This window comes from Shewanella ulleungensis (assembly GCF_014648315.1).
In the GTDB taxonomy this organism is placed as follows: Bacteria; Pseudomonadota; Gammaproteobacteria; order Enterobacterales; family Shewanellaceae; genus Shewanella; species Shewanella ulleungensis.
Genome location: NZ_BMQW01000002.1, coordinates 346,029 through 461,371, shown reverse-complemented (window position 1 = coordinate 461,371; position 115,343 = coordinate 346,029). Strand labels below are relative to the sequence as shown.

106 protein-coding genes and 2 tRNA genes (2 of these 108 cut by a window edge) are annotated in these 115,343 nt (G+C 42.0%); 34 read left to right on the top strand and 74 right to left on the bottom strand.

Going from position 1 to position 115,343, the window contains the following annotated elements; genetic code table 11:
• On the top strand, window positions 1-1,896 hold the 3' portion of the coding sequence (locus IEY40_RS05790; RefSeq protein ID WP_188954209.1) for a putative bifunctional diguanylate cyclase/phosphodiesterase. 141 nt of this gene lie to the left of the window's left edge; only the last 1,896 of its 2,037 coding nucleotides appear in the window; its start codon lies off the left edge, out of view; it ends in the stop codon at window positions 1,894-1,896.
• A gap of 365 nt (window positions 1,897-2,261) precedes the next feature.
• Here IEY40_RS05790 and rpsO read toward each other — a convergent pair whose 3' ends face one another.
• The 14 genes from rpsO to rlmE form a co-directional block, all read right to left on the bottom strand.
• The gene (rpsO, locus tag IEY40_RS05785; RefSeq protein ID WP_160055238.1) at window positions 2,262-2,531 is read right to left on the bottom strand and encodes a 30S ribosomal protein S15; all 270 of its coding nucleotides are present in this window, start codon (window positions 2,529-2,531) and stop codon (window positions 2,262-2,264) included.
• A gap of 142 nt (window positions 2,532-2,673) precedes the next feature.
• Window positions 2,674-3,621 (bottom strand): tRNA pseudouridine(55) synthase TruB, encoded by a 948-nt coding sequence (gene truB, locus IEY40_RS05780; protein WP_188954207.1) that lies wholly within the window; start codon window positions 3,619-3,621, stop codon window positions 2,674-2,676.
• On the bottom strand, window positions 3,621-4,052 hold the full coding sequence (gene rbfA / locus IEY40_RS05775; protein WP_160055242.1) for a 30S ribosome-binding factor RbfA: 432 nt from the start codon (window positions 4,050-4,052) through the stop codon (window positions 3,621-3,623). The genes truB and rbfA overlap by 1 nt, the downstream gene beginning before the upstream one ends.
• Before the next feature lie 66 nt (window positions 4,053-4,118).
• Entirely contained in the window at window positions 4,119-6,770 is a 2,652-nt protein-coding gene (gene infB, locus IEY40_RS05770; protein WP_188954205.1) for a translation initiation factor IF-2, read from the bottom strand.
• 25 nt (window positions 6,771-6,795) lie between these two features.
• Window positions 6,796-8,295, bottom strand: coding sequence for a transcription termination factor NusA (nusA, locus tag IEY40_RS05765; protein ID WP_188954203.1), 1,500 nt, complete (start codon window positions 8,293-8,295; stop codon window positions 6,796-6,798).
• 31 nt (window positions 8,296-8,326) lie between these two features.
• The gene (gene rimP, locus IEY40_RS05760) at window positions 8,327-8,782 is read right to left on the bottom strand and encodes a ribosome maturation factor RimP (protein ID WP_160055251.1); all 456 of its coding nucleotides are present in this window, start codon (window positions 8,780-8,782) and stop codon (window positions 8,327-8,329) included.
• Between the two features lie 169 nt (window positions 8,783-8,951).
• Window positions 8,952-9,027: transfer RNA gene (locus IEY40_RS05755), tRNA-Met, on the bottom strand.
• A gap of 82 nt (window positions 9,028-9,109) precedes the next feature.
• Window positions 9,110-9,196 (bottom strand) — tRNA-Leu (locus tag IEY40_RS05750).
• 13 nt (window positions 9,197-9,209) lie between these two features.
• The gene (gene secG / locus IEY40_RS05745) at window positions 9,210-9,545 is read right to left on the bottom strand and encodes a preprotein translocase subunit SecG (RefSeq protein WP_188954201.1); all 336 of its coding nucleotides are present in this window, start codon (window positions 9,543-9,545) and stop codon (window positions 9,210-9,212) included.
• 4 nt (window positions 9,546-9,549) lie between these two features.
• Window positions 9,550-10,332: a triose-phosphate isomerase gene (gene tpiA, locus IEY40_RS05740; RefSeq protein WP_188954199.1), complete on the bottom strand. Its 783-nt coding sequence runs from the start codon at window positions 10,330-10,332 to the stop codon at window positions 9,550-9,552.
• 138 nt (window positions 10,333-10,470) lie between these two features.
• Complete coding sequence (gene glmM / locus IEY40_RS05735) at window positions 10,471-11,808, bottom strand: phosphoglucosamine mutase (RefSeq protein ID WP_188954198.1); 1,338 nt, start codon at window positions 11,806-11,808, stop codon at window positions 10,471-10,473.
• Window positions 11,809-11,901: 93 nt separating this feature from the next.
• Window positions 11,902-12,735 (bottom strand): dihydropteroate synthase, encoded by an 834-nt coding sequence (gene folP, locus IEY40_RS05730; RefSeq protein WP_188954196.1) that lies wholly within the window; start codon window positions 12,733-12,735, stop codon window positions 11,902-11,904.
• A gap of 69 nt (window positions 12,736-12,804) precedes the next feature.
• Window positions 12,805-14,754 carry an ATP-dependent zinc metalloprotease FtsH gene (ftsH, locus tag IEY40_RS05725; protein ID WP_188954194.1) on the bottom strand — a complete coding sequence of 650 codons (1,950 nt, stop codon included), beginning with the start codon at window positions 14,752-14,754 and terminating at the stop codon, window positions 12,805-12,807.
• 45 nt (window positions 14,755-14,799) lie between these two features.
• Entirely contained in the window at window positions 14,800-15,429 is a 630-nt protein-coding gene (gene rlmE / locus IEY40_RS05720; protein WP_188954192.1) for a 23S rRNA (uridine(2552)-2'-O)-methyltransferase RlmE, read from the bottom strand.
• Window positions 15,430-15,519: 90 nt separating this feature from the next.
• Here rlmE and yhbY point away from each other — a divergent pair, with 90 nt between their 5' ends.
• Window positions 15,520-15,822 (top strand): ribosome assembly RNA-binding protein YhbY, encoded by a 303-nt coding sequence (gene yhbY / locus IEY40_RS05715; RefSeq protein ID WP_160055271.1) that lies wholly within the window; start codon window positions 15,520-15,522, stop codon window positions 15,820-15,822.
• Window positions 15,823-15,891: 69 nt separating this feature from the next.
• On the opposite strand, the gene secF is transcribed toward yhbY, so the two are convergent.
• The 12 genes from secF to dnaK form a co-directional block, all read right to left on the bottom strand.
• Window positions 15,892-16,815 (bottom strand): protein translocase subunit SecF, encoded by a 924-nt coding sequence (gene secF, locus IEY40_RS05710; protein ID WP_188954190.1) that lies wholly within the window; start codon window positions 16,813-16,815, stop codon window positions 15,892-15,894.
• A 3-nt stretch (window positions 16,816-16,818) separates the two neighbouring features.
• On the bottom strand, window positions 16,819-18,642 hold the full coding sequence (gene secD / locus IEY40_RS05705) for a protein translocase subunit SecD (protein WP_188954188.1): 1,824 nt from the start codon (window positions 18,640-18,642) through the stop codon (window positions 16,819-16,821).
• A 140-nt stretch (window positions 18,643-18,782) separates the two neighbouring features.
• Window positions 18,783-19,379, bottom strand: a complete 597-nt coding sequence (locus IEY40_RS05700) for a hypothetical protein (RefSeq protein WP_188954186.1) — start codon at window positions 19,377-19,379, stop codon at window positions 18,783-18,785.
• A 248-nt stretch (window positions 19,380-19,627) separates the two neighbouring features.
• Window positions 19,628-20,104, bottom strand: a complete 477-nt coding sequence (gene greA, locus IEY40_RS05695; RefSeq protein ID WP_188954184.1) for a transcription elongation factor GreA — start codon at window positions 20,102-20,104, stop codon at window positions 19,628-19,630.
• A gap of 227 nt (window positions 20,105-20,331) precedes the next feature.
• Window positions 20,332-23,553 carry a carbamoyl-phosphate synthase large subunit gene (gene carB, locus IEY40_RS05690; protein ID WP_188954182.1) on the bottom strand — a complete coding sequence of 1,074 codons (3,222 nt, stop codon included), beginning with the start codon at window positions 23,551-23,553 and terminating at the stop codon, window positions 20,332-20,334.
• 22 nt (window positions 23,554-23,575) lie between these two features.
• Window positions 23,576-24,733: a glutamine-hydrolyzing carbamoyl-phosphate synthase small subunit gene (gene carA / locus IEY40_RS05685; RefSeq protein ID WP_188954589.1), complete on the bottom strand. Its 1,158-nt coding sequence runs from the start codon at window positions 24,731-24,733 to the stop codon at window positions 23,576-23,578.
• A 173-nt stretch (window positions 24,734-24,906) separates the two neighbouring features.
• Entirely contained in the window at window positions 24,907-25,719 is an 813-nt protein-coding gene (dapB, locus tag IEY40_RS05680) for a 4-hydroxy-tetrahydrodipicolinate reductase (protein WP_188954180.1), read from the bottom strand.
• Between the two features lie 73 nt (window positions 25,720-25,792).
• Window positions 25,793-26,410: a BamJ family beta-barrel-assembly machinery protein gene (bamJ, locus tag IEY40_RS05675; protein WP_188954178.1), complete on the bottom strand. Its 618-nt coding sequence runs from the start codon at window positions 26,408-26,410 to the stop codon at window positions 25,793-25,795.
• 81 nt (window positions 26,411-26,491) lie between these two features.
• The gene (locus tag IEY40_RS05670; protein ID WP_188954176.1) at window positions 26,492-27,298 is read right to left on the bottom strand and encodes a M48 family metallopeptidase; all 807 of its coding nucleotides are present in this window, start codon (window positions 27,296-27,298) and stop codon (window positions 26,492-26,494) included.
• 105 nt (window positions 27,299-27,403) lie between these two features.
• Window positions 27,404-28,636, bottom strand: a complete 1,233-nt coding sequence (locus IEY40_RS05665; protein ID WP_188954174.1) for a DEAD/DEAH box helicase — start codon at window positions 28,634-28,636, stop codon at window positions 27,404-27,406.
• A 111-nt stretch (window positions 28,637-28,747) separates the two neighbouring features.
• A complete protein-coding gene (gene dnaJ, locus IEY40_RS05660; RefSeq protein WP_188954172.1) occupies window positions 28,748-29,878 on the bottom strand; it encodes a molecular chaperone DnaJ in 1,131 nt (376 codons plus the stop codon).
• A gap of 111 nt (window positions 29,879-29,989) precedes the next feature.
• Window positions 29,990-31,912 carry a molecular chaperone DnaK gene (gene dnaK, locus IEY40_RS05655; RefSeq protein ID WP_188954170.1) on the bottom strand — a complete coding sequence of 641 codons (1,923 nt, stop codon included), beginning with the start codon at window positions 31,910-31,912 and terminating at the stop codon, window positions 29,990-29,992.
• A gap of 405 nt (window positions 31,913-32,317) precedes the next feature.
• Between dnaK and IEY40_RS05650 the strand changes: the two genes are divergently transcribed.
• The gene (locus IEY40_RS05650) at window positions 32,318-32,653 is read left to right on the top strand and encodes a hypothetical protein (protein WP_188954168.1); all 336 of its coding nucleotides are present in this window, start codon (window positions 32,318-32,320) and stop codon (window positions 32,651-32,653) included.
• Between the two features lie 60 nt (window positions 32,654-32,713).
• Here the strand turns inward: IEY40_RS05650 and IEY40_RS05645 are convergent, their stop codons facing one another.
• From IEY40_RS05645 to IEY40_RS05630, 4 genes are all read right to left on the bottom strand, one after another.
• Window positions 32,714-33,988, bottom strand: a complete 1,275-nt coding sequence (locus IEY40_RS05645) for a glutamate-5-semialdehyde dehydrogenase (RefSeq protein ID WP_188954166.1) — start codon at window positions 33,986-33,988, stop codon at window positions 32,714-32,716.
• A gap of 10 nt (window positions 33,989-33,998) precedes the next feature.
• Window positions 33,999-35,108 (bottom strand): glutamate 5-kinase, encoded by a 1,110-nt coding sequence (gene proB / locus IEY40_RS05640; protein WP_188954164.1) that lies wholly within the window; start codon window positions 35,106-35,108, stop codon window positions 33,999-34,001.
• Window positions 35,109-35,299: 191 nt separating this feature from the next.
• Window positions 35,300-36,589, bottom strand: a complete 1,290-nt coding sequence (locus IEY40_RS05635; RefSeq protein WP_188954163.1) for an NCS2 family permease — start codon at window positions 36,587-36,589, stop codon at window positions 35,300-35,302.
• A gap of 861 nt (window positions 36,590-37,450) precedes the next feature.
• Entirely contained in the window at window positions 37,451-38,992 is a 1,542-nt protein-coding gene (locus IEY40_RS05630) for a M17 family metallopeptidase (RefSeq protein ID WP_188954162.1), read from the bottom strand.
• A 226-nt stretch (window positions 38,993-39,218) separates the two neighbouring features.
• On the opposite strand from IEY40_RS05630, the gene IEY40_RS05625 reads away from it, so the two are divergent.
• On the top strand, window positions 39,219-40,682 hold the full coding sequence (locus IEY40_RS05625) for an aminoacyl-histidine dipeptidase (RefSeq protein ID WP_188954161.1): 1,464 nt from the start codon (window positions 39,219-39,221) through the stop codon (window positions 40,680-40,682).
• Window positions 40,683-40,770: 88 nt separating this feature from the next.
• Here IEY40_RS05625 and dinB read toward each other — a convergent pair whose 3' ends face one another.
• The 19 genes from dinB to IEY40_RS05530 all read right to left on the bottom strand — a co-directional run bounded on the left by dinB (window position 40,771) and on the right by IEY40_RS05530 (window position 59,034).
• Complete coding sequence (gene dinB / locus IEY40_RS05620) at window positions 40,771-41,850, bottom strand: DNA polymerase IV (protein WP_188954160.1); 1,080 nt, start codon at window positions 41,848-41,850, stop codon at window positions 40,771-40,773.
• Window positions 41,851-41,990: 140 nt separating this feature from the next.
• On the bottom strand, window positions 41,991-42,458 hold the full coding sequence (gene bfr / locus IEY40_RS05615) for a bacterioferritin (RefSeq protein ID WP_188954159.1): 468 nt from the start codon (window positions 42,456-42,458) through the stop codon (window positions 41,991-41,993).
• Between the two features lie 11 nt (window positions 42,459-42,469).
• Window positions 42,470-42,940: a bacterioferritin gene (gene bfr, locus IEY40_RS05610; RefSeq protein ID WP_188954158.1), complete on the bottom strand. Its 471-nt coding sequence runs from the start codon at window positions 42,938-42,940 to the stop codon at window positions 42,470-42,472.
• Window positions 42,941-43,162: 222 nt separating this feature from the next.
• A complete protein-coding gene (nqrM, locus tag IEY40_RS05605; protein ID WP_188954157.1) occupies window positions 43,163-43,387 on the bottom strand; it encodes a (Na+)-NQR maturation NqrM in 225 nt (74 codons plus the stop codon).
• A gap of 69 nt (window positions 43,388-43,456) precedes the next feature.
• Window positions 43,457-44,470, bottom strand: coding sequence for an FAD:protein FMN transferase (locus IEY40_RS05600; protein ID WP_188954156.1), 1,014 nt, complete (start codon window positions 44,468-44,470; stop codon window positions 43,457-43,459).
• 120 nt (window positions 44,471-44,590) lie between these two features.
• Entirely contained in the window at window positions 44,591-45,838 is a 1,248-nt protein-coding gene (gene nqrF / locus IEY40_RS05595; RefSeq protein ID WP_188954155.1) for an NADH:ubiquinone reductase (Na(+)-transporting) subunit F, read from the bottom strand.
• Window positions 45,839-45,886: 48 nt separating this feature from the next.
• Entirely contained in the window at window positions 45,887-46,495 is a 609-nt protein-coding gene (gene nqrE / locus IEY40_RS05590) for an NADH:ubiquinone reductase (Na(+)-transporting) subunit E (protein WP_188954153.1), read from the bottom strand.
• 5 nt (window positions 46,496-46,500) lie between these two features.
• On the bottom strand, window positions 46,501-47,133 hold the full coding sequence (locus IEY40_RS05585) for an NADH:ubiquinone reductase (Na(+)-transporting) subunit D (RefSeq protein WP_188954151.1): 633 nt from the start codon (window positions 47,131-47,133) through the stop codon (window positions 46,501-46,503).
• Window positions 47,133-47,918 (bottom strand): Na(+)-translocating NADH-quinone reductase subunit C, encoded by a 786-nt coding sequence (locus IEY40_RS05580; RefSeq protein ID WP_188954149.1) that lies wholly within the window; start codon window positions 47,916-47,918, stop codon window positions 47,133-47,135. Before IEY40_RS05580 ends, IEY40_RS05585 begins: the two co-directional genes overlap by 1 nt.
• A complete protein-coding gene (locus tag IEY40_RS05575) occupies window positions 47,911-49,110 on the bottom strand; it encodes an NADH:ubiquinone reductase (Na(+)-transporting) subunit B (protein ID WP_188954148.1) in 1,200 nt (399 codons plus the stop codon). Before IEY40_RS05575 ends, IEY40_RS05580 begins: the two co-directional genes overlap by 8 nt.
• Window positions 49,110-50,444, bottom strand: coding sequence for a Na(+)-translocating NADH-quinone reductase subunit A (locus tag IEY40_RS05570; protein ID WP_188954146.1), 1,335 nt, complete (start codon window positions 50,442-50,444; stop codon window positions 49,110-49,112). Before IEY40_RS05570 ends, IEY40_RS05575 begins: the two co-directional genes overlap by 1 nt.
• Before the next feature lie 411 nt (window positions 50,445-50,855).
• Window positions 50,856-52,928: a TonB-dependent receptor domain-containing protein gene (locus IEY40_RS05565; protein WP_188954144.1), complete on the bottom strand. Its 2,073-nt coding sequence runs from the start codon at window positions 52,926-52,928 to the stop codon at window positions 50,856-50,858.
• 178 nt (window positions 52,929-53,106) lie between these two features.
• Entirely contained in the window at window positions 53,107-53,616 is a 510-nt protein-coding gene (gene luxS / locus IEY40_RS05560; protein ID WP_160055355.1) for an S-ribosylhomocysteine lyase, read from the bottom strand.
• 114 nt (window positions 53,617-53,730) lie between these two features.
• Complete coding sequence (locus IEY40_RS05555) at window positions 53,731-54,831, bottom strand: TRAP transporter substrate-binding protein (RefSeq protein WP_188954142.1); 1,101 nt, start codon at window positions 54,829-54,831, stop codon at window positions 53,731-53,733.
• 205 nt (window positions 54,832-55,036) lie between these two features.
• The gene (locus IEY40_RS05550; RefSeq protein WP_188954140.1) at window positions 55,037-55,336 is read right to left on the bottom strand and encodes a BolA family protein; all 300 of its coding nucleotides are present in this window, start codon (window positions 55,334-55,336) and stop codon (window positions 55,037-55,039) included.
• Between the two features lie 131 nt (window positions 55,337-55,467).
• Entirely contained in the window at window positions 55,468-56,892 is a 1,425-nt protein-coding gene (locus tag IEY40_RS05545; RefSeq protein WP_188954137.1) for a DASH family cryptochrome, read from the bottom strand.
• A 114-nt stretch (window positions 56,893-57,006) separates the two neighbouring features.
• A complete protein-coding gene (locus tag IEY40_RS05540) occupies window positions 57,007-57,675 on the bottom strand; it encodes an alpha-ketoglutarate-dependent dioxygenase AlkB family protein (RefSeq protein WP_428848137.1) in 669 nt (222 codons plus the stop codon).
• A 25-nt stretch (window positions 57,676-57,700) separates the two neighbouring features.
• Window positions 57,701-58,669 carry a magnesium transporter CorA family protein gene (locus tag IEY40_RS05535; RefSeq protein WP_188954135.1) on the bottom strand — a complete coding sequence of 323 codons (969 nt, stop codon included), beginning with the start codon at window positions 58,667-58,669 and terminating at the stop codon, window positions 57,701-57,703.
• A gap of 38 nt (window positions 58,670-58,707) precedes the next feature.
• Window positions 58,708-59,034, bottom strand: coding sequence for a winged helix-turn-helix domain-containing protein (locus IEY40_RS05530; RefSeq protein WP_188954585.1), 327 nt, complete (start codon window positions 59,032-59,034; stop codon window positions 58,708-58,710).
• A gap of 197 nt (window positions 59,035-59,231) precedes the next feature.
• On the opposite strand from IEY40_RS05530, the gene IEY40_RS05525 reads away from it, so the two are divergent.
• The 3 genes from IEY40_RS05525 to IEY40_RS05515 are packed head-to-tail and all read left to right on the top strand — an operon-like array spanning window position 59,232 to window position 61,793.
• Window positions 59,232-59,930: a PH domain-containing protein gene (locus tag IEY40_RS05525; RefSeq protein WP_188954133.1), complete on the top strand. Its 699-nt coding sequence runs from the start codon at window positions 59,232-59,234 to the stop codon at window positions 59,928-59,930.
• Complete coding sequence (locus IEY40_RS05520; RefSeq protein ID WP_188954131.1) at window positions 59,923-61,524, top strand: PH domain-containing protein; 1,602 nt, start codon at window positions 59,923-59,925, stop codon at window positions 61,522-61,524. The genes IEY40_RS05525 and IEY40_RS05520 overlap by 8 nt, the downstream gene beginning before the upstream one ends.
• On the top strand, window positions 61,515-61,793 hold the full coding sequence (locus tag IEY40_RS05515; RefSeq protein WP_283107975.1) for a DUF924 family protein: 279 nt from the start codon (window positions 61,515-61,517) through the stop codon (window positions 61,791-61,793). The genes IEY40_RS05520 and IEY40_RS05515 overlap by 10 nt, the downstream gene beginning before the upstream one ends.
• Window positions 61,794-61,863: 70 nt before the next feature.
• Here the strand turns inward: IEY40_RS05515 and IEY40_RS05510 are convergent, their stop codons facing one another.
• Window positions 61,864-62,295 carry a universal stress protein gene (locus tag IEY40_RS05510; RefSeq protein WP_188954129.1) on the bottom strand — a complete coding sequence of 144 codons (432 nt, stop codon included), beginning with the start codon at window positions 62,293-62,295 and terminating at the stop codon, window positions 61,864-61,866.
• 301 nt (window positions 62,296-62,596) lie between these two features.
• Between IEY40_RS05510 and IEY40_RS05505 the strand changes: the two genes are divergently transcribed.
• Together IEY40_RS05505 and IEY40_RS05500 are read left to right on the top strand one after the other, a co-directional pair.
• Window positions 62,597-64,018, top strand: coding sequence for a coniferyl aldehyde dehydrogenase (locus IEY40_RS05505; protein WP_188954127.1), 1,422 nt, complete (start codon window positions 62,597-62,599; stop codon window positions 64,016-64,018).
• 77 nt (window positions 64,019-64,095) lie between these two features.
• Window positions 64,096-64,686 (top strand): TetR/AcrR family transcriptional regulator, encoded by a 591-nt coding sequence (locus IEY40_RS05500; RefSeq protein ID WP_188954125.1) that lies wholly within the window; start codon window positions 64,096-64,098, stop codon window positions 64,684-64,686.
• Window positions 64,687-64,714: 28 nt separating this feature from the next.
• Here the strand turns inward: IEY40_RS05500 and IEY40_RS05495 are convergent, their stop codons facing one another.
• The gene (locus IEY40_RS05495; RefSeq protein ID WP_188954583.1) at window positions 64,715-65,032 is read right to left on the bottom strand and encodes a DUF1289 domain-containing protein; all 318 of its coding nucleotides are present in this window, start codon (window positions 65,030-65,032) and stop codon (window positions 64,715-64,717) included.
• A 241-nt stretch (window positions 65,033-65,273) separates the two neighbouring features.
• Here IEY40_RS05495 and IEY40_RS05490 point away from each other — a divergent pair, with 241 nt between their 5' ends.
• The 3 genes from IEY40_RS05490 to IEY40_RS05480 all read left to right on the top strand — a co-directional run bounded on the left by IEY40_RS05490 (window position 65,274) and on the right by IEY40_RS05480 (window position 67,363).
• A complete protein-coding gene (locus IEY40_RS05490; RefSeq protein ID WP_188954581.1) occupies window positions 65,274-65,810 on the top strand; it encodes a DUF4136 domain-containing protein in 537 nt (178 codons plus the stop codon).
• Window positions 65,811-65,954: 144 nt separating this feature from the next.
• A complete protein-coding gene (locus tag IEY40_RS05485; protein WP_188954122.1) occupies window positions 65,955-66,599 on the top strand; it encodes a DUF2913 family protein in 645 nt (214 codons plus the stop codon).
• A gap of 38 nt (window positions 66,600-66,637) precedes the next feature.
• Entirely contained in the window at window positions 66,638-67,363 is a 726-nt protein-coding gene (locus IEY40_RS05480) for a substrate-binding periplasmic protein (RefSeq protein ID WP_188954120.1), read from the top strand.
• Between the two features lie 40 nt (window positions 67,364-67,403).
• Here IEY40_RS05480 and IEY40_RS05475 read toward each other — a convergent pair whose 3' ends face one another.
• Window positions 67,404-67,970, bottom strand: coding sequence for a DsrE family protein (locus IEY40_RS05475; RefSeq protein WP_428848145.1), 567 nt, complete (start codon window positions 67,968-67,970; stop codon window positions 67,404-67,406).
• A gap of 196 nt (window positions 67,971-68,166) precedes the next feature.
• Here IEY40_RS05475 and IEY40_RS05470 point away from each other — a divergent pair, with 196 nt between their 5' ends.
• From IEY40_RS05470 to IEY40_RS05460, 3 genes are all read left to right on the top strand, one after another.
• The gene (locus tag IEY40_RS05470; RefSeq protein WP_188954118.1) at window positions 68,167-68,616 is read left to right on the top strand and encodes a GNAT family N-acetyltransferase; all 450 of its coding nucleotides are present in this window, start codon (window positions 68,167-68,169) and stop codon (window positions 68,614-68,616) included.
• A gap of 259 nt (window positions 68,617-68,875) precedes the next feature.
• Window positions 68,876-69,130, top strand: a complete 255-nt coding sequence (locus IEY40_RS05465) for a DUF2960 domain-containing protein (RefSeq protein WP_188954116.1) — start codon at window positions 68,876-68,878, stop codon at window positions 69,128-69,130.
• 26 nt (window positions 69,131-69,156) lie between these two features.
• The gene (locus tag IEY40_RS05460) at window positions 69,157-69,666 is read left to right on the top strand and encodes an RDD family protein (protein ID WP_188954114.1); all 510 of its coding nucleotides are present in this window, start codon (window positions 69,157-69,159) and stop codon (window positions 69,664-69,666) included.
• 270 nt (window positions 69,667-69,936) lie between these two features.
• Here the strand turns inward: IEY40_RS05460 and lptG are convergent, their stop codons facing one another.
• The gene (lptG, locus tag IEY40_RS05455; protein WP_188954112.1) at window positions 69,937-70,995 is read right to left on the bottom strand and encodes an LPS export ABC transporter permease LptG; all 1,059 of its coding nucleotides are present in this window, start codon (window positions 70,993-70,995) and stop codon (window positions 69,937-69,939) included.
• Complete coding sequence (gene lptF / locus IEY40_RS05450; protein ID WP_188954110.1) at window positions 70,992-72,104, bottom strand: LPS export ABC transporter permease LptF; 1,113 nt, start codon at window positions 72,102-72,104, stop codon at window positions 70,992-70,994. The genes lptG and lptF overlap by 4 nt, the downstream gene beginning before the upstream one ends.
• Before the next feature lie 273 nt (window positions 72,105-72,377).
• On the opposite strand from lptF, the gene pepA reads away from it, so the two are divergent.
• The 8 genes from pepA to IEY40_RS05410 all read left to right on the top strand — a co-directional run bounded on the left by pepA (window position 72,378) and on the right by IEY40_RS05410 (window position 82,323).
• Entirely contained in the window at window positions 72,378-73,886 is a 1,509-nt protein-coding gene (gene pepA / locus IEY40_RS05445; protein ID WP_188954108.1) for a leucyl aminopeptidase, read from the top strand.
• A gap of 414 nt (window positions 73,887-74,300) precedes the next feature.
• Window positions 74,301-75,080 (top strand): substrate-binding periplasmic protein, encoded by a 780-nt coding sequence (locus IEY40_RS05440; RefSeq protein ID WP_188954106.1) that lies wholly within the window; start codon window positions 74,301-74,303, stop codon window positions 75,078-75,080.
• Window positions 75,081-75,339: 259 nt separating this feature from the next.
• Window positions 75,340-76,032 (top strand): hypothetical protein, encoded by a 693-nt coding sequence (locus IEY40_RS05435; RefSeq protein WP_188954104.1) that lies wholly within the window; start codon window positions 75,340-75,342, stop codon window positions 76,030-76,032.
• Between the two features lie 319 nt (window positions 76,033-76,351).
• Window positions 76,352-76,678 carry a hypothetical protein gene (locus IEY40_RS05430; RefSeq protein WP_188954102.1) on the top strand — a complete coding sequence of 109 codons (327 nt, stop codon included), beginning with the start codon at window positions 76,352-76,354 and terminating at the stop codon, window positions 76,676-76,678.
• A gap of 84 nt (window positions 76,679-76,762) precedes the next feature.
• Window positions 76,763-77,212 carry a DNA polymerase III subunit chi gene (locus IEY40_RS05425; protein WP_188954577.1) on the top strand — a complete coding sequence of 150 codons (450 nt, stop codon included), beginning with the start codon at window positions 76,763-76,765 and terminating at the stop codon, window positions 77,210-77,212.
• A 33-nt stretch (window positions 77,213-77,245) separates the two neighbouring features.
• On the top strand, window positions 77,246-80,158 hold the full coding sequence (locus tag IEY40_RS05420; RefSeq protein WP_188954100.1) for a valine--tRNA ligase: 2,913 nt from the start codon (window positions 77,246-77,248) through the stop codon (window positions 80,156-80,158).
• Window positions 80,159-80,303: 145 nt separating this feature from the next.
• Window positions 80,304-80,642 (top strand): PBPRA1643 family SWIM/SEC-C metal-binding motif protein, encoded by a 339-nt coding sequence (locus tag IEY40_RS05415; protein WP_188954098.1) that lies wholly within the window; start codon window positions 80,304-80,306, stop codon window positions 80,640-80,642.
• A gap of 142 nt (window positions 80,643-80,784) precedes the next feature.
• Window positions 80,785-82,323: an MFS transporter gene (locus IEY40_RS05410; RefSeq protein WP_188954096.1), complete on the top strand. Its 1,539-nt coding sequence runs from the start codon at window positions 80,785-80,787 to the stop codon at window positions 82,321-82,323.
• 522 nt (window positions 82,324-82,845) lie between these two features.
• Here IEY40_RS05410 and IEY40_RS05405 read toward each other — a convergent pair.
• The 3 genes from IEY40_RS05405 to IEY40_RS05395 all read right to left on the bottom strand — a co-directional run bounded on the left by IEY40_RS05405 (window position 82,846) and on the right by IEY40_RS05395 (window position 87,242).
• Window positions 82,846-85,170, bottom strand: a complete 2,325-nt coding sequence (locus IEY40_RS05405; protein WP_188954094.1) for an OmcA/MtrC family decaheme c-type cytochrome — start codon at window positions 85,168-85,170, stop codon at window positions 82,846-82,848.
• 337 nt (window positions 85,171-85,507) lie between these two features.
• Window positions 85,508-86,464, bottom strand: a complete 957-nt coding sequence (locus IEY40_RS05400; protein ID WP_188954092.1) for a LysR family transcriptional regulator — start codon at window positions 86,462-86,464, stop codon at window positions 85,508-85,510.
• A 64-nt stretch (window positions 86,465-86,528) separates the two neighbouring features.
• Window positions 86,529-87,242: a pseudouridine synthase gene (locus IEY40_RS05395; protein ID WP_188954090.1), complete on the bottom strand. Its 714-nt coding sequence runs from the start codon at window positions 87,240-87,242 to the stop codon at window positions 86,529-86,531.
• Between the two features lie 77 nt (window positions 87,243-87,319).
• Here IEY40_RS05395 and glnD point away from each other — a divergent pair, with 77 nt between their 5' ends.
• Window positions 87,320-89,962, top strand: coding sequence for a [protein-PII] uridylyltransferase (glnD, locus tag IEY40_RS05390; protein ID WP_188954088.1), 2,643 nt, complete (start codon window positions 87,320-87,322; stop codon window positions 89,960-89,962).
• 99 nt (window positions 89,963-90,061) lie between these two features.
• Window positions 90,062-90,565 (top strand): YcxB family protein, encoded by a 504-nt coding sequence (locus tag IEY40_RS05385; RefSeq protein ID WP_188954086.1) that lies wholly within the window; start codon window positions 90,062-90,064, stop codon window positions 90,563-90,565.
• Window positions 90,566-90,570: 5 nt separating this feature from the next.
• Here IEY40_RS05385 and IEY40_RS05380 read toward each other — a convergent pair whose 3' ends face one another.
• Window positions 90,571-91,233, bottom strand: coding sequence for a uracil-DNA glycosylase family protein (locus tag IEY40_RS05380; RefSeq protein WP_188954084.1), 663 nt, complete (start codon window positions 91,231-91,233; stop codon window positions 90,571-90,573).
• A 107-nt stretch (window positions 91,234-91,340) separates the two neighbouring features.
• Here IEY40_RS05380 and IEY40_RS05375 point away from each other — a divergent pair, with 107 nt between their 5' ends.
• Complete coding sequence (locus IEY40_RS05375) at window positions 91,341-91,583, top strand: hypothetical protein (protein WP_229777018.1); 243 nt, start codon at window positions 91,341-91,343, stop codon at window positions 91,581-91,583.
• Between the two features lie 257 nt (window positions 91,584-91,840).
• Here the strand turns inward: IEY40_RS05375 and IEY40_RS05370 are convergent, their stop codons facing one another.
• Window positions 91,841-92,224, bottom strand: coding sequence for an MAPEG family protein (locus tag IEY40_RS05370; protein ID WP_188954082.1), 384 nt, complete (start codon window positions 92,222-92,224; stop codon window positions 91,841-91,843).
• Between the two features lie 358 nt (window positions 92,225-92,582).
• Between IEY40_RS05370 and bufA2 the strand changes: the two genes are divergently transcribed.
• The 3 genes from bufA2 (at window position 92,583) to IEY40_RS05355 (ending at window position 94,893) form a co-directional block, all read left to right on the top strand.
• On the top strand, window positions 92,583-93,041 hold the full coding sequence (gene bufA2 / locus IEY40_RS05365) for a BufA2 family periplasmic bufferin-type metallophore (RefSeq protein WP_188954080.1): 459 nt from the start codon (window positions 92,583-92,585) through the stop codon (window positions 93,039-93,041).
• Between the two features lie 101 nt (window positions 93,042-93,142).
• A complete protein-coding gene (bufB, locus tag IEY40_RS05360; protein WP_188954079.1) occupies window positions 93,143-94,081 on the top strand; it encodes an MNIO family bufferin maturase in 939 nt (312 codons plus the stop codon).
• Window positions 94,082-94,083: 2 nt separating this feature from the next.
• Complete coding sequence (locus tag IEY40_RS05355; protein WP_188954077.1) at window positions 94,084-94,893, top strand: HvfC/BufC N-terminal domain-containing protein; 810 nt, start codon at window positions 94,084-94,086, stop codon at window positions 94,891-94,893.
• Window positions 94,894-95,174: 281 nt separating this feature from the next.
• Here the strand turns inward: IEY40_RS05355 and IEY40_RS05350 are convergent, their stop codons facing one another.
• The 3 genes from IEY40_RS05350 to IEY40_RS05340 form a co-directional block, all read right to left on the bottom strand.
• Window positions 95,175-96,008, bottom strand: a complete 834-nt coding sequence (locus IEY40_RS05350) for a sulfurtransferase (protein ID WP_188954074.1) — start codon at window positions 96,006-96,008, stop codon at window positions 95,175-95,177.
• Window positions 96,009-96,065: 57 nt separating this feature from the next.
• Window positions 96,066-96,473 carry a VanZ family protein gene (locus IEY40_RS05345; protein WP_188954072.1) on the bottom strand — a complete coding sequence of 136 codons (408 nt, stop codon included), beginning with the start codon at window positions 96,471-96,473 and terminating at the stop codon, window positions 96,066-96,068.
• Between the two features lie 150 nt (window positions 96,474-96,623).
• Window positions 96,624-98,120, bottom strand: coding sequence for an aldehyde dehydrogenase (locus IEY40_RS05340; RefSeq protein WP_188954070.1), 1,497 nt, complete (start codon window positions 98,118-98,120; stop codon window positions 96,624-96,626).
• Window positions 98,121-98,424: 304 nt separating this feature from the next.
• Here IEY40_RS05340 and aptA point away from each other — a divergent pair, with 304 nt between their 5' ends.
• The 5 genes from aptA (at window position 98,425) to IEY40_RS05315 (ending at window position 103,351) form a co-directional block, all read left to right on the top strand.
• Window positions 98,425-99,777: an omega-aminotransferase AptA gene (gene aptA, locus IEY40_RS05335; RefSeq protein ID WP_188954068.1), complete on the top strand. Its 1,353-nt coding sequence runs from the start codon at window positions 98,425-98,427 to the stop codon at window positions 99,775-99,777.
• A 26-nt stretch (window positions 99,778-99,803) separates the two neighbouring features.
• Complete coding sequence (locus tag IEY40_RS05330; protein ID WP_188954066.1) at window positions 99,804-101,303, top strand: CoA-acylating methylmalonate-semialdehyde dehydrogenase; 1,500 nt, start codon at window positions 99,804-99,806, stop codon at window positions 101,301-101,303.
• A gap of 9 nt (window positions 101,304-101,312) precedes the next feature.
• Window positions 101,313-101,693, top strand: coding sequence for a cupin domain-containing protein (locus IEY40_RS05325; RefSeq protein WP_188954064.1), 381 nt, complete (start codon window positions 101,313-101,315; stop codon window positions 101,691-101,693).
• A gap of 112 nt (window positions 101,694-101,805) precedes the next feature.
• Window positions 101,806-102,528, top strand: coding sequence for a TorF family putative porin (locus IEY40_RS05320; protein ID WP_188954062.1), 723 nt, complete (start codon window positions 101,806-101,808; stop codon window positions 102,526-102,528).
• 478 nt (window positions 102,529-103,006) lie between these two features.
• Window positions 103,007-103,351, top strand: a complete 345-nt coding sequence (locus IEY40_RS05315) for a DUF3634 family protein (RefSeq protein WP_188954060.1) — start codon at window positions 103,007-103,009, stop codon at window positions 103,349-103,351.
• Window positions 103,352-103,421: 70 nt separating this feature from the next.
• Here IEY40_RS05315 and IEY40_RS05310 read toward each other — a convergent pair whose 3' ends face one another.
• The 12 genes from IEY40_RS05310 to IEY40_RS05255 form a co-directional block, all read right to left on the bottom strand.
• Complete coding sequence (locus IEY40_RS05310) at window positions 103,422-103,922, bottom strand: DUF3833 domain-containing protein (protein ID WP_229777031.1); 501 nt, start codon at window positions 103,920-103,922, stop codon at window positions 103,422-103,424.
• 316 nt (window positions 103,923-104,238) lie between these two features.
• Window positions 104,239-104,898 (bottom strand): chalcone isomerase family protein, encoded by a 660-nt coding sequence (locus IEY40_RS05305; RefSeq protein WP_188954057.1) that lies wholly within the window; start codon window positions 104,896-104,898, stop codon window positions 104,239-104,241.
• Window positions 104,895-105,413, bottom strand: coding sequence for a DUF2878 domain-containing protein (locus IEY40_RS05300; RefSeq protein ID WP_188954055.1), 519 nt, complete (start codon window positions 105,411-105,413; stop codon window positions 104,895-104,897). Before IEY40_RS05300 ends, IEY40_RS05305 begins: the two co-directional genes overlap by 4 nt.
• A gap of 51 nt (window positions 105,414-105,464) precedes the next feature.
• Complete coding sequence (locus IEY40_RS05295) at window positions 105,465-106,700, bottom strand: SAM-dependent methyltransferase (RefSeq protein ID WP_188954053.1); 1,236 nt, start codon at window positions 106,698-106,700, stop codon at window positions 105,465-105,467.
• Between the two features lie 97 nt (window positions 106,701-106,797).
• The gene (locus IEY40_RS05290; protein WP_188954052.1) at window positions 106,798-107,622 is read right to left on the bottom strand and encodes a DUF1365 domain-containing protein; all 825 of its coding nucleotides are present in this window, start codon (window positions 107,620-107,622) and stop codon (window positions 106,798-106,800) included.
• Window positions 107,619-108,887, bottom strand: a complete 1,269-nt coding sequence (locus IEY40_RS05285; RefSeq protein ID WP_188954050.1) for an NAD(P)/FAD-dependent oxidoreductase — start codon at window positions 108,885-108,887, stop codon at window positions 107,619-107,621. Before IEY40_RS05285 ends, IEY40_RS05290 begins: the two co-directional genes overlap by 4 nt.
• Before the next feature lie 62 nt (window positions 108,888-108,949).
• A complete protein-coding gene (locus IEY40_RS05280; RefSeq protein WP_428848136.1) occupies window positions 108,950-109,693 on the bottom strand; it encodes an SDR family NAD(P)-dependent oxidoreductase in 744 nt (247 codons plus the stop codon).
• Window positions 109,694-109,698: 5 nt separating this feature from the next.
• Entirely contained in the window at window positions 109,699-110,097 is a 399-nt protein-coding gene (locus tag IEY40_RS05275; RefSeq protein ID WP_229777030.1) for a nuclear transport factor 2 family protein, read from the bottom strand.
• A 445-nt stretch (window positions 110,098-110,542) separates the two neighbouring features.
• Window positions 110,543-111,952 (bottom strand): ammonia-forming cytochrome c nitrite reductase subunit c552, encoded by a 1,410-nt coding sequence (locus IEY40_RS05270; protein ID WP_188954044.1) that lies wholly within the window; start codon window positions 111,950-111,952, stop codon window positions 110,543-110,545.
• A gap of 42 nt (window positions 111,953-111,994) precedes the next feature.
• The gene (locus IEY40_RS05265; protein ID WP_188954042.1) at window positions 111,995-113,206 is read right to left on the bottom strand and encodes an NnrS family protein; all 1,212 of its coding nucleotides are present in this window, start codon (window positions 113,204-113,206) and stop codon (window positions 111,995-111,997) included.
• Window positions 113,207-113,431: 225 nt separating this feature from the next.
• Entirely contained in the window at window positions 113,432-114,856 is a 1,425-nt protein-coding gene (gene phrB / locus IEY40_RS05260) for a deoxyribodipyrimidine photo-lyase (RefSeq protein WP_229777017.1), read from the bottom strand.
• A gap of 20 nt (window positions 114,857-114,876) precedes the next feature.
• Window positions 114,877-115,343 carry the 3' end of a YbgA family protein gene (locus tag IEY40_RS05255; RefSeq protein ID WP_188954040.1) on the bottom strand. 496 nt of this gene lie beyond the right edge of the window, so 467 of the gene's 963 nt are visible here — the last part of the coding sequence; its start codon lies off the right edge, out of view; it ends in the stop codon at window positions 114,877-114,879.

Genomic DNA, 115,343 nt, shown 5'->3' with positions numbered 1-115,343 from the left:
CAAGAACTGCTTAATTCGGTTGAGCAAACAACCACCAATGCAGTTTGGTCACTCGATGACAAGCTTGCTAGCCAAACCCTTGAAGGCATTATTAAAGTCGACAATGTCGGCTCAGCAGTTATCGAGCTCGATGATGGTTCATTATTCGTCACCACTTCAAATCCTGTCGATAAGTCCTCAGCGACTTACACTAATTTAAGCCAACGCTTATTTGGTGATTTAAGAGAAACCTCAAGACCTTTATACCGGCCTTTTTATTTTGAAGGGAATAAAGAACAGCAACTCATTGGCACGCTGACTGTGTTTTATGATACTCAAAAGCTAACCAATAAATTATTCAGTCAATTGCAGTTAGGTTTAATCGCCACATTAGCACGCGCTTTATTGTTAACTTTGGTACTAAGTGTCGTGTTTCATCGATTTTTAACTCAACCTATAGCACGAATTAGCGAAGCCATTGATAAAATCGATCCCGATTCGCCTGATGAAAATCTATTACCCATGTCTCCCGCACACAAAGACGATGAGCTTGGCCTGGTCACCAGCAAATTTAATCAGATACTGTTGCAGTTTAGTCAAACCCAAAACAAACTCCGTAAGATGGCAACGCGCGACCCGTTAACAGGATTACCCAATCGCACTCTGTTACTTGAAACGCTTAACGTGACAATTCAGCGTTCACGTGTCCATAAACGTAATTTTTCACTATTATTTATCGATTTAGACCGTTTTAAAAACGTCAATGACTCACTTGGTCATGCACTTGGAGATCAATTTTTAGCACGAATAGCTCGTATATTAGAACGCGTTGTAGGAGATAGAGGTAGTGTAGCGAGACTCGGTGGCGATGAGTTTGTGATTTTAGCTGATGAAATACAAACCCCCGCTCAAGCAGCTGACTTTGTCGATAAACTTTTAATTCAGTTAAATGCGCCAGTTCAATTAAATGAACATGCTATTCACCCGGCAGCATCAATTGGGATTTCAATCTACCCTGAAGATGGTGATACTGCTGAAGATCTTATTAGACATGCTGACATTGCCATGTATAGCGCTAAAGCAGCCGGTTCAAATCAATGGTCTTTCTTTAAACAACAAATGACCGAGCGTGCTGCGGTAAGACTTCGTACTGAAGCATCATTACATGATGCATTGAAAAACAATGAATTCTTATTATATTTCCAGCCAAAGTTTGATTTGAGTACTCATAAAGTGGTCGGTTGTGAAGCACTAATCCGCTGGCAAAAAGATGGTAGGTTAATTAGCCCGATGTCATTTATTCCGGTAGCAGAAGAGACCGGCATTATTATTCCTATTGGCCGCTGGGTCATTGAGCAAAGCTGTAAAGTCATTCGAGAATGGCAACGTAAATACAATTATGCAATCCCCATAGCCGTCAATGTAGCCTCACAACAGTTTGCTGACGCTAGTTTAGTACCCGATATTAAGCAACTCGCTATTCGATACCAAATTCGCCCTGAATTACTAGAAGTTGAGATAACTGAAACATCATTAATGAATGATGTAGAGCAAGCGATAGTGAAACTAGAGCAACTTAAATCCGCTGGATTTGGTATTGCTGTAGATGATTTTGGAACCGGTTATTCGTCACTATCATACTTACGACATTTACCGATCACAACAATGAAAATCGATCGGGCTTTTGTTAGTGACTTACCTAAAGATAGCGCGATAGCATCAACTATTTTGATGCTAGGCCGCCAGCTAGATTTAACCATTGTTGCTGAAGGTATTGAAAACGAAGAACAGCTACAATGGCTTAAAGATAATCAATGTGAAATAGGCCAGGGCTTTTTCTTTAGCCAGCCGTTGCCGTTAGAAGAGTTTGAACAAAAATATATCATGTCTGAAACCGCAAAAATCGTTCGTATATAGCACTTTAATCGCCATTTACTACAGATAAAGCATATATTGTTGTCTTTGTTATCTTTAGCGGTGATGGTGCAATCAAGACTTTCATTGAGAAGTGCCGAAGGATTTATCAAGGATAGTTATAACCATATCGCTGTAATCACTCAATAAGAAACATTAATCGAGCTGGTAAAAGCACTTGCTTACACATATAAAATCACCTGTTCGCTCAAGTGGCTAATTGCAGTATAACAATATGTATAGTCTTGCCAGCCAAGCCTATATATCTTCTAGGTAGTCATTCATAACAAATTCTAGATAATAAAAAAGGAGGCAAAGCCTCCTTTTTTACGGTTTAGTTCACTTACATCAGTAAGCGATACATCGAATTAACGACGTAAACCTAACTTCTTGATCAGAACAGCATAACGCTCTGAGTCAGTACGCTTTAGGTAAGCTGTAAGCTTACGACGAGCGCTAACCATGCGTAATAGACCACGACGTGAGTGGTGATCATGGATGTGCTCTTTAAAGTGACCTTGAAGGTGATTAATTTGAGCAGTTAACAAAGCTACTTGAACTTCAGTTGAACCTGTATCGTTTTCGCCGCGACCAAACTCAGCTAAAATTTTTGCTTTTGCTTCAGCACTTAGTGACATGTGTATCTCCAAAAAAAGTAAATGTATCTCTAGCCGATCACTAACTCAGCCAGAGCGAGCGCGATATTCTAACTAGATTAGATAGTAACCGCAATAAAAAAGTGTATAAAACCGATCAATTGAGCTATTAACGCTAACAATATCACTCAGGAGTGTCGTGTATTACAATGAGACGCTTTGGCGCTAGCAATCCATCATCGTTCATACTACCAATACCAACAAACCTACGCTCATCACCGATAGTAATACGCACTAAACAATCTGGTTTTAATCCAGAAGCTTGGATAGCTTGACCTTGCATGACGTAATACAACATCGCGTCTGGTAGGTTAATTTCAGGGAAATTAGCCACCGCGGTATCCATTGGCAATAATAATGGATCTAATAAGGCTTTAGGGGCGATCTCTTGTTCTTGTGCTTGAGCTAATAGCGCCTCAAGTTCAGCGAGACTGACCATTTTTTCATATGGGTATTCTGCAACTTGCGTACGGCGCAGCATAATCACATGAGCACCACAGCCGAGCATCTCACCTAAATCGTCAATAATGGTGCGAATGTACGTCCCTTTAGAACAGTGAATATCTAAAGTTAACTCATCGCCTTCGAGCTTAATAAAATTAAGCTCGAATACAGTGATCGGGCGAGACTCACGAGGTACCTCAATACCTTCACGCGCATATTTATATAAAGGCTGACCTTGATATTTTAACGCTGAATACATTGATGGAATTTGTTGTGTTGTTCCACGAAAAAAATCAAGCTTTTCATCAAGAAGAGCCTGAGTAAAATCCACTGGACGCGTTTGCACAACTTCACCATCTGAGTCACTGGTGTCTGTTCGTTGACCAAGTTTTGCTGTGACAAGGTAGCGTTTATCAGCATCTAACAAATGCTGAGAAAACTTAGTTGCCTCACCTAAACAAATAGGTAACATGCCTGTCGCTAATGGATCTAATGCGCCAGTATGCCCTGCTTTATTTGCATTAAAGATGCGCTTAACTTTTTGCAAAGCAAAGTTAGAGCTCATGCCAGTATCTTTATCGAGTAATACGATTCCGTCGATGAAGCGACCTTTAGGGCGACGAGCCATTAATCTTGCTCCTTGTCACCATCAACAGATTCACTGCTATCTGATGCTTGTGGGTCATATTGCTGCTGCTTAGCTTTATCTTTATTGATAACCTGAGTCACTAGGTTAGACATACGCATGCCTTCTACCAATGAACTGTCATAAACAAAACGCAATTCAGGCATAACACGTAATTTCATACGTCCGGCCACTAATGTGCGTATATAAGGTGCAGCTGCACTAAGTGCATCTATTTTTTGTTGAACAAGTTCAATGTCTTCTTCAAAGAAAGTCACAAACACTTTTGCATAACTTAAATCACGTGAAACGTCTACGTCGTTTACGGTGACAAAGCCAATGCGGGGATCTTTCATATCGCGTTGTAACACCATTGCAAGTTCTTGCTGGAGTTGTTGTGCAATACGTCGAGTACGACTAAATTCTTTTGCCATGATGATGTGCCATAACGTTGGGTATACAATCAAAAAGGGCGGCTAATGCCGCCCTTCCAATGGTGCTTATAAGGTGCGAGCTATTTCGACTGTTTCGAAGACCTCAATTTGGTCTCCTACGCGAACGTCATTATAGTTCTTCACGCCGATACCACATTCCATGCCATTACGGACTTCCTGTGCATCGTCTTTAAAGCGACGTAATGATTCAAGTTCACCTTCGAAGATAACTACGTTTTCACGAAGTACACGGATAGGTGCACTGCGCTTAACAAGACCTTCAGTAACCATACAACCGGCAATAGCACCCAGTTTAGGAGACTTAAACACATCACGAACTTCAGCAAGACCAATAATTTCTTGCTTAAATTCAGGTGCAAGCATACCGGTCATTGCAGCGCGAACTTCATCGATTAAGTTATAGATGATGCTGTAATAACGTAAATCAACACTTTCAGCTTCAATTGTTTTACGTGCCTGTGCATCAGCACGGACGTTAAAGCCAACTAGAATTGCATTTGACGCTGCTGCAAGTGTTGCATCAGTTTCAGTTAGTGCACCTACGCCACGAGCAATAATGTTCACTTTAACTTCGTCTGTAGACAGTTTAGTTAATGATTCACAAATTGCTTCTAATGAACCTTGTACATCAGCTTTAAGTACGATGTTCAGCTCTTGAACTTCACCTTCTTCCATGTTGGCAAACATGTTTTCTAGCTTAGACTTCTGCTGACGCGCTAACTTAACATCACGGAACTTGCCTTGACGATAAAGAGCAACTTCACGCGCTTTACGTTCATCACGTACTACAGTGGCTTCATCACCTGCAGATGGAACACCTGAAAGACCTAAAATCTCAACAGGAATAGAAGGACCCGCTTCAGTAATTGCTTTACCATTTTCGTCTTTCATTGCACGGATTTTACCGTACTCTAAACCACATAAAACGATATCGCCTTGGCGTAATGTACCTTCTTGAACCAAGATAGTTGCCACAGGGCCACGACCTTTATCAAGTTGTGATTCAATAACCACACCAGCTGCCATAGTATCGCGTACAGCTTTAAGTTCTAAAACTTCAGCTTGTAACAAGATACCTTCTAACAGTTCATCAACACCTTCACCCGTTTTGGCTGATAAGTGAACGAACATGTTATCTCCGCCCCAATCATCAGACATAACACCGTGTTGAGAAAGTTCGCTCTTAACACGATCTGGATCCGCTTCTGGCTTATCCATTTTGTTAACTGCGACGATTAATGGCACGTTACCGGCTTTAGCATGTTGAATTGCTTCAATCGTTTGTGGCATTACACCATCATCTGCGGCAACAACAAGAATAACGATATCTGTCGCTTTGGCACCACGAGCACGCATTGAAGTAAATGCCGCGTGACCTGGGGTGTCTAAGAAAGTGATCATGCCATTGTCAGTTTCTACATGGTATGCACCAATGTGCTGGGTAATACCACCGGCTTCGCCAGCAGCAACTTTTGCACGACGGATATAATCAAGTAGAGATGTCTTACCATGGTCAACGTGGCCCATAATAGTCACAACAGGAGCACGAGACTCAAGCTTGATATTGGCATCACGATCTTGCAGTACTTGATGCTCTAATTCATTATCACGGATTAGAACCACTTTATGACCCATTTCTTCTGCAACCATTTGGGCAGTTTCTTGGTCAAGTACCTGGTTAATCGTTACCATTGAACCCATTTTCATCATTTGCTTGATGATCTCAGTGGCTTTAATTGCCATTAAGTGAGCAAGTTCAGAAACAGTAACGGTTTCACCAATACGTACATCACGACTTACAGCAGCGGCAGGTTTATTAAAACCATGAGCCATTGATTGTGGCGCAGTACTACGGTTACGCATGTGTTTTTCACGACCGTCACGCGCATCTTTACCACCGCGTTTCTTATTGGTGTTTTTGTTGCGTGCACGACGACCACGTTTTTCATCATCCGCATCAGAGCTATCTTCTGCTGCACGAGCAACTTTAGACGTCGTAATGTGGTGATCACTGTTCTTTTCAGCTTCTAAACGTAAACGCTCTTCTTCGGCCCAACGCTTCGAGTTTTCTTCAGCTAATTTGCGAGCTTTTTCTGCTGCTTGTGCTGCTTCTTCTTTCTGCTTTTCGGTTAATACCGCTTCTTGAGTTGCTTTTAAGCGCTCTGCTTCAGCTTTAGCTGCTGCAGTTTCTGGGTCAGTTACTTTAGGCGCTTTTGGCTCTGCTTTCGCTTTTTCTGATTTCACTTTGGCTTCTGCTTCTGCTTTTTTCTTGGCTTCTGCATCAGCTTTTGCTTTCGCTTCTGCTGCTGCCTTTGCTTCTGCTTCAACCTTTGCTTTAGCTTCCGCTTCCGCCTGGGCTTTTTCTTGCGCTTCTAATTCAGCTTGTTTAGCTAAATCAGTGTCATCACGCTTAACAAAAGTACGTTTTTTACGTACTTCTACTTTCACGTCTTTAGACTGGCCGCCTGTGCTCGCAACGCTTAACGTTGACACAGTTTTACGCTGAAGCGTCATTTTAGTCGGTGCAGAATCTGCGCCGTGCTGTTTTTTCAGAAAGTCTAAAAGCTGCTGCTTTTCTTGTTCTGAAACGGTATCTTTTTGTTGTTTCTTAATACCAGCATCTGAGAATTGTTCGATTAAACGCTCAACCGACTTTCCCACTTCTGCTGCTAATTTTTCTACGCTTGTATCTGCCATCAATTAAATCCCCCTGTTGATCGACTTATGCTTCTTCGCCAAACCAACAGATGTTGCGGGCAGCCATAATAAGCTCACCTGCTTTTTCTTCTGTTAATTCTTCAATATCAATTAAATCGTCAATACCTTGCTCGGCCAAGTCTTCTAAAGTCACTACGCCTTTGCTCGCTAAAACATAAGCTAAATGTCTTTCTAATCCTTCCAATGCTAATAAGTCAGCACTTGGCTCTGCACCATCTAACGCTTCTTCAGTAGCTAGTGCTCTTGTCGAGATAGCTGCTTTTGCACGTTCACGTAATGCCGCGACGGTTCCTTCGTCAAAGCCTTCTATTGCGAGTAGTTCAGATTCTGGCACATAAGCGATTTCTTCTAGTGAAGTAAATCCTTCATCAGCTAATACTGTCGCAAAATCTGTATCTACATCTAGCGAAGCTACAAACAAATCAATCACTTTCGCACTTTCGGCTTGGTGTTTTTTGTTCATGTCTTCTACTGTCATTACGTTTAGTTCCCAACCAGTCAGTTGAGTTGCTAAACGTACGTTTTGGCCGTTACGACCAATAGCCTGTGCTAAACTGTCGGCTTCAACAGCAATGTCCATAGAGTGGTTGTCTTCGTCCACAATGATAGACGCAACATCGGCTGGCGCCATGGCATTGATCACATATTGAGCAGGATTATCATCCCACAACACGATGTCAACACGCTCGCCACCTAATTCATTCGAAACTGCTTGTACGCGTGCACCACGCATACCAACACAAGCACCTATCGGATCAATACGACGGTCGTTAGACTTAACAGCAATTTTAGCGCGAGCGCCTGGATCACGTGCAGCACCCATTACTTCGATTAACTCGTCATAAATTTCAGGCACTTCTACGCGAAAAAGCTCAATTAACATTTCAGGCTTACTACGTGTTAAAAATATTTGAGCGCCACGTGCTTCTGGACGTACTGCGTACAATAATGCACGAACACGGTCACCAGGACGAAATGATTCACGGCTGATTAAATCTTCTCTAAATAATACGCCATCTGCGTTATTACCTAAATCAACAACAACACTTTCACGGGTACTTTTCTTAACGACACCGGTTACGATTTCGCCTTCACGCTCAATAAATTGTTCAACAATTTGCGCGCGTTCTGCTTCACGTACTTTTTGTACGATAACTTGCTTAGCGGTTTGAGTGGTAATACGGTCGAAAGCAACTGAGTCAATTTGATCTTCAATAAACTCACCCACTTGAATACCTGGCTCTTCAAATAAAGCCGCTTCAAGCGTGATTTCGCTGTATGGGTTTTCTAAGGCTTCACCCTTATCATCAACTACCATCCAACGACGGAAAGTATCGTAGTGACCGGTTTTACGATCAATCGCAACACGAACTTCAATATCACCTTCGTATTTTTTCTTAGTAGCAGTAGCTAAAGCAATTTCTAGCGCTTCAAAAATTTTCTCGCGCGGAACGCCTTTCTCGTTGGAAACCGCTTCTGCGACTAGCAGGATCTCTTTATTCATTTGGTCTTGCCTCGTTCTTCACCTGAAACTATCAAAACTTAGCGATAATGTTGCCTTTGCGGATATTATCCAAAGCAACAATCAAGTCTTTACCATCAACTTTGATGGTGAGCATTTGCCCATCAACACTAGTGATGACGCCTTTTAGATTTCGACTACCCGCAACAGGCATAGTCAACTGTACTTTCGCATCTTCACCGATGTAAGCGGCATACTGCGCTGCTGTAAATAACGGTCTATCTACTCCAGGCGAAGATACTTCTAATGTGTATTCTGTAGAAATCGGGTCTTCAACATCCATAACTGCGCTAACTTGACGACTGGCCTCAGCACAATCTTCAATATTGATGCCATTCTCGTGATCAATAAATACACGTAGAATTGAATGACGACCAGCTTGAACATATTCAATGCCCCAAAGCTGAAAGCCTGACGCTTCAACTGGAACCGTTAACATTTCAACTAGCTTGGATTCTATTGTTGCCAAAAATGACCCCCAAAAAACAAAAAAAGGGCTAAAAGCCCCAGAGCAACCCGTCAATAACACGGATATTTAAAAGTCCATATAACAAAAAACCCCGTAATCACGAGGTCATTTTATTATAGAACCTGTAAATTGTAATTTAATTTCAAACTGAAAATAAATTACAAGGAGCTGGTTGCGGGGGCCGGACTTGAACCGACGACCTTCGGGTTATGAGCCCGACGAGCTACCAACTGCTCCACCCCGCGTCAACTGCATGCAAGTATATTGATTTACGTCATATCTTGCAATAACTAATCAAACACAATCCTTGGTTTATTAGTTATAATTTGGTGCCGAGAGCGGGACTTGAACCCGCACGTCCGTTAGGACACAGCCACCTCAAGGCTGCGCGTCTACCAATTCCACCACCTCGGCGTAAACTAGTTTACTAGTCAGGAATCTTAGTTTCTGACTGTTCGGTCTGTACAGGCACTTCATCAATGATTTGCTCTGCTGCAGTACCTAAATCGTTCCATTGATCATTCTGCTGTGTGTGATTGGCACTTAAATTACCAATCACTAAACTTAACGCGAAAAAACCAATCGCTAAGACAGCAGTTGAACGGGTCAGAAAATTACCTGAACCACTTGAGCCAAATAACGTGCCTGAAGCACCAGCTCCGAAAGATGCGCCCATATCGGCACCCTTTCCTTGTTGAATTAAAATTAAGCCTACAAGACCTAATGCAACTATCAAATATACAACTATAAGAACTTCGTACATATTATTACGCGCTCATCGCTATGGTACATAAACTTAAAAACTCAGTAGAGTTCAGACTTGCACCGCCAATCAGACCACCATCAACATCAGGCTGGGCAAAAATATCTGCCGCATTATTGGGGGTAACACTACCACCGTAAAGAATCCTGATATTTTCTCCAATAAATGGAGATACTTCAGAGAGGCGACTGCGAATAAACGCATGAACTTCTTGTGCCTGCTCTGGTGTAGCGCTTTTACCAGTTCCTACTGCCCATAAAGGTTCGTAAGCGATAATAGCGTTATCAAAAGCCATGGTACCGTTTTTTTCTATTACTATGTCTAACTCTTCAGCAATCACCTCAAAGGTGCGTCTTGCCTCACGCGCTGGACCTGATTCACCTACGCATAAAATTGGTGTTAAACCATGTTTTTGCGCTGCAGCAAATTTCTCTGCCACAATATTACTCGTCTCTCCGTACATACGGCGACGTTCGGAATGGCCGATAATCACATACCGACATCCTGAATCTTTTAGCATCTGCCCAGATATTTCACCGGTGTACGCGCCAAAGTCATGTTGACTTAAATTTTGCGCGCCCATTCTAACAAGCGCACCATCTAGAGTTTGCTTATTGGCTTCAAGCAGTTGCCTAACACTTTCAAGATAAATTGAAGGCGGGCATAAAACCACTTCAGCTGAATCATTTTGGAGCTTCGAGGCAAACTTTTTAAAAAGCTCTTCAGCTAATGCTGAATTACCATTCATTTTCCAGTTGCCAGCTACCATAGGACGTCTGAGTGCCATCACTGTCTCCTTTGAAAGCGGCGTGAATAATAGCGAACCACTTATCAAGTTACAATAGCTAAAAGGGGAATATTTCAGTTTAATGGTCGAAGCGTCTACTTTTTAAGCGCGCAATGACATTCCTGAATATTCAAATAATTAACATGCTGCTTTTACCGCCTCAGCGATACTATTTGCATGTGCAAGTACTTGCGAGTGGTCATCTCCTTCGACCATGACTCGGATTAACGGTTCGGTACCTGATTTACGCAGTAATACACGTCCGCGAGCACCCAATTGTGCTTCCACTTTTTCCTGCGCCATTTTAACGGCATCGGTGTCGAGTGGATTGGTGGTTCCTTCAAAGCGAACATTCACTAAAACCTGAGGCAACATTTTCATCGGCTCAGTTAGCTGCTCTAGTGTTGCTTGCTGTCTTCTCATCGCAGCAAGCACTAAAATACCTGCCACAATACCATCGCCTGTTGTACCGTGATCGAGGTTAAGAATGTGGCCTGAGTTTTCACCACCTATACGCCAGTCATGTTGCTTCAACATTTCCATTACGTATCGATCACCTACATTTGAACGAACAAATGGAATATCAAGTGTTTGCAGTGCTAAGTCTAACCCTAAATTCGACATTAAGGTACCCACTACACCGCCTTTTAAAATACCACGCTTTTGAGCATCTACGGCTAAAATATATAATATTTGATCGCCATCTATGACTTCACCACGATTATTAACCATCATTATGCGATCGCCATCACCATCGAGTGCGATACCTAAATCAGCATTTTCAGCTAATACCGTTTCACATATTTTTGCCATTGACGTGGCGCCAACTTTGTCATTTATGTTTAAACCGTTAGGTTTATCACCAATAGCGACAACATCTGCACCTAATTCCCGAAATACATTCGGAGCAATATGATAAGTCGCACCATGAGCACAATCGACGACAATTTTTAACCCTTCTAGAGTATGCTCTGCTGGAAAGTTACCTTTGCAATATTCAATATAACGCCCTGCGGCATCCTCTATACGACGAGCCTTACCGAGTAAGTGAGATTCGACGCAAACCAGAGGCTTTTCAAGTTCAGCTTCTATCTCTAGCTCAATTGCATCATCAAGTTTACTGCCGTCAGTTGAAAAGAATTTAATACCATTGTCGTAATAAGGATTATGCGACGCGCTAATGACGACACCCGCTTCGGCTCTAAACGTTCTCGTTAAATAGGCCACTGCAGGAGTAGGCATAGGCCCTAATAACAACACATTTAAGCCCGCGGCAGATAAACCCGCTTCTAATGCTGATTCAAATAAATATCCTGAAATACGAGTGTCTTTGCCAATGATGACCTTTTGAGTGCCATTTCTCGATAAAACACGCCCTGCAGCCCAACCAAGCTTTAATGCCAGTTCTGGGGTCATTTTACCGTCACCCACTTTACCGCGAATACCGTCAGTACCAAAAAATTTTCTTTGCTTCACAGTTCCCCACTTAAGTGATTCACTTTGTGTTAAGTATTATTATGATTTTTGCGATTACTGGCTGCCATATGCACCATAAAGCAATCGAGAAAGTTATAATTGTTCCATGGTTGCAGACATAACCTTAAGTACATCGAAGGTTTCGGCAACGTCATGCACTCTAATAATTTGCGCGCCTTGTTGCGCAGCAATTAATGCACCAGCCAGACTGCCGGCAAGTCGTTGGTCAGTGTCACGACCTAATAAGTTGCCAATCATACTTTTACGAGATAGACCGACTAGTACCGGCAAATGGAACTCATGCAATTTAGGTAACATGGCTAATAGGCGATAATTATGCGCTAAAGTTTTACCAAAGCCAAAACCTGGATCAAGAATTAATCTCTCACGCTCTATACCCGCAGCTTCACAATAGGCGATACGCAACTCAAAAAATGCGGTAACCTCATCAACCACGTCATCATAGGAAGGCGATTCTTGCATCGTTTGCGGTTCGCCTTGCATGTGCATCAAGCAAATAGGGACATCAAGCGATGCTGCCATAGCTAATGCTCCTGGTACTTGTAATGCACGTACATCATTAATTAAATTAGCACCTGCATTAACTGCCGCCTCCATCACTTCTGGCTTGCTGGTATCGATTGAAATCCAAACATTATGAGTTTTAGCGGTATATTCAATAATAGGAATAACTCTAGCCAACTCTTGTTCAATCGTTACCTTTGCCGCGCCAGGTCTTGTTGACTCACCACCAACATCGATTATTAATGCACCTTGTTCAACCATATCATCAACATGACGACACGCCTGTTCAAAATCGGTATATTCACCGCCATCAGAAAAAGAATCAGGTGTGACATTCACAATGCCCATTACGATTGGCGATGATAAATCAAGGGTTTTATTAGCATGAGTTAATTGAAACACGGGTAACTTCCTAACGTAGATTAAAAACAAGAAAACCCCTTTCGGGGTTTTCTTTATTGGCTTGATTATTTATTTTGCAGGTGATTCATCTGCGTCACTAATATCAGCTTTAGGTGCCTCTTCAGACTTTTCTTCTTCAACTTTAGGTGCACTATTTCCGCCACCTTTGTCATCCGATGATTCATCTTTTTGCCATTCGGCTGGCATACGCACTTCACGACGGTTCATCAAATCATCGATTTGCAAAGAATCAATCGTTTCGTATTTCATCAGTGCATCTTTCATCGCATGTAAAATATCCATATTATCTGTCAGCATGGTTTGCGCACGTTGATAGTTTTTATCGATAAACATTTTGATTTCTGAGTCAATTAACGTCGCCGTGTCACCAGACATTGCTTTTGATTTACCCATACTGCGGCCTAAGAAAACTTCGTTCTCTTCTTCTGCATACAGTAAAGGACCCAGCTTGTCAGAGAAACCCCATTGGGTCACCATGTTACGCGCAATTGATGTTGCGTATTTAATGTCTTGCGATGCACCTGTGGAGACTTTTTCACTACCGTAAATAAGTTCTTCGGCCAAACGTCCACCGTAGGCTACTGAAATCTGCGACTCAAGCTTGCGACGGCTTTGGCTCACAGCATCTGCTTCAGGTAAGAAGAAGGTGACACCTAACGCACGACCGCGCGGAATAATGGTTACCTTGTGTACTGGATCATGTTCAGGCACTAAGCAACCTACGATTGCATGGCCAGCTTCATGATAAGCAGTCATCTCTTTGTCAGATTCAGACATCACCATAGAACGGCGCTCTGCACCCATCATGATTTTATCTTTAGCACGCTCAAACTCTTCCATGCCAACAGAACGACGGTTACCACGTGCAGCAAACAGTGCCGCTTCGTTAACTAAGTTTGCTAAGTCTGCACCTGAGAACCCTGGCGTACCACGAGCAATAACACTGGCTTTAACATCGTCAGATAATGGCACTTTGCGCATATGGACTTTAAGAATCTGCTCACGACCTCTAACATCGGGTAAACCTACAACCACCTGACGGTCAAAACGACCAGGACGAAGTAAAGCAGAGTCTAAAACATCTGGACGGTTAGTCGCAGCAATTACAATAATACCTTCGTTACCTTCAAAGCCATCCATTTCAACCAACATTTGGTTTAATGTTTGTTCACGCTCATCGTGACCACCACCAACACCTGCGCCACGTTGGCGACCCACAGCATCAATTTCGTCAATAAAGATAATACAAGGAGCTGATTTTTTAGCTTGTTCAAACATGTCACGCACACGAGATGCACCAACACCAACAAACATTTCAACGAAATCAGAACCAGATATTGTGAAGAATGGTACTTTTGATTCACCCGCAATCGCTTTAGCAAGCAATGTTTTACCGGTACCAGGTGGTCCCACCATTAATACGCCCGTAGGAATTCGGCCGCCTAATTTTTGGAATTTAGTTGGGTCACGTAAATAATCAACGAGTTCTTTTACTTCTTCTTTTGCTTCATCACAACCTGCAACATCAGCAAACGTGGTTTTGATTTGATCTTCGCTCATCAATTTGGCTTTACTTTTACCAAATGACATTGCGCCTTTACCGCCACCACCTTGCATTTGTCGCATGAAGAAAATCCACACGCCAATAAGTAGTAACATTGGGAACCAAGAAATAAATATTTGGGTTAGGAAGCTTGATTCTTCAGCTTCTTGGCCTTTCATCGTGATACCTTTACGATCAAGATCATTAATTAAATCTTGGTCATACATAGGCATGATAGTGGTGAACTTCTCGCCGGTACGTTTTGTCCCTTCAATTGTTCTTTGGTCGCTTTTTATTTCGACCGTATTAATTTGACCATTTCGGACATTGTCCAAAAAGGCGGAGTAATCCATCTTCTGCGAATTCGAAGAAGAGGGGGAATAACCCTGAAACACTGACATCAGCACAACAGCGATGACAACCCAGAGTATTAAATTTTTTGCCATGTCACTCAAATTACTAGACCTCTTAACAGTCCTGCGATTATTAACGTTAGACTACTACAACTTGTAACCAGTCGCCACTAGATAGACTTCTCGAGAGCGGGCTCTAGAGGAGTCTGGTTTTCGGGTTTTAACTACTTTGAATGCCTCTTTAACTGTTTTCATGTACTCGTCAAAGCCCTCCCCCTGAAAGACTTTAACAGCAAAACAGCCGTTAGGCGCCAACACTTGATGACACATATCTAATGCTAATTCCACTAAATACATAGCTCTAGGTTGATCTACAGTATCCGAACCACTCATGTTCGGAGCCATATCTGATAGTACCACATCCACTTTATCTTGCCCTACTCGGTCAAGCAATGCTTGTAATACTTTGTCTTCTCTAAAATCACCTTGAAGAAAATCGACACCCACAATTGGATCCATTGGTAAAATGTCACATGCGATGACCTTACCTTTATCACCAGCCAATTTAACTGCAACTTGTGACCAACCACCAGGGGCTGCACCCAAATCAACAACAGTCATGCCGGTTTTAATTAAATGATCTTTTTGTTGAATCTCTTCTAACTTAAATGCTGCACGTGAACGTAAACCCCGTTTTTGCGCTAATTTCACATAGTGATCATCAAAGTGTTCTTGCATCCAACGAGTCGAACTCGCGGTACGTTTTTTGGTTACCATTTAAATTCCGCAACAATTCAGAGTTACATAAGCCTTATATAAGGGTAGAATACCGGTTTTTCAACAGTAACTCAGAAAAAGTTGGTACAAATGAACTTAACAACCAAACAAAAACAGCATTTAAAAGGTCTGGCGCACAGTCTAAAGCCAGTGGTGCTGCTTGGTGGCAACGGACTAACTGAAGGTGTTCTGGCTGAAATTGATAGCGCTCTTACTCATCATGAATTGATTAAAGTGAAAGTAGCCTCTGCTGACAGAGAGCTTAAAAATGCCATCGTTGACGCCATTATACGTGAAACCCAGTCTGCGAAAGTGCAACTTATCGGTCATGTACTCGTTATCTTCCGTCATTCACCAGAAATGAAGATAGCTTTGCCTAAGGCAAAAAAATAGTAAAACATTCGTTGTAAAAAAGCCGCTGATTTCAGCGGCTTTTTTATGAAACATAATTAATCGAATTTTTTATGGCGTATCAGGTAACGGTGTAATCAGATAATGCTCAGTTTTTAATCCTAAAAACTCAGGCAATGTTGCTCCAACAGAAATTGAAGACCATGTCCCGGTTAAAATGCCAATAAACATTGCAATAGAAAACCCCTCAAGAGGCGCACCACCCATAATCCACAAAGCGACGACGGTTAGTAACGTTGTTCCAGATGTCACCATAGTACGAGAAAACGTAGACCTAACGGCTAAATTATTAATATCAGTGGTATTCCATTTGGGTTTTGCCACTAACTGTTCTCGCACCCTATCGGCAATAATAATTGAGTCATTAAGCGAATACCCTAATATAGCCAAAATGGCAGCAAGCACTGTTAAGTTAAATTCCATTTGGCTTAATGCAAAAAAGGCTAGCACAAACACAACATCATGAACTAGTGCAAACAGCGCCCCTGAAGCTAAGCGCCATTCAAATCGGTAACTTAAGTACCCCATAATACAGAGCATCGCGACCACTAAAGCTAATCCTCCTTGCTCAACTAACTCTTGGCCTACTTGCGGACCCACAATACTACTATTCAGTACAGTCAAATTAGACGCTAAAGGAGCTAAGACTTGCTGTAATTCAGGGCGTTGATTTTCATCCGGGATATTAGCATAACGCAAAACCCAACGTCCTGGCTCACTGGCCGAAATCACACTCACATCTTGTTGGTAAGCTGCGGTCATTAACGGTTGAATTTCGCTAGCGGTAATGTGCTGATCAATCAGAATTTCGGTGACAACTCCGCCGGTAAAGTCTAAGCCCCAATTAAACCCTTTTACGCCAATAACGCTTAAAGATAACAACATCAATACTACCGATATCAAACTTGATGCATAACGCCATTTGGTTAAATAGCGCAAAGATTGTGATGAGTTGTTGATTTGTTTTGAATTCATTGGTTACACCTTAATCGCGCGGCGAGTGTCACGGCCATAAACTAAATTGATGATTGCACGAGAGGCAAAAATGCCAGTAAACATACTGGTTAATAAACCTAACCCAAGCGTTAATGCAAAACCTTGAATAGGGCCATTACCAATTGAAAATAGCACCACTGCAGTAATCATTGTGGTAAAATTAGCGTCAATAATGGTTGAAAATGCACTATCAAAACCTAGGTCAATTGCACTCGCAAAACTTCTTCCTTCCGCTAACTTATCTTTAATACGTTCAAAAATAAGCACGTTAGTATCAACAGCCATACCGACAGTAAGCACTAACCCAGCGATGCCTGGCAAAGTCAGCACAGCGCCAGGAATAAGTGCCAGTAAACCAAACAACATCACCATATTGGCAATCAATGCAACATTTGCAACCCAACCTAAACGACGATACCAACACGCCATAAATAACAACGTCACCGCCATTCCCAATGCCAGTGCTGCAAAGCCATTTACAATATTTTCGGCACCTAAGCTTGGTCCAATTGTGCGCTCTTCTACTATTGTAACCGGTGCCGTCATTGAACCCGCTCGAAGTAATAGCGCTAATTGTTGCGCCTCTTGATGCGTTCCCGCACCTGTTATCTCAAATTTACTACCTAGCTGACTTTGAATCGTCGCAACACTAATGATTTGAGTAGTTTGCTGTGCTTGACCTTTATCATTACGACTATATTCACTATATGCTGTCGCCATAGGCTTACCGATATTGTCGCGTGAAAAATCAGACATCAACTTACCACCGGCCGAGTCTAGACTGATATTCACTTTCGACATGCCAAAGTCGCCAACAGCGGCTCGAGCATCAACAATGTGATCGCCACCTAATACAGGTTTTCGAGCGACATAAACAGCTTGGCCACTTTCATCTTTAAGCACTATTGCATTAACCGACCCCGTCTCAGCTACAGGGTAAAATGCTAAGCTCGCTGTAGCACCAATGACATTCTTAGCCGTTGCGGGGTCTTGCACGCCAGGTAACTCGATGCGAATACGATTTTCACCTTGGCGTTGCACTAAAGCTTCTGTAATACCTAGCTCTTCGATTCGGCTGCGCATAATTTGTAGGTTTTGTTGTACCGTAAGATTAGTCAGCTTAACTTGCTCATTTTCACTTAATGAAACAACAAGCGTGTCTTGGCTGCCAATAACTTGCCATAAGGGATATTGTTGAATAATAAATTGGCGAACCTGCCCCCTAGCCTCTTGTTGTGATGTTTCAATAGTCACTTCAGCGCCGCTGTCCTGGCGAACCAAAACGCCACTAATATGTTGCTCTCGCACAAATTGCTTTACCGAATCGCTGACCATAACGGCCTGATTTCGAAAAACTAAATCTAGGTCAACATCGAGTAAAAACTGCACTCCCCCACGCAAATCCAAACCTAATTTGATGGGTTCAAAACCCATGTTCAACAACCAATTCGGTGCTGCTGGAGCTAAGGCTAGCGTAACTTGTGCGTCTTCTTTAAATGCTGCTGACAAGATGTTTTTTGCATGGGTTTGCTGATCGGCTTGTTGTAACACAACCAATACATTTTGTTGCTGTTGATCGATTCGTTTACTGCTAATGCCAGCGTGACTTAATGCTTGATACACTTGTTCAGACGAAATAGCATTAGGTGCTTTGGTCGATAACTGTACAGCTGCATCTTCGCCATACCAAGATGGCAGAGCACTTAGAAACAATATGATTAACGTGGCAATAAGTACCCAGTATTTCCACTGTGAGTATTTATTGAATTGCTGATTTACAGGTTTATTTTTTGATATTGATGTCATAACACTCACTCTCACTACACCGCGACCAATGGCCACGATAAAAATGCATAGCGAACGATAAAATGCTTAAAGCAGTTATCTGTTGTTCACAATGAATCCATTAGCTGAACTAATAGAATGGATAGTCAAAGAAGCGTTAGTTAGCAGGTATGAGCGTATACAAAGAGTAAGTTTGATTCTTTCCAAGCGGAAATACGTGAAGGGCCTGATGTTGCTGATAATACCCAGTCTAATTGTGGACTGAAGTTAATTTGATAGCCGATTTCCAAGCTCGGGACTGGCGGGGAAACAAACTCATAGGCTAGTAGATAATTGGGGTTAACTTCATCAGATTGATGCTGAGCAAGATTTATGTAACGCGCAGAGTATGTCGGTACATAATGGATGTCATTTGGAGTCGGTTGCGAATTGATATCAGGATTCACACTATCGACACCAACATAGCCTAATAATGTTGTTTTTATATCAATTAAGCGTGGATTTATCACAACATTATTTGCAGTGATATCGGCGTTAAAACTATCAACAACATTTACCTGATTAACTACAGTAGGCAAATCGCAATTAGCCAAATTTAGTGAGGGTGTTACCACACAATCACTCAATAAAACGGTATTAAATTGCGGTGTACTGAGTTGAGCCGTCGACATTATTAAGACACGACTATTGATAAGGAAGAGTGACCCCAACCCCACAATAAGTAACATCAATAATATACGAGCCCAAGGAAACGTCATTTATACCTTAACGCATTAGCCTAGATGTACATTTTCATTAAACTATCTGTTGTTTTCAAGCGATAAAACAATCGATATGTAACGATAATGTAAAGAAGCCCGATATTAGCGATACCGTAGTTAATACGCAAATGAATTCTTATACATGTAACAACAAAAAACACTTACTGTGAGCAGTAAGTGTTTTTAATCAATGACAGAATATTATCAGTACACCAATTTGTCTAAACGACAAACCACAATGTGACCTAGATATATTTAACGGATATAATTTCGTAGTCAGTCAAACCGCCTGGTGTGGTAATAGACACTTCATCACCTTCACTTTTACCAATTAATCCACGAGCAATAGGCGAGTTAACTGAAATAAGATTTTGTTTAATGTCTGCTTCGTCATCACCGACGATACGGTAAGTCATTTCAGCATCTGTATCGATGTTTAAAATTGTTACCGTAGTACCAAAAATAACACGTCCGGTATTTTGTAGGGTCTGCACATCAATGATTTGTGCATTAGAAAGCTTGCCTTCAATATCACGAATACGCGCTTCACAAATACCTTGCTCTTCACGAGCGGCGTGATATTCAGCATTTTCTTTTAAATCGCCTAACTCACGAGCTGATGCAATGGCTTCAGTAATTTTTGGTCGACGATCAAATTTTAAAATTTCCAGCTCTTTACGCAATAAGTCTGCGCCAACAACTGTCATTGGGACCTTACTCATAATGTCTTTGTCTCCTTTAAAAACAAAAGCATCCCGTGCTGACGAAAAGTCAACACAGTAAAAATTCTATTGGAAGTACGCAATCGAGTTTGGCTGCGTCTTTGGGATGCATCTCTTCGATGATTAATGATAGCTTACCTAAGCTTTTAAAGACTTGCTAGTCATCCAACATCAAAATGTCATAAAAAAGGTCGCCATATGGCGACCTTTTATTAACGCGATATGATTTAGCCTACAATTCGCTTATGTAGCTCTTGTAATGAATTCACTTTAACCCGGTCATCTGCAGCATGCGCAAGGCATGTGGCAAAAGCAGCATTTAGCGTTGTCGTATAATTCACTTTGTAGCGTAATGCACCACGGCGAATTTGACGAGAGTCTTCAATAGCTTGACGACCTTCTGTTGTATTCACAATATAGGTATATTCACCATTTTTGATACGGTCCAAAATGTGCGGACGCCCTTCATGTACCTTATTCACTAAGCGAGGGTTAATCCCTGCTTCGCCTAAGATAATAGCGGTGCCGTGAGTTGCATCAATTTCGTAACCTAATTCAATAAGCTTCGCAGCTAAGTCTGATACACGTTTTTTATCACTGTTACGCACAGATAATAACGCGCGGCCTGACTTAGGCACTTCTGATGTCGCACCAAGCTGTGCTTTTGCGTAAGCTTCAGCAAAGGTCTCGCCCACGCCCATCACTTCACCCGTAGAGCGCATTTCTGGACCAAGCAATGGATCAACACCCGGGAACTTATTAAACGGCAACACTACTTCTTTAACCGAGAAGTAAGGTGGAATCACTTCTTTAGTAAAGTTTTGTGCTTTTAGGCTTTGACCTGCCATAACACGTGCTGCAATTTTAGCTAGAGGCACGCCTGTGGCTTTTGATACAAATGGCACAGTACGCGCGGCGCGAGGATTAACTTCAATCATATAGATTTCATTATCTTTCACGGCGAACTGTACGTTCATTAAGCCCACTACGCCGAGTTCAAAAGCAAGCTTTGTCACTTGATCACGCATTCTAGCCTGAATTTCGGCACTTAATGTGTAAGGCGGTAATGAACAACCAGAGTCACCTGAGTGAACCCCAGCTTGCTCAATGTGTTCCATAATGGCACCAACTACAACAGTCTCACCATCGCATACAGCATCAATATCGACTTCAATAGCGTCGTCTAAGAAGTGGTCGAGCAACACAGGTGATGCGTTAGACACTTTAACAGCTTCATTGAAGTAACGAAGCAAGTCTTGTTGGTCATAAACGATTTCCATCGCACGACCGCCCAATACATATGATGGACGAACCACTAACGGATAACCAATTTTCTCAGCTTCAATCACAGCACTTTCAACAGTAGTCACTGTCGCATTTTGTGGTTGCTTCATGTTTAGACGCTGAATCGCTTGTTGGAAACGCTCACGATCTTCTGCACGGTCAATGGCATCAGGGCTGGTACCTATAATCGGTACGCCAGCGGCTTCAAGCGCACGAGCAAGTTTCAATGGCGTTTGACCACCGTATTGCACAATTACGCCTTTTGGCTTTTCGATACGGACGATTTCTAACACATCTTCCAACGTGACCGGCTCAAAGTATAGACGGTCAGATGTATCGTAATCGGTTGATACGGTTTCAGGGTTACAGTTAACCATAATGGTTTCGTAGCCGTCTTCACGTAATGCTAGTGCTGCATGCACACAGCAATAATCAAACTCAATACCCTGGCCAATACGGTTTGGACCACCACCTAACACCATGATTTTGTCACGGTTTGATGGGTTGGCTTCACATTCGTCTTCGTACGTTGAATACATGTAAGCAGTGTCAGTTGAAAATTCAGCAGCACAAGTATCAACACGCTTATATACTGGGAAAATTTCATAACGATGACGTAATTTACGCACTTCTGCGTCGCTAACACCTAATACATCAGCAAGACGTGCATCAGCAAAACCTTTACGCTTTAACTTACGCAAAATGTCTTCGTTCAAACCTGACATGCCCAATTCAGCGACTTTGGCTTCATCTGCAATAAGGTCTTCAATTTGAACTAAGAACCAGTGATCAATATTGGTCAGTTTGAAGATTTCATCGCGCGATAAACCCGCACGGAATGCATCAGCAATATACCAAATACGGTCGCAGCCAGGCTCTTTTAATTCATGACGAATACGTTGTAAACCTTCAGTAGAGTTATAATCAACGATTGAGTCAAAGCCATTACGGCCAACTTCAAGACCACGAAGCGCTTTTTGTAATGATTCTTGGAATGTACGACCTATTGCCATCACTTCACCCACTGATTTCATCTGTGTGGTCAAGCGATCATTAGCACCAGCAAACTTTTCAAAGTTAAAGCGCGGCACTTTAGTCACAACATAATCAATGGCAGGCTCAAATGAAGCAGGAGTTTTACCACCGGTAATGTCGTTGCTGAGTTCATCTAATGTGAAACCAACAGCAAGCTTAGCGGCAATCTTTGCAATTGGGAAACCAGTGGCTTTAGAGGCAAGTGCAGATGAGCGCGATACACGCGGGTTCATCTCAATAATTACCATACGGCCTGTATTAGGACAAATACCAAACTGGACGTTTGAACCGCCCGTTTCAACACCAATTTCGCGCAATACGGCTAACGAAGCGTTTCGCATAATTTGGTATTCTTTGTCGGTCAATGTTTGTGCTGGAGCTACGGTAATAGAGTCACCGGTGTGCACACCCATTGGGTCAAAGTTTTCAATGGCACAGACGATAATACAGTTATCGTTACGGTCACGAACCACTTCCATTTCGTATTCTTTCCAACCAATTAACGATTCATCAATCAATAATTCGTTAGTCGGTGACAAGTCTAAGCCTTGAGAACAAATCTCTTCAAACTCTTCCTTGTTGTAAGCAATACCACCGCCGCTGCCACCCATAGTGAAAGAAGGGCGAATAATACATGGGAAACCCACCATGTCTAATACGCCATAAGCTTCTTCCATATTGTGTGCAATACCTGCACGCGGACAGTCTAAGCCAATAGCTTTCATTGCTTTGTCAAAACGGCTACGGTCTTCTGCTTTATCAATTGCATCGGCCGTTGCGCCAATCATTTCAACGTTGAACTCTTTTAGGACGCCCATTTCTTCAAGCTTCAAGGCGCAGTTTAGTGCTGTTTGTCCACCCATGGTTGGTAGAATCGCGTCTGGGCGCTCTTTAGCAATAATATTGCGTACTACTTCCCAATGAATAGGCTCGATATAAGTCGCATCGGCCATTTCAGGGTCTGTCATAATGGTGGCTGGATTAGAGTTCACCAGAATAACGCGGTAGCCTTCTTCACGAAGGGCTTTACAGGCTTGCGCACCTGAATAGTCAAACTCACACGCCTGACCAATAACAATTGGGCCGGCACCGAGTATAAGAATACTTTTAATATCTGTACGTTTTGGCATTGCGTCGTCTACTCCCAGATAATTACTTAGTGTGCTGACGGTATTGTTCAATTAGCTCGATAAAATGATCGAACAACGGTGCGGCATCATTTGGACCAGGGCTTGCTTCAGGGTGTCCCTGGAAGCTAAACGCAGGTTTATCGGTTAAGTGAATACCTTGAAGCGAACCATCAAATAATGATTTGTGAGTCACCTTAATATTGGTAGGTAATGTACTTTCATCAGCAGCAAAACCGTGGTTTTGACTGGTAATCATCACATTACCTTTTTCAATGTTGCTCACCGGGTGGTTTGCACCATGGTGACCAAATTTCATTTTTAAGGTTTTCGCGCCAGACGCTAATGCAAGTAATTGATGACCTAAACAAATACCAAAAACCGGAACATCAGTTTTTAAAATCTGTTGAATGGCTTCAATTGCATAGTCACATGGCTCTGGGTCGCCAGGACCATTTGACAAAAAGACCCCATCAGGGTTCATCGCCAGTACTTCTGCTGCAGATGTTTTCGCCGGAACAACAGTTACATCGCAACCACGGTCAACCAGCATGCGTAAAATATTGCGTTTTACGCCGTAATCATAAGCTACAACTTTGTATTTAAGTTCAGACTCTGGCGTATCAGACGGTAAACCACCGACTAATTTCCAGCTACCGTTACGCCATTGATAGGCTTTATCGGTAGTCACTTCTTTCGCTAAATCCATGCCTTTTAAGCCTGGGAACGCTTTTGCTTCCGCTAAGGCTTTTGCTTCGTCTAGGTCACCCACCATAATACAACCGGCTTGAGCACCTTTTTCACGCAAAATTCGAGTTAGTTTGCGAGTATCTATGTCCGCGATACCAACCACATTATTCGCTTTTAAATAATCGCTTAATGATTGTGTATTACGGAAATTACTCGCCATAAGCGGTAAGTCACGAATGATTAAGCCACATGCATGAACCGAATCCGATTCTGTGTCTTCATCATTGGTACCTGTGTTACCGATGTGAGGATAGGTTAATGTTACTATTTGGCGTGAATATGAAGGATCCGTAAGAATCTCTTGGTAGCCTGTCATTGAAGTATTAAATACTACTTCACCAACAGAAACACCGGTAGCACCAATTGATGTGCCAGAGAATACGGTTCCGTCTTCGAGTACGAGTAAGGCAGACTGTGTCAACGCGACCTCCAGAAAAGAGCCAAGCCACTGAAATTAAGTGTTTTTATTTTTCACTAAGATACCAATTTCCGCGTCATTACGAAATTTTGACAAATTCTGACGAGTATATAAGAAATAGGTAATAACGTCTATATTATGCAGGATTGTTTTCAAAAAAAAACACCAACAAATGGTGTTTTTTATTGTTAATGCAAACCAAGCACTTGCTGCATGTCATACAGACCTGCATTTTGATCTGAGAGCCAAAAAGCCGCTCTCATAGCCCCATTAGCAAAAGTCATTCGACTCGATGCCTTATGGGTTATTTCTAACCGTTCGCCTATATCAGCGAACATAGCGGTATGTTCACCCACTATGTCACCCGCGCGTACGGTTGCAAATCCTATTGTATTTCGGTCGCGTTCGCCGGTAATGCCTTCACGGCCATACACAGCACATTGCTCTAAATCACGACCTAAAACGTCGGCAATCACCTCGCCCATTTTTAACGCGGTACCTGACGGTGCATCTTTTTTATGGCGATGATGTGCTTCGATTATTTCGATATCCGTATAATCACCCATGACTTCAGCTGCAAGTTCAAGCAGCTTCCACATCACGTTCACACCAACAGACATATTAGGCGCTAATACCACAGGAACTTGTTCAGAATAAGCATTAATCTGCTCTTTTTGAGCATGATTAAAACCCGTTGTACCAATCACAATGGCTTTACGGTTTTTTGCGCACCAATCCAGATTAACAATGGACGACTCTGGAGAGGTAAAGTCAATCAGTACATCAAAGTCATTAACAACTGAATCAAGTGAGTCAGTGATAGCCACATTCATAGTACCAACACCTGCTAACTCGCCGGCATCAACACCAATAAGGCTTGATCCCACTCGCTCAATCGCAGCGCCCAATACAATCAGGTCTTGCTGCTTAGCAGATTCTATCAGTGTACGGCCCATACGGCCACTGGCACCAACTACAGCAATTTTCACTTTAGCAGTCATATACTTCTCCCAGTGTTGACCGAAAAACAACTTATACAAAAACGCCTAAGTTAACTTAGGCGTTTTTAATAGACTAGAGAATATCTAACAACTCAACTTCGAAAACCAAAGCCGAGTATGGCGGGATTGAAGCACCCGCGCCACGCTCACCGTAAGCCAAGTGATGTGGTACATATAATTTAAGCTTAGTTCCTACAGGCATTAACTGAAGAGCTTCAGTCCAACCGGCGATAACACCAGATACAGGGAACTCAGCAGGTTGACCACGAGTTACTGAACTGTCGAATACGTCACCGTTAAGGAAAGTACCGTGGTAGTGAGTACGCACAGTTGACTCATATGTTGGCTTTTCGCCATCACCTTGTACTAATACTTCATATTGAAGACCAGACTCAGTCACGGTTACGCCATCACGCTTTGCGTTTTCAGCTAAAAATGCATCACCTTCAGCAGTAGCAGCTGCAGAGGCAGCTTCTTGTGCTTCTTGTAAACGACGGCTGATTTCAGTAAAAGCAACTTGTAACTCTTCCATTGTTACTTGGCTTTCTGTACCGGCAAATGCATCAGCAAGACCAGCTTGGACAGCAGGGATATCAATACCTTCAAAAGAGTTTGCTGCTAGTTGCTCGCCCATTTGACGACCTACACCGTAGCTTGCATGCTGTTCCATAGTGCTGAACAAATCTGACATAATAAAGTTTCTCTCAATAATTCATTAAAAATTCGCACGAGAGTTTATCACAATAATCTACTCTCATGTTGGCAAAAAGTGCTATTTAACTTGAGCAATTTTACACTCAGTCAAAGACTGTTTTCTTGCCTGAGTATAAAGCGGCATCACTTGATTTTGTGCCGCTTGTAAGTCTTCAATACGATGGCTATGAGATGGGTGAGTGGAAAGTAACTCTGGACCTTGCGCGCCACCTGCTTTAGCCATATTTTGCCATAAACTAATACTCTGAGCAGGGTTGAAGCCAGCCTTAGCCATTAACTCTAATCCTACGATATCAGCTTCTGACTCCTGATTGCGGCCAAAAGGTAAAATAATACCCACATTTGCCCCTAATCCTAAAGCTGCCATATATAAGTCTTTGTTGGCTACGCCTGACACACCAATAGCAGCGTCGGCCACCTGCATACCTAAACCCGTTAGCTGTGCGCGTGACACTTGCTCGTTACCGTGCTGGGCTAATACATGAGCCACTTCATGCCCCATAACAGTAGCAAGTTGATCTTGATTACTCGCCACTTTTAGCAAACCGGTGTACACACCAATATGACCCCCAGGCAAAGCAAATGCATTGACCTGATCGGATTCAAACAATACCACATCCCATTGTTGAGATTGATCAGGCAGTACTGCAACAATGCGCTTTGCAACACAATTGACATAATCCGTTTGGGCTTTATTTTGGCTGATTTTCTCACTTTGCTTCATGGTGTCAAACGACTGAGCCCCCATCTGTTGCATTTGTGCATCAGAAAACAACAATGTTTGCCCACGTCCGGTCGGTGATTGGTTATTAACACATCCCGTCAATAAAGCTGATACTAATAAGGTTAGTGCAAATAGTTTCATTGTATCGTCCCTTAACATTCATTGAACTAAATTCAATCCGTAATCGATTTATTTTATACTATTACTAATGGCGTTTGCACCACAGCAATGAATAAGAAAACCCATCTAACGTGTTGGTTTACGTTTGCTAAAATCACTTATGCTGCGTTTGCTCGCCGTACGGCGATTAGCTTGTTTGTCCCTTGGGGCGCGTTTGCTGCTATCGCTAACCGGTTTATCCGTAACGGCAAAACCAGATAACTCATTTAAGGTTAAGCTTTGTGCTGTTAATGCTCTTATCGCTTCTAGGTAATCTATTTCTGAATGGCTAACTAACGATACAGCTACACCACTAAGCTCTGCTCTAGCAGTGCGTCCTATACGATGCACATAAACAGCTGCTTGTGCCGGTAGGGTCATATTAACAACCACAGGCAGCGCATCAATATGAATACCACGCGCGAGCACATCAGTAGCAACTAAAACATTAAGTTGCTTATTTTTGAACAATGCTAACGTTTGACTGCGCAGTGTTTGTTCCTTATCACCGTGCAATGCAGCTGCAGTAATACCAGCCTTGAGTAATTTTTTACATAAGCTATCAGCCTCATCTTTAGCATTTACAAAAACTAATACATGCGACCATTGATTGAGCATTATTAACTGTATTAATGCCTGTGCTTTACTGCCTTTATTGACCAGATATAGTATCTGAGCAATATCATCTACTGTACTATTCAGAGCTTGCGCTTCGATCCTCACACTCTTTTTTGACAATAACTGTGTAGCTAATTCGTTTAGTGCTATGGGCATAGTGGCAGAGAATAATAATCGTTGGCCAATAGGCATCGCGGCTATAATGGCATTAATATCATTAATAAAGCCCATATCAAGCAGCCTGTCGGCTTCATCGAGCACCACACTTTGCACATTGCTACACGTAATAAGGCCTTGTTGTATTAAAGCCAGTAACCGTCCTGGAGTCGCAACAATCAAATGGGCCGGCGTGCGTAAACGTTCAATTTGCAATTCAATTGCTTCACCGCCGCACACTACATCAAGCTGTAAATTTAATGCGCTAGCGAATGGGATTAGATTTTGCGTAACTTGCACGGCAAGTTCTCTGGTAGGCACAACAACCACAGCACATAAACCTGAAAGACCTTGCTGATTAATATTCTGCAAAATAGGCAATCCATAGGCATAGGTTTTACCACTGCCCGTTTGGGCTAATGCGAGTACATCTTGCCCAGCCAATATCGCAGGGATCGCCAATTGTTGAATACGACTTGGCTCAGTAATACTTGTAGGTAAGGCTTTCAAAAGTGGTGCACTGAGTGAGAATTGAGAAAATAACATTGCTAAAGCCTAATAATGACAACAAACCTAATATTACCCTTTGTACACACCAATAAAAAAGGCTGCTTACCAAAGTAAACAGCCTTTAACATGGTAGCTAAGAGGTCGCGATTAACTGTTTAAGTCTTGAAAGAACTTTTTTACGCCATCAAAAAAACCTTCCGCTTTGGGGCTGTGCTTTTTTGATTCGCCAGTTAATGTGGCTTCAAACTCACGCAATAACTCTTTTTGCTTCTCGTTCAAGTTAACCGGTGTTTCCATAACCACTTTACACAGCAAATCACCTACGGCGTGACTACGGACAGACTTAACGCCTTTACCGCGTAAACGGAACATACGCCCAGTTTGGGTTTCTGTTGGAATTTTAAGGCTCACTTTACCGTCTAATGTGGGTACTTCAATTTCGCCACCTAACGCGGCTTTACTGAACGAAATAGGCACTTCACAATATAAGTTGTTGGCATCACGGGTAAAGATTGCGTGTTCACGCACACTGACCTGAACGTATAAATCGCCTGGAGGTGCACCGAACTCACCCGCTTCACCTTCGCCGGTTAAACGGATACGGTCTCCGGTATCAACCCCTGCAGGAATTTTAACTGACAAGGTTTTGCTCTTTTCAACTCGACCTTCGCCATGACACTTACTACATGGGTCTTTGATAATTTTACCGCGACCATGACACGTTGGACAGGCTTGCTGTACAGCAAAAAAACCTTGACGCATTTGCACTTGGCCTTGCCCATGACATGTACCACAAGTGGTCGCCGAGCTGCCTTTTTTAGCACCGCTACCATCACATAGATCGCACGCTGCAAGTGTTGGAATACGTAACTCTTTGGTTAGACCGCGTACTGCTTCTTCTAATGACAATTCTAAGTTGTAGCGTAAATCGCTTCCGCGCGCAGCTTGACGTTGTCCACCGCCACGGCGTCCACCACCAAAGATGTCACCGAATACATCGCCAAAGATATCGCCGAAATCACCTTGACCACCGCCATGTCCACCACGGTTAGGGTCGACACCAGCGTGACCAAATTGATCATATGCCGCTTTTTTGTCGCTGTCGGTTAAAATTTCGTATGCTTCTTTAATTTCTTTGAAGCTGGCTTCTGCGGCTTTATCACCTGGATTACGATCTGGGTGATACTTCATCGCTAAGCGTTTGTACGCTTTTTTAATTTCGCGTTCGCTGGTGTCACGAGCAACACCGAGAACTTCGTAATAATCACGCTTTGACATAGTGTTCTGTTTCTCGAAGGTATGAGTAAGTCGCTAAACTTAATTTATACAAACGGGCGTGTGAGGATAGCCCCAACGCCCGCTTAAGTGGTAACTAACTGAAATTGTTAATTACTTTTTGTCGTCTTTTACTTCTTCGAACTCAGCATCAACAACATCATCAGCAGGCTTTGATTGGCCAGCATCATGTGCTTGCCCTTCTGCGCCGCCTTGAGCTTGCGCTTTAGCTTGAGCAATTTCCATTAACTTAGCAGATGCTTCGATAAGCGCCTGAGTTGCAGTGTCCATTGCTTCTTTATCTTTGCCTTTGATAGCAGTTTCTAGCTCAGCTACTGCCGCTTCAATTTTTTCTTTGTCGTCGCTTGGTAAATCGTCGCCTGCTTCTTCAACCTGCTTCTTAGTTGCGTGTACTAAGCCATCAGCTTGGTTACGTGCTTGAACTAACTCTTCAAACTTCGCATCTTCATCAGCGTGAGCTTCTGCGTCACGTACCATTTGCTCGACTTCTTCATCAGACAAACCTGAGTTTGCTTTGATGGTGATGTTTTGCGCTTTACCGGTTTTCTTATCGGTTGCAGATACTTTCAAAATACCGTCTGCGTCGATGTCGAAAGCCACTTCAATTTGTGGTTGACCACGTGGTGCAGGCTCAATACCGTCTAGGTTAAATTGACCTAGAGATTTGTTGTAGCTCGCTTGCTTACGCTCACCTTGAAGTACATGAATCGTTACTGCACTTTGGTTGTCATCAGCTGTAGAGAACGTTTGGCTCGCTTTCGTCGGGATAGTGGTATTCTTCTCGATAAGCTTAGTCATTACGCTACCCATGGTTTCGATACCAAATGATAACGGTGTAACGTCAAGTAACAGTACGTCTTTCACTTCACCAGACAGAACGCCAGCTTGAATTGCTGCACCGACTGCAACAGCTTCATCGGGGTTAACGTCTTTACGAGGCTCTTTGCCGAAGAAGTTTGTCACCGCTTCTTGTACTTTAGGCATACGAGTCTGGCCACCAACTAAAATAACTTCGTTGATGTCAGTTACTTTAAGATCCGCATCAGCTAGTGCAACCTTTAACGGCTCTAATGTACGTTGAATTAAGTCTTCAACCAATGACTCTAACTTAGCACGGGTAATCTTAACCACTAAATGCTTTGGACCTGTTGCATCAGCAGTGATGTAAGGCAAGTTAACTTCAGTGTGGTTCGTGCTTGAAAGTTCGATTTTTGCTTTTTCAGCGGCTTCTTTCAAACGTTGCATTGCTAAAGGATCTTTACGAAGATCTAAGCCCTGGTCTTTTTTGAATTCATCAGCTAAATAGTTGATCATACGGTTATCGAAGTCTTCACCACCTAAGTGAGTGTCACCATTGGTTGCTAATACTTCAAATGTTTGGTCGCCATCATTACTGTCGATTTCGATGATAGAGATATCGAATGTACCACCACCTAAATCGTATACTGCAACAATGTTGTCGCCTTGCTTCTTATCAATACCGTATGCTAACGCAGCTGCTGTTGGCTCGTTGATAATACGCTTAACATCAAGACCTGCGATACGACCAGCATCTTTGGTTGCTTGACGCTGTGAATCGTTAAAGTATGCAGGAACGGTAATTACCGCTTCTGTTACTTCTTCACCTAAAAAGTCTTCTGCTGTCTTTTTCATCTTTTTCAAGATTTCAGCAGACACTTGTGGTGGCGCCATTTTGTTGCCACGAGATTCAACCCATGCATCACCATTATCTGCTGCGATAATTTTGAATGGCATGATGTTTACATCGCGCTGAACTTCGTCATCTTTAAAACGACGACCAATTAAACGCTTAATAGCAAAGAATGTGTTTGCAGGGTTAGTCACTGCTTGACGCTTTGCTGGTTGGCCAACAATCGTTTCTTCATCGGTATATGCGATGATAGATGGCGTTGTACGATCGCCTTCTGCGTTTTCAATTACGCGTGCTTTGCCGCCATCAAGGACAGCCACACAAGAGTTTGTCGTGCCTAAGTCGATACCAATAATTTTGCCCATGGGGTCCTCCAGAATTGACGCTATTACGTCACAAATATGTTATTTGATGTTGATATGGGGATGAACTACGTATTTTTCAACCTTTTGGTTGGTAAATTTGTGGTTCACATTTCACCACTCATATCAGCCTTGATACCTATATTGGGACAGCAAAATGAATTACAAGGGTAACGCTAAAAAATTTATGCCATTTTGCTTATATATCAAAAATCAATATAGATAAGCATCATGGGTTGCTGTAGCTCCTCGCTCAAAGTCATTACAACATAGATAGGTTTTATTGATTAACCGAGCAAAAATGAATTTTAGAAGCGTATGCAGCTAAATGTTTGATAAAAAACAGTATCGGAGTTATAACAATATGTAGGGGAAAAAAGTTCAAGTACAAGCTGAGGATATAAGGCAATGGGACTGCCAAGATGGAATTTTAGTGATAGTACTGAAAGAAAAATAAGGATTGTGATCTTAACGATTGTCGGACTGATCATGGCTTATGAAAAGTTCTATGGCGTTTCTAGCACCCAATATCCTGCCATGTATTTGTGTGTATTTGCCCTAGTAGCAACCTTTATGACTAATAAGATACAACGCCGCTACTTTACTTATGTAATGGAATACGCTCAAGCTTTTCGGATTGTGGCAATACTAATGACTTGCGCTTTTTTTATCATTTGGCTTTTAACCACCTATGAGCGTTTTACCCTCCCAGCTTCACCGAGTCATCTTATTTACAATTTATAAATAACTATTTATGTAACAAGGGCGCTAAACAGCGCCCTTGTTACATGTGTTCATTACCCTTTATTGCCTGCTGGTGTAATCTCCCCAGGCAAGCCATTTATAAGTAGTTAATGCATCTAGTGCCATTGGGCCGCGAGCATGTAACTTTTGCGTACTCACCGCAACTTCTGCACCTAAACCAAATTGAGAACCATCTGTAAAACGTGTACTGGCATTGACATAAACTGCAGCTGAATCCACTTGATTCATAAAATGCGCAGCGGCATGAATATCGTCAGTTAAAATCGCTTCAGAGTGACCGCTGGAATACAGTCTAATGTGTTCAACAGCAGCATCGATATCATTCACAACTCTTATGCCTAAGGTTAACGACAACCATTCAGTTGAAAAAGACTCATCGTGAGCCGGGGTCACATCAAAACCTAAACCATCCAAATAAGATATGGTGTGAGCACATGCGTGAAAACGCACCCCTAACGAATGAAGATGCGATACGATATTAGGGATAAATTCAGCGGCAATATTTTGATGAACTAATAATGTATCCAGTGCATTACACACGGTAGGACGTTGCACTTTTGCATTGGCGATAACATCAATCGCCCGCACTAAGTCTGCGTGTTTATCAACAAACAAGTGGCAAATACCAATGCCGCCTAAGATAACTGGGATACTCGACTGCTCTGCACATAGACGCTGCAAGTTTTGCCCACCACGCGGAATAATCATGTCGACGTATTTATCTAAGCGCAATAAACCGCTAACAATACTTCTATCGGGTGAGTCAATTAGCTGTACTGCATCTTGAGGTAATTTTTGGCTGACTAATGCTAAACGAATAACGTCGCTTAATACTTTGTTTGATTTGAGCGTTTCTTTACCGCCACGCAAAATAACCGCATTACCCGTTTTAAGCGCTAACACTGCAATGTCGACGGTAACATTAGGGCGAGCTTCATAAATAACCCCCACCACACCTAATGGCACACTCCTACGCGTTAAACGTAGGCCGTTATCAAGAACTCGACTTTCAGCTTCATTTCCAACGGGATCAGCAAGTGCTATCACATTATCAATATCGGCAATAATTCCCGCTAAACGGCCTTCATCAAGCATTAATCGATCGATCATCGCATCGGTTAAACCATTACGTTTAGCATTAGCAACATCTTGCGCATTAGCGAGCAATATCTGATCTTTATGTTCGCCCAACTGATGAGCAATTTCGGTTAACAAAGCCGATTTTTGCTTGGACGATAATGCAGCTAAAGTAAAACTGGCACTTTTAGCGCGCTGTCCAAGTTGGGTTAAATATTCTGTTTCTGTGGCAGACATATGCTTATCCTTAATTATCGAGTACAACCATATCATTACGATGAATGATGGCATCTCCGTAGTCATAACCCAGCAAAGGCTCAATATCATTTGAGTGCTTGCCACTAATTTTACTTAAATCGTTAGCACAGTATCGACTCATTCCTTTGGCCAATACTTTTCCTTTTTGATCAACGATAAGCAAGGTTGCTCCACGCTCAAATTTACCTTCGACTGCTATAATCCCTTTGGACAATAAACTACGTCCATTTGCTACCACAGCGGTTGAAGCACCAGCATCAACAATCAATTTACCTTGAGTGGCAGGCCCTGCTAAGATCCACTGTTTACGGCTTTCTAACGGATTTTCGATAGCACTGAAATGGGTACCAACAGATTCACGCGCAGCCACTTTGGCAATCACATCAGGGTGATGGCCTGATGCAATCACCACCTCAATACCGGCACGACGAGCAATATCGGCCGCTTCAAGTTTTGTCGCCATACCACCAGTGCCTAAACCCGAAACAGAACCGCCAGCTAATAAACGCAAACTATCATCAATATTAGCCACTTCCTTAATCAATTGTGCATCAGGATTCGTGCGAGGATCGGCATCAAATAGGCCTTTTTGATCGGTCAATAAAATCAGTAAATCAGCATCACACAACAAGGCTGCACGCGCAGATAAATTATCATTATCACCGACTTTAATTTCATTGGTCGCCACGGCATCATTTTCATTAATAATTGGGATGATATTATTAGCTAATAAAGCATTTAAGGTATCGCGAGCATTAAGATAGCGCTCACGGTCTTGCAGATCAGCACGAGTCAGTAATAGTTGCCCCACATGCAAACCATAAATACTAAACAATTGTGACCAGGCTAGGATTAACTGACTTTGCCCCACAGCGGCCAGTAATTGCTTATTCGCCATGGTGTCGGGAAATACCGGGTATTGAAGATGTTCACGCCCTGCAGCTATCGCCCCAGAAGTACATAATACGACCTCTACCCCAGCACGCATTAGCATGGCCATTTGCCTTGCTAATTCCACCATATGCGCTTTATCGAGCTTTTTACTGCCCGATGTCAGCACACTAGTCCCTAACTTAACCACCACACGCCGATAACCCATGACTTCACTCAGTTAACTAAAATATTCGAATTATTTTTATACCCAATAAAGTGAATAATTCATAGTGAAAGCCGCTAATACAGGAGTTTTTTTATTTTTCACCCATAAAAAAGGGACCAAAGGTCCCTTAAGTTAATCGTTATGTCATTAACGATGTTGCAACGACAATAGCAATATCTTCAGCAGTAACATTAACTATAAGCAAATTTAACCATAAATAACGCCGCAACAACTAAAATGCCTGAGTTCAAATCTTTAAAACGACCGGTCAACAATTTGATCACCGCATAGGAGATAAAACCTAATCCAATCGCATTAGCGATTGAAAATGTTAATGGCATAAGTAAACACGTCACGACAACCGGAGCCGCTTCGGTTAAATCTTCCCATTCAACATTAACGAGACCAGACATCATTAAAATAGCAACGTAGAACAATGTTCCTGCAGTGGCATAAGCTGGCACCATACCCGCTAAAGGCGAAATAAATAATGCAGCAATAAACAGCAACCCGACAATAACAGCTGTTAAACCCGTTCGCCCGCCAGCACTCACACCAGCAGTACTTTCGATATAACTGGTTGTGGTTGAGGTACCTAACGCCGCACCAGCAATGGTGGCCACACTGTCTGCCGTTAACGCTCGTTTAACACGAGGTAAACGACCTTTCTCATCGAGTAAGCCACCTCGTTGAGCCACTGCCACTAACGTACCAGATGTATCAAATAGGTCGACAAATAAGAAAGCGAAAATCACTGACAACATGCTCACTTCAAGCACGCTAGACAAGTCCATTTTCATAAAAGTCGGCGCAATAGACGGGGGTAATGAAACCAATCCGTTATATTGCACATCGCCAAACAACAAACCTAATACCGTCACAATTAAAATACTGAAGATAACCGCAGCTTTTAAGCCGCGCTGTACCATTGCAATAATTAAGAAAAACCCCAATGCCGCCATAATCGCAGGGAATGAAGTAATATCTCCCATAGTGACTAAAGTGGCAGGACTTGCAACCACAATACCAGCACTCTTAAGGCCTATAAGCGCTAAAAACAATCCAATACCTGCAGCAATACCAAAGCGCAAAGACATGGGGATACTGTTGACAATCCACTCACGGATTTTCACTAGTGATAAAATTAAAAAGCACACGCCAGACATAAACACCGCACCTAATGCAGTTTCCCAGCTATAGCCCATCTCACCGACAACAGTGTAAGTAAAAAAAGCATTCAAACCCATTCCAGGTGCCAACGCAATAGGATAATTAGCTAACAACCCCATCACCAAACAACCCACTGCAGCAGCTAAACAAGTGGCGACAAATACTGCGCCGTGATCCATTCCGGCGTCAGCTAACATCATTGGGTTTACAAAAATAATGTAAGCCATGGTTAAAAATGTTGTTAGGCCTGCAATCGCTTCTTGCTTCAGGTTGGTGTTGTGCTCTTTTAATTTGAAAAGTTTTTCTAACATGGAACAGGGTTCCTTGGGTAAGGGTTAAAGTATAAGTAATTGTTTTAATATTATTAGGTAGGATTTAGCCTACTCATTCACAGTGGCTAAAGTCGTAAAATTAGCGTCATTAATGCTTACTAACTTTATAGAACGAGGATTATAAGTACTTACGGACGTTATAGCTATAATTTGCCATTTTGTTGAAAGATTACAGAGTTTTATATAACGGACTAAACAGAAGTCATAAATTACAGGCAAAAAAAAGCCTACTCAAAAGAGTAGGCAGACATGTTACAAGCATCCCATATGGGGAAAGGAAAGCTAGCACCACTTAACGTGATGTGGCGATAAATTAAATAATTTACCACCTTGTCTAAAACCGTCAAACGCGACGAACAAAAGGTTGATGGATATTAAAGCTACTTTAAGAGGGTCAATTCTTAAAATTTCATGGCGAAAATACCGCCACGTAAAACTGTTACATCAGCAAACCAAGTGTTTTGCCAATAAATTTTGCCGTTTCCTGTATAAGACATGGTCTTCTCCTGAATAAAGTTAAGTTGCATAAACCTAGTAAAGCTTGGTTCGGTTCCTTGGAACGTACATTTCTCAAATCCGTTGAGACAACTTGTCACTCAGATCCCTGGAGGCTATATCCATCCTGGATTAACTAGAGCCGATAAACATACTGCTTGTCGACGAAATGAATTATACAAAACTGTAATTTAATTACAAGTATTATTTGCTTTAATTCACAAAAACTTCAATAAAAGTGATTTAATTACAATTAAGCTGTATTAAAACTATGTATAACTATTGTTACCAGAATGTAGCGATAGAATTAAACCCTATATAAACAAACAATTACACAAACAAACCCTACACCACGGCAAACTGTAATAAAGCAACCAAAGGGCTCGAAGTAGGCTTACCGTAAAGAGGATCGCCTTCAACGGCACTGCCAGCGATATCAATGTGAGTAAATGCCAAGGGTGTTTGTTGTAAACCAGACGCTTTTAACAAGAAAGCAGCAGGATATTGGTGCCCGCGCGCGGTAATGGACGAGGGACCATTATTTGAAGACACTACATCGGCCGCTCCATTTTTGTCTGCTACTTTGTCAAAGTCTTCTGGGCGCAAGCGCGATACTTCAAATGGCTCCCCCCATTGCTCACCAACATTTGCCAACAATGCCGCTACACCTTGTTGTTTAGCCACGCTGTTTTCAATTAAAGCCGAGTAACCGCCATACGCCCTGACCACATGACCGGTTAGTGTTGCAACCGAAAATAATTGCGGATTAACCGCCTGCTCTGCTTGAATACGTAAATGCGACAATAAATCAGCAAGCACTAAACGTCCTTCAGCATCGGTATTCCCGATCCGCACACGTACTCCAGCATGACTACGAATAATCTCATCGGTAACAAATGCATCGCTGCCAATACTGTTTCTCACCAATCCTAATTCAGCCACCACTTTAATCCCTTTTGGCTTGAAGATAGAGAGCGCCTTCATTAATCCGGCAACAGCAGCCGCGCCGCCTTTATCACGGCTCATACCTGCCATAGAGCCAGCCACTTTAATGTCAGCGCCACCTGTATCATAAACAACACCTTTACCGGCAAAGAATAAGGTTTTGGTTACGGGCCCCTCGCCTACATATTCAAGTTTTACCACCCGAGGATGATGGCGATCAACACCAAACGAGCTTCGCCCTACAGCACTTAATAATGGGTAATCATTTTTTAATTTTTCAACTTGGTCAATCACCGACACGGCGAGACCGCTATCAGCAAAAGCGTCGACACAGTGTTGCGCAAAGCCAATAGCAGACATACGCTCTGGATCAGTACCGCAAAGATCACGAGCTAACACACGCCCAGATTCCGCGGCATTCACTAATAGGCTATAACAAGCACTATTGAGTAAACCAATGGCTTTAAAACTAGGAACTAATGCATGAGCTTCACGAGCTTCTAATGGTTGCCACAACTCTTGCCCACATGCGAGGGCTGCAACTTGTTGTGCATATTGATAGCGCTTATCACCCACAGAAGGGACAACAAGTAATGGCTTAGTCGCGCCAGCAGCTTTTGCAATAGCAATGCCATCACGCGCGGCTTTTGCAAATACACGTACATCGTTGTAAGTATTATCAGCATCAACAACCGGCGAGATAATTAAACGTCCACCGGCTAATCCTGGGGCAAACAGTAAAGTGGCACTTTTGCCAACACGCATATCAATTTGGCGAGCATGAGCTGCCAGTAAATTAATTTCATCTTGCTTAATATCGGCAAGACTCGGTGCAATAACCACTACAGCATCCCAACCCTCACCTTCAAAAATGGCATCGTCACTAGTGACATCAATAAAAGGCACTTGAAATGCTTGCACAGTTGGATTTATTTGAGTCATAAAAGTCCTTATTCAACAACAGAGTTGATGGTTCATATTTATTTACAGATTTGTGGCCTAAACCTTGGCAAATTGGTTTGGCAATATCAAGTAACGCCGAAGAATATGTTAAAATATTTGCAGTTCTATACCCAATCTACCTGGTGATGCCCTCAAACATGCATCTTCAGGTTGATTGGGTATAACATCTGTCGTATTCGACTGAATTCTTCATAGAGGGCGTTTCGTGACTGCATTAACTCAATTATATCCTCAGCCTCTTTGGCAATGGTTTGAACAAATTTGCGCTATTCCACATCCTTCAAAACATGAACATGCATTATCACAATATATTCAACAGTGGGCTAAAGCCCAAGGACTTGCGGTAGTTGAAGATAAAGTAGGTAACTTAATTATTCGTAAGCCTGCAACGCCAGGTATGGAAAATTGCAAAATAGTGGTGCTTCAAGCACACATTGATATGGTGCCACAAAAAAACGCTGACAAAGTCCATAATTTTGAAACGGATCCTATCGAAGCTTATGTAGATGGAGATTGGGTTAAAGCTAGAGGGACTACATTAGGTTCTGACAACGGTATCGGCATGTCGTCGGCTTTAGCCGTTTTAGGCAGCAAAGACATTAAGCACGGACCATTAGAAGTATTGTTAACCATTGATGAAGAAGCGGGCATGACAGGGGCTTTTGGCTTAGAAGCAGGTTACCTTGAGGCTGATATTCTTATCAATACCGATTCTGAACAAGAAGGCGAAATCTACATGGGATGTGCTGGTGGCGTTGATGCACAAATCAGTGTACCTATGTCATGGCAAGCACCAGAGCAAAGTAATGCCAGTTTTTCAATGACGATGTCAGGCCTAAAAGGTGGCCACTCAGGGGTGAACATTCACCTAGGGCGAGGCAATGCCAATAAATTATTAGCGCGCTTTTTGTTTAAATACAGTGATGAATTAGCCATTGAACTGGTTAGCTTTACCGGTGGTTCACTGCGTAACGCCATTCCGCGTGAAGCCAATATGACCTTTATGCTACCAAGCGAAAATGTTGCAGCACTTAAACAGGCAATAGACACTTTCCAAGCATTGGTGCGCGAAGAGTTAGCTATAGCGGATCCTGGCATGTTATTGACTCTCGCAGAGATTGCCATGCCTGCCAAAGTCATGGGCGAAGAGGCGCAAAATACTTTAATCGATTTACTTCATGCCAGCCCTAATGGTGTTATCCGCATGAGTGATGAAGTTGAAGGTGTTACCGAAACATCGCTTAATATCGGCGTGATCAGTACTGAAGATGAAAGCGTTGAAATATTGTGCCTTATCCGCTCGTTAATCGACTCTGGTCGTGAAGAAGTTGCAGGTATGCTCACTGCCCTTGCTAACCTTTCGGGTGCAAGTATTGATTTAAGCGGCGCTTACCCAGGCTGGAAGCCCGATACTAGCTCGCCTGTTATGGCCATAGTGCGTGAAACCTATAATGATATTTATAAAAAAGATCCGACAATCATGGTCATCCATGCTGGTCTTGAATGTGGTTTATTTAAAGAACCGTATCCACACATGGACATGGTATCGATTGGCCCGACAATCCGATACCCACACAGTCCAGATGAAATGGTTAACATCACAACTGTAGGTCAGTATTGGGAATTGTTACTGGCGGTATTAGAGCGTATTCCGGCCAAAGATGCGTAATACGTTAGCGGCTTGATTAAATAATTTATCACAAAATCAAAGGCAACATTATGTTGCCTTTTTTGTGCGTAGCAGTAAAAAAAGCGAGCTAAAATTGTAAATCAAGTTGAGTTAAATTATCAGTAGGATCACTCGATTGCCCTTGCACTATATTTGCTAAACCAACACTCACACCGATTAATCGGATCCCACGCCCTTGGCTGCGCTGCAGAGCCTGCTTTAACAATTCGTGAAACATATTCACAGAAATAGCATCGCTACGATGTTCTATCGTGGTCTGTTTGAAATCATTGAATTTTAATTTAACAACTTGCTTATGGATCTGTCGGTCTTTAGCACTGCGATGTACCCGCGCACTCAATTCCTGAATCAGTTGTGGTAATACTTGATGACATTGCTCTAAGGTGAAAATATCTTTGGCTAAGGTGGTTTCAACACCGACAGACTTTCGTACTCTGTGCGGGCTAATCTGGCGAGTATCAATGCCTTGAGCACGTTCAATCAGGACATGACCAAATTTACCAAATGCTTCAATCAGTTTAACTCTAGGGTATTGTTGTACATCAAAGCAGGTGACTAAACCGATATCAGCCAGTTTTTGTGAAGTAACCTTGCCAACACCAGGGATTTTACTCAAAGGTAAGTCTTTAACAAAGTCAGTAATTTGATTTGGCGTTATCACATATTGACCATTAGGCTTATTTAAATCCGAGGCAATTTTGGCTAAAAACTTGATTGGCGCAACACCCGCTGAAGCAGTTAATCCTGTGACAGCAAATATTTCATCGCGTATAGCGTTAGCAATAAGAGTGGCACTGCCTTTATGTTCGGTGCAATCTGTAACATCTAAGTAGGCCTCGTCTAACGACAATGGTTCGACTAAGTCAGTATAACGATGAAAAATCTCACGTATTTGCATCGAAACTGACTTATACACATCCATTCGTCCTGGCACTAAGATTAACTGTGGGCACAATTGCAATGCGTGATAACTCGACATTGCACTTTTTACACCAAATTTACGCGCCTCATAACTGCAGGTACTTATCACACCGCGACGATCACTTCTGCCACCGACAGCAATGGCTTTCCCTCGTAACTCAGGAAAATCGCGCATTTCGACCGCAGCATAGTAACAATCCATATCGATGTGAATGATTTTACGCATTCTTTGACCATCACTGATTAATGTAACCCAAATAATACCACTGTATATAAAAACAGTACACAGTCATTAACAAGATCTTAGAGACAAAAAAGCCCAAACTCAGTTGGGCTTATTTAAAATATCATATTATCTAACAATGATTACATTTTGGTCTGTAAATAGTTTTGTAAACCAATACGTTCGATTAGACCTAGTTGCTTCTCTAACCAGTACATGTGGTCAGATTCAGTGTCATCTAATAACACTTCTAAAATTTCGCGAGTCTGATAGTCATTCTTTGCTTCACATAATGCAATAACCTTACGTAAATTATCAGCTACATGATATTCGTAGGCTAAATCATTTTTAAGCATTTCTTGTACATCTTTGCCAATATTCAACGCTTCACGACTACCAACATCGGGGGTACCTTCTAAAAATAGAATGCGTTGAACAAGTTTTGCTGCATGCAATTTTTCGTCGTCAGACTCGTGCAAGATTCGGGTATATAATTCATTAAATCCCCAATCTTCATACATGTGAGCATGTACAAAATACTGATCCATTGCTGATAACTCGCCAGTTAACAATAAATTTAGGGCGTCAATTACTTCAGGATTGCCTTTCATGATAATTCCTATTAGTCGTTAATTTGTGATTGAAGATAGTTTTGGATACCGGTTTGGCTAATAAGCTCTTGCTGAGACTCAATCCAATCTAGGTGCTCTTCTTCGTCTTCTAATAAATCTTCAAATAAATCTCGGCTAACGTAATCTTGCTGAGTTTCACATACGCTAATCGCTTCACGTAAAATAGCAATTTGCTCCGTCACAGCAGCCATATCACAAGCGAGCATCTCTTCTGCATGCTCACCAATGCGCAATTTATCTAACTGCTGTAAGTTAGGTAATCCTTCAAGAAACAATACTCGCTCAATCAACTTGTCAGCATGCTTCATGTCTTCAATCGATTTTTTGTACTCTTTTTCATTCAGCTTTTCTAAACCCCAATGTTTAAACATGCGCGCATGTAAAAAGTATTGGTTAATGGCTGTAAGTTCGCAAGTAAGTACACGATTGAGTTGGCTGATGACTTTAGGATGACCTTTCATAGCAATGTCCCTTGATAAATAGTTTGATCTCGATCAATTTCATGTAGGATAGAACACTGTAGAGCTAAAGGCAAATTTTCCTTTACTTTCACCAACTTACAATTGATAACCATTATCATTATAACTAAGCTTTGTAACACTACTGTATTGAACTCACATAAAAAAAGCCTTCATAATGAAGGCTCTTTACATTGTAAGCTCTAAAATAATAGGCAATACAAATTAAATAATTCTATTTTGATTCAGCATTTCTTTACGCGCTTCATCTTTAGCCATACGAAGCTTGCGTGCATCACATGGGTCATCGCAGTCACAGGCTTTCTCAATACCTAAAACGCCTAATCCACCACAACTGCCTTCTACCGCTTTTTTCTTCACGATGTAGCCCACAGACATTAATAAGAAAAATAAAAGTAACACCACAAACGCAGCAATAAATGTGCTCATTACGAACTCCAATTAACTCAATCTAGCCTAAGTCTGACCTAGTCGTCAGCAATATAACCCTGTTTTAGGTTATTTTACATATGCTTTAAATGCATCACTGTAATAGACCTTAAAACCTTGATCTTGCTTTTCAATCAGCATTATTGCTAAATTTTTCTCTTTAGCAAGTGCCAAAGAAGCTTCGGTACCTAACACCATCATGGCGGTGGCATATCCATCTGCGGTCATACAACTAGAGTGTAACACGGTTGCAGAAGCAAGTTTATGCTTAATCGGATATCCGTTACGAGGATCAATCAAATGTGAAAAACGTTCGCCATTTTCTTCATAAAAATTACGATAATCACCTGATGTTGCTAACGACATAGTGCCAGGCTCAATCACTTGCTGTACCGCCTGGCCTTCGTCGGTAGGTTGCTCAACCGCGATACGCCATGCTATGCCATCAGCTTTGGTGCCTTTAACATTTAATTCACCACCAATTTCAACTAAATAACCACTGGCATCGTACTTATCTAAAATTGAGGCAATTTTATCAACCCCAAAACCTTTAGCAATCGACGATAAATCCACATATAAACCGGCATTGTGTTTGGTTAACGTCGTGCCTTTTATAGCAAGCTCTTTAATACCCATTTTCGCTTTAGCTGAATCTATCTGGTTTTGAGTGGGTACTGAAGTTGGTCGCTTATCAGGGCCAAATCCCCATAAATTAACCACAGGTCCTAATGTAATATCTAACGCACCACCGGTTTCTTGGTATAAGCGTATGCCCTCATTTATCACGCTAAGTGTATCGGCAGACACTTTAACGCTTTGCTGAACTTGTAATTGATTAAACTTAGACAATTCAGAATCACTGCGGTAAGTCGACATTTGGTCATTAACCGCTTCTAAAGCCATGTCAATCTCGGCCTGCAATAATTGCGCTTCGGGCAGTTTATCGTTAGGCACAACCTTAATATGGTAAGTCGTTCCCATAGTGCTACCAGATAAGGAAATAATAGGTTCTGGTGAACTGCAGGCACTCACACACAAAAGCAATAACGTGGTTAATAATAACTTAATAGCATTCACTGTCATTTCAAATTTACGCTGGTTAAATGAATAAAAAAAATTGCAGCCTGCAGACCTGTGTTTAACCACCCTGTCTGCATTGCTGCAATTTTCATGACTTGCTTGTCAATATTTTAGGCTAACAAATTAGCCGCCGAAATCATCAAGTAAGATGTTTTCGTCTTCAACGCCTAAGTCTTTTAGCATTCCAATCACGGCTGCGTTCATCATTGGAGGTCCACACATGTAGAACTCACAATCTTCTGGTGCATCGTGGTCACGTAAGTAGTTTTCGTACAATACGTTATGGATAAAGCCAGTGTAACCAGTCCAGTTATCTTCCGCTTGCGGATCAGATAATGCAACGTGCCACTTAAAGTTGTCATTTTCAGCTGCTAGGCCGTCAAAGTCTTCTACGTAGAACATTTCACGTTTAGAACGGGCACCGTACCAGAAACTCATTTTACGTTTTGATTTAAGACGCTTTAATTGGTCAAAAATGTGTGAACGCATTGGCGCCATACCTGCACCACCACCAATAAAGATCATTTCTGCATCGGTATCTTTAGCGAAGAACTCACCAAATGGTCCAGAAATTGTCACTTTATCGCCAGCTGTTAAGCTCCAAATATACGACGACATTTTACCACAAGGTAGAGTTAGGTTACGTGGAGGCGGCGTAGCAATACGCACGTTCAACATAATAATCCCAAACTCTTCTGGGTAGTTAGCCATTGAGTATGCACGAATTGTTTCTTCGTCAACTTTAGACTCTAACTTAAAGAAGCCAAAATGTTCCCAGTCGCCACGGTATTTTTCAGGTACTTCAAACTCAGCATATTTAACATGGTGAGCTGGTGCTTCGATCTGAATATAACCACCGGCACGGAAAGGCACAGACTCGCCATCAGGGATTTGTAGCTTAAGCTCTTTAATGAACGTCGCTTTGTTATCGTTAGAGATAACTTCACATTCCCATTTCTTGATACCGAAGATCTCTTCGTCAAGCTCGATTTCCATGTCAGATTTAACGTTAACCTGACAAGATAAACGACACCCTTGACGTGCTTCACCTTTACTAATGTGATCAAGCTCAGTAGGTAGAATATCGCCACCACCTGATTTAATGTGTACACGACACTGACCACATGAGCCACCGCCACCACACGCACTTGATACGAAAATACCGTTGTCTGCTAATACGCCAAGTAACTTGCCGCCTGCACCTGTTTTAATTGCTTTATCTGTGTCGCCGTTAATACCAATGATGATATCACCGCTTGCTACTAGTTTTGATTTAGCGAATAAAATCACTAATACCAATACCAATACAATCACAGTAAACATACTCACACCTAGATAAACATCTATTGGAGTAGATTCAAGAATACCCATTCACTTATCCTTAAAGGTTCAAATTAATGCGTCGTCTCAATGCTTTTCTTAAAGAGAAACACCAGAGAATGACATGAAACCTAGAGCCATAAGACCAGCAGTAACAAAGGTAATACCTAAGCCACGTAAGCCATTTGGCACGTCAGAATATTTCATCTTTTCGCGAATACCGGCTAACAATACAATTGCTAAAGCCCAACCAATACCAGAGCCGATACCGAATACCACGCTCTCGCCTAGGTTGTAATCACGTTCTACCATGAATGATACTGCACCAAAAATCGCACAGTTCACGGTAATCAAAGGTAAGAAAATACCTAACGCGTTGTACAAAGGTGGGAAATATTTGTCTAATGCCATTTCCAAAATTTGCACAAGTGCTGCGATCACACCGATAAAGGTGATGAACTTCAAGAAGCTCAAATCAGCATCAGGAATACCAGCCCAAGCTAAAGCACCAGGCGCAAGTAAACCTTGATAAATAATTTGGTTAGCAGGAACCGAGATAGCCAATACCACGATAACTGCAACACCTAGGCCCATCGCAGTAGTCACTTTTTTAGACACAGCTAAGAAAGTACACATACCTAAGAAGAACGCTAGCGCCATGTTTTCAATGAAAACGGAGCGAATTAATAAACTAATATAATGTTCCATTGCGTTTATCCTTTTGCTTCTACTTGCTCTGGCTTATACGTACGGAGCAACCAGATCAGACCACCAATCAAGAAGAACGCACTTGGTGGTAACAGTAATAAACCGTTAGGTTGATACCAACCACCGTCAGAGATTTTACTGAGGATTTCTACGCCGAATAATGAACCATTACCAAATAATTCACGAATAAAACCTACCGACAATAAGATTGCACCGTAACCTAAACCGTTACCGATACCATCCATAAAGCTCATCAAAGGAGGCGTTTTCATTGCATAAGCTTCAGCACGGCCCATTACAATACAGTTAGTAATGATCAAACCAACGAATACCGATAACTGTTTAGAAATCGAATAAGCATAAGCTTGTAATACTTGATCAACTACAATTACCAAAGAGGCAATAATAGTCATCTGCACAATAATACGTACACTGCTTGGAATGTGATTACGAATAAGTGAGATAAACAGGTTAGAAAACGCTGTTACCGCAGTTAATGCAATGGTCATTACCAACGCCGTTTCCAGCTTAGTAGTAACAGCAAGCGCACTACATACACCCAAAATTTGCAATGCAATTGGGTTGTTATTGATAATCGGTCCAGTCAGAACCTGTTTAAGTTCTTTAACGTCAGCCATTAGCTTACCCCTCCGTTGCGTGCTTTAGCGATAAAGCTTGCAAAGCCTTCTTTACCTAACCAAAATTGCAATGAATGTTGTACGCCGTTACTGGTTAATGTTGCACCAGATAATGCATCCACACCATAAACAGTGCTCGCCACTGCAGGGTTCTTCGTTACATTGATAGCCAAGTCACCTTGTTCATCAAATAACTGCTTACCTTTCCACAATGCTTTCCATTTAGGATTTTCAACTTCACCACCTAAACCCGGAGTTTCAGCTTGGTCATAATAAACTAAGCCTTGAATCGTGTTTAAGTCAGCTTCTAACGCCAAAAATGCATACATGGTCGACCATAAGCCGTAACCGTGAACAGGTAAAATAACGCTAGTCAATTTACCTGCATCATCACGTACCAAGTACACAACAGCTTTGTCAGCTACGCGCTTGATTGAGGCAATGTCGTTTTCAGGTACTGATGAAGTTGCTACATCACGCGACGCTTTACGTTGATCGTAAGCGTTAGCATCACCTTCTACAAACTCACCGGTTTTTAGGTCAACTAAACGTGCTTCGACATACTGGTTATATTTGCTCAGAATGTCTTGCTTAGTGACGTTACCTTCTTTGGTATCAATCAGGCTTGCTGCTTCGAGAATATACTTTTGTTTATCAAGTAGCTTATTTTCTTGCTGAGTCGGTTTTAAAACAACCGCCGCAGTCGATACAAGCACAGAACAGATAAGACATAAGCCGACAACAACAAATAGCGTTCTACCGAACGAATCTTTATTACTAGCCACGAGCAATCCTCCGCTTGATATTTGCCTGAACTACGAAATGGTCAAATAAAGGCGCGAATAAGTTAGCGAATAAAATAGCTAACATCATACCTTCAGGGAATGCAGGGTTAATCACACGGATAAACACTACCATTGCACCGATTAAGAAACCGTATGCCCATTTAGCAGTATTAGTGAACGACGCAGAAACCGGGTCTGTCGCCATAAACATCATACCAAAAGCAAAACCACCTAACACTAAGTGCCAATGCCAAGGCATTGCAAACATTGGGTTGGTATCACTACCTACAACGTTTAGCAATGTTGCAATCGCAACCATACCTAGCAGTACGCCACCCACGATGCGCCATGAGGCGATGCGAGTGTAGATGATCACTAAACCACCGAGCAAAATAGCAAATGTTGATACTTCACCCACAGAGCCAGGAATAAAGCCCATAAAGGCGTCTAACCAGTTTGCATTTGAAGTATAATCAAAGGTGCCTTGTGCTGCTTGGCTCAATGCTGTTGCACCAGAGTAGCCGTCTGCAACTACCCATGAGGTGTCGCCAGACATGCTTAATGGGTAAGCAAAGAACAAGAACGCACGGCCCGCTAATGCAGGGTTTAAGAAGTTACGACCTGTACCGCCGAAGATTTCTTTTGCTACAACCACACCAAAGGTAATACCTAATGCCACCATCCATAGCGGAATAGTTGCTGGTAAGGTTAACGCAAAAAGTACAGATGTTACGAAGAAACCTTCGTTAACTTCATGACCACGCACCGAGGCAAATAGCACTTCCCAAAAACCGCCGACAATAAATGTCACTGCATATATTGGTAGGAAGAAGCAGGCACCATAAAACATTAATGATGTAATACCTGAGTCCGCAGAAAGCTGCGCACCAAATAGTTCAAATAAACCAACTTGCCAAACGTCAGGGGTACCGAAACCGGCAGCCATAGCGATTTGAGCTTGTAAACCTACGTTATACATACCAAAAAACATTGCAGGGAATGTACACGCCCAAACCGTAATCATCATACGCTTTAGGTCAAGGTTATCGCGAACATGGGTTGCACCATGGTTCACTTTACCTGGAGTATAGAAAACAGTAGCTGCGGCTTCATAAAGCGCATACCACTTTTCGTACTTACCGCCTTTTTCAAATTGCGGTTCAATACGCTCGATAAAATCTTTCAAGCTCATTAGCCTTCCCTCTCGATCGTATCTAGACAGTCACGTAAATATGAAGCGTAGTCATACTTACCTGGACATACGAACGTGCACAATGCCAAATCTTCTTCGTCTAACTCTAATGCGCCTAAACGAGCTGCGCCATCAAAGTCCCCAGAGACAAGGTCACGAAGTAGCATGGTAGCTAAAATGTCTAAAGGCATTACACGTTCATAATTACCAATAGGTACCATTGCACGGTCTGAACCACCAGTACTTGTCGTCATGTTAAACAGACGAGATGGGCTTAAGTGACCTAAGAAAGCTCGTGTAATAGAGAATTTATCAGCACCAGGCATTGCCCAACCAAACAATTCTTTTTCATTACCTTCTTCTAGCACACTTACCTGCTGATGGTAGCGACCTAAATAAGCATGAGGCCCTACTGCCGTGCGGCCATTTAATACCGAACCTGAAACGATACGAACACTTTCACCTACTGTTTCATCAGCAGTAAGTTCAGTCATGCTTGCACCTAATAAAGTACGGACTAGGCGAGGTTGTTTTGCTTTAGGACCACCAATAGCCACTACACGCTCAGTGTTTAGCACACCTTGAGTGAAAAGTTGGCCAATCGCAATCACATCTTGATAACCTACGTGCCATACGCTACGAGTAGCAGAAGCAGAAAGAACATGATGAATGTGTGTACCCACTAAACCTGCTGGATGTTTTCCGGCAAATTCTTCAACTTGGGCATTAGCTGCAGGAATATCAGCACCTGGCGCTTTACATAGGTAAACTTTACCTTCAGTTAATCGAGCTAAAACCTTAAGGCCGTTAGCAAAATCGTCTTTATGTTGAGCTATGACTACCACAGGATCGGCAGCAAGAGGTTGAGTATCAATTGCAGTAACGAAAATACCTGCTGTAGTAGCATCTACGGCTGGCACTTTACTGAAAGGGCGTGTACGCAAAGCGGTCCATAAACCTGATTCAATCAGATTATCACGAACAGCCTGTACGTCTAACGTGTCTAACTTATCTGCTTCGTATTGAGCAAAAGTAACGCTATCGTCACCTTCTACAGCAATAACAACAGATTGAAGTACACGTCTTGCACCTCGGTTGATTTCTAATATAGTACCACTGGCTAAAGCCGTATATTTAACGCCTAGGTTCTTTTTGTCTTCAAAAAGAACCTGACCTTTTTGTACTTTATCGCCCACTTTGATTTTCATCGTTGGACGTAAGCCAATATACTCTTCACCCAAAGTAGCTACATGTCTAATGGCTGGGCCATTATGGATAACTTGCTCTGGTCCGCCTGCTATAGGCAGTTCCAATCCTTTCTTAATTGTAATCATATCCACAAGCACTACGTTTGAAGGAAAGACAATGCGCCACGTTCCGCTACAAAAACAAAGTATTAACAAATACTTGCCATTTGAGCTAGCGCAGATTTAACACGGAAATGCGATCGCAATCACGCTGGTCGCGCGCATTTTACCGTAAATATGAGACTATCGCCACGAAAATAATAGGTGTTTTCAAACCAATACCTAAGTCTAACGACAGAATTTAACTCAATCTTACTGAATAGCAACAAACTCTAAAACTGCAACAACAGTATTACTATTTGGCATACTATAGCATTAATATTTATTGAAATAATTTTATCTAACCGGTCTACGGTTAAAAAAACAGCAGCTCAAGTTTAGGTACGCTTGAGCTGCTGATATTGTTTTGTTTATCGAATAAAATTCAATAAACGTTAACTAGAAACGAGCTTTATATCCAACATAAGTGGTCATTTCTGATTGTGCCTGGCGGCCAGCGAATGTCCTACTGGCGACTAAGGTTTCATCAAATAAATTTTCAACGCGCAAATACACTTCATGCTGTTTAGCCACCTGGTAACTCGCTGCAAGGTCAACTTTCCATTGACTGTCTATTGATCCAAAGGCTGCAAGGTTACCCTCATATTCTAATTCTGATTGATAAAGTGCCTGTGCCATCACCGACACATCACCAACTACCACACCAGAGCTAAAGCTAAACTGCTGCTTAGGTACCCAAGGTAGTTGGCTGTCCCCGTCAAAGCATCCATTAATATTTGAACAATACCCAATATCTGTCTCGGCTTGGGTGTACTGATATTTTGCTTTAAATGGAATAGAAAAACTGTCAAATACTAGTCCATACTCAACTGAAAAGTCGATACCATTTACCGTCACATCTTCGATATTTTCTTGCAATGCAATTTGCTCGTAATCGCAAATCATGCCAAACATACAACCAACATGTTGATTATCATAGTCATGTAAATAAGCTGTCAGCGCCAGAGCTAAAGTATCTTGCTGATATGCTATCGCCAATTGGTATTGCAATGCTTCTTGCGCACGTTGTTCTAGATTACCCGCAGAAGCTGCGGTCCAAGCCTGTTTGGCTTGTACTGCTGCTGACCAAGCGCCTTGGGTATAAGCGACTTCAATAGAAGGCGTCCAACCATCGTCAGAAAAATCGGCTTCCGCAAGATCGTATTCATCACTGACATCACGAGACACACTCACATGCTCATAACCTAAGCCTAAATTCACAGACCACTGACCATAATTTAGTTTAGTATCAACTGCTGACGAAAATGCCGAAGCATCATCTTTGTAAACCACAAATGCTTCTTTATCGCTGGCCGATGTTAACGATAAATCTTGATTCCATAACCAATCTTGGCCGCCTAACTCCATTTCAGCTTTATCGGTATGATAACGAGCACTGTAGGTCACTTGATGTTGACCGTACATACTCACACCTTTAGTTTGCACACCAAAACCCGCAAAATCGTTATCTTGAGCGAATGCGCCCAAATTCATGCCGTCAGTATTTGGGTTTATTTCAAATGCAGCGATATCAGTTAACAAAGCGTGATTGATTGTTTCACCGTCAACAAACAACATATCTGCAGTTTTTTGTGAATAAGTTTGATAATAAAAATCGGTTGCAACTGTCGACGTTTTCGACAATAAAAGTTTGTGGGCTAACACATAACGCTGACGCTCACCGTCAGTAAAATTAATATTTGCCGCAGCATAACGCTGGTTAGGCACTAAAGAAAAATCATTGTTTGTTAAACCTAAGGTACCTTGCTCCGCATCCTGGCTAGAGTATTGGTAACTGAACTCCGTTGATTGTTTATTGCGGGCCCCCGGCAAACTGTCTGCACCGATTTTGAACATAATATCTTTTTGGGTCGCATCTGCATCGCGAGCTAACTTATAACCCACATCATCTGATGCTGATTGGTAATCTACAGCCAACAACATGCCATATTGCTTAGTTGTACCACTAATAATCGCTCCACCGCTGTAGTCTGCATCATCATTCATTTCAACATTAAACTCACCAGCGTATTCTTTTGCACTGATCGCTACCGATTGATATTCTAATTTACCAAATGCCGCTTCAGAGCCGTCTACCACACTGGTCATGCTCGATAGTGTGACACTTTGCTGTTGTTGCAAGTTAGGCTGTAATACTAGATTTTGACCAGAATAAGGGGCTGGCGAAAAGAAAATACCATCTTGTAATACGGCTACTCCATCTGAAACACCACGGTGCATTAACTCCACATTAGCGTTTGGTGCTGTAGGTAATACTGTTACCCCTGTTAACCCTAAAGCAATATCACTTTGACGATAATGAAAAGCTTTTTGTGTTGATTGTTGTAAATCAATCTGGTTATTTACCTTATCAATCGATTCAGTAACAGTTTCGGCGAGCGCCTGACTTGAATGGCAAGCAAATAACACCGCAGCGGCAATTACCGACAGGCAAAATGGGTTGTTAGACATGATTATCTCCGTATATGTGTCTGGTCGAGCTAAGTTGAAATTGTATGTATTATTATGCTCGATACAATAACGGTTTCAGTGACATAAAAACAGCATACTGATAACGTTTCATCAATATTATGGCTATTTATTGACAAAAAAAGCGGCCTAAGCCGCTTTTATATAAGTAGAGATAAGTTTAGAGGTTACCTAAAATCTCATCACTCAGCTTTAAGTCATCATTTCGATTGACGCTCACGCCAGCAGCAATAATCATTCGAGCAATGTCTTGCGCTTCTGTTAAAGAATGCATTTCATAAGTACCACATTGGTATTCATTAAGCTCAGGAATATCTTTTTGCTCAACAACATTAGTCACATCGCTCATCGCAGCTAACCAAGCATCGGCAACCATACGTTCTGAAGGTTGACCAATTAAACTCATGTAAAAACCGGTGCGACAGCCCATCGGTGATATATCGATAATTTCAACACCATCACCGTTTAAATGATCGCGCATAAAGCCGGCAAATAAGTGCTCAAGAGTATGAATGCCACGCTCGCTTAAAATGTCTTTATTCGGCGCGCAAAAACGCAAATCAAAAACGGTAATAGCATCACCGCTTGGGGTGCTCATGTGTTTTGCAACGCGAACCGCTGGAGCATTCATACGAGTATGATCTACGGTAAAACTGTCTAATAAAGGCATTGCTTTCTCCCAGAATATAAAATAATTTTTACACTATACGTTCAGACACTATACGATCTAATCTTAAAATAGTATCACTATTCAGTCTTTGTCACAGCAGGTGTTTGTATCGTTTTATTCAACATGGTTAAGTGCGTCTTCGGTATAGCGAAAATAACGTTTTACTGAAGCTTCATTAGTTAAATATGCCTGTAAGACTTTGGCAAATAGTGGGTCTTTATTCGCTTCTTGGACTAACACATCATCTCGGGCTTTTTTTAACGCTATCAATACTGAAGGAGGAAATGGTTTAATCTCGACGCTATGCTCATCAATAAGTGCATTCATTGCGGCAATATGGCCTTGAGTATAATCATCTAACATGTCTTGATTCACTGCTCGCGCAGCCACTTTAACTATGGTTTGCAAATCAGGTGTTAATGCAGCAAAAGCTTGTTTATTGATTAAAAACTCCATGGTTGAACCTGGTTCATGCCAGCCGGGGTAATAGTAATATTTAGCGACCTGATTTAAGCCTAAAGGCAAATCATTATATGGCCCTACCCACTCTGCAGCATCGATTGCGCCAGTTTGTAATGCACCATAAAGTTCACGGCCAGCAAGTTCATCAACAGGAATACCGCCAAGCTTTTTTAAGACCTCACCACCAATGCCGGGCAAACGCATCTTAAGACCTTTAATGTCCTCTGGAGAATGAATAATCCGATTAAACCAGCCTCCCATTTGCATCCCTGTATTGCCACCAGCTAACGGTAAAATGCCAAACGGTTGATACACTTCTTCCCACAGTGCCATACCGCCACCATAGTGTAACCATGCATTCATTTGTTGCGAATTTAATCCAAACGGGATCGACGAGAAAAACTGTGCAGCAGGCGCTTTGCCTTTCCAATAATAAGAAGCACTGTGCGCCATTTGAATCGAACCTTTACTGACGCCATCAAATACAGACAAGGCTGGCATGAGCTCACCGGCACCATAAACATCGATGGATAAGCGGCCATTGGACATCTGCTCAACTAATTGAGCGAAACGTTCTGGAGCCATACCTAATCCAGCAAGGTTTTTAGGCCAAGATGTCGCTAAACGCCATTTAATTACTTGGTAAGGTGACACGGGAGATTGCACTTCTGGCGGAGGTGTTTGCACTTCAGGTTGGCAACCTAACAGTAAAGTGAGTCCAATTAACCAGCTGGTTTGTTTCACCTTACCCATGACGACACCCTTAATTTTCAAACATAATTAAGAGTTACTCTAACATAAACATAACAACAGACAATGATTGTCACTCAATAAAAAACCTCACACAGAGGCGAGGCTTTTATCGTTTAACGTTTTGAATAGTTTTATTCTTTTGCCTGTTTAATGTTGCTAAGCTATTGCTTAACAACCAACAGCAAAAAGTGATCATAATACTGAACTAGCCTTTGCAGTTAGGCGTTTTAGGCACTTCATCTAATGCCTGCCATTCTGTTTCGGTATATACATTTATCGATAATGCATGTACACCATTGGCTAATTCATCCGCTAAGGCTTGGTTAATTAAACGATGACGGGCAAGTAAACGTTGCTCATTAAACTGATCACTTACAACAACCACTTTAAAATGGGTTTCTGAATTTGGCGGCACGTGATGACGATTACTTTCATTAATCACCTCTAAATGCACTGGCGCAAAGGCTTGACTCAATTTATCTGTAATGATTTTTTCGACAGACATAGTGATACTCTTGTTAATTCATATCAATGAAATCGCAGGTTACTGGTTTGCAGAATAAAGGTCAAACAAGCAGAGTAAAACTTCCTGTTGGTGCACAAGTTTTATTCAACTCTTATTTTGCTCACACATCCTCACGCCGTAGGCCAATCAGCCATATCCACTGTATCGAGACTAACATTAGCACTGCCCTCAACTTGTTGTAAGGCTTCACGGCCTTGCCATGCTGCAATAAAATGCCCGAGAGGATCGTAAGTTTGTTGCTGTTTGACAAGATTAAACCGCCTAGAGCCTCGAGGGTCTGCACCCACACCAGCTAAATATTGCCAATTGCCCCAATTGATTGCCACGTCATAATCAATGAGTTGTTGCTGAAAATATGCGGCACCGTAGCGCCAATCACATTGCAGCTCATGGATCAAACAACTGGCGACAATTTGCCGCCCCCGGTTAGACATGTAACCAGTGTCATTTAATTGCTTCATTAATGCATTAACCAGTGCAAATGGTGTGTTTGCTGTTTTCCAGGCTTGCAATCGTTGTGCATAAAAACTGGTTAACGGCTTTTTGCCGCTTATCCCAGAGAATCGAAATAATCTGCTATTAAATTTCTGGCTATACAAATGAAAATACTCTCGCCACAACAGCTCATATTCAATCCATTGTGTTGACTCATTTGCACCATGCTGAGATTCAAATCGGCGCAATGCAGACACGACTTGGCGCGCTGATATACTGCCATTAGCCAACCATGGCGAAAACTTTGTTGAGTGCTCCCAACCATCGAGTTCATTACGGACAACTTTGTAGTTGTGGGCCAAATTAGATGCAAAATAACTGTCTAATTGCAACTGGCCTTGAGTCTCGCCACCACAAAAAACATTACTCATCATGTGAGTTTGAGGTAGCCATTTAGGGTATCGTAACCATTCCTGCAACTGTTTATCTTGCGACTGCAGCGCAATCATTGGTGGCAACCACGACACGGCATCGCTTGGTGTATTGATATCAATACCTTCAAGTCGTTTACGAAATTGACTGAATGTCGCAGGGAGCGTATCTAAATGAAAAGGCAATTGCTGTAAGCTAAATAACGTTTGAGTCGTCAAGGTTAAAAATTGGATGCCGTTACTATCACTGCATTTTTGCTGAACACCCCGCCATGCGGCTTGCTCATCTGCGCCACTGTGATGGCTTCGATAAACCCGCGAAATATTATGTGTATCAATAATATGTGGCAAACAATCTTGCGCTCGAGCATAGACAATGTGAAGTTGTTGACCATATTGATTAAGCGAGTCATCTAGATCCCGCAGAGACTCGAGTAAAAAACGCAATTTGTACTTCCCTACATATTCGGCTTGATATTGATCGCTACGGAACCATTGCGGATCAATACAATACACGACCATAAGTTGCTCAGCATTCTTGGCTATGTCGGCAAATATAGGGTTATCGGCTATACGCAAATCATCGCCAAGCCAATAGAGCGCATTAACCTTCTGTTGTTGCGTTGTGACATCGCCTGTAGGTGAAGTTTTAACATTAGCTTTTATCATTTATTGCACCGCTGTAACTTGTTCTCATGCAGATTGAGTACGTAAACAGGGCACGGTAAGGTTCAATAAAAAGCTATTGACGTTTTCGCTACGAAGCGTTTTTACAACACATACTTAGCGATAGTAATGAGGGATAACATGCCTAAAAGTAAAATTAATTCTTGGTTCGGTTACCTTAAGTCGTTTAGGTAGCGCATGTTGCCAGTGCTGCTGCATACCAGGATGCATTATTAACAAATCACCTGACTCCAGTGCAAAATTTACTTTAGTTTGAGTCTCTTTATGGCGTACAACAAAATCTCGGCAAGCGCCCAATGTAACAGATGCTATCGCAGAACGAGTAACAATCTCAGGTTCATCATCACTGTGCCATCCCATACAATCATGGCCATCAGCATAGCGATTTACTAATACTGAATTGCTCTGTATTTGATAATCGCTTAGCAGCTTTTGACGTAATCGGCTTAATACTCGAGGCCAAGGTAATGCATTAATGTGTAATTTAGAATAATGATAATCGCAACCCACATCGCCAAACCACGCTTGAGTACGCGGAATAAGATGCTGCTTGCCATACACTTCAATCGTGACTTTTTCTAACGGATAGTGAGTCACCTCATTAAGCAACAACTGTTGCTGCTTAGCCGATAAAAAACCTTTAACCCAAGTGACGGGAGGATTAACTTGTTGATTAATTTTATATTCAACAACTACATTATCAGCATCGAGAGCTAACTCGGTTTGTGGCACATCAAAGTCAAACCCCTTTTGCAAACCAGACACCACGTCTCCTATTGACTCTCTACTATTAAAACCATCGCTTTATTTTCGCAATCCATAAACCCGATACCGCAATCAGCGCCATTAAGATCAATACTGCAAAATATCCATAAGACCATTTTAACTCTGGCATATTGTCAAAGTTCATTCCATAAATACCAGCGATAACCGTTAACGGCAAAAATATAGCCGTGACTAAGGTTAACGTCATCATCACCCGGTTAGTTTTATGTGCGCTCACAGAAATAAAACCATTAATTAAGCTACTGACTAACCCTTGGTACAAACTGGCACGACTCGATAAACGCTCAAACTGGTTATATAAATAACTCAACTGTGAATAATCAAATCCAATGTGATGTTGCCCATCATCACCTAACAGTTGCTGTAGCAACTCTTCATGATAACTAAACGAGCGCTTAGCCTTTTGTAATTTACTGCTAAATGCCATTAACTCAGTGAGTAAATCGTCACTTGAAGCATCAAAAATCTCGTCTTCAATATCGTTAAGGCGTTCTTCTAACGCCAACATCACCGCTAAATAATCCGTCACGATTTGCCGCATAATAGCAAAACACACCGAGCTCATTTCAGGCGTAACAATCGAATTATTATCAATCAATTGTTGGGAAACTTTGTTGACACTTATAGACGGTTTGAGATGCTGAGTAATCAAAAACTGACTATTAACATGCATCAACAAATGGCTTCTATCGAGTAATAAATAATTCTCGCGTTCCATCAACTCATGAGTAAGAAGATAAGCGTGATCGCTGTAAGCTTCTATTTGTGGTGGATGACGCTCACGATGTGCTTCTTCAAAATCAAGATTATCGATACCAAACTGAGGGTGTTTGTTAAAAAAAGCTTGATTATTCGGGCCGCTAATATCAATCCAAATAAGATGTAAATTAGGATCGTATTGCGACATTAAATTGTCGTCACCATGCGACAACAATTGACCTTGATTATCAAATAATAATATGTGGATTGTCATGATTGACTCGTGTTCAAACAGCACTAAAGCCAAATAAACTAACTGGCCAATTCTTGAGGCTCACCTTCTTCTATCACCATTTTGATCTGTTGAAAATGACTATTTACCCACGCACTGCTAATGGGGCCCCAAGTCGAAATTCGATAATACCCTTCATTATGTCGCTGACCTTGCTGAATAAAATCAACCTTAATGCCAATATCCGCAAAAGCCGAAATAGCATCTTGTAAAGTTCGTCTTGGCATACCTGTTAATTTTTGTAAGCTCAACAAGTTATGCTGTTCTTCATCAAGTAAATGCGCTAAATACAATTTTCGCAAAAAAGCCTTTTGCGATTTATTGACCACGTTAAGCTCAGAAAACATCATGATAACGCCTTATAAATAATACCACTTAATTTGAAATTACTGCATCTGTCGCCTTGCTTGCAAGTTATATCAACGGTTAAGACCGAATCAATAGGTAAAAATCGCTTGAGATAAACATTTACAACCTGCTAGTCGCTAATTGCCCTAAAAACATGGCAATATTACTCAGACGGTAACAAAGGAATAACATAATAATGAAAATAGACCCAACTGAAGACAGTCACCCGTTATCCACTCACGCCTCCGCCACATTGACTGAGTCAGAAGCTGAATACTCTCATTATGACCATGGCCCGAGTTTAACTCAGGCACAATATATCCCTTTGGCTACATTACCCTTGCAAGCTGTCGATGCTAATTATCCAAAGTTGCTACTCATTGTTAGTATCGCCATCGCCTTATTAATCACTCTCGTCATTACCATTTTTGGTCTAATAAACCCCGATATTCCAACGAGCGTGACATTATCAATATTGCCCTGCTATGCACTACTGGCCTTAATTGTCATTAAACTTATTCATCTTAAAGCCAAACGGATTGCCTATGGCGTATTTGAACATGAGTTAGTATTACGGGAAGGCCTTTTTTGGGTATCAACAACGGCATTACCTTATACCCGCTTACAACATGTTAATTTATCTCAAGGGCCACTTGAGCGAAGATATAGCCTCGTTACTTTAAAATGTTTTAGTGCTGGCAGTGGCGTAGCAGAAATCGATTTACCAGGGCTTAATGCTGATTTTGCAGAACATCTTCGTCAACATTTACTGGCAAAAGCGGCCAACAGCCATTTATCACAAACAGGCGATACGATAACCTCATTGCAAGACAAGACACCATCTGTTCAGCAGGCCGTCACCGAACATCATGGCGAGGATAGCGCTCATGGATAAACAGTCCAAAGTTGCACCTCAAGATACAGAACCTACTCATAAAAACCACAATCTTGCTGAGCAATTAAAAGACTGGCAAGCCTTGTCACCCTGGTCGATTATTACTTATATTTTCAGCACCCTTAAAGGCATTCTCAGCAACGGTTTTGCTGTGATCCCTTTTGTGTATACTGGCTGGAAACAGGGTTTTGATGCGCAATGGTTCATCTTGGCTGTAGGTGCACTCATCATCCTTGTAAGCATTGCCGCTACAGTTGAATGGCATAAGTTTCGTTTTCGCTTAAATGGCGATCAGCTAGAAGTAAAACGTGGGCTATTTTTTACTAAAAAAGACGAAATCCCACTCACTCGCATTCAAAACATTCGTTACGAGCAGCCTTTTTATTTTAAACCTCTGTCGTTAGGCACCTTAATTATTGAAACCGCTGGGTCCAAAAAAGATGAAGCACAACTTGCAGCCTTAGATACACAACAAGCACAAACACTTAAACGCTTATTACTCAGATTAAAACAAGCAGAGAATCCACTCAATAACTCGGCTCAAACTGGCAATGTCACACCAGTAGAAACAGCCAATACAGAGGAAATAGATTCACACCCCATCATCCGTAAATCGTTTGGTGATTTATTATTGTTTGGTTTTTACCATAATAACTTTATCTGGTTTGCTGTGATTGCTGGCCCAGTCCTTGGTCAACTCGATTTAGAAAAGGTATTTGACTCGCCAATAGCTAGGCAATCCTGGCTATGGATTGAGAGCCACACCCATCAAAACATTGGCTTGCAAAGTTTGTTTTTTATTATTGGTTTAATCTTTTTATATGGGGTGTTTTCACTCATCTCGATTATTGCTGCCGTATTAAAATATTATCCATACAAGCTCGACAGGCACGACGATACTCTTCAGCGCAGTGGCGGCGTAATTTCACATCAACAAGACGCCTTAGCCATTAAACGGATACAACTTATTCATGCTCAGCAGCCTGTGCTAGCTCGTTTATTTAAACGTTGGACCTTATATTTTAAACAAGTTAAAGGGCAAGAGGTTGAGCAGAAAACCAAGCAACATATGCTGATCCCCAGTGTAAAGCCAAAAGAAGTAGAACCAATATTAACTGCCATGCCCAATCTCAGTGGTGGCGCAAGCGCTTTGCCACGTCACTACACCCATATTCATATCAATTGGTTCACAAGGCGGATCATGTTGCCAATTACCATCGCTGTTTTACTGTCTATTATGGCATGGTTCGATGGTCGCAATTTAAGCTATTTTGAAACCACCTGGTTAATTACCTCCGCCGTGATAGGTGTCACCTATTTACGCTATCGACATTGGGGGTATGTGCTTGAAGATAAGGTGATTTGGCAGCATACAGGTCTATTAGGCCGGCAATGGAAACGCATTGCTTTTGACAAAGTACAGCATGTCAAAATAACCCAAACACAAGGGCAAAAGAGTTCAAAACTTGCTTATGTAGAAGTGGGCCTTGCCAGCGGTAGTATCATGTTTCCCTATATCCCAACTGACATTGCTGAGCAGATCACTTCTCGCTCGTTACATGCTGTAAGCCGTAATACTCAAAACTGGATTTAGCGTTAAACATCATACAAAGAGAAACGGCCATATTTATCAGCGCAAATGAAATAATTGATTTCTGGTTTGAACAAACAACACCAAAACTATGGTGGCTAAAAGATGCTGAATTTGATGTATTATTGACACAGAGGTTCACAGAACAACATCATGCAGCTCTGCAAAGTGAACTGTATCACTCTTGGTCCAGCATGCACCGAAAAGCCTTGAGTTTGAACTACAGCACCAAAAATTATCAACCAATTGGGCCGCTATCCGCACCGCAATGACATGTTAGGACGCACCTAAAGCAAAGCTGAAATTGAGTTTTTAACTCAACCAAGCTCAAGTTTTTTAAGGTTATTTAACTACTAATACCGGACACTTAGCCTTATTAGCTATTTCTTCTGCCACATTATCATGTAAAAAATGGGCAAGACCTGTACGACCATGACTGGCGATAACTACCATGCCTATTTCATCGCTATTGGCTTCAGCTAAAATTTCGGTCACAGCATCACCACGACGGATCACGGTTTCGATCTTTAAATCTGTTTTTAACTGAGCTAATAATTCATGCATTTGCTTAGCGGCAGCATCTTCCATGGTTTTGGCCAACTCTTCAGGTGTGATAGCAAGCACCATATAATTTTCATCACCAAGAGGTTGATCAACAACATTCAAAATACGAATACCCACATTGTACAAATTCGCCATTTCAATCGCATATCGAAGGGCATGTGACGCCGTATCAGAAAAGTCGGTAGGCCATAAAATATTACGTGTACGCATTTTGTTATCCTCCTAAAAGTGAACAACGAAAGAGTGAATTAATAACGTCTTCTTTGCACAACCAACAGACTGTATCCATAACGTTAACCACTCCCTTTCATAATTAGTGTAGTCATTAATGGGTGAGTTTTTAGTGATCAGAATCAAAAAATATATCAAAAACTTGCGTTAGTTCAAAAACAAGCTTAACATCAGACCGACTAATCAGTCGGTCTATTTTTGTACACATTGCCGAATTTATAGGTCATGCTAAAACAATAAGTACACGTAACCGACAACTCACTTCAGCCGGAGAATAATAATGAACATGGCAGTTGATAAGACAGTAAACTCACTTGCACAATTACTCAACACACAACGAAGCCGCTACTTGTCGCAACCAGCACCGAGTTATCAATCCCGGGTCAATAAACTAAACCAATTAAAACGCGCATTACTTGATAACCAGCAAAAAATAATCGATGCACTTAATCAAGATTATGGCCACCGCTCAGTAAATGACACTGTCATTTCAGATATTTTACCTTGCATTAATAATATCAATTACACCATCAAGCATCTTAAATCGTGGATGAAACCTAGCCGTCGCCATGCAGGTATGCTGCTGTCGCCTTCAAAAGTTTATGTTCAATACCAACCGCTTGGTGTAATCGGTATTATAGTGCCGTGGAACTTCCCAATAATGTTATCTATGGGTCCATTGGTAACAGCCATTGCAGCAGGTAATGGTGCCATGCTGAAAATGTCAGAGTTTACTCCAGCTACTAATGCGGTTTTACGACAATTACTGGCAAATATTTTTGAAGAATCAGAGGTTACGATTGTTGAAGGTGAAGCTGAAGTGGCCGCCGAGTTTTCATCGCTGCCATTTGATCATATCCTGTTTACTGGCTCTACTGTGGTGGGGCGTCATGTTATGCGTGCCGCGGCTAACAATTTAACGCCAGTCACCTTAGAGTTAGGCGGTAAGTCTCCAGCAATTATCGCCCCAGACATGCCAATGGAAACAGCTGTTGAACGACTCATATTTGGTAAATGTTTAAATGCTGGGCAAATCTGTGTTGCACCCGATTATGTGCTCTGCCCTGCAGACAAAGTCGATGAGTTTATTACTGCGTACCGTGCACGATTTAACAAAATGTATCCCAATTTTGTCGACAATGACGATTACGGCAACGTGATTAACGATCGTCAGTACCAACGTTTAATAAAAGTACTCGACGATGCTAAAAGCAAAGGTGCCAAAGTGTCTTCTGCAACCGATGATCCAGTATCAAGCAGTTCACGCAAATTAGCGACACAGCTCATTACCCAAACCTCCGATGACATGTTACTCATGCAAGATGAAATATTTGGGCCATTGTTACCCATTATTAGTTATCAAAATATGTCCGAAGCTATCAGTTATATTAACCGTGGAGACAGACCACTCGCGCTTTATTTAATGAGCTTTGATAACCAAACGCAGCAAACCATTTTGCAGCAAACTCATTCAGGTGGCGTTTGCATTAATGACACTGTGTTTCATGTCGCAGCAGATGACGCTCCATTTGGTGGCATTGGTCCATCAGGTATGGGCCACTACCACGGTAAAGAAGGCTTCTTAACCTTTAGCCATGCAAAAACGGTATTAAACAGTGGTAAAATCAACACGGGGGTTTTTGTACACCCGCCTTATGGTGGTGTTATTCAACGACTATTGATGAAGTTTTTCTTACGCTAATCATGCCCAACCTCAGCAAATCAATAGCAACATTTGCTGGGGCTCAAACCACTTAATTTACAGGTATTATTGACTTAATGAATAATGCGCCGAATAGCATCACAGATAAGAAACAAGCCATTTTAGATTCGGCGCTGTCACTGTTTGTCGAAAAAGGCTTTAATGCCACATCAACTGCATCAATTGCTAAAACAGCAGGTGTTGCTACGGGTACGTTGTTTCATCATTTCCCGACAAAAAATGACATAATGAATCAACTTTTTCTATCGATTAAGCAAGAATTTGCTAACCATATGGTTAATAGTATTGAACGATGTGGTGATATTGAAACAGATGCTAATAATCTGTGGCAAAAAGCCATTGATTGGGCCATAGCACAGCCACTTAAGCAGTTGTTCTTCCTACAATACTCAATGTCAGCCGATATTGATACCGCTGTGAGAAAGCAAGCGATGACGAGTATTTTAGGCTTTGTAGTTGATTTGATAGAGCAAGGTAAACAACAGGGGATTATTGCGGATTTTCCTAGTGAATTATTACTCGAAAATTGCCATGGTCAATACTTGGCCGCTATTCGTTTTTTTACCGACAACCCACATTTAGGTGATGATAAAATACATCGTAACGCCAGCTTTAAATTGTTTTGGCATGCAATGAAAGCTCAGTAGCGCCATAATTCACAAGCGAGTCTCTTAGTTAATCATCTAAACTAAAATCGGCTAAATCGACGTTATCACTAGCCGAATTATCCTTATCTTCAAAATCTAATTGCGCTGTATGGCTAGTTTGTTGATTAAGCACTTCTTGTTGTTTAGCTTTATACAGAGCATATTGACGACGACGTTTACGCTGCAAACATAAACGAATCACATCTTGTTTTTGTAACTCACTAAAAGTCATCCAGTTAAAACGCTCATCACGGCTTCGAAGACAGCCCACACAATAACCACGACTGTCAGACTGACACACGCCGATACAAGGACTGGGGACCGCAAAAAAACTTAACTGTTCCATCATCAGTGAGATTAACTCCAGTACATAAAATGAAGACTCTTTCAGATTATCGATTACTATACGATATAGTCGATAAATTAATCGATACAATCATCGTTACATGAATAGGTAACGGATCTATACGCATACCCTCGTCGTATATTAAGGTTATACTAATTGAATTAATTTTGTACATTATTGCTGTTTAATAGGAGGTCTCATGAAAACATTATGGCGTTCTGGTCAATTTTTTAGCCGCTACATTGGATGGCGTAAACCAGTTATCATATTAAGTTCGTTGCTATTCGTGGCGTCGTGCGCAACTAAACCCAAGCAAGATTATGATGTAAATTATGATTTTTCTGCGCTTAATAGCTTTAGTCAACTCACCATGAAGCAAACGGATGATCCATTAACAGCAGACAGAATTAATGCGGATATTAAACAAACACTGCTTAATCAAGGTTATGTTTATCAAGCTGACAATGCAGACTTTATTGTTAATTATGCCTTTGTTACTCAAGACAAAGAAAAAGATTCAGGCTTATCTATTGGCTTAGGCTCTGGAACTTGGGGGTCAGGCGGTGGTATTGGTCTTGGCACAAGCATCGGCATTCCTCTTGGAAGTGACACCGCAAAAACGCAAATGATACAGATTGATATTGTCGACCCTATAGACAAGCGTTTAATTTGGCGAGGTAATGGCCAGTATCACTTTGATCAAGGTGGCGAAGAAAAAGCACAAGAAATCAACAAAACTGTCATCGCAATTTTGGCACAATTCCCACCGCAAAAATGATAAATCATGGCCATTGTGTAATAAAAATACCCAATGGCCAGCTCGATATGACACCGATCAAATGCCAATCTCATAAAATATCTATTTAGCAATTAGCGGCGGCGCGGTAAACTGGCAATCACTTTACTTTATTGATTTGTTGAAATGACCACCGAAACATATAACCAAGCACTACTGACTTTAGCCCTGGCAGGCATTGATGCCATAAACACTTCTGCATCACAGCATAAAGCGCCAAGAACGCCAGCTCAAGAAAGCCACTTTTTATGCAATTGGATGGTTGAGTCACTAAAAACAAAACGATTTTCTAAATTGGTAGCAGACGACCTCACATCATGGATCCGTCAAGCACGTAGCCAAGGTGCAGGAGCTCAGCTTAAACGATTGCTGACTTGTATTGCCGATCAGTATCAACAAGCCAATGATAGTGCTATCGCTACAGGGGCTGGCCTTAAAAATCTATTAGCTGAATTAACTGAACAAAATTGGGTGATCATCACCGACACAGATATTGATGCTAAACTTAAGTTAGACAGTGTTGGGCAATCGAGCTTAATTATCTCGGCTAAAGAGTTTAATCAACACATCATCGATGACAACATCGTTAAACCTATTTCGATGTACATCCGCGGAGATGAAAATCAAGTGGCGCGTTTAGCACTCGCACAAGGGATTTTATTGAGTCAAGGTAATAAAAAAACCACATTAATTAAACACCACAAGACCTACACCTTACGGCCTAAAAACCTGCACCCAAGTTTATGTTTACTGTGTATTAATCAATATTAAAACCTGTAATTCGGCACACATGAATGTGAGGAGATACGATGAAAAGAAGCGTTATTGCGGTGGCTTGTTTTGTACTCTTTTTTTTAACTACACCTATTTATGCCGATACTGCGCTCAAATATAACATTAATGGTTCGAGTAATTGGGTACCTTATTACATATCAAATTCACCTGAAAACCCAGGTATTTTAGGTGAATTAGTGCCGCTTTTACTTGCCAATGCCAACATCAAAATTGAAAAGCACAGCTTCCCACCAAGACGAACCAACTATGCATTAGACAATGGCTGGCTAGACTTCGATTTTGTTAGCCCTAGCAGGTTCCCTAATAATGATCTAGGTGAGTTATTTGTGCAATCGTCTGCCATTATCGCCATAGAAGAGCACATCATCACCCTAGCCTCTAATGCTAAAGATTGGCAAAGCAGCGACAACCTAACAGGACAAGAAATTGGCACTGTTGGTGGCTATTTTTATCACGATGACACGGAGTTCACTCGGGTAGATTTCAGCTCGGAACGGGAGTTAATTAAAGCACTTTATAAAGACCGAGTAAAAGCAGCAATATCAGGTGACCTGCCAGCGTTATATTGGGCTAAACAGCTCAACTGCCCTGTTACGCTTGCCGCGCTGCATTCAAAAGGACATTTAGTGATGCGACTCAGAAAAGAACATGCAGCATTACTACCACGTATCAATGCTGCTATTGCTGACTTGCAGTCTAATGGCACTGTTTCACGCATTGTCGACAAATACACAAAATAGATGTGTTTACATACACAGGCCTGTAGCCTTTATCGCATCATTAAAAAGGGTTTACACTATAACCTTGGTGAGCCAATACAGCATGAGCCGTTAATGCCGATAGCGCCATATCAACTCCTGGCAATAAGTCATCAGGGGTAATACCATAATAAGCTGCGGTTTGGCCACACACATAAAATCTAACACCTTGTTTAACTAACTGCGCAATTAAGTCGGAATTGGCATTACTTTTACCTGTGTTGAGCATTTTGTAAAAATGCTCTTGAGTCACATCACTGGCAGCTTGACCATGAACCACCATCGCCAATGAAATGTCTTCCAATTTCACTCCTGCAGCAACATGCATGTTAATAAAACGAGCCAAGGTATCTATACTGCGGTTTAGTTCGCCCGGCTTTGCTGCTCTGCCTAAATCAAAAGCCACTTTAAACTTCATTCCCTTGGGGATCACTAAGCTACTATTAACCTCGGCTACTTTGCCATAATCTTTAATGACCGTGCCGGATTTAAATGCCTCAATACCGGCATTTGCAGTAAAAGAAGAGCACGCTAAAACACCAAATAACGCGGGAAATACCGCTCGTTTGTTCATTAAAGATGAATGGATTTTCATTATAGTCGTGTTCCTTATTTTGCTGGGGCTCACAGCTGATGTCGCAACCCGTTAAACAATTAGAATGTCACTTTACCACAGAATAACGAATAGATTTTAATAGGTTTCTGAGTATAATCGACTCTAAAATAAGCCAAAACTGATTAATATGCTAATACGCCCGATTTGCCTTAATGACTGGTCCTGCATTATGGCCATACAAGCTCAATGTTATGTAGAGCTCACTCCAGAATCGTTAAGTGTAATGCAAAGTAAATGGCTGGCATCGCCTTCAACATGCGTGGTATTTGAACAGGCACAAGAAGTGTTAGCATATGCTTTAGTGCACCCATGGAACCGTGGGGATGCACCATCATTAGACAGTGAGATATCATCACAACACTCAAACAGTTGGTATTTACATGACATGGCCATTGCACCGAGAGCGCAAGGTTTAGGGGTTGGCAAACAACTATTAACACATGTACTAGATCAAGCCAGTGCGTTAAATATCGACGGTATCGGACTTGTTGCGGTGCAAGGTGCGCACTCTTATTGGCTGCAACAAGGCTTTAAACCGCACGCAACGTCGCCAAAACTCACTCAATCTCTTGGTACTTATCCTGTTGGAGCCAGTTATTTATATTTAACATTATCTTAAATGTTATAAGACATAATGATCGCTCAATACTGGGTATAAGCAATTTTGTTGATAATATATGCCAAGTTATTGCGATCATATTGGTTATAGCTAGTTGAACGTGGGACAATTGACCCTCTATGTAAAAGCCTATCGTCGCAAACATTAAGCTATTACAACTTGGTACCTCATGCCTTTAACCACACAAAGGCAGGACAATCATCCTAGGTACCACATTATTATTGATTAAAGTGCTTTATATTAATTTCAGGAGTTCGCCATGGCGCGCCAAGTGATTTACATCTTTAAAGGTCAAACAAAAGTCATTCCATTTAGCTACGATATACACCACGATCTTTATGAAGCTGCTGCTGAGGCTGAAGGTATCGATTTAAAAAAGTTTCTATCCATGGAAAAGCAGATTGCATTGACCTCAAAAAAAGGCGCTAAAGCTGAAAAAGAGTTCCGCAAAAGTGAATTTGCTCGTTTTGGCTTTACCAGCATTAAGTTTGTTCGTGAAGATGATGAAATCTAACCTCAAGTGAGTCGTAAGGAATATCAATGTTAAACACAGAACATGCAAATTTCCCTCGAGCCAGTTTTGTTCGCAGAATCGGGGCGATAATTTATGATTCTCTACTTGCCGTTGCGGTATATATGTTTGCTGGCGCAATTGGTTTTGGTGTCTTCTTTGGCTTACAAAGCAGCGGTTTGATCTCACTAAATGGTTTTGAACATACTTCTGATCTACTCAATAACACGCCACTTTATCATGGGCTTTATCAACTCTGGCTAGCACTGTGTGTTGTGAGCTTTTATGCTATTTTTTGGAGCCGCGGAGGTCAAACTTTAGGGATGAGGGCATGGCGTTTAAAAGTCCAACATCCTAATGGACAAAACCTGAGCTTTATTACCGCTTGTGCTCGCGTAGTATGGTCTTTGTTGGGTATTGGCAACTTATGGATTTTAATCAATGCCGATAAACTTGCATTACAAGACATGATGACCCGATCAGAAGTGGTATTATTGTCGGTTGAAGCCAATCAAATGCGCAATTGGCACGGTGCATAATCATTAACTAACTCATAAGTTAATGATCAACCAATAAAAAATGGCAACCTAACTAGTTGCCATTTTTTATACATATTAAGTAAAAGCGTACTGACTCAACCCGAGCTACAGATAGTAAATATTATAATAATCAAATATTTAACAACATCACTTTCGAGCGTGTCATTTTTTAGTCTAATAAGCCAAACTGACGCACCAATAGCGAGTCTATTGTCAGTCTGCAGTTAGCAGGGTAAAACGCTGTTTGAACGTTATTATCCCTAACTCAAGTTATTTACGGATGTAATACAATGCAAAGCCGGTAAATAACGCACTGGGCGCTACTGCCCCAATAAAAGCCGGTATTTCGTAAACAATGCTCATTGGACCAAATATTTGATTACTGATATAAAAACTAAAGCCTGCCACAACCCCCAGTAAGACTCGAGCCCCCATCGTTACTGTGCGCAATGGACCAAACACAAACGATAAGGCCACTAACATCATCACCGCCACAGTCACCGGTTGCATAATCTTACGCCATAACGCCAAATCATATCGACTCGAGTCTTGTTGGTTAACCTCTAAATAGTCTAAATAATCCAGTAGTCCTCTAATGGATAACGACTCAGGCTTAACTGACACTACACTTAATTTATCAGGTGTCAGTGAAGAGCGCCAAATGTCGCTGTCAACATAATCCCGAACAACTTTTTCATCCTGTACTGAAGTGTGATTAACACCAATGAGCTTCCAAACATCACCCTTAAACATTGCCTGCTCAGCGTGAGTAACGCCAGTCAATTCTAGCTTATCATTAAACCTATACAGGCTTACATTGTTAAGCGAATCAACATTGATAACTTCACCGATATTAACGAACATATCGCCATCTTTAGCCCAAACACCTCGGTGAGACTTAATTAAGCTGCCACCAGAGGTTTTAACCGCTTGCAATTCTTTAGCACTTTTCTCCGCAATCGGGGCCCCCCACTCTCCTAGTGCCATGACCATAATCATCAGTGGAATAGCGGTTTTCATTGCAGATTGAGTAATTTGTAAACGCGACATACCGGAGGCTTGCATCACCACAAGCTCAGAATTAGACGCCAGCATACCCATGCCTATTAACGCACCAAGCAGAACCGCCATGGGGAAAAACATCTCAATGTCTCGTGGCACTAAAAACAATACGTAAATACCCGCATCGATTAACGTATAGCTACCGCGCCCGACTACACGTAACTGATCTACCCACTTAATAATGCCAGACAAGCCAGTTAAAATAAGTAAACACAGCGCCGAAGTGCTGACAATCATACGGGCAATATAAAGGTCTAAAATTCTCATGCGGTCACCTGCTTACGTTTAAATAAGCCTAGCAACTTCTTACCTGATGGCCGTTCTTTAACTAATAACAGTAACCCTAATATCAATGCACAACCATGGATCCACCACATGCCTAAATACTGTGGGACCACTTCATCTTGCAAAGCCTTACGTCCGGCAACCATCAATCCAAAATAACCTAAATATAGTAAAATAGCCGGGAACATTTTGGCGAACTTACCTTGACGAACATTCACTCGAGCTAAAGGTACTGCAATTAATGTCATTAAAGGAATAGCGATCGGAATAGCCAAACGCCATTGAAACTCCGCTGAAGCTTCAGGCCCCGGGGTTGCTAATAACTCATCAACGGGCAGTGCCGACAATTTACGACGACGCTCATCGACTTCCTGTTCTTTGATTTCCATTTTATAGCCACCAAACTCAATGGTCTGTAAATCAAGAGAATTAGGACTACCTTGGTAACGCACCCCGTTTTCAAGTTGTAATTGTTGGCTGCCAATATTGTCTTCTATTACTCGGCCTTGCTGAGCGACAACGATATTAGTTAAGCCATCTTCATCTTCAGGATCTGGCAACTGCGCCACAAATACGTTATTGAGCGAGTTATCTTTATTAATACGTTCTACAAACAACACAGCCCGCCCGTTAGGACTGGCTTGGAAGCGACCTTGAGTCAATGCAGCAAGACCGGCCTCCGACTGAGCTTTCTCTAATACTTGGTTTTGGCGTTCTTCGGCCCAAGGACCAACATAAACCGACAAATAAGCGGTAAAAATCAAATTACCAAGTGCTACCAACAGCGTTACGCGAGTGACATACCATTCGCTGACACCTACACCATGCAATACCACCATTTCATTTTCGGCATACATTCGCCCGTGAGCCAATAAAATGGCTAAAAAGAAACTCAGCGGCAACACTAATACCGTTAATTGTGGCAAGTTAAGCCCCAATAACGTCATGACTAATGATGCAGGAAATTCACCATCTGAAGCGTCAGCTAACACGCGAACAAATTGCTGGCTAATAAAAATAGTTAACAGTACTAAAAGTACTGCAAATTGCGCTTTTAAAACTTCACCAATCAGGTATCTAAATACAATCACAAGTAGGATCCGGTGGCTAAACTTATCTTTTTACTGGTATCAGAGTAACTTTCATGTAAACTGTCTACTTTCAGCAGTTTTGCTAGTTTTCTGACCAGCGCGGAAGGTGCTTTAGGGTCGTGATTAACATCTATTTTGGCAGTCATTTTTCGCCTATTTTTAGTTAATAATCCCAAACAGTTAACACCTTTTCGTTGATTATATGCCAGATGGCCTAATGCAAACATTATCTAATAAATATAAAAATTTGTCTTTAAGAATCTAGGAGTGCTCATGGAGTTTAGCGTAAAGAGCGGCAGCCCCGAAAAGCAACGTTCAGCGTGTATCGTTGTTGGTGTCTACGAACCTCGCCGTTTATCTGGTATCGCAGAGCAATTGGATAAAATCAGTGAAGGTTATATTAGTAACCTACTTCGTCGTGGCGACCTTGAAGGTAAGCCAGGACAAATGTTGCTATTGCATCACGTACCCAACGTATTAAGTGAACGAGTATTATTAGTTGGCTGTGGTAAAGAGCGTGAGTTAGACGAGCGCCAATACAAACAAATCATCACAAAAACCATTAGTACGTTGAACGAAACAGGCTCAATGGAAGCAGTATGCTTCTTAACTGAGTTGCATGTCAAAGGCCGCGACACCTATTGGAAAGTTCGCCAAGCCGTTGAAACAACTCAAAACAGCCTGTATTCATTTGACGCATTAAAAACCCGTAAGGGTGAAACTCGTCGTCCACTGCGTAAAATGGTCTTTAATGTACCTACACGCCGTGAGCTCACTATTGGTGAGCGCGCTATCGAGCACGGCACATCTGTGTCAGCGGGTATGCACTTATGCCGCGATGTGGCTAACATGCCGCCTAACATTTGTAACCCTGCCTATTTAGCATCACAAGCTCGTCAAATGGCCGAAGTGTACGAAAAACTTAAAGTCACTACCGTTGGCGAAGAGCAAATGGCCAAATTGGGCATGAACTCATACCTTGCAGTAGGCCGTGCTAGCAGCAATGAATCGATCATGACAGTGATGGAATATCAAGGCGCCGTAAATAGCACAGAAAAACCGATTGTACTTGTAGGCAAAGGCTTAACTTTTGACTCAGGCGGAATTTCATTAAAACCAGGCGAAGGCATGGATGAAATGAAATACGACATGGGCGGCGCAGCTGGTGTTATTGGCACCATGAAAGCCTTATGTGAAATGAAATTACCTATTAATGTGATTGGCGTGTTGGCTGGCTGTGAGAACATGCCTGCGGGTAATGCATATCGCCCAGGTGACATTTTAACGACGATGTCAGGCCAAACTGTTGAAGTACTTAATACCGACGCAGAAGGTCGTTTAGTGTTATGTGACGTATTAACCTACGTTGAGCGCTTTGAACCAGAATTGGTTATCGACACAGCAACCTTAACCGGCGCATGTGTGATTGCATTAGGCAAACACGCTTCAGGCCTGTTTAGTTCGCATAACCCATTGGCACATGAATTACTCAATGCTGGTGAGCAAAGTGGCGACCGCGCATGGCGTATGCCGTTATGGGACGAATACCAAGACATGCTTGATAGCCCATTTGCGGACATGACTAACTTAGGTGGCCGTCCTGCAGGTTCTATTACCGCGGCGTGTTTCTTGTCTCGCTTTGCTAAAAAGTATAACTGGGCGCATTTAGATGTAGCTGGTACTGCTTGGAATAGCGGCGCAAACAAAGGTTCAACCGGTCGCCCGGTGCCTATTTTAAGCCAGTTCTTAATTAATCGTGCTGGTGTTGAAATTAGCGAGTAAGCCTTACGGTTTAACGCATTTAAAAAGGGTAAAGCATATGCTTTACCCTTTTTTATTATTATTTTAGTGGGGTTATAAATCATCGACCACATCGATAAGCGTCACTCTGAGTTTTCTCAATATTGGTCACGGTAGATACATCATTAAACCTCATAATTCGAGTAGCAGATAGAACAACCGCTTACCTTATCAGATCCAGCAAGATTGGCTGTTACATTAACAGAAGACTGCTCACGATAACTCGTTCACATAAAACAATAATAGTGCAGTCATAGTTTGTTTTATGACCTCATTACATGATAGATTATATATTGTACAAATTTACATTAAATACTTTACTTAACAATCAGAAGGAATTGATTGAATGGCACAGCAAGTTCAAGGATCTTTTAACGTTAAGTTGGTCATTTTTTGATGAAAAATTACCGATTATCCACGCTTTGTTTATTCTTCAGCATGTTTGCTGCATTAGTGCCTTTAAATCTGTTTGCACAGCCTCTTACCGACACCCAGTTTATCACTCATCCTTTACACCCTTTTAGCTATCAACAAAATGGCCAGTTAAATGGTTTCTCTGTTGAAATTGTTAAAGCGATGATGGAAAACAAGCACGTAAACAATGATATCGAAATGTATCCTTTTAATAGAGCATTTCAAATGCTAAAAGAACAACCTAATACGGCGTTATTTATTATCGCAAAAAGACCTGAACGAGAACAAAGCATGAAGTGGGTCGGATCTATAATTAGCAGCGGTGTGTATTTTTATAAAAAACGAAGTTCTCAATTGTCTATCACTCACTTAGAAGACCTCAAGCGAGTACAGAATATTGGGGTGGTGCTTGATAATGCCGATCACACATACTTGAGCGCCCAAGGGTTTACCAATCTCAGCACCGACAAAGCACAGCTGCAATCTCTCAAGATGCTCAGTTATGGCAGAGTTGACGTTGCCCCCATGAGCGAATTAGTAATGCCTTTTTTAGCCAAAGCCGCCAATATTGATATCAATAGCATAGAGCGTACACCAATCAAACTGTACGATTCGACACTGTATATTGCGTTCTCAAACGACACCAGTGACGAGGTAATTGCGCTATGGCAACAAGCATTTGATGAACTTAAAATATCAGGGCGTTATCAAGCAATTTATGACCGATATTTTGCCAAAGAAATCATTATCGCTAAGCACTAAAAAATCCAAGCAGCAAAAACAAACACCTCAAACCCAGCGCCATTGTGTTAAAAACGTTAACCAAGATCCTGTTAATCATCTACTTATTTTATTCGCTAAAAATATCGCTATCGACAATGCCGATTTATAAACATCTAAGCGAACAAAATAGCCTAAACAATTGTTAACTTGTTACGTATTCGTAACAAGTTTATTCTCTCGTTTGCAAACATGATAACCGCATAATCTATAAAATAAACTCGTTGAAAGGGATCTTCAGGTGAAAGCGTTAAAAGTCATCATCATTACCATCTTAAGTGCATTGGCGCTGTATGGATTAGTGGCCATTCTATTGGGCTGGTTGCTCAGCTCCATGTGCGGTAATACCGTTTACACCGAATCGCTATCATTAGATAAAATGTATAAGGCTGTTATCTTTGAAAGAAGCTGCGGCGGCGCTTCTGACTTCTCAACCCAAATATCAATCATCAAAGCTGACGAGCAACTGTGCGACAATTGCGCTGGCGACGTACTAATTGCCAATGGTCATCCCAACAACAATAAACTCAACCTAGTCTGGTTAGGGCAACAAGATTCTGACGACCAACATCTGCAAATTCATATTCCTGCGGATATTATAATTGAGACAAAAGAAACCATGTGGTCTTCTTGGTTTGACAATATCGATATTTCCTACCCTGTTTTTGACCATTACCCATTAGCCTGTGAACAAACGCCGCAGCCTAAAGCGTGTCAATTCGTAACAAATGATCAGAAACTGATTGATGCATTAGTCCAATTTAAAGACTTTAAAAACAATAAAGCTCTTGCTGTTGCTGTTAGCGAAAGTGGTCATATTCGCTATGGCTACGGTTTTGGTTATGACTCAATGTTAAAAGCGCAACGCAGAGCATTAAAAGAGTGCATCAAAGGCACAAGCCCTACCCATGTAAAATGTGAATTAATTCGCTAAGGGTAGCTAATGCGATTTGAGCGCCAGCAACATAAAACACATATCATTGATGACCAAAAAATCGATGTCCGTTACGACCGCTTCACGACCCGCTTTAGCTTATCCATTAATGAGCAACGGGTTTATACCCAGCTACTTATACCAATCCGCATTAGAATGTGCTCTTTTAGCGAAAGTTATCAGTGAGGTATTCGAGGCAGCCTTTTGAGGGCATAGTGCACTACGTTAAGAAAGGCTAACAAAGAATACCACTCTGATAAATTCGCCCTTCGGGGTTGCGTCACAAACCCCATTACCGCATCAAATGACTTTGATGTAGATGACTACACCTGCAGTCATTTTCTTTGTACTGGGTCTAGTGACGCAGCCTAAAATAGATCACATTCTAATAAGGATTGGTATTATATTAAGCCCATGGCGTAAACAGCAAATAATGGTTAATAACATCCCCTACAATTTAACGATTAGATGGTTTGTGTTGTGGCGTTCAAGCTTAACGCCACAGCAATCAGCGCCTCAACGTCCATCCATCGAAGAGCTATTACCGCAGCGGCGTAGAAAATCCATTATGATCGCGCTATACGTCGGATTAATCAGCACGATTAAACTGACACTCATGACATTGAGCTATGCAAATATCATATAAATCGCAGAACCACAGCCATTAACCCGCAAGCGATTTTAGTGTAAACTCGTGGCCAACTTATTAACCGGTAAAAAGCTGCACAACATGACTCAAGCCTTGTTTTACCTTATGCCTGATAATCATAATCAAATGAGTGCATTAGACGCACTTTATTTGGCTGCCTGCCGGTTGGCTGAACAACACTATCGTCAGCAAAAAACAGTCTACATACATTGCAAAGACAAACAACAAGCTTATGCAATTGACGAGTTACTGTGGCAATTTGAGCCAAGTGCCTTTGTACCGCATAATTTAAAAGGTGAAGGCCCGGTAACAGGCGCGCCTGTTGAAATTGGTTTTGACACCCTAGGGCCAAATAAAAGTCGCCAAGTTCTGATTAATCTTGCAGACCAAATGCCCACTTTTGCGGTAAACTTGCCCCATATTATCGATTTTGTCGCTAATGACGATGAGCTCAAGCGCATTGCCCGCAATCGCTACCGTCAATATCAAAGTGCCGGCATCACACCCAGCACTCAAGCATTAGCAGAATAAACACTTAATTTAGATAGAGAACATAACGCTCCTATGGAAAAAACATACAACCCAAAGTCTATCGAACAAGCCCTTTACCAAAATTGGGAAGAGCAAGGTTACTTCAAGCCGCATGGCGATGAATCACAAGGCAACTATTGCATCATGATCCCGCCACCGAACGTAACCGGTAGCTTACACATGGGTCATGCATTCCAAGACACTATCATGGACACCCTTACCCGCTATCAACGCATGAAGGGTAAAAATACCCTATGGCAAGTGGGTACTGACCATGCAGGTATTGCGACTCAAATGTTAGTTGAGCGTAAGCTTGAAGCCGAAGAAGGCAAAACACGCCATGATTTAGGCCGAGATGCGTTTATCAACAAAGTTTGGGATTGGAAAGCCGAATCAGGTGGAACAATCACTAAACAACTTCGTCGTATGGGTGCCTCTGTTGATTGGGATCGCGAACGTTTCACCATGGACGAAGGTTTATCAAAAGCAGTTCAAGAAGTGTTTGTGCGTCTTTATGACGACGAATTAATTTATCGCGGTAAGCGCCTAGTTAACTGGGATCCAAAGCTACACACTGCCATTTCAGACTTGGAAGTTGAAAACAAGGAGAAGCAAGGCCACATGTGGCATTTCCGCTATCCTTTGGCGCAAGGCGCATTAACTAGCGACGGTAAAGACTATTTAGAAGTTGCCACAACCCGCCCTGAAACCATGTTAGGTGACAGCGCAGTTGCGGTACACCCAGATGACGAACGTTATCAGTCACTCATTGGCAAATTCATTCTATTGCCTATCGTTAACCGTCTAGTGCCTATTGTGGCTGACGATTATGTCGACATGGAATTTGGCACAGGCTGTGTGAAAATCACTCCTGCACATGACTTTAACGACTATGAAGTCGGCAAACGTCATGCATTGCCTATGTACAACATCTTCACCTTAGATGCATCGGTACGTAGCTTTGTTGAAGTGATTAACACTGATGGCACCCCAAACAAAGAAATTGAAATAGCCTTACCAGAGCGTTATGTCGGCCTAGACCGTTTTAAAGCCCGTGACGCTATCGTGGCAGAATTTGACACGCTAGGTTTACTTGAAAAAGTCGCGCCGCACGGCTTAAAAGTGCCTTATGGCGATCGCTCGGGCGTGGTGATTGAGCCATTATTGACAGACCAATGGTACGTTGCGGTTGAGTCTATGGCCAAAACAGCCATCGAAGCGGTTGAAACTGGCGAAATCAAATTTGTACCACAGCAATATGAAAACATGTACTTTTCATGGATGCGTGATATTAACGACTGGTGTATTTCACGTCAGTTATGGTGGGGACACCGTATTCCAGCATGGTACGACGAAAATGGCAAAGTTTACGTTGGTCGTAATGAAGCAGAAGTACGCGCCAAACATAAGCTTACCGATTCAGCAGTACTGCGCCAAGACGATGACGTATTAGATACTTGGTTCAGTTCAGCGTTATGGACATTCTCAACCCTAGGCTGGCCAGACAATTTAGAAGACTTAAAAACTTTCCACCCAACCGACGTGTTGGTGACAGGTTTTGACATTATTTTCTTCTGGGTTGCCCGTATGATCATGATGACCATGCATTTCATTAAAGATGAAAACGGTAAGCCACAAGTGCCTTTTAAAACCGTTTACGTGACCGGACTTATCCGTGATGAAGTCGGTAATAAAATGTCAAAATCTAAAGGTAACGTGCTTGACCCATTAGACATGATTGACGGTATCGAACTAGAAGCCCTAGTAGAAAAGCGTACCGGCAACATGATGCAGCCGCAACTTGCCGCTAAAATTGAAAAAAGCACTCGCAAAGAATTTGCCGATGGTATTGAAGCTCATGGCACTGATGCTCTGCGCTTTACGTTAGCAGCAATGGCATCAACGGGTCGTGACATCAACTGGGACATGAAGCGCCTAGACGGTTACCGCAGTTTCTGTAATAAGTTATGGAACGCATCACGCTACGTGCTGATGAACACCGAAACCCAAACAAACCCAGACAGCGACGAAGCCGGTACACCACTAGATTGCGGTCAAATCTTAGTTGATGGCAAACCAGGAGAAATGGAACTGTCATTAGCCGACCGTTGGATCATCGGTTTATTTAATCAAACCGTAAAAACCTTCGACGACTATATGGCTGCATATCGTTTTGACTTAGCCGCTAATACCTTATACGAGTTCACCTGGAACCAATTCTGTGATTGGTATTTAGAGCTTACTAAGCCTGTAATGCAAAATGGCAGCGAAGCACAAATGCGTGGCACGCGCCATACATTGGTGACTGTACTTGAAAAAATGCAGCGTTTAATGCACCCAATTATGCCGTACATTACCGAAACTATTTGGCAACGTGTTAAGCCGTTGGCAGGGGTAACAGGCGACACCTTGATGCTGGCTACCTTCCCAACATATCAAGCAGGCCATGTTGATGAGACAGCAATGGCAGACCTTGAGTGGGTTAAGCAAGTCATTGTGGCAGTACGTAATATTCGTGCAGAACTCAACATTGCTCCTTCTAAGCCGCTGAATGCATTAGTGCGTGGTGTAAGCTACCAAGACCGTATACGCCTTGAAGCAAACCAAACATTCTTTGCCAGCTTAGCGAAACTAGAAACCATCACCATTCTTGAAGAAGGTGAAACTGCACCAATGTCGACAACGCAGTTGGTGGGCAATATGGAATTGCTTATCCCAATGGCAGGGTTAATCGATGTTGCAGCCGAGATGGCCCGAATCGACAAACAGTTAGAAAAGCTAGCACAAGAAATTGCCCGTATTGAAGGCAAGTTATCTAATGAAGGTTTTGTGGCTAAAGCCCCAGCTGCCGTTATTGATAAAGAGCGTGCCAAAATGACCGACTTAACTCGCGATATTGAAAAGTTAAACGAGCAAAAAGGTGAGCTGGCTAAAATAGAAGCGTAATCAATTAATTACATTGACACTAAAAACCAGCGATGTGTCGCTGGTTTTTTTATTTTGCTCTAAATACAAACTTTAATATCTCATTTTGCGTTTTTGCTGTATAAGCTTGCGCCAATATCATCATTCTATTTAATGGGTCAAAACCATGTCTGATAAATTCTTTTTTAAAGGTCGTAAAACCCCAAAGCCTGCGTATGGCGAAAGCGGTTATAACACCAAACGGGCGACTAAACCTGGCACTGAACTGTCGCCATTACTTTTATCGGTGCAAACCGAAGAACGTAAAATTGAGGTTGCAGCGTTGGTTGCCGAGAACCAATTATTTGCCAACATTACTGTCGATGCAGAAAAAGCTGAAAATATTATTGAGTTAACGGGATTACTGAACAAGCCGAAAACAGTCAGTTTCGAAGCTAAACCTAACCGTAATGATGTATGCACTTGCGGCAGTGGCAAAAAATATAAAAAGTGCTGTGGTGCCTAAAGCACAAGCTTTACACGCTAAACCTATTGCAACACTTAAAACAAAGCGGATCTCACGATCCGCTTTTTGTTTTTTGGATATTTTCTCAGAACTTAGGTAGAGTGTCTGGCGTTAACTTAATACACAATAATAAGGGTGACTTATGAGCACTAACTCGCATTCGGGCAACGACCTGCGTGAAGTAAAACAACTGGGGATGTGGGCTTCGATCACCAGTTTAGGTTATATATTTTGGCTTGTAGGCGGCATGGAGCTGGTTGAGCGAATAGCTTATTACGGTGTAAAAGCCTCCGCGGGCTTGTATGCTAAATCACCCGTGTCAGAGGGTGGCTTAGGCATCGACTTACACGATTACGGCATCATCATTGCTGTATGGGCTATGTTACAAACCTTTATCCCGGTGTTTACTGGTGGTATTTCAGATCGTGTCGGCTATAAAGAAACCATTTTTGTTTCTACCATTATCAAAATTATGGGTTATCTCACCATGGCTATATTCCCAGACTTTTGGGGATTTTTAGCCGGAGCCATGCTGCTTGCTGCTGGTACTGGGGTATTTAAACCCGGTATTCAAGGTACGCTCGTGCTGTCGACAAAGCGCGAAAACACCTCTATGGCGTGGGGCATTTTCTATCAAGTGGTTAATATCGGTGGTTTCTTAGGACCGTTAGTTGCAGTGCATATGCGCCAACTGTCTTGGGACAATGTGTTTTATGCCTGCGCTGCAATTATCTCATTTAACTTCTTATTTTTATTGGCTTATAAAGAACCTGGTAAAGATGAGCGTTTAGCGAGAGCTGCAAAAATAAAATCAGGTGAAATTCAGCAAGAAGCGTTATGGAAAGATGCACTGCATGAGCTGAAAAAGCCGATCGTGCTTTACTACATGTTAGTGTTTGCTGGCTTTTGGTTTTTGTATAACTCGTTATTTGACGTACTGCCTATTCATATTGCCGAATGGGTTGATACCAGCATTATTGTCACCTCATTATTTGGCCCTGAAGGCACCAGCAACGGCATATTGCAGTTCTGGCTTGGCCTAAACAATGACGGCACCAAAGTGATGCCTGAGGGCATGCTAAACCTTAATGCTGGCATGATCATGACCACCTGCTTTTTAGTCGCTGCATTTACGGCAAAGTACCGCATTACTACCGCGATGTTAGTAGGATGTATTTTAAGTATTGCCGCGATTATGTTGGTCGGTGCATTTAATGCTGCGTGGATGATTGTTTTAGCCATTGTGATGTTCTCTTTCGGTGAAATGATGATTAGCCCGAAGAAAAACGAATTCATGGGTAATATTGCCCCTGAAGGTAAAAAAGCCATGTATTTAGGCTTTGTCATGTTACCGCAAGGGATTGGTTGGACATTAGAAGGCTACTTTGCCCCTAAGCTATATCAAATTTATGCATCTAAAGAGATTATCTCGCGTAATGAATTAGTCAGCCGTGGCATGAGCCAAACCGACGTTGATGCGATTCCACAAGGTGAAGCCTTTATGCGTTTAGTCGATATTACCGGTATGGAAGCACAACCATTAACGCATATGCTTTATGAAGCCAATAACATTGGTATGGCATGGTATATCATTGCCGCTATCGGAATCATTTCGGCTGTGGGTATCTTTATTTACGGTAAATGGTTGTTGACCATGCAGCGTCAACAAGCGGCAGCGTAATCGCTAATAGCACTCGATGAGTGCTGCAATAAAACCACAATACTAATAAAGGGAGGCAGCAATGCCTCCTTTTTGTATCTACGATAAAATTACGACCACTCTTGAGTCTAAAGCTAGAGTCTAGAACCTAGAGCGCTACGCTGCTAGGACGCTGCGCGGCTAGAGTCTATAACATCCTAGCAGCAAAGCGCCAGTAGCAAGACAACGTCCGTCCTAGCAGCAAAGCGACCCAAACAGGACAACGTCCGCCCTAGCAGCGAAGCGACCCTAGCAAGACAACGTCCGTCCTAGCAGCGAAACGACCCTAGCAAGACAACGTCCGTACTAGCTACGAAGCGACCTAGCAGGACGAAGTCCGCTCTAGCAGCAAAGCGCCCCTAGCAAGACAACGTCCGCCCTAGATACGTAGCGACCCTAGCTGCACTTATGAATGAAAAACAAACAAAAAAAGAGGGAAGCATTGCTGCCTCCCTCTTGCTTAGTTTCTTAAGTGATGATTAAGAAATTGTGTTATTTAACACCTTAGTGTGAAGTACTAGAGTGAACTTTATCAAGACCGTAAGTTTTACCTTCAGCGTGACAAGTTGCACATGATTCCACAGGTAGATCTGAATCAGTCATTGCGTCAGACTCTACGACAGCGCCATTACTCTTAAAGTGAGCAAGTGCAGCACCATCTGCGTGAGCGTGACAGCTACGGCATGATTCAGCCACTGGAGAGATGTAATAACCTGCATTAGTAGACGTTGCACCAACTTTAATTGCACGCTTACCAGAAGTTAATCCACCATCATCAGCAAAGAATGTCGCGCCATCTTTGTGACAGGCTGCGCAATCTGTTTCAGGGCTTGGGTAACCAATAAGTTCTCCAGTGTAATCTCTGTAGATACCTTCGATTGTGTTCCAGTTACCGCTGTGGAAACGGTGAGATACTGTAACTAAATCTTTGTTATCATAAGAAACATCAGGAGTAATCACTGTTGAACCATCTTCACCTTTTGTCCATGATGCATCATGGCCTGAAGCGCCGTTAGTTTCGTTGTGACAGTTTTGGCATTGGTCAAAAGTATAAGTACCATGTCTGTAGCCCTTGATATAATCAAGTGTGCCATGACAAGAGTTACACTTAGCTTCTGTAACAGTAATACGGTCAGCATCAGTTGTACGCATTAGGTTTACAGCGTCACCAGCAAGATCAAAGTACTTAATTGAAGAAGTGTTACCAATTGGAGTGTCGTATCCATACTCTAAGTCATCTTCACCACAACTAGCGACCTTACCTGCTTTAACACACACATTTGCTTCTGAACCAATATATATTGTGCCCGTTGCTTGTGCGTCTGGTACATCTTTTACAATGGTAAGCACACCACCAGATAAGGTACCACTCGCTAGGTTTAGGCTAATGCTAAGATCACGCCACGAATTAACTTTACCTGTAGCATCAACATTACCGATAAGTAAACCGTTAGCTGGTAACATACCAGTAGGGTTACTTGTGGCATTGTAAGTAGCTAAACTTGTACCATCAGGAATAACCACTCCATTCATGGTAACATCGGCTTTAATTGTCAACGTTTGCATACCGGCAGTTGCTGATGTAACAGCAGTGATACTGGTAAAGTCTACAGTTAATAGGTCTGCATATTCTGCACGTTTACCCACTTTATGCGCAGTTGCAGGACTTAATCCGCCAACATGACAATTCATACATTGTGAATCATCAGCCTGTGGTATTTCATAATCAGAATGACCTACACCAGTTTCGAAATTAACAGTTACGTGACAGCCAACACACGCTTCACGGTAAATGTTCTCTTTCCACTGATCGCCATTATCATGACAAGCAGTACATTCATTCAATTCCGTAGGGAAATGAACTTCAGCAAACGCTTCTGCATCACCTTGTAACACACCCCATTCAGCAAGATGTCCACCAGCATGAATAGTATGGATCATGGCATTGAAGTTAGGATTAAAGCCTAATTCAGCATCATTTTGATCAGCTGCATAAGCAGGGTTATGACACGCTACGCAGTTTTCAACTTTTTGGTAGTTATGATGAGCAGCGATTTTTGAAATACGTTGATCATCTTCATCATAGCCAGTTAATTCACCGTGACACTGGATACATGCAGCATTAGACACAGAGTCTTTTTGCGATACAGCAAGCTCACCAGTAGCAGGAATAAAATCAATCGGTGTTGATAAAATTTTATCACTGATATCTGTACCATCAGCATCTACAACATCATAGGTGCGGATCATCACACGAACTAAATCATTAGCATCACCATCGGCTAATACAACTGGCGCATTGCCTTCGTGAGTCCATGTACCAATGTAGGTACCTGGGTTTGCAGTATCTTCTGTTAACGTACATGCATTTACCACAGAGCCATCACGCGCTGTAGTGCTACCGGTTAAGTTACAGTACATGCTGCTACCAAAGTCATTGGCTAACGCATGGTTAGTCCATAACATTGGCGCACCGCTGTCAGTAGTATTCTCAGACTGACTGGTGACATATAGTGCAACTCTCTCAAGACCAGAGAATGGCATATCTGCATTACCAGTACCTATTCCAGATACGGTAAATTTAATACTAAAAGGATCGCTTCCGACCACAACAATATCTGCTGGGTCAAGTTGCAAGTTAAAATCATATGCATTGTTAACGGTTGTGACTGTTAAGCCAGCAGAAACGCCATCAGAACCATCGGAACCATCAGCACCAGGTGTACCAGCAGCTCCGTCGGCACCATCACTGCCGTCAGAACCACATCCTGCTAAACCAAAAGCGGCAATGAATGCCGCAGCAAGTAACGTTCTATTATATTTTTTCATTTTAAATCCCCCGATTTAAATGTGTAGGTTTTACACATATAAAATATAAGGATTTAGAGAAAAATACCCGCGTGGTGTAACAAACCTGTGATGCTTGGTTGCAAATTCGTTAACAGAAATTAGTGATTTTACTTTTGAGTATCCCAAAATATGAAATAGCCAGTTTCACATCTTGTAACCCTAAAGAGGTATTCGAAGTATAAAAAAAGAATTTCAAATATGATCAACAACAAAAAACACACTTAAACAATTGATTTTATTTAAAAAAACCAGTTCCACTTAACGCAATCCCAGCAAATAAGCGGTCACTAATATGCTTATATTACAAAAACATTAATCAAGCCAGTAACGAACGAGTGATATCAATTATCATTTGTTTCACATCTGCTGAATAACGACGGTAATGCTCTGCTCGTTCAATTAAACAGTAATTTGGCATAGGCATCACAGAGTTAAGTCGTTCAAACTCAGAGTCAGGCAAACGCTCAACTCGCAGTTGAGGAATTTGTTGCGCAAAGGAACCTTCATGGCAAATGGTTAATGCTAAACTGTCCATTGTAAGCATATGCCAATACCAATCTTCGAGTTTTTTAACGCACTCAATGTCTTCTAAAAGTAAGCCTTCGGTTTGGCAATAAAGCTCTAATGGATCAATACGGTTATTAAATCCACGACAACGTAAATACACGATTGAATACTGAATAATATCTTCTAGCTTGATAGGTTCAGCAGTGTTCCAAAATGCATGTTGACGGTTACCGACCACACATAGCGAGGTTACACAGCCAATCGGATGGGCTTCTAATCCATGGGTATCTTGGGTTTCAAAGCCAATTCCAAAATCTAAATCCCCATTATAAATAAGCTCTTCGGTATCAGGTTGCCAGCTATGTAACTTAACTTTGCCAATAATATCGCGTGGACAAGAGCTCAAGGCTACTGCGACACTGGTAATAATACTCGGCGACACAGCAACATGAAGTACAGAACGTTGTTGAAGATTAGCCTTATCTTCAACAACTCTCTCAATTTGACTCAACATATCGCACAACTGGCAAATTGGTTGATATAAACGCTCAGCTAATGGTGTTGGTTTAAGCCCTTGTTGACGGCGGAAAAACAGCTCATCATTAAAAATAATCCGCAATGAAGTTAAGCAACGGCTAATTTTAGGTGCAGAAACGCTGAGTTCTTTAGCCGCTATATTGGCAAAACCGGTTTCATAAATAATTTTAAACACCATTAAACTAAACACATCTAGTTCACTGACTTTTTTTAAGGCTTGTAAATCCACATGTCACCTAACGAGCTGTAAAGATGAGCATAAATTAGCATGATACAAACAATAAAAAGTTGATCTAGTGCTGAATTATGCAATCTACTTCAGCTTGTGTTAATACACGATATTCACCCGGCAATAGGGTGTTATCGAGTATAATTTGCCCAACCGATTCACGATGCAAAGCAACCACAGGATTGCGAAAACGGCCAAACATGCGCTTAATTTGATGGTACTTTCCTTCACGCAGTACCACCCTTGCCTGATGCGTCGACAGTATCGTTAATTGCGCAGGCAATGTGGTGATGTCTTCAAACTCAAAATACATCCCATTAGCAAAGGCATCGATATAACTCTCATCAATTGGGTTCGCTAATGTAACCAGATACTGCTTATCGACTTTATGATCTGGCGCCATCAGTGCAGCAGACCACCTAGCATCATTAGTCATTAATAATAAGCCGGTTGAATGTAAATCTAGTCGCCCGGCAATATGAAACATGGCGGGATCAATGCCCATAAGTAAACTCAGTGCCGTTGGGTGCTTATCATCTATGGTTGCACTCACTACACCGTCAGGTTTATTCAGCATGTAATATTGTTTTTCGTATTGCTGCAATACCGCATCATTACAGACAATATGGCTAAATTCATCAATGTGTAAGTCTGGTGATTTGGCAACTTTTCCATCAACCCACACTTTATTATCAATCAATAACTGACGAACCGCTTTTTTTGACACTTGTAACGCTCGAGCAATAAACTGATCTAACCGACCACGCTTAGACGCCATAAAACCTCATTAAGAGTGATACCAATTTTATTAAGAATACCTTATTCTGTAACAGGACTACATTCATAAGGAGTAACATGCTTTCGCAACCTGCTAGTACAGATTTGCGCCCAGACATGACCACGGCAGAATTTAAACAGTCGATCAAGTCACTGGACCTATTTTTACAAGAGAACATTTTTCAAAGTGCAATCAATGACACCTTGAATAAGCGATCGCAGTTTTTCGATGCACTTTTATGCCAGCTCTGGCAAGCACTGAACCTCGACAACAGCCATATTTCACTCAATGCCGTTGGCGGTTATGGCCGGCAAACATTACATCCGTTTTCAGACATTGATATCTGCATCATTCACGACGGACAGCTATCTGCAACTGACGGGGCAAAAGTCAGTGATTTTTTAACACAATTGTGGGACATCGGCCTCGATTTAGGTCACGCAGTTCGTAGCCTAGATGACACATTTCAAGCCTGTAAAGACGATGTAACCATAGCCACCAGCTTACTCGAAATACGTCATTTATATGGTAATACAGACCACCAGCAAATTGTGCTAGATGCATTATATGGCCAGAATTTATGGCAAAGCCAAGCGTTTTTTAATGCCAAATTGAGCGAGCAACAAGAGCGCCACGCCAAAGCTCAAGGAACATCATTTAGTATTGAACCCAATTTAAAAACTAGCCCTGGCGGTATTCGCGACATTCAAACTCTTACATGGGTTGCCCGCAAACATTTTGGCGTTGCCAGCATGCAGTCATTACGACGCTTTGGCTTTTTAACCAATGATGAATACTCAGAGTTAATGGAATGTCAGCACTTTTTATTTAGAGTTCGCTTTGCTTTACATCAAGCCGCCCAACGCTCAGAAAATCGTTTATTGCTGCAACATCAAGCTGAAGTCGCTAAATTAATGGGCTTTGGTGATGGAATGCCAAACGGTGAGAGCGGCAACATTGCAATTGAAAAAATGATGCGTCAGCTGTTTAGGGCAATGAAACGCATTGGTGAATTAAACAAAATTTTAATGGCCTATTTTCAGCGAGAAATTATTCCGCAACTCAACCCGCAAATAATCCCGATTAACGATAACTTTGAAATTGTCGACCAATACATTCATGTACGAGATGAAACTGTATTTATTGACCGTACTCAAATCATGGCGCTATTTGAATTTATCGCTATCCATCATGACAAAATTATCGGTATTACCGCTGAAACCTTGCGTTCACTTCGCCAAGTGAGACGTCGTTTAATGGGCGACTTGCAAGATTTTCAACGTTGTCGCGAACAATTTAAAGCTATTTTCAACCATCCTCAAGGCATGGGATTAGCCATCACATTAATGCACCAGCATGGTATTTTGGCGTCTTATCTACCGCAGTGGCGTGAAGTCGTCGGCCAAATGCAATTTGATTTATTCCATGCTTACACGGTCGATGAGCACACCCATAAAGTGCTTAAAAACATTTACGCCTACGGTAAAGACATTAAAACGCTTGATAAAGATTTAGCGTTAGCCGCAGATATTTACCAGAAAATGTCCAACAAATCGACCTTGCTATTTGGGGCATTATTTCATGATTTAGCCAAAGGGCGTGGTGGCGACCACAGCGAGCTAGGCGCGGTAGATGCCAACATGTTTGCAATATTTCATGGTTTAAAAGTGTCGCAACAAAAACTGATTAGTTGGTTGGTAGAAAACCATTTACTCATGTCTATCACCTCTCAGCGTATGGACATTTACGACCCAGAAGTCGTGAACAGCTTTGCCAAAAAAGTTGGCACATTAACTCGCTTAGATGCCTTATATTGCCTCACCATTGCTGATATTCAAGCAACTAACGATGACTTATGGAACGATTGGAAAGCCTCACTGTTAAAAGATTTGTACTTTATTACCCGTAAGGCATTACGTGGCGGTTTTGAGAATGTACTGCAAATTCGTACCCTGGTACGTGAGCATAAGCAAGAAGCCCTCAACCTGTTAAGTGCCAACGAAGCCACAACAACAGAAATTAAAACCTTGTGGAAACGGTTACCCATTGCGTTTTTTAGCAATGCCGAAGCTGAAGATATTGCCAGATACACTCAAGCCATCTTACAGCATAACCAAACCCCAGTTGTTGATGGAGAATACAACACCTTAATTTTACTCGATGACGCTGTAGTTAAAGGCTGTAGTGATGTGTTTGTTTACACAAAAGATAGGCATGGGTTATTTGTTAAATTATTTAATACTCTAGCGGCACTGCGTATTTCGGTGAAGCAGGCGCAAATTGCCCGCACGAAAGATGGTTATGTCGTTGAAGCCTTTAAAGTGCTCGACTTTGATGAGAAACCGATCACCAGCGCCCAACGCCGTAAACAGGTGATGAACAAATTACATCAAGTGTTAGACAACGATATCGCTCTCCCCAAAAAGCGTGAATCTAGGCGCCATCAAAGTTTCGACAATCAACCGAGTATCGAGTTTTTGCATTCACGTAAATCGACGCGCACTTTAGTCAATGTATCAGCATTAGACACCAGTGACTTTATGGAGCAAATCGCCAGTGCATTTAGAACACTCGACCTAAACATTCACTCAGCGACTATCAGTACGGTTGGTGAACGAGCAGATAACGTGTTCTCAATATCCAATAAACAAGACCAGCAATTAACGGCAGATGAGCAACAACAACTGTCTGTAGCGTTAGTTAATGCCATCACGGGTTAACTAAGATACAACGGGTTAGCCATTGGTTTGCACTTTGCTTTGAGCAAACCAATGGCTATGCGATAATTACAGTAATTCCATTGTCGATTTTAGGTCATCATGTCATCAGCGTTTACGTACACCAGCGAATATGTACTCGATAAAGCTTACTTTGAAGAATGCTTTACTCAATCAGTCAGCCCAAAAACTCATCCCAAGCAATACCTTAAAACCGTAATTTTTGCGGTGATTGGTTTAGGTATATTGCTGTTCGATAACATCAGTCAGCTAGCCGTTAGCAGTAAAGAAACTTACTATTTAGGTTATTTCTTTATTGGGTTAGCCGTGGTTGAATGGCTAAGTATTCGCTTTAAAAAGACCTGGTGGTTATGGCGACAAATGATGAGTAAAGCTGCTGGAGACACAGTTACACTGGCCATCGACGATAACGGCATCCACAGTCAATCAACTCATGTGAATCAACAGATTTTATGGACTGATGTTTATCGTGTCACCCAGACTGAAGCAGGCTTTTTGATTGCCTTACAAAAAAGCACTACCTACTTATCTAAACGCTGTTTAGACGCTACAAGTATTGCGTTTATCGCCAGCAAACAAGCGTAAACAAGTTAAGCTAATGCTTGACGAACGCGCTGCTGAATATGGCTGAGCACATCCTGTTCAAACCAAGGATTACGGCTCAGCCAGATATTATTTCGCGGACTGGGATGTGGCAGAGGGACAAAATGAGGCCCAAAGCTGCGCCATTGTTTTACTGTTTCTGTGAGCGTTTTAGGTTTGTTAATTAACGGATGGTTGGTTAGCTCGCTACTGGCTAGCTCATTAGTTGTTAAATGCTGATGGCTTAAATAATACTGTTGAGCATATTGACCAACCAATAACACTAATTGCACTTGCGTTAACTGAGCGAGTAATAACGAGTGCCATTTAGGTGCGCACTCAGGCCTTGGCGGTAAATCGCCAGACTGACCTTTCTTGGCAGTCGCTGCGGTATAACTGCCCGGATAACAAAAGCCCATTGGCATAATAGCAATCTGCTTAGCATCATAAAATACCTCACGGCTGACGCCCAACCATTCACGCAACCTGTCGCCACTGGCATCATTAAAAGGAATGCCTGTTTCATGCACTTTCCGCCCTGGTGCCTGACCAATGATTAACACCTTTGCTTGAGGATCGAGTTGCACCACAGGGCGCACACCGCCAGTTAACTGTGCCGCACAATACTGACATTGATTAACCTGATAAAGCAGCACCTCAAAATTGGTCATAAAATTATTACCTAATTTACGATAAAAGCCTTTTTACGCTCTATCCAAAGGAACTAAGCTACAGTAGTATTTGTCAAAATAACAAAGTTCTCCAAGAAGGAACAACCATGCAATCCACAATGACCCGCCTTACCCTTGCGACAATATTTACAAGTTGCGTTGCTCTTAGTTTTACAGCAAACGCATTACCACAAGCGTCCGTTAAAGATGTTGCTTCACTAAAGCAAGCCTGCCAACAAATCGCGCTTGAAGACCAATTACCTGAAGCTGAGATCGCTTCCTTTTTATTAGATTGCGTAAACGACCAATTAACTGAAATGGGTTATGAACGTATAACCAGCCTAGATTAAGCACAAAACCACTATACCGTAATGAAAAAAACGCCGTTAAGGCGTTTTTTATTATTAGGGTCTGTTAGTCGTTGCTGGTTGAATTTTGTTAGAGATTAAAACGTTTTTAGCCAACCTTTTCGAACAACGTTTGTTGACCATTTTTACGGCGTTACGACTTTTTGCGTAAAATAACTACACCTCAAAATATCTGTCGCGCAGTTGTATATGTAACAATTAGCTGCAAAAACAACCTTAAAAGGTCAATAGACCCTACGTTAAAAAGCCTGGCAAAAAATCGCTATCGACGCGCCAATAGCTACAAACCATGACAAAGAGCGTAACGTGCCATAATTGAGTAAATACATTGCATGGTAAACCACTCGAGCCACAACATGTACTATGGCCAATAGCGCCACCACATCAGTAACGTTATTGGTGATTAATGCTGTTAGCACTGCTATGCCAAAAACGATTAAAGACTCAAATGCATTTTGATGCCCTGCCACGGCTCGCGCGCCAAAACCAGTTAATTGCGCTTGCTGCGCGCGCGGATGGTTATTGTCATAACGGCCTAACTTAGCCATTGCCATCGCAACAGGCACTTTAGCGGCATATGGCAGTAACATTGCTATTAGTAAACAAATCAAAATGGTTTGCATGGTATCCCTTCATTTTGGTTAATTATAAATCGCCTTCTTTGACGATTTTTGTCATTGTTTGGCTAGCTTAACATCTAATGATATTTAAACAGTATTCTATTTCTCTCAATAAAAACTAACATTTATTTTCTAATTTTATTAACGAGTTAAATTAAATTTTTAATTAAATTCGTTAATAAATGTAAATCGCCCCCCGCAAATAAATTACTTACCTACACTTTTACGTGAAAGATATTAAGTGACTTAACGGTCAATACTAATAACTCCTAACAAGTGTGGTAGCTGCAGCAAATCAAACTTGTCACGAGTCAACAATAATAAGCAGTAATCACACTATCAACATTGTAAGGAAGACAATATGAATACCAAAGCACAAACCAGCTTAACTGGCGCAGCACTCGCATTGGCTATGGCCAGTTTATCAGGTCATGCAATGGCGGCAGAGACCACTAGTGCACCAATGGCTGCTGGTGAAACAGATTTAGTTCATTGTTACGGCGTTAACGTCTGTAAGGGTCACAACGATTGTAAAACAGCTGACAATGCCTGTGGCGGTCAAGCGAGTTGTAAAGGTACTGGCTTTGTTGGCATGCCATCAAAAGCGTGTGCAGATGTGGGCGGCTCACAAAAAGATGATTGGGTTGGCAAGGTCACTAAAGCAGACCTAGTACATTGTTACGGCGTTAACGTATGTAAAGGCCATAACGATTGCAAAGGTGCCGATAACGCTTGTGGCGGTATGGCAAGCTGTAAAGGTACTGGCTTTGTAAACACTACTGCTAAATCTTGTGCTGATATTGGCGGTAACGTTAGCTAGTAATCAATAAAACTCACAAGGCTGATGGCTTCTCACTATTTAATTTGAACGTCATCAGCCTTTTATTCATTACCAATTTGTTCGCAATGACAGGGTACCCAATGCCAAATACAGTTATAACAGAAGACTTTCTCGGATTTGGTTTAGGCTTACGAACTGACCATTTTGAACATATTTTACAACACCAACCCGATATAGACTGGTTTGAAGTATTATCTGAAAACTACCTAGTTGCGGGCGGTAAACCCCGATATTATTTACAAGCCATTGCCGAGCAATATCCTGTTGTGATGCACGGTGTCTCAATGTCTATAGGTAGCACAGATCCTATAGATATGGATTACCTTAAAGCCCTCAAAAAACTGAGTAACGACATTCAACCTAAATGGATTTCAGACCATATTTGCTGGACCTCAATTCACGGCGTCAATAGCCATGATTTACTACCACTGCCTTATACCGAAGAAACCGTTAAGCATGTTGCTGAGCGAGTTCGTATTGTGCAGGACTTTTTAGGCCGTCGAATATTACTGGAAAACGTATCGAGTTATTTGTCATATCAAGACTCGACCATGGACGAGTGGGATTTTTTAAGTCAGGTCGCAGAAGCGGCTGATTGCCTAGTATTACTCGACATTAATAACATTTATGTCAGCGCCCGCAATCATCATTTTAATCCGCTCGACTACCTTAAAAAAATCGACCCTCGCCGGGTACAACAATTCCATTTAGCAGGCCATAGCGACTTTGGGGATTATGTTATTGATACTCACGACCATGATGTGCCACCGTCTGTTTGGACACTTTACCAAGCAGCACTAGAGCGCTTTGGCGCGGTTAGCACCATGATTGAACGTGACGCGAATATTCCTGACTTCCCCGCGTTATATAATGAATTACTCGAAGCGAAACATATTGCTCAGTTAACGTTACCCGATGACCCAGCCCTTGCACGCTCACAATTTGGCACTCGCTCACTGGATGACTTAAATCAGCTCATCAACACTAATCACAGTTCATCACAAAAAGTTAGGGCATAAACATGAGTCGTTTAGCTGAAATTCAACAGCAATTTATGCAGTATTTATTGTCAGATGGTTCGGATACACAATACGGACACATTCAGTCGGTGATGAAAGCTAATGTCTCTGAACAAGCGGGGATCAACGCCAATGATCGCTTACAAATTTATGCCAATGCTTACCGGATCCGCTTAAAGGAAACCATTGAAACCGACCATCAGCTGCTGGGGTTGTATTTGGGTGACGATTTATTCGATAAAATGGCCGCCGACTATACCCGTCAATTTCCATCAACCAATAAATCTTTACGCCAATTCTGTGATGGGCTCCCAGATTTTTTACAACAAGACACGTTTTTTAAACAGCATCCTATTATTGCCGATTTAGCACGATTTGAGCGCAGGTTACTTAATGCATTTGATGCTGCAGACTGCGCCCGAGCAAGCTTTAGTGACTTACAGGCTATGTCACCAGAATTGTGGCCCAATTGCTGTTTACGTTTTCATCCCAGCGTACAAATATTTACATGTAACAGTAATGCCGTCGAAGCCTGGCAAGCATTGAAAATAGACACAGCGCCACCAGCGCCGGACTATGAATCGCCTAGAGCATGGTTACTATGGCGGGGAGAGTCGCGCTTAACCGAGTTTGTTTCGTTATCAACTGAGCAACATGCGCTGTTACTCGGCTTTATTCAGGGCAATAACTTTGCCGAGCAGTGCGAACAAATGCTGCAATGGCGCGACGAGAAATCTGCGCCAATGATGGTACTGCAAACCATGCAAACCTGGTTTCAACGTGGCTTAGTTCGAGCGATAGTGAGTAAGTAGCTAATTTACGTTAACTCATTTCTGGGCAAAGCTTTATAACTGCCTACCTTCTCGTCGTCCCTGAAATGCTTTGAACCGGGAACAAGGTGTTTGTATTTATTTATCTACGGCCTGCGACCACGACGATAGTGCCGTAGGCCATAATCTAATAGCACCCTTGCGCGCTTAAGCGTTAGTGACTGTAGGCCATAAGCCAAAAACAACACCTGGATTCCCGATTAACAGATTTTCGGGAATGACTGTAAATATAAGCATTCCCGAGATGACATTGATATTGAACTCTACTCTATAGGCAGTGCTGCATCTCCGCCCCAAACTGCCCATGAGCCATCGTATAACGCAGCTTGATGATGGCCTGCAACATACGAGGCTAAAATCAAAATACATGCGGTGATACCAGAGCCACAAGTGAACACACGTTGGGCATTATTGCTGGTATCAAGATTAGCAAAAATGGTGTGCAGCTCTTTAGTCGACTTCATTTTAAAGCCATTGAGCACCTGAGCAAACGGCAAGTTTAACGAGCCAGGAATATGACCACTGCGCATGCCAACACGAGGTTCGGGTGATGTACCATTAAAGCGTCCTGCTGCGCGGGCATCAATAATATCTACATTGGCATGACCAAGATGAGTTAATACAAATTCGGTGTCACATATCTTATGTTGTAATAAACGCCCTTTTATATCGCCGGCCTGAATTGGGCTAGCAAATTGACGCACAGTGTCCTTACCTTCTGCACGCCACTGCGGTAGTCCGCCATCAAGCACAAACACTTTTTCAAATCCCATGGCTTTTAATGTCCACCAGGCGCGTGGCGATGAATAAATACCCTGGTCATCGTAAATAACTACGGTGTTATTATGAGTGATACCCAAGATTTGCGCGGCATGGGTGAATTGTTCAGGGGTTGGCATCGCGTGGGTTTGTGGTGAAAGGTGATCAAATAGTAGCTTATCAATTTGGCATGATATTGCACCGGGGATGACATATAGCTCATCGTATACCAGTGGCTCTTTACCCAGCACAACTTCCATGCTGGCATCGAGTATGACGAGATCTGGATCTTCAAGATGTAACGCCAGCCAATCTGTGGTCACTAAAGGAGAATTCACATTATACCTCTCTATGTTCACTATATGGTTAAACCCAAAGGATGCTAACTCAGTGTGTTATTGCCGCTGTTTATCAATATAACGCTGAGTTACGCAGCTTAAATAACTGAATAAAGTAATACCTACTGCATCTGCGATTAAATCGATGATGTCTAATGTTCTTGATGGAATAAAGCCCTGGCTGATTTCTTCACTCAAGACGAATATTGACACTAGCACAGCACCGTAATAAAGCGGAATACGTCCAAGCAGAAAGTGTCGACTCTGTAACGCTAAATTGGCTACAAATGTTAATAGTCCAAATAACAGCATATGGCCAACTTTATCGCCATAAGGAATGTAACGGATTAACTCGAAAAAAATGCTGCCACCACCCGTGTTAGCTAAATAAATGATCCATATAATAAAACAGAAAAAACCAGCGGCAACAAAGATGGCCAATCGAGAAAATAGAGTATGGGTCATATAGCGTCATCCATGCATAAAGGTTGAAATTTTAGGTAACGAACTAAAATTCAGTCTACGCGAAGATATCAGAAAGAGGCGTTAATTTTACTTAATAAAAAAGCCCTCTATTGCTAAAGGGCTTTTGTTAAATCTCGGAGATGATAACCGCTATAGAGCAATCCAAGTGGCTTTTAATTCGGTATATTTATCAAACGCATGTAATGACTTGTCACGGCCATTGCCTGACTGTTTATAACCACCAAATGGTGCAGTCATGTCGCCGCCATCGTAATGATTAATCCACACCATACCACTACGCAGTGCTTTAGCGGTTTTATGTGCTTTGCTTAAGTTAGACGTCCAAACCCCTGCCGCTAAACCGTAAATGGTGTCGTTAGCAATCTTAATCGCTTCGTCCATGCCATCAAATTCGATAACAGATAATACTGGGCCAAAAATCTCTTCACTAGCAATGCGCATATCATTTTTAACATTACTGAAAATAGTTGGCTGTACATACATACCACCAGTTTCAGCCATCACCTGCTTACCACCAGCCATCAATGTTGCACCCTGTTCGCTACCCGCTTTAATATAATTAAGTACATTAGTTAACTGCTGTTGGTCTACCATAGCGCCACAGGTGGTTTTAGGGTCAAGTGGATGCCCAGGCTGCCAACCTTGCATTTCTTCAATGATAAGCTCAATTAACTCATCTTTTACACCAGACTCAACTAACAAACGAGACCCTGCCGTACATACCTCACCTTGGTTAAAGGCAATGGCGACAGCGGCGGCTTCTGCTGCGGCTTTTAAATCTGGCGCATCATTAAACACAATATTAGGACTCTTACCGCCCGCTTCTAACCACACGCGTTTCATGTTCGATTCGCCCGCGTAAATCATCAGCTGTTTTGCTATTTTGGTGGAACCGGTAAACACTAAAGTATCAACGTCCATGTGCAAGGCCAACGCTTTACCCACTGTATGACCAAAACCAGGCAGCACGTTTAAGACCCCTGCAGGAATACCGGCTTCAAGCGCTAACTGTGCCATACGAATAGCAGTTAACGGTGACTTTTCAGACGGTTTTAAAATAACACTATTACCAGTTGCAAGCGATGGCCCAAGTTTCCAACAGGCCATAATCATTGGGAAGTTCCACGGTACAATCGCCGCGACAACACCCACTGCTTCGCGAGTGATCATGCCTATTTCGTTATGTGCTGTTGGTGCAATTTCATCGTAGATTTTATCGATGGCTTCGCCAGACCAACGAATGGCGCGCGCTGCACCCACCACATCAACACCCTTAGAATGTTGAATAGGCTTACCCATGTCTAACGTTTCAAGTAATGCCATTTCATCAGCGTTAGCTTCGAGTAAATCGGCAAACTTAATCATCACTTCTTTACGCTTCACGGGCGGTAAATTTGCCCAGGTCCCAGCCTCAAAAACTTCACGCGCATTAGCAACAGCCAAATTTGCATCGACTAAGTCACAGCTAGCCACTTTAGCTAATACGCGGCCATCGATTGGGCTGACACAGTCAAATGTCTCACCAGAAGCGGCACTTTGGTATTGGCCGTTAATAAAGGCATTGCCGTTAATCTGTAAACTGGCTGCCAGTGCTTCCCAATCGCTACGACTTGTTGGAGTACTCATTGTGACCTCGAAATAATAAATGGATTGATAAGCATCGCGCCATGTGATGCCAAATAAGGTTTTTTGTGTCGCTGTTTAAGGGTAAATCGACACTGTTACATTACTGAATATTGTCACCTGATGATGCTTAACAGCAAGCTGTTTTCAATATATTTTACAAAATAGCCATATTTAGTTTAAATAAACACACAAAACGCTTTAACGTTCATTATTTTTGACATAGCATAGCAAATATTCATCACTCATAATTTAACCATTATGATATGAAACAACAACCCACTTGTTACCAATGCAGAGTTGAAATATGAGCGAATATCAGCACAAAGGAACTGGCAATTTATCGCAAACATGGCCAAATATGGCTCATTATTGGATGCCATTTACTGCCAACAAACAATTTAAAGCAAACCCGCGGTTATTAGCGTCGGCGCAAGGAATGTATTACACCGACATTAAAGGTAACAAGGTACTCGATGCTACCGCAGGGTTATGGTGCTGTAATGCTGGCCATGGCAGAGCAGAAATCTCTGAAGCGGTCAGTAAGCAAATTAGCCAGATGGATTATGCGCCGTCATTTCAGATGGGCCATTCATTGGCGTTTGAATTGGCTCATAAACTCAGTGATATGAGCCCTGATGGACTGGACCATGTATTTTTTACTAACTCAGGTTCAGAATCTGTTGATACCGCACTAAAAATGGCCCTCTGCTATCATCGTGCTAATGGTCAAGCGAGCCGAACACGCTTTATTGGCCGCGAGCTGGGCTATCACGGCGTCGGCTTTGGCGGTATTTCTGTAGGCGGCATTAGTAATAATCGCAAAACTTTTAGCCAACAACTGCTGCAAGGTGTTGATCATCTTCCCCACACTCTCGACATTGCTAGTAATGCGTTTAGTCATGGCCTCCCGCCGCATGGTTTAGATAAAGCTGAAGTGCTTGAACAACTGATTACTCTTCACGGTGCAGAAAACATTGCTGCCGTAATCGTTGAACCAATGTCTGGCTCAGCTGGGGTTATTTTACCCCCACAGGGCTATCTTAAACGGCTACGAGAAATTACCCAAAAGCACGGGATTTTATTAATATTTGATGAAGTAATCACTGGATTTGGCCGCTTAGGCGCTGCATTTGCCAGTGAGCGCTGGCAAGTCACGCCAGATATGATCACTACCGCTAAAGCCATTAACAATGGCGCGATCCCTATGGGTGCAGTGTTTGTTAGTAACACTATCCACGACACCTGCATGGACGGCCCTGATGAATTGATAGAATTTTTCCATGGATACACTTATTCAGGTCATCCTGTTGCTGCAGCCTCTGCTTTAGCAACCTTGTCGATTTATGAAAACGAAAAGCTATTTGAGCGCGCAAAAAATCTTGAATCCTACTTTGAACAAGCAGTACACAGTCTCAAAGGTTTACCCAACGTGATTGATATTCGTAACACCGGACTGGTTGCAGGCATCCAATTTGCCCCCAGCGACAAAGGGGTGGGTAAGCGCGGCTATGGCATATTTGACCATTGCTTTAGAACCGGCGCGTTAGTGCGCGCAACAGCAGACATCATAGCCCTATCGCCACCATTGATTGTCGAAAAATCACAAATCGATGACATGGTGAATCAACTTACCGATGCCATTCACGCTGTGGGATAACCCATTTAACAACAAGGACAGAGTTCATGCTTAACATCAGCCACTATGTAAATGGGCAACACACCCAAGCAAGCCAACGTACGCAAACGATTTACGATCCAGCCACAGGGGAATCCCGTGGCCAAGTGTCATTAGCCAGTCAAGATGATGTAGCCAATGCCATTCTTGCCGCTAAAGCCGCATTTGAAACCTGGTCACAAGTCACGCCACTAAATCGCGCTAGAGTATTGTTTAAGTTTAAAGCATTAGTAGAACAACATGTCGATAAGCTAGCCGAGCTCATTACCCTCGAACATGGCAAAGTACTTGACGACGCTAAAGGTGAAATAACCCGTGGTTTAGAAGTTGTTGAGTTTGCCTGTGGCATTCCGCACTTATTAAAAGGTGAACATACCCAACAAGTTGGTGGTGGCGTTGACGCATGGTCAGTCAATCAAGCATTAGGGGTTGTGGCCGGTATTGCGCCATTTAATTTCCCGGTAATGGTACCGATGTGGATGTTCCCGATTGCCATTGCCTGTGGCAACACCTTTATCATGAAACCGTCAGAAAAAGACCCTAGTTCAGTGATGCTTATCGCCGATTTGCTAACACAAGCAGGCTTACCCGATGGCGTCTTCAATGTCATTAACGGTGATAAAGAAGCTGTAGATGCACTACTGGCACACAAAGACATCAAAGCCGTTAGTTTTGTGGGTTCAACCCCGATTGCCGAATATATCTACACCACAGCGTCTGCCCACGGTAAACGAGTACAAGCACTAGGTGGAGCTAAAAATCATATGCTATTAATGCCCGATGCTGATTTAGATCAAGCTGTTAATGCGCTAATGGGTGCAGCATATGGTAGTGCGGGTGAACGTTGTATGGCCATTTCAGTGGTATTAGCTGTCGGTGATATTGGCGACAAACTGGTCGATAAATTATTACCGCAAATTAGTGCATTAAAGGTCGGCAGCGGTATTACTCCTGAAATGGACATGGGGCCACTTATATCCGCGCAGCACTTAGCTAAAGTGCGAGACTATGTTGAGGCTGGCATTAAAGAAGGCGCCACCTTAGTCGTTGATGGTCGTGACATTAGCATTAACGACCATCAACAAGGTTACTTTTTAGGTGCATGCTTATTTGACCATGTCACTCCGCAAATGAGCATTTACCAACAAGAGATATTTGGCCCGGTGCTTGCCATTGTACGAGTAGACACATATGCCGAAGCATTAGCGCTGATTAACCAACATGAGTTTGGTAATGGCACAGCAATATTTACTCAAAGTGGTCAAGCGGCGCGTCATTTTTGCCACCATGTTGAAGTCGGTATGGTTGGCGTTAATGTGCCAATCCCTGTGCCTATGGCCTTTCATAGCTTTGGTGGCTGGAAGCGCTCACTATTTGGGCCACTACACATGCATGGCCCCGATGGTGTGCGCTTTTATACCAAGCGCAAAGCCATTACCGCCCGTTGGCCGCAAGCCAAAACAGACACAAACGAACCTTCGGCATTCATTATGCCAACCATGAAATAAGTGAATACCATGACCAAGCATATTAATGATATTACGCTTTTTAGCCGTCAAAATACGCCCATTGATACCTATCAACTGGCTGACGAAAAACGTATCACAGGTAACCCACTTCAGTCGGTACAAAATCATTTTGAAAGTCCTTGTAAGCAATTTAATGTTGGGGTTTGGCAAAGTGAAGCGGGCAGCTGGAATGTGAGTTACAGCGAGTATGAGTATTGCGACATTCTTGAAGGCAGCAGCATAATTACCGACAGTCAGGGCCACAATTTAACGGTTAAAACTGGCGATAAATTTGTTATACCCGCGGGCTTTATTGGCACGTGGGAAGTGATTGAACATTGTAAAAAAATCTACGTTATGTTTGAGCCACAACTCGAACATAACGTTTAACCGCCATGCGGTACAGACAGAACCTAACGGTTTTGCTTCTGATAAGTGGCATTAGTAGTCGTTGAGAACCTCAATACCAACAACTGCATTTTATGTAAATGGAGATAATATCGTGTCGAACACATTAAAAAGAACGCGAATTGCACTGTTAAGCGGATTAACATTATCAGCTACCCTACTGGCTCCGTTAGCGACGGCTGAAGTCTCTGGCGCAGTCAGTGTAACTAATGATTACCGCTTTCGTGGTGTATCACAAACCGCTGGCGACCCTGCACTACAAGCCAATATAGATTGGAGCCATGATAGCGGCTTTTTTGTTGGCGCTTGGGGCAGCAATGTCGATTTTGACGAGCCAGGCTACAATGGCCCAGACGTCGAAATAGATTTGTATGCCGGTTACTATGGTGAAATTAACGATGAAACAAGCTATGACTTAACCTTGTACCGCTATAACTACCCAGGAGACAGCGAACTCGACTATCTAGAAGTGAGTGCAGGCATCGACTTTAATGGGTTTAGAGCTGCTTATTGGTTTACTAATGACTATGGTGGAAGTGATCTCGATTTACATTACACCGAGATTAATTATGCTTGGGAATTTATCGATAATTGGAGCCTCGATTTGCATTACGGCTATAACTTTGGTGACGCCATTGACGATGGCGAAGGCTTTGATAGTTACTCAGACTACTCCATTGGCGTATCAACCGAGTTTAGCGGCTTTGCGGTTTCTGTTGCGTACCTAGATACGGACATTGACGGAGACTATGAAGTCAACTCTGGCGTTTATAAAAACTCTGGCACCTTACTGGCTAGTGTAAGTTATGCATTTTAAGCTGAAAAGTGACGTGATACGCTAGCTAAGCTTAACGTATCAATATAAAAAACCGCCAAATGGCGGTTTTTTATTGCTCAATTAGGTTGTTTACAAACCATTATTTACCCCTCAAGTGATTACTCTGAGCTTCCCTTTTCTACACCTTGCCAGCCATCTATAAGATGATTAAGTTATTGGCTACGTTCTGGGAATTGGCTAGCAAGACCGCGCGTTAATTTAGTTTGAATTTCGCAGATTTCAGTCCAACGATCAGCATTAGAAATTAGCATATTTTTATCCTGAAATAGGTATATCGTCCGTATCGAGCAGTTTTGCTTTCAATAACGATAACTCAAAATGTTCATTTAGTAAGCGGTTTTTATTTCAATTCGATCTGGCGCATAAAACTCAACAAAATAGCGTTGCATACCTAATCGACAGGAGTATCTTACGCTTATAGCAAATATAAAAATTAAACGGCACAAAGGAGCTCGCTATGGAAGATACCATCATTAAAATTTTGGTAATTGTTGGGTTGATTTTTCTGGCCTATAAACTTATTTTTAGCAGCCGAAGTGGCTTAACCATTTTTGAAATGCATTTTAAAGACGGGAAGCTTAAAAGCCATAAAGGCAAAATCCCAGAACGTTTTGAACGAGAAAGCCGTGCAATTGCTAAATCGAACAAACTAACCTGCACTATTAGAGCAGAAAAATCGGGCCACGTACGTCTGCATGTATCAGCCAACGTGGGAGATAATTTAACTCAGCAAATTCGCAATCAATTCCTATTTGAGTATTACGATAAAAAACAGCAAGACTCATCAAAATTGAAAGGTTAGCTATATTCATTAGGCTCGTCTTTTAAAAAAATGGACTCAATTGAGTCCATTTTTTTAAAAGCAGCAAAGATTAATCGGCTTGCTTTGATATCACTAACGTCACTTGCGCAACTGTCACACCAAACTTGATAATGTCGCTTTTATTAATGATGGTATTTTGATCAACCAAAAACATCCAATCGTCAAAATGAACCTCGTATTCGCTGCCATCAACAGGCAATATCATGTCGTAGCGCCAACGCAGTGCACTGCCACGAGATTCACCTTGCGCAATACCTAAAATGTCATTGGCTGTGCCTTGATATTTACCGTTGCCTTTGTCGATGATGGTCCACACTCGCGTTTGTTTCTCGCCATCATCATATACAAACCACTCGTTGATGATGCCTTGTTTACCTTGTGGAGTATCGCTCCACTCAGCTTCCATGATAACGGTAAACTTACGAGTAACCTTGCCAGAAAAATCTTGTACGACACCCGCTGCAGTTAATTTACCATCAAAAAACTGAGCTAAATCTAACTTAGGATTGGTGTCGGCATAGTCATCAATTGATGCTGATGAACAGGACATTACACCCAATGCAAACAGTGCAAAAATGGCGCTGTGACGTAATGACTTTTGCCATGTTGTTACGCTCAATAAGTGGGTCAATCGAGATAGCATAATTCAACCTTAATCGTATTTGATCTAAATTCGGAGTAGTAGCTGGAAATAAACGTTTAATATCAATGCATAAAACTATTTATTTCAGATTTTTCATGTTTGCGCACAAGGCAACTTAACGCTTCATTAGTTGGATTATTGCAAGTGTTCTGGTGTAAAAAATAACGAACTTAACGTGACAATGAGCTGCTTATAAGCATTTTGTACACCGAGGACAGGACATTTAATTCATGCCAATGAGTTGCTGACGCAGTTTGGGTCTGCTGGTATTTTCTGATAGCCAAATAGCCAAAAAATCAGCAGAAAACTGCATATTACTCACTTTGAAATAAGGTTTATCATTAAATAAAAACTCCGCTTGAGTAGCGGTGTTCACCATAAATGTTAACCTGTCCCCCTCTTTCACATCGGGCCATGCTTTAGCTAATTGTTCGCGATACTCATCAATTTTTTGCGCTGAAATCCCTAAGTGCTGCCATTGATCGACGGTGGCATCAATTAAGTCTTCTGCTTCAATATTTCGATGGTATTCAATCTCAAGCTTTAGTGGTAATTGGTTAGCCTGATATTTACCGTCGCTTGAATACAACTTGGCACTGTAGATATCGAACCACATCATGCTCATACTCGCAGAGCCGACTTGACGCATCGCCAAGTCTGATGACGTTGTTAAATTAGATATTGAGGTAATTGATTTTGCTGTTGTTGAGGGTAACTCTTTATCTTGCTTAATTTCTATTGCGCTTTGATTCGCCAAGGCATCAGCCATGCTCAGAGCCAAAATAAGCATCACAACAGTGGCTCCGACAATACCGAAAAGTAATTCTACCAGCCATTGATAAGCACTGCGGCTAACATTAACCGCTTCATTTACCGTTTTCATTGCTGACTCTCCTGAGTAAGGCTCGCGGCGTGTTCACCTCGACTTATTAACAACAATACGGGAAATAACCCACTCCAGATCACTACAAGAACAATGCCACTGACCCATAGACCATATGGCAACATGACTGCGCCAAACTCTGCTCCGGCGATATAACTTAAAGTACCGAATACCCCGCCAAACAGGGCTTGCCAAAACATATGAATCTTTTGAAAAAACACTAGGCTGTATCTTAGGGTTAATGCAAAAGCAAGCCACAATAATGCTAACCAGTAGGGTGTTTCAGCAAAGACAAATACCCCAACCCAGGTTAATACGGTATCGACGCTCATACCCACTACTGCACAAAGAAACATTAGTTGAAGGTCTTGTCGGGGCGATTGAGACAAAAGAAAATGGCCCAATATGAGTAAAATAGACAATAAAACAAGTTGGTTACCGGCAAGCACTCCTGCCCACCACACCAATTGAAAAGATAACGCATTTAAGATGATAAATAGCTTTGGATTAGGCATAACTACCTCGTCGCACAAGCAAGCTTGCTCGCAGAGTGCGAGCAACATTTATTACAAGCGGTATTGTGGTCTTACTGCAACTAAGTGGACCGTACTGGTAGTGCGCTCTAAAAAACCACCTTCACAGTAACTTAAGTAAAACTTCCACATACGGATAAAATCATCACCGTAGTTTAATGCTTTGATTTTGTCGTAAGCCGCATCAAAATTTTCATGCCAGTGTTTTAATGTACGCGCATAGTCTTTACCCATGTCGCTCACAGACCAAGTAACCATGTCGGTCCTTTTGGCTATGTGTTTGGTCATTTCGCTAACCGAAGGTAAGCAACCACCAGGGAAGATATAACGTTGAATAAAATCAACACTTTTACGGTAACTATTGTAGCGCTGGTCGGCAATGGTAATCGCCTGAATAAGCATACGGCCATTAGGCTTTAATAAGTGCTGTAACTTTTCAAAAAATCCGCCGAGGTATTCATGACCCACCGCCTCAATCATTTCAATCGACACGACTCGGTCATATTCACCTGTGAGAAGTCGGTAGTCTTGTTTAAGCAAAGTGATCTTGTCTTCTAAACCTTCTTGCTTAACGCGTGCTTCGGCATAGTCATATTGCGCATCAGAAATTGTCGTGGTTGTGACGTTAACGCCAAAATGTTTGGCTGCATATATAGCCAATGCGCCCCAACCAGTGCCGACCTCAAGTAACGTTTGACCAGGTGTTAAATCTAAACGTTCGCAAATGGTGTGAAGTTTATGTATTTGCGCCTCTTCTAATGTACTGTCGTCATTGGGGTATAACGCACTTGAGTACATCATTTCTGGGTCTAAAAACTGTTGGTACATGTCATTACCTAAATCGTAATGCGCTAAAATATTACGTTTAGAGCCCGCTTCGGAATTGCGATTAAGTACATGTTTCAAGCGACTAACACCATTGCTTAACCATGAAAAATAACGCTCTATATTGTCGAGTAATGCTAAGTTGCGAGCAAAAACTTGCACGACTTTAGTTAGATCTGGGCTGCACCAGTGACCTTGAATATAGGCTTCACCGGCACCTATTGAGCCACCAAAAACGACCTGACGATAAAAGTTAGGGTGCATAACTTGCATTGTTGCATGCACATCACTTTTTGCATCGCCAAACTCTGCTGTCTGGTTGCCGTCAACAATTGTTAAATGACCTTCTGCAAGATGTGCGAGTGCACGTAATAAAATTTTTCTTGCAAGACTGTCTGATAAACCAGCTTGAGCCATGCTACTTTCTGTGGCTGTATTTTCCATTTTTGTCTCCAGTTCATCACTGCGTAAGCTATATCGCTATATTCACAGTCAATACGTTGCGTCAGTCCATTTGGTTTACAATTGTTTTACTTACTCGTTAACCATGTTGATTAGATGGTTTTGTCGGCTGTTTACCGACAAAGGGAATACGTTTAACAAATAACTTGAGTGCTTGCCAATAAATGCCCAGCATAATGTTGGCTGTCATTAGCGGAAAATGCAGCATAAACCACCGCATACTTTTCGCGCTTATGTCTTGGCGTTTAAGCACGACACCGGCATCAAATAGCTTATCGTTGTTGGTATTGCGATTTTCAATGGTCACCTTTAAAAACTTCGTTGGCGGGGTAATTCGCCACAAATAGTGCATATCTAAATTCATAAACGGTGACACATGAAATACCTTGTCTGTATGGGTAGTATTGGTAATATCGACAAGATAACAATGGCGTTCATTCCAGGGGGTATTGCTCACCTCTGCCAACATATAGAGCATTTCATCGTTGTGGTAACAAAAGTAAAAGTTCACTGGGCTAAAATAAAAACCGCAATGGCGAATTTGCCCAGAAAAAATCACCTTGTCGCACTGATGGCTCGCGCCTAAATGCTTAATAGTAGCTAATACCCGTTGTTTTAACGCACTCGCATCATCCCCATGACACGTCGGCGGCAACACTAATGCATCAGCAAACTGTTTACTTAATTCATTCAAGTAGTCGCTAGGCTTAAATTTAAGTGGCGTAAATCTGTCTGTAGAAAACAGCTTACTGGTTGCGCATATTTCATCCACTTCATCTAAGTCAATCGCCATCATCGCCAATTTGTAACCAAAGCTGTGCGCTTTAGGCACGTGACGGCGATGACTGACCGTTCCAGTATAAATACCGCTATGTAAGGTCTGTGGCGATGAAGTTATTGTCATAAGGTAATCCCAAATAAGTTGCATACGTCGACAGCACTGCGAACGCCATCTTCATGAAAACCATTATGCCAATAAGCTCCCGCATAATAAGTATGGCGTTTGCCATTGATTAGCGATTTCTTAGCTTGCGATTTCATGCTGGCGTCATTAAACACTGGGTGAGCATAATTAAATTTACGCAAAATTTTTGATTCGTCAATCAAGTCAGTTTGGTTAAGTGTTACACAGAATGTCGGTGCGTCTTTAGGTAAACACTGCAAAATGTTCATGTTGTACGTGACACTGGCAGGACGCTGCGCTATGTCTAATTCATTTTCACCGTCTAGGCGATAGTTCCAACTGGCCCAGGCCACTTTGCGCTTTGGCAATACGTTAATGTCGGTATGTAAAACCACTTCATTATTTTGATAAGCCATCGGTGCTAATATTTCAGTTTCGTCCTGGCTTGGGTCCGTTAACATGGCGAGGGCTTGATCGCTATGGCACGTCAACACCACATCATCAAACTGTTGCCATTCACCATTTGATACTTGAATTTGTACACCATCGTTATTGCGCATAATCCCTGTCACAGGCGAATTAAGGTGAATACGTTCTTTAAAAGGAGCTGTTAATGCCGGAATATAACTGCGCGACCCGCCTTCAAGCACATACCATTGAGGACGGTCATTAATATTGAGCAAGCCGTGGTGTTGAAAAAAACGTATGAAAAATCGCAGTGAAAAACCACGCATATCATCAATACTGGCAGACCAAATCGCTGCGCCCATTGGTAAGATATAATGCTCACAAAAAAAGGCGGAAAAATTATTTTGATCTAAGTATTCACCCAGTGTGGTACTTGGGTATTTGTCGGCTTCATAAATCGCTTTACAGCCATTGTTAAAACGCACGATTTCACCAAGAAATTTATAAAAGCTAGGACGAAATAAATTACGGCGTTGGGCAAATAAGCTCCACAAATTGTGACCATTATATTCAAGTCCAGTGATGGCATTATTAACGCTAAAACTCATTTCTGTCGGCATAGACTTAATATTGAGCTGCGCCATTAACTTTTCAAAACGAGGGTAAGTCCGGTCGTTAAATACAATAAAACCGGTATCAATCGCATATTGTTTACCTGCTACTTCAACGTCAACGGTTGCAGTGTGACCACCAATGTAATCGTTAGCCTCAAAAACGGTCACCTTATGTTGACGGCTCAGTAAATGTGCGCAAGTTAAGCCCGAAATGCCTGTACCAATCACGGCGATGTTTTTCATTTAATAATCCTTGGAATACGCTATCAAATCATTTTTAGAGTGATTTATTGACTGATTAATTTTTACTTTTTTGCTAATAAAGACACTAACAATGACTCAGGTAAGAGTGACGCTAATTTAAGTAACCAGGTAAATTTACCCGGAAAGTGAATTTCTTTTCGCTGATTTTGCATGCCATTAAAAATCGCTACGGCAGCCTGCTTAGCAGTAATTTGCATTGGCATCGCAAAATCGTTTTTATCCGTTAGTGGCGTCTTAACAAAGCCAGGACAAATCACGCTGACGCCAATATCATGCTCGGCCAAGTCAACCCGTAAACTGCGACCTAAATAACTAATCGCGGCTTTGGATGCACCATAAGCTTCAGCTCGCGGAAACGGTAAATAAGTCGCACTTGAACTCATTAATCCAAGTTGCGTACCACGACCGAGTAACGGTAAAAAATGCTCCAGACAATAACCCATAGCAACCACATTGGTGTTAATTACCCGCGCAAATAAGGCAGAGTCAAAATGCAATGCATCGTCGATATATTCGCAACTACCCGCATTGAGAATCACTTGCTGTAATTGCCAGTGATTATCGAGCAGCAGTTGCTTAAGCTTGGTAGCTGCAACTTGTACTTGTGCGCTGTCAGTAATATCAAACTCTAGTGGCGTCACACCGCTAATGCTTTGCAATGCCTCCCGGTTACGGCCACACGCTATCACTTGCATGCCTTTAGCAAGGTAGTGCTCAGCCAACGCTAAACCAATGCCTGAGCTGGCGCCAGTGATTAAAACTGCAGGTGATTTTGCTGTTGTCATGACCATTATTTTGCTGCTCTATTCTTTAGCAAACCAATTAAACCACCTAAAAAAGGCACCTGTTCATAAAGCATTTGACCTAAATCAAAGTAGTCTCGGTGTGAGTAAATTTTGTCATCAAACTTAAGTTGTGACATACCTTCCACCTGAATATATTGGCCTTTATTTAACTTAGGGTGGGAGTACGTCATGGTCCAATATAACGCCGCTTGGCTATTGTTATGGCTCACAACCACTTCTTTAATATTGAACTCAATGTGGCTAACATTAAGGTACATATTGGCAAAATATCGAGTCAGATCGTCTATGCCACTAACTTCATGCATAGGGTCTCTAAACGCAATATCATCCCTATATACTTGGCGCAGTAAAAATAAATTATCTTTATTAAGCTGCTGATACATATCAATAAAGGCATCAACAATAGCAGGATTACCATTCGTGGGTTTTGCGTTTGCACCCGTTAACGGTTCTGATGAAATATCAACTATCGACTGTGCGCTTTGCATTAACAGACTCCTATTACGCCATTACGGTACCTTAAGCAAACACATATACAACAATGCCTTATATCACAATAAGATAAAAGTGTTTCATGCTGCCAAGGCAATACTAATTCAATTATATCTTGATACGAAATAAGGCAAAATGCAGATCACTTTGATAGGGGCGATACAATAGTGTCAATTAAGGTCACAGTAATACCAACCCGCATTAATAAGTGCCCACTAAGAATGCGTCCAGTGTTTTTGATTAATCATGGTTGTTCCATTTCAAATACCGAGAACACAGAGCAAAACGCCCAAGCTAAGCTTGGGCGTTTATGATTGAATGGTTAAACTCAGCAAATTAATATCCGGTTTTTGCTACCGGTTGCCAATGTTTATCAACCTCTTCTTTAATAAAGGCTTGTTTTGCTTTAATCGCATCGGCCTCAATAAATCCAATAGCAGCGTGGGCTTTTTCTTTGGTGCTGTAATCTGGATACTCCACTTTTTCAACCGAAAGTTGGTTCAATACTCTTGCCAATGCTTCACGGCCATAAGTAATTTGCTCGGTAGCCATGTCGAGTAACTCAACACCTTCTTTTGGGTTATGGGCATATAAACCGTGCGATGCCATGGCAAAATCCCAACGCCACTGTGCATGGCGAATTGCCATAATAGAATCGTTCATTTGTGGCCATGTCGCGCCTGCGTCCCATGCTGCTTTAGCTTCGTAATGTGCCTGAACTAATAAAGACTCTACATTGCGTGCTTTGGCATCAATATTGGCTTTAATTTTATCGAGTTTTTTGACCATGGCTGATTTGCTACCATGACAACTAGAACAGGCTTGCTCAAAGTTATCCATTGCACCAGCCACTTTATGATCGGTAAATGCATTACCTTGATCGTCTTTGGTCTCAGGCATATGACACGTTATGCAAGTCACCCCTTTTTTAGCATGGGTAGAACGGCTCCAATGCTCAAATTCAGGATGACGCGCTTTTAATATAGGGGTTTTCGAAATAGGGTGGATCCATTCGTAAAAACGACGGGTGTCATAGTACTTTTCGATGGTGTCAGCGGTATTGCCGAAAATCCAAGGGATATTAACCTTGTTATTGTTTTCTGGTTGGAAATAATAACTCACATGGCACTGGCCACATACTTGTGCCCCTTGCATGGTGCTGTCTTGCTTATCAAATGGCAGTTTAATTTTTGCCATCGCATCTTGAGCATGTGGACGTGGTAACGCTAATTTTTCACTTCCGTCTATATGACAATCACTGCAATAAACCACAGATTTAATCTCGCGGCCTAAATCGACAAAGTTAGCCCCAGAATAACCTTCGATCCCCATTTCTTTCATTAATCTCGGAGCATCTGGGGTTTTACAGGTCCAACAGCTAGCAGATAAGCCTTTATCTCCTTCTGCTATTGCAACACCAGTACGTAAAGTATGAGTGACATCTGCTACCGCGAACTGATGGCCACGCGGGCTATGATATTCTTTGGCAAAAGATGAACCGGCCCATAGAATAATGCTGGCAGGGTATTGCGCCAACATGTCTTCACGCTCTTCTTGCTCTACCGTTGCCTGCCAAGAGTCAAACTGATTAGGAAACTTAATTTGGTTTGGGTCAACTTCAGCGCTTTGTAAAGACCAAGAAGTGAAGGTTAATAGTGCCAGCCCGACAGTAAGTACTCCTAGTCCAACCTTAGTCCGCAAAGGTCGGGAAGCTTTCATCATTACTTCTACTAATAAATTAATCATACAGTTTGCCTTTAGCCAGAAATCATCGATATTAAATGAGTGTTATCCAGGTCGACCATCGAGTCGTGGACAAGTTAAAATGGGCGCATAAAACCACACAAACATACCAAACCCGATAAACCAAAAAGCCCCAGCAGCCCATAACCAAGCTTGGGTGTGCTGCGGCATTAATAAAGGCATTAGCGCTCTAAACACTGCAGCTAAAGCAATGCTCAAAAAGGCAAATGCCATATTAGGACCTTGATAAATATTACGGCTAGTGTGACCAAGTGATACGCGCGAGATCATTGATAAACACAATGCTGCAATACCGCCTACTGCAAAAAGGTGTAATAGCGTGCGATAGGCATATTCGTTATTAATATTGATTGCCATCAAAATCAACGTGATAGGTAAAGACAAATACGCTAAATGCAAAGACCATAGCATGGGTTCTTTTAACGTTTTATGCGCTTGCCAACGCGCAAAACGAATAAGGTGTAATCCACCAGCAACTGCCAATAATATTTGCTCAAACCCTTTTGGAAGCCAATGGCTTATCGCTTGTATAAACAATAATCCCATCGCCAATAATAACGTGTTTTCTAATATACTAATGGGATCTGGCTTCGGTTGTTGAATACGCATTGCAGTAAAAAATGGGATAACTCGGCCACCAACAATGGTGATGATCATTGCAACCCACCAAATCATTCCCTGCCATAGTTGGGTTGAAAGCGAGAAATCGCGCTGATATAGCGCATAATAGCTGATGAGATTAACGACGAGAGCCACCACTAGCAGCAACGGAAAACCGATATTGCGCCATTGTTTTACTGGATAAATACAGCGCCACAATGCAAAAGCACTCAAGCCTAGAAATAAACTGTCAAATAAAGCAGGAAGCACCAATGGAATATTCATTGGCAGAAGCAGCATTAATCGAGCAATGAGCCAGCACCCAAATGTCAGCATCAAACTGCGGCCTTTAATCGTCGGTTGATTAGTCCACGCCTGCACTGCTGTCAGTAAAAACCCGCAAACTATTGCCATTGCAAAACCAAACAACATTTCATGGGGGTGCCACCATAACGGCACAACATTAGCCCAAAACTCACTGTTAAATAAACTGTATTGCGGCGTAAACCAACCCATTAACCATAACGGAATGTACAACGCAGCCAATACAGCGCCACCAAGAAAGAACGGCCTAAAGCCTAAACGCCAGATTGCAGGGGTGCGATCAATTTCAGCAGGGTCATCAATATTTAACATAAGCAGCACACTCGTTTAATGAGTTGAAAGCAATAAGACTTAAACATGCATTGAATATAAATCTTTAATTAGCGCCATTGTATGCTGCCTATAGCATTACTTCAATCATTCCCCTTCGCTAATGTAAATCAAGTAGGCAATACTGTGATCTAACGCAAAAAAGCCAACACCGAAGTCGGTGTTGGCTTTTATTTTCATGCTATTAGGGATTGCGCAGAGAAATAATTAACCGCGCTTTAATGCACTCAGCACTTCAATTGCTCTTAAACGAGCCATTTTGTGTTCCACAATTGGCTTGGGATAGCCTTGATTATCCGGCTGTGCAAATAAATCATTTACATTAACCGATTTGGGCTCATGAATATCTTTAATAGACCAACGGGCAATTTCAGGAATATAACGCTTAATAAAGCTGGTGTCTGGGTCAAATTTACTGCTTTGAGTCATAGGATTAAACACTCTAAAGTATGGCTGAGCATCGCAACCTGTTCCAGCCGACCATTGCCAACCACCATTGTTGGACGCTAAATCACCGTCAATTAGTTGTTGTCTAAAGTAGCGTTCACCCCAGCGCCAATCAACCAGTAAATGCTTAGTTAAAAAGCTTGCCACCACCATGCGTAAGCGGTTGTGCATCCAACCCGTTTCATTTAATTGGCGCATGGCAGCGTCCACTATTGGGTAACCCGTTTGGCCATCGCACCAGGCCTTAAATTCTTGCGGATCATTACGCCACACAATGCCATCGCCCAACTCGTTAAAGTTATGCTCCATTGATAAACGTGGAAAAGCCACCAGCAAATGACGATAAAATTCACGCCATATTAGTTCGTTTAACCATGTTTTTGCAGGGCTGGTATCGTCAACTAAAGCCTCAGGATAACGGGCTAAAATTGCCGCGACACATTGACGAGAGCTGATCACACCAAGGGCTAAAAAAGGCGACAAACGACTCGTACCGTCAAGCGCAGGAAAGTCTCTTTCAGCCTGGTAATCAGCCACTTGATTTACTAAAAATTGATCTAATATCCGCTTAGCTGCGCCCTCACCTGCGGCCCATTGCTGGCTGCTACGCTTTACACAATCAAACTCAATATTGACTGGCAATACTAATGCTGCAGCTACAGGAGTCGGTGCAGCAACAGTTAATATGGCTTTTTGGCTGGCAATACTTTTCCACTTTTTAGCAAATGGCGTAAACACCTTGTACATGTCACCAGACAGATTCAATACATCGCCAGCTGCAAAAACACAATCTTGATTAATTAACGTCAGTGGCACACCATGTTCAATGAGTTGTGCATCACGACGGCGCTCATTAATTTCAGGTTCGCTACCTGCAAACACCGCATCAATACGGTGTTGCTGTAGATACTCGTTTAGTGCTGTGTGAGTATCACTAAACCATTGCAAATGAAGTACATCTAGCGCAATGCCTAACGCAGCAAGCGACTGGGCTAACAAATTGATGTGACGCTCTATAAAATCAATTTGTATAGGCGCTACATCATGTTGTGCCCATTGTGATGGCGTCACTATGTATAGCGCTCTCACCTGCCCTTGATGTTTTTTTGCAAACTCACACGCCGCCAGTAACGCTGGGTTGTCGGCGACCCGCAAATCTTGCCTAAACCACATTAAGCTATTCATATTACTCACCAACACTCGACCTAATAAGCATAACGGAGCTTAAGCGCTTCAGGATGCGGATTCAAATAGACTTGCTCTTGAATATACGGAGTATGAAACTCTCGTACATAATGGTTAATTAAGGTAATAGGTACTAGTAAAGGCAACATTCCTTGGCGGTATTTTAAAATCGATTCGCTCAATTCTTCTTTTTGGTCCGCGGTTAATTGCTTCTTAAAATACCCTTGAATATGCTGCAGTGTACTGGTGTGGTTTTTACGCGTGGCAATGATTTTCAGCGCCGTCATAAAACCTTCGAAATACTGCTGTGCGGTTTGTTCTAGATCTTGAATGTCGGCTAATATTGGCCCTAACTCGCGATACCATTTAGGGCTATGAGCCATGAGCAAATATTTGTAACGCGAATGAAACTGCATGAGTTTGTGTTTAGTTAGGCCAGACTGGTTCATTTTTCGCCAGTCGTTGTAGGCAAATACACGAGTGAAAA

Excerpts from the sequence above, each read along its gene's own strand:
- rpsO (WP_160055238.1), bottom strand. The coding sequence starts at position 2,531 with ATGTCACTAAGTGCTGAAGCAAAAGCAAAAATTTTAGCTGAGTTTGGT.
- truB (WP_188954207.1), bottom strand. The coding sequence starts at position 3,621 with ATGGCTCGTCGCCCTAAAGGTCGCTTCATCGACGGAATCGTATTACTC.
- rbfA (WP_160055242.1), bottom strand. The coding sequence starts at position 4,052 with ATGGCAAAAGAATTTAGTCGTACTCGACGTATTGCACAACAACTCCAG.
- infB (WP_188954205.1), bottom strand. The coding sequence starts at position 6,770 with ATGGCAGATACAAGCGTAGAAAAATTAGCAGCAGAAGTGGGAAAGTCG.
- nusA (WP_188954203.1), bottom strand. The coding sequence starts at position 8,295 with ATGAATAAAGAGATCCTGCTAGTCGCAGAAGCGGTTTCCAACGAGAAA.
- secG (WP_188954201.1), bottom strand. The coding sequence starts at position 9,545 with ATGTACGAAGTTCTTATAGTTGTATATTTGATAGTTGCATTAGGTCTT.
- tpiA (WP_188954199.1), bottom strand. The coding sequence starts at position 10,332 with ATGGCACTCAGACGTCCTATGGTAGCTGGCAACTGGAAAATGAATGGT.
- rlmE (WP_188954192.1), bottom strand. The coding sequence starts at position 15,429 with ATGGTAACCAAAAAACGTACCGCGAGTTCGACTCGTTGGATGCAAGAA.
- yhbY (WP_160055271.1), top strand. The coding sequence starts at position 15,520 with ATGAACTTAACAACCAAACAAAAACAGCATTTAAAAGGTCTGGCGCAC.
- secF (WP_188954190.1), bottom strand. The coding sequence starts at position 16,815 with ATGAATTCAAAACAAATCAACAACTCATCACAATCTTTGCGCTATTTA.
- secD (WP_188954188.1), bottom strand. The coding sequence starts at position 18,642 with ATGACATCAATATCAAAAAATAAACCTGTAAATCAGCAATTCAATAAA.
- IEY40_RS05700 (WP_188954186.1), bottom strand. The coding sequence starts at position 19,379 with ATGACGTTTCCTTGGGCTCGTATATTATTGATGTTACTTATTGTGGGG.
- greA (WP_188954184.1), bottom strand. The coding sequence starts at position 20,104 with ATGAGTAAGGTCCCAATGACAGTTGTTGGCGCAGACTTATTGCGTAAA.
- carB (WP_188954182.1), bottom strand. The coding sequence starts at position 23,553 with ATGCCAAAACGTACAGATATTAAAAGTATTCTTATACTCGGTGCCGGC.
- dapB (WP_188954180.1), bottom strand. The coding sequence starts at position 25,719 with ATGACTGCTAAAGTGAAAATTGCTGTAGTTGGTGCCAGTGGCCGTATG.
- bamJ (WP_188954178.1), bottom strand. The coding sequence starts at position 26,410 with ATGTCAGATTTGTTCAGCACTATGGAACAGCATGCAAGCTACGGTGTA.
- IEY40_RS05670 (WP_188954176.1), bottom strand. The coding sequence starts at position 27,298 with ATGAAACTATTTGCACTAACCTTATTAGTATCAGCTTTATTGACGGGA.
- IEY40_RS05665 (WP_188954174.1), bottom strand. The coding sequence starts at position 28,636 with ATGTTATTTTCTCAATTCTCACTCAGTGCACCACTTTTGAAAGCCTTA.
- dnaJ (WP_188954172.1), bottom strand. The coding sequence starts at position 29,878 with ATGTCAAAGCGTGATTATTACGAAGTTCTCGGTGTTGCTCGTGACACC.
- dnaK (WP_188954170.1), bottom strand. The coding sequence starts at position 31,912 with ATGGGCAAAATTATTGGTATCGACTTAGGCACGACAAACTCTTGTGTG.
- IEY40_RS05650 (WP_188954168.1), top strand. The coding sequence starts at position 32,318 with ATGGGACTGCCAAGATGGAATTTTAGTGATAGTACTGAAAGAAAAATA.
- IEY40_RS05645 (WP_188954166.1), bottom strand. The coding sequence starts at position 33,988 with ATGTCTGCCACAGAAACAGAATATTTAACCCAACTTGGACAGCGCGCT.
- proB (WP_188954164.1), bottom strand. The coding sequence starts at position 35,108 with ATGGGTTATCGGCGTGTGGTGGTTAAGTTAGGGACTAGTGTGCTGACA.
- IEY40_RS05635 (WP_188954163.1), bottom strand. The coding sequence starts at position 36,589 with ATGTTAGAAAAACTTTTCAAATTAAAAGAGCACAACACCAACCTGAAG.
- IEY40_RS05630 (WP_188954162.1), bottom strand. The coding sequence starts at position 38,992 with ATGACTCAAATAAATCCAACTGTGCAAGCATTTCAAGTGCCTTTTATT.
- dinB (WP_188954160.1), bottom strand. The coding sequence starts at position 41,850 with ATGCGTAAAATCATTCACATCGATATGGATTGTTACTATGCTGCGGTC.
- bfr (WP_188954159.1), bottom strand. The coding sequence starts at position 42,458 with ATGAAAGGCAATCCTGAAGTAATTGACGCCCTAAATTTATTGTTAACT.
- bfr (WP_188954158.1), bottom strand. The coding sequence starts at position 42,940 with ATGAAAGGTCATCCTAAAGTCATCAGCCAACTCAATCGTGTACTTACT.
- nqrM (WP_188954157.1), bottom strand. The coding sequence starts at position 43,387 with ATGAGCACATTTATTGCTGCGTTTGTGGTGTTACTTTTATTTTTCTTA.
- IEY40_RS05600 (WP_188954156.1), bottom strand. The coding sequence starts at position 44,470 with ATGACAGTGAATGCTATTAAGTTATTATTAACCACGTTATTGCTTTTG.
- nqrF (WP_188954155.1), bottom strand. The coding sequence starts at position 45,838 with ATGGGTATTCTTGAATCTACTCCAATAGATGTTTATCTAGGTGTGAGT.
- nqrE (WP_188954153.1), bottom strand. The coding sequence starts at position 46,495 with ATGGAACATTATATTAGTTTATTAATTCGCTCCGTTTTCATTGAAAAC.
- IEY40_RS05585 (WP_188954151.1), bottom strand. The coding sequence starts at position 47,133 with ATGGCTGACGTTAAAGAACTTAAACAGGTTCTGACTGGACCGATTATC.
- IEY40_RS05575 (WP_188954148.1), bottom strand. The coding sequence starts at position 49,110 with ATGAGCTTGAAAGATTTTATCGAGCGTATTGAACCGCAATTTGAAAAA.
- IEY40_RS05570 (WP_188954146.1), bottom strand. The coding sequence starts at position 50,444 with ATGATTACAATTAAGAAAGGATTGGAACTGCCTATAGCAGGCGGACCA.
- IEY40_RS05565 (WP_188954144.1), bottom strand. The coding sequence starts at position 52,928 with ATGTCTAACAACCCATTTTGCCTGTCGGTAATTGCCGCTGCGGTGTTA.
- luxS (WP_160055355.1), bottom strand. The coding sequence starts at position 53,616 with ATGCCTTTATTAGACAGTTTTACCGTAGATCATACTCGTATGAATGCT.
- IEY40_RS05555 (WP_188954142.1), bottom strand. The coding sequence starts at position 54,831 with ATGGGTAAGGTGAAACAAACCAGCTGGTTAATTGGACTCACTTTACTG.
- IEY40_RS05550 (WP_188954140.1), bottom strand. The coding sequence starts at position 55,336 with ATGTCTGTCGAAAAAATCATTACAGATAAATTGAGTCAAGCCTTTGCG.
- IEY40_RS05545 (WP_188954137.1), bottom strand. The coding sequence starts at position 56,892 with ATGATAAAAGCTAATGTTAAAACTTCACCTACAGGCGATGTCACAACG.
- IEY40_RS05535 (WP_188954135.1), bottom strand. The coding sequence starts at position 58,669 with ATGACAATCCACATATTATTATTTGATAATCAAGGTCAATTGTTGTCG.
- IEY40_RS05530 (WP_188954585.1), bottom strand. The coding sequence starts at position 59,034 with ATGTTTTCTGAGCTTAACGTGGTCAATAAATCGCAAAAGGCTTTTTTG.
- IEY40_RS05525 (WP_188954133.1), top strand. The coding sequence starts at position 59,232 with ATGAAAATAGACCCAACTGAAGACAGTCACCCGTTATCCACTCACGCC.
- IEY40_RS05520 (WP_188954131.1), top strand. The coding sequence starts at position 59,923 with ATGGATAAACAGTCCAAAGTTGCACCTCAAGATACAGAACCTACTCAT.
- IEY40_RS05510 (WP_188954129.1), bottom strand. The coding sequence starts at position 62,295 with ATGCGTACACGTAATATTTTATGGCCTACCGACTTTTCTGATACGGCG.
- IEY40_RS05505 (WP_188954127.1), top strand. The coding sequence starts at position 62,597 with ATGAACATGGCAGTTGATAAGACAGTAAACTCACTTGCACAATTACTC.
- IEY40_RS05500 (WP_188954125.1), top strand. The coding sequence starts at position 64,096 with ATGAATAATGCGCCGAATAGCATCACAGATAAGAAACAAGCCATTTTA.
- IEY40_RS05495 (WP_188954583.1), bottom strand. The coding sequence starts at position 65,032 with ATGGAACAGTTAAGTTTTTTTGCGGTCCCCAGTCCTTGTATCGGCGTG.
- IEY40_RS05485 (WP_188954122.1), top strand. The coding sequence starts at position 65,955 with ATGACCACCGAAACATATAACCAAGCACTACTGACTTTAGCCCTGGCA.
- IEY40_RS05480 (WP_188954120.1), top strand. The coding sequence starts at position 66,638 with ATGAAAAGAAGCGTTATTGCGGTGGCTTGTTTTGTACTCTTTTTTTTA.
- IEY40_RS05470 (WP_188954118.1), top strand. The coding sequence starts at position 68,167 with ATGGCCATACAAGCTCAATGTTATGTAGAGCTCACTCCAGAATCGTTA.
- IEY40_RS05465 (WP_188954116.1), top strand. The coding sequence starts at position 68,876 with ATGGCGCGCCAAGTGATTTACATCTTTAAAGGTCAAACAAAAGTCATT.
- IEY40_RS05460 (WP_188954114.1), top strand. The coding sequence starts at position 69,157 with ATGTTAAACACAGAACATGCAAATTTCCCTCGAGCCAGTTTTGTTCGC.
- lptG (WP_188954112.1), bottom strand. The coding sequence starts at position 70,995 with ATGAGAATTTTAGACCTTTATATTGCCCGTATGATTGTCAGCACTTCG.
- pepA (WP_188954108.1), top strand. The coding sequence starts at position 72,378 with ATGGAGTTTAGCGTAAAGAGCGGCAGCCCCGAAAAGCAACGTTCAGCG.
- IEY40_RS05440 (WP_188954106.1), top strand. The coding sequence starts at position 74,301 with ATGAAAAATTACCGATTATCCACGCTTTGTTTATTCTTCAGCATGTTT.
- IEY40_RS05430 (WP_188954102.1), top strand. The coding sequence starts at position 76,352 with ATGACTACACCTGCAGTCATTTTCTTTGTACTGGGTCTAGTGACGCAG.
- IEY40_RS05425 (WP_188954577.1), top strand. The coding sequence starts at position 76,763 with ATGACTCAAGCCTTGTTTTACCTTATGCCTGATAATCATAATCAAATG.
- IEY40_RS05420 (WP_188954100.1), top strand. The coding sequence starts at position 77,246 with ATGGAAAAAACATACAACCCAAAGTCTATCGAACAAGCCCTTTACCAA.
- IEY40_RS05415 (WP_188954098.1), top strand. The coding sequence starts at position 80,304 with ATGTCTGATAAATTCTTTTTTAAAGGTCGTAAAACCCCAAAGCCTGCG.
- IEY40_RS05410 (WP_188954096.1), top strand. The coding sequence starts at position 80,785 with ATGAGCACTAACTCGCATTCGGGCAACGACCTGCGTGAAGTAAAACAA.
- IEY40_RS05405 (WP_188954094.1), bottom strand. The coding sequence starts at position 85,170 with ATGAAAAAATATAATAGAACGTTACTTGCTGCGGCATTCATTGCCGCT.
- IEY40_RS05395 (WP_188954090.1), bottom strand. The coding sequence starts at position 87,242 with ATGGCGTCTAAGCGTGGTCGGTTAGATCAGTTTATTGCTCGAGCGTTA.
- glnD (WP_188954088.1), top strand. The coding sequence starts at position 87,320 with ATGCTTTCGCAACCTGCTAGTACAGATTTGCGCCCAGACATGACCACG.
- IEY40_RS05385 (WP_188954086.1), top strand. The coding sequence starts at position 90,062 with ATGTCATCAGCGTTTACGTACACCAGCGAATATGTACTCGATAAAGCT.
- IEY40_RS05380 (WP_188954084.1), bottom strand. The coding sequence starts at position 91,233 with ATGACCAATTTTGAGGTGCTGCTTTATCAGGTTAATCAATGTCAGTAT.
- IEY40_RS05375 (WP_229777018.1), top strand. The coding sequence starts at position 91,341 with ATGCAATCCACAATGACCCGCCTTACCCTTGCGACAATATTTACAAGT.
- IEY40_RS05370 (WP_188954082.1), bottom strand. The coding sequence starts at position 92,224 with ATGCAAACCATTTTGATTTGTTTACTAATAGCAATGTTACTGCCATAT.
- bufA2 (WP_188954080.1), top strand. The coding sequence starts at position 92,583 with ATGAATACCAAAGCACAAACCAGCTTAACTGGCGCAGCACTCGCATTG.
- bufB (WP_188954079.1), top strand. The coding sequence starts at position 93,143 with ATGCCAAATACAGTTATAACAGAAGACTTTCTCGGATTTGGTTTAGGC.
- IEY40_RS05355 (WP_188954077.1), top strand. The coding sequence starts at position 94,084 with ATGAGTCGTTTAGCTGAAATTCAACAGCAATTTATGCAGTATTTATTG.
- IEY40_RS05345 (WP_188954072.1), bottom strand. The coding sequence starts at position 96,473 with ATGACCCATACTCTATTTTCTCGATTGGCCATCTTTGTTGCCGCTGGT.
- IEY40_RS05340 (WP_188954070.1), bottom strand. The coding sequence starts at position 98,120 with ATGAGTACTCCAACAAGTCGTAGCGATTGGGAAGCACTGGCAGCCAGT.
- aptA (WP_188954068.1), top strand. The coding sequence starts at position 98,425 with ATGAGCGAATATCAGCACAAAGGAACTGGCAATTTATCGCAAACATGG.
- IEY40_RS05330 (WP_188954066.1), top strand. The coding sequence starts at position 99,804 with ATGCTTAACATCAGCCACTATGTAAATGGGCAACACACCCAAGCAAGC.
- IEY40_RS05325 (WP_188954064.1), top strand. The coding sequence starts at position 101,313 with ATGACCAAGCATATTAATGATATTACGCTTTTTAGCCGTCAAAATACG.
- IEY40_RS05315 (WP_188954060.1), top strand. The coding sequence starts at position 103,007 with ATGGAAGATACCATCATTAAAATTTTGGTAATTGTTGGGTTGATTTTT.
- IEY40_RS05310 (WP_229777031.1), bottom strand. The coding sequence starts at position 103,922 with ATGTCCTGTTCATCAGCATCAATTGATGACTATGCCGACACCAATCCT.
- IEY40_RS05305 (WP_188954057.1), bottom strand. The coding sequence starts at position 104,898 with ATGAAAACGGTAAATGAAGCGGTTAATGTTAGCCGCAGTGCTTATCAA.
- IEY40_RS05300 (WP_188954055.1), bottom strand. The coding sequence starts at position 105,413 with ATGCCTAATCCAAAGCTATTTATCATCTTAAATGCGTTATCTTTTCAA.
- IEY40_RS05295 (WP_188954053.1), bottom strand. The coding sequence starts at position 106,700 with ATGGAAAATACAGCCACAGAAAGTAGCATGGCTCAAGCTGGTTTATCA.
- IEY40_RS05290 (WP_188954052.1), bottom strand. The coding sequence starts at position 107,622 with ATGACAATAACTTCATCGCCACAGACCTTACATAGCGGTATTTATACT.
- IEY40_RS05285 (WP_188954050.1), bottom strand. The coding sequence starts at position 108,887 with ATGAAAAACATCGCCGTGATTGGTACAGGCATTTCGGGCTTAACTTGC.
- IEY40_RS05280 (WP_428848136.1), bottom strand. The coding sequence starts at position 109,693 with ATGACAACAGCAAAATCACCTGCAGTTTTAATCACTGGCGCCAGCTCA.
- IEY40_RS05275 (WP_229777030.1), bottom strand. The coding sequence starts at position 110,097 with ATGTATCAGCAGCTTAATAAAGATAATTTATTTTTACTGCGCCAAGTA.
- IEY40_RS05270 (WP_188954044.1), bottom strand. The coding sequence starts at position 111,952 with ATGATTAATTTATTAGTAGAAGTAATGATGAAAGCTTCCCGACCTTTG.
- IEY40_RS05265 (WP_188954042.1), bottom strand. The coding sequence starts at position 113,206 with ATGTTAAATATTGATGACCCTGCTGAAATTGATCGCACCCCTGCAATC.
- phrB (WP_229777017.1), bottom strand. The coding sequence starts at position 114,856 with ATGAATAGCTTAATGTGGTTTAGGCAAGATTTGCGGGTCGCCGACAAC.